Annotated in this window: 105 protein-coding genes and 3 tRNA genes (2 of these 108 only partly in view); 44 read left to right on the top strand and 64 right to left on the bottom strand. The window is 67.4% G+C overall.

Features of this window, described 5'->3' with window-relative positions; genetic code table 11:
* The 4 genes from BM349_RS17745 to BM349_RS17730 form a co-directional block, all read right to left on the bottom strand.
* A protein-coding gene (locus BM349_RS17745; RefSeq protein ID WP_091708919.1) for a DUF3223 domain-containing protein crosses the window boundary here: on the bottom strand, positions 1–359 show its 5' portion. The gene continues 325 nt to the left of window position 1, outside the view; 359 of the gene's 684 nt are visible here — the first part of the coding sequence; the start codon lies at positions 357–359; the stop codon falls past the left edge of the window.
* 7 nt (positions 360–366) lie between these two features.
* Complete coding sequence (locus tag BM349_RS17740) at positions 367–1,440, bottom strand: XRE family transcriptional regulator (protein ID WP_175525357.1); 1,074 nt, start codon at positions 1,438–1,440, stop codon at positions 367–369.
* Between the two features lie 4 nt (positions 1,441–1,444).
* A complete protein-coding gene (locus BM349_RS18830; RefSeq protein ID WP_175525356.1) occupies positions 1,445–2,035 on the bottom strand; it encodes a hypothetical protein in 591 nt (196 codons plus the stop codon).
* An 894-nt stretch (positions 2,036–2,929) separates the two neighbouring features.
* The gene (locus BM349_RS17730) at positions 2,930–3,883 is read right to left on the bottom strand and encodes a hypothetical protein (protein ID WP_091708914.1); all 954 of its coding nucleotides are present in this window, start codon (positions 3,881–3,883) and stop codon (positions 2,930–2,932) included.
* Positions 3,884–3,948: 65 nt separating this feature from the next.
* Here BM349_RS17730 and BM349_RS18645 point away from each other — a divergent pair, with 65 nt between their 5' ends.
* The gene (locus tag BM349_RS18645; RefSeq protein WP_139230979.1) at positions 3,949–4,344 is read left to right on the top strand and encodes a UbiA prenyltransferase family protein; all 396 of its coding nucleotides are present in this window, start codon (positions 3,949–3,951) and stop codon (positions 4,342–4,344) included.
* Between the two features lie 601 nt (positions 4,345–4,945).
* Here BM349_RS18645 and BM349_RS17720 read toward each other — a convergent pair.
* Positions 4,946–5,800: a hypothetical protein gene (locus BM349_RS17720; RefSeq protein ID WP_139230978.1), complete on the bottom strand. Its 855-nt coding sequence runs from the start codon at positions 5,798–5,800 to the stop codon at positions 4,946–4,948.
* A 178-nt stretch (positions 5,801–5,978) separates the two neighbouring features.
* Here BM349_RS17720 and BM349_RS17715 point away from each other — a divergent pair, with 178 nt between their 5' ends.
* Complete coding sequence (locus BM349_RS17715) at positions 5,979–8,432, top strand: hypothetical protein (RefSeq protein ID WP_217645695.1); 2,454 nt, start codon at positions 5,979–5,981, stop codon at positions 8,430–8,432.
* A gap of 43 nt (positions 8,433–8,475) precedes the next feature.
* Here the strand turns inward: BM349_RS17715 and BM349_RS17710 are convergent, their stop codons facing one another.
* The 5 genes from BM349_RS17710 to BM349_RS17690 all read right to left on the bottom strand — a co-directional run bounded on the left by BM349_RS17710 (position 8,476) and on the right by BM349_RS17690 (position 21,094).
* A complete protein-coding gene (locus BM349_RS17710) occupies positions 8,476–11,319 on the bottom strand; it encodes an AAA family ATPase (protein ID WP_254773984.1) in 2,844 nt (947 codons plus the stop codon).
* 270 nt (positions 11,320–11,589) lie between these two features.
* Complete coding sequence (locus tag BM349_RS17705) at positions 11,590–13,044, bottom strand: ApeA N-terminal domain 1-containing protein (RefSeq protein WP_091708908.1); 1,455 nt, start codon at positions 13,042–13,044, stop codon at positions 11,590–11,592.
* 142 nt (positions 13,045–13,186) lie between these two features.
* Entirely contained in the window at positions 13,187–16,159 is a 2,973-nt protein-coding gene (locus BM349_RS17700; RefSeq protein ID WP_091708905.1) for a restriction endonuclease, read from the bottom strand.
* Positions 16,159–18,141 carry a site-specific DNA-methyltransferase gene (locus BM349_RS17695; RefSeq protein ID WP_091708902.1) on the bottom strand — a complete coding sequence of 661 codons (1,983 nt, stop codon included), beginning with the start codon at positions 18,139–18,141 and terminating at the stop codon, positions 16,159–16,161. Before BM349_RS17695 ends, BM349_RS17700 begins: the two co-directional genes overlap by 1 nt.
* 49 nt (positions 18,142–18,190) lie before the next feature.
* The gene (locus BM349_RS17690; protein ID WP_217645694.1) at positions 18,191–21,094 is read right to left on the bottom strand and encodes an SNF2-related protein; all 2,904 of its coding nucleotides are present in this window, start codon (positions 21,092–21,094) and stop codon (positions 18,191–18,193) included.
* 374 nt (positions 21,095–21,468) lie between these two features.
* On the opposite strand from BM349_RS17690, the gene BM349_RS17685 reads away from it, so the two are divergent.
* Positions 21,469–22,827: an MGMT family protein gene (locus BM349_RS17685; protein ID WP_091708896.1), complete on the top strand. Its 1,359-nt coding sequence runs from the start codon at positions 21,469–21,471 to the stop codon at positions 22,825–22,827.
* Between the two features lie 544 nt (positions 22,828–23,371).
* Positions 23,372–24,511: a site-specific integrase gene (locus BM349_RS17680; RefSeq protein ID WP_091708894.1), complete on the top strand. Its 1,140-nt coding sequence runs from the start codon at positions 23,372–23,374 to the stop codon at positions 24,509–24,511.
* 208 nt (positions 24,512–24,719) lie between these two features.
* On the opposite strand, the gene BM349_RS17675 is transcribed toward BM349_RS17680, so the two are convergent.
* The 7 genes from BM349_RS17675 to BM349_RS17645 form a co-directional block, all read right to left on the bottom strand.
* Positions 24,720–24,791, bottom strand: a tRNA-Arg gene (locus BM349_RS17675).
* 35 nt (positions 24,792–24,826) lie between these two features.
* Entirely contained in the window at positions 24,827–25,150 is a 324-nt protein-coding gene (locus BM349_RS17670; RefSeq protein ID WP_091709493.1) for a cupin domain-containing protein, read from the bottom strand.
* 54 nt (positions 25,151–25,204) lie between these two features.
* Positions 25,205–25,567, bottom strand: coding sequence for a nuclear transport factor 2 family protein (locus BM349_RS17665; protein ID WP_091708892.1), 363 nt, complete (start codon positions 25,565–25,567; stop codon positions 25,205–25,207).
* Between the two features lie 45 nt (positions 25,568–25,612).
* A complete protein-coding gene (locus tag BM349_RS17660; RefSeq protein WP_091708890.1) occupies positions 25,613–26,584 on the bottom strand; it encodes an NAD(P)-dependent alcohol dehydrogenase in 972 nt (323 codons plus the stop codon).
* Between the two features lie 47 nt (positions 26,585–26,631).
* Positions 26,632–30,033 (bottom strand): error-prone DNA polymerase, encoded by a 3,402-nt coding sequence (locus tag BM349_RS17655; protein WP_091708888.1) that lies wholly within the window; start codon positions 30,031–30,033, stop codon positions 26,632–26,634.
* A gap of 110 nt (positions 30,034–30,143) precedes the next feature.
* On the bottom strand, positions 30,144–31,718 hold the full coding sequence (locus BM349_RS17650; RefSeq protein WP_091708886.1) for a DNA polymerase Y family protein: 1,575 nt from the start codon (positions 31,716–31,718) through the stop codon (positions 30,144–30,146).
* 1 nt (position 31,719) lies between these two features.
* Entirely contained in the window at positions 31,720–32,346 is a 627-nt protein-coding gene (locus BM349_RS17645; protein ID WP_091709491.1) for a hypothetical protein, read from the bottom strand.
* A 255-nt stretch (positions 32,347–32,601) separates the two neighbouring features.
* Between BM349_RS17645 and BM349_RS17640 the strand changes: the two genes are divergently transcribed.
* Positions 32,602–34,131 carry an FAD-dependent monooxygenase gene (locus BM349_RS17640; RefSeq protein ID WP_091708881.1) on the top strand — a complete coding sequence of 510 codons (1,530 nt, stop codon included), beginning with the start codon at positions 32,602–32,604 and terminating at the stop codon, positions 34,129–34,131.
* 4 nt (positions 34,132–34,135) lie between these two features.
* Here BM349_RS17640 and BM349_RS17635 read toward each other — a convergent pair whose 3' ends face one another.
* The gene (locus tag BM349_RS17635; RefSeq protein ID WP_091709489.1) at positions 34,136–34,699 is read right to left on the bottom strand and encodes a cysteine hydrolase family protein; all 564 of its coding nucleotides are present in this window, start codon (positions 34,697–34,699) and stop codon (positions 34,136–34,138) included.
* A 21-nt stretch (positions 34,700–34,720) separates the two neighbouring features.
* Positions 34,721–35,662 (bottom strand): DMT family transporter, encoded by a 942-nt coding sequence (locus BM349_RS17630; RefSeq protein ID WP_368086687.1) that lies wholly within the window; start codon positions 35,660–35,662, stop codon positions 34,721–34,723.
* 40 nt (positions 35,663–35,702) lie between these two features.
* Here BM349_RS17630 and BM349_RS17625 point away from each other — a divergent pair, with 40 nt between their 5' ends.
* Complete coding sequence (locus BM349_RS17625) at positions 35,703–36,203, top strand: MarR family winged helix-turn-helix transcriptional regulator (protein ID WP_091708875.1); 501 nt, start codon at positions 35,703–35,705, stop codon at positions 36,201–36,203.
* A gap of 8 nt (positions 36,204–36,211) precedes the next feature.
* On the opposite strand, the gene BM349_RS17620 is transcribed toward BM349_RS17625, so the two are convergent.
* The 4 genes from BM349_RS17620 to BM349_RS18825 form a co-directional block, all read right to left on the bottom strand.
* Entirely contained in the window at positions 36,212–36,709 is a 498-nt protein-coding gene (locus BM349_RS17620) for an HNH endonuclease (protein WP_091708873.1), read from the bottom strand.
* A gap of 339 nt (positions 36,710–37,048) precedes the next feature.
* Positions 37,049–37,954, bottom strand: a complete 906-nt coding sequence (locus BM349_RS17615) for a M23 family metallopeptidase (RefSeq protein WP_091708870.1) — start codon at positions 37,952–37,954, stop codon at positions 37,049–37,051.
* 273 nt (positions 37,955–38,227) lie between these two features.
* Positions 38,228–38,929, bottom strand: a complete 702-nt coding sequence (locus BM349_RS17610; RefSeq protein WP_091709487.1) for an iron-dependent transcriptional repressor DtxR — start codon at positions 38,927–38,929, stop codon at positions 38,228–38,230.
* Between the two features lie 162 nt (positions 38,930–39,091).
* Positions 39,092–39,229 carry a hypothetical protein gene (locus BM349_RS18825; protein WP_175525355.1) on the bottom strand — a complete coding sequence of 46 codons (138 nt, stop codon included), beginning with the start codon at positions 39,227–39,229 and terminating at the stop codon, positions 39,092–39,094.
* A gap of 127 nt (positions 39,230–39,356) precedes the next feature.
* On the opposite strand from BM349_RS18825, the gene serC reads away from it, so the two are divergent.
* Positions 39,357–40,469 carry a phosphoserine transaminase gene (serC, locus tag BM349_RS17605; protein WP_091708867.1) on the top strand — a complete coding sequence of 371 codons (1,113 nt, stop codon included), beginning with the start codon at positions 39,357–39,359 and terminating at the stop codon, positions 40,467–40,469.
* A gap of 12 nt (positions 40,470–40,481) precedes the next feature.
* On the opposite strand, the gene BM349_RS17600 is transcribed toward serC, so the two are convergent.
* From BM349_RS17600 to BM349_RS17575, 6 genes are all read right to left on the bottom strand, one after another.
* On the bottom strand, positions 40,482–41,573 hold the full coding sequence (locus BM349_RS17600; protein WP_091708866.1) for an ABC transporter ATP-binding protein: 1,092 nt from the start codon (positions 41,571–41,573) through the stop codon (positions 40,482–40,484).
* Positions 41,570–42,571, bottom strand: a complete 1,002-nt coding sequence (locus BM349_RS17595; RefSeq protein ID WP_091708863.1) for an ABC transporter permease — start codon at positions 42,569–42,571, stop codon at positions 41,570–41,572. The genes BM349_RS17600 and BM349_RS17595 overlap by 4 nt, the downstream gene beginning before the upstream one ends.
* 1 nt (position 42,572) lies before the next feature.
* The gene (locus tag BM349_RS17590) at positions 42,573–43,550 is read right to left on the bottom strand and encodes an ABC transporter permease (RefSeq protein WP_091708861.1); all 978 of its coding nucleotides are present in this window, start codon (positions 43,548–43,550) and stop codon (positions 42,573–42,575) included.
* Complete coding sequence (locus BM349_RS17585; protein WP_091708858.1) at positions 43,547–44,668, bottom strand: ABC transporter ATP-binding protein; 1,122 nt, start codon at positions 44,666–44,668, stop codon at positions 43,547–43,549. Before BM349_RS17585 ends, BM349_RS17590 begins: the two co-directional genes overlap by 4 nt.
* Positions 44,669–44,756: 88 nt before the next feature.
* Entirely contained in the window at positions 44,757–46,412 is a 1,656-nt protein-coding gene (locus BM349_RS17580; RefSeq protein WP_091708856.1) for an ABC transporter substrate-binding protein, read from the bottom strand.
* 48 nt (positions 46,413–46,460) lie between these two features.
* Complete coding sequence (locus BM349_RS17575) at positions 46,461–49,010, bottom strand: beta-glucosidase family protein (RefSeq protein WP_091708853.1); 2,550 nt, start codon at positions 49,008–49,010, stop codon at positions 46,461–46,463.
* Between the two features lie 72 nt (positions 49,011–49,082).
* Between BM349_RS17575 and BM349_RS17570 the strand changes: the two genes are divergently transcribed.
* Positions 49,083–49,757, top strand: a complete 675-nt coding sequence (locus BM349_RS17570; protein WP_091708851.1) for a TetR/AcrR family transcriptional regulator — start codon at positions 49,083–49,085, stop codon at positions 49,755–49,757.
* A gap of 27 nt (positions 49,758–49,784) precedes the next feature.
* Here BM349_RS17570 and BM349_RS17565 read toward each other — a convergent pair whose 3' ends face one another.
* Both BM349_RS17565 and BM349_RS17560 read right to left on the bottom strand, forming a co-directional pair.
* On the bottom strand, positions 49,785–50,672 hold the full coding sequence (locus tag BM349_RS17565; RefSeq protein ID WP_091708848.1) for a DUF3027 domain-containing protein: 888 nt from the start codon (positions 50,670–50,672) through the stop codon (positions 49,785–49,787).
* Positions 50,656–51,039 (bottom strand): cold-shock protein, encoded by a 384-nt coding sequence (locus tag BM349_RS17560; RefSeq protein WP_091708846.1) that lies wholly within the window; start codon positions 51,037–51,039, stop codon positions 50,656–50,658. Before BM349_RS17560 ends, BM349_RS17565 begins: the two co-directional genes overlap by 17 nt.
* Before the next feature lie 109 nt (positions 51,040–51,148).
* Between BM349_RS17560 and BM349_RS17555 the strand changes: the two genes are divergently transcribed.
* The 3 genes from BM349_RS17555 to BM349_RS17545 all read left to right on the top strand — a co-directional run bounded on the left by BM349_RS17555 (position 51,149) and on the right by BM349_RS17545 (position 54,930).
* A complete protein-coding gene (locus BM349_RS17555; protein ID WP_091708844.1) occupies positions 51,149–51,415 on the top strand; it encodes a multidrug ABC transporter ATPase in 267 nt (88 codons plus the stop codon).
* Positions 51,416–53,158, top strand: coding sequence for a helicase-associated domain-containing protein (locus BM349_RS17550; RefSeq protein WP_091708842.1), 1,743 nt, complete (start codon positions 51,416–51,418; stop codon positions 53,156–53,158).
* A gap of 131 nt (positions 53,159–53,289) precedes the next feature.
* The gene (locus BM349_RS17545) at positions 53,290–54,930 is read left to right on the top strand and encodes a DNA repair helicase XPB (RefSeq protein ID WP_091708840.1); all 1,641 of its coding nucleotides are present in this window, start codon (positions 53,290–53,292) and stop codon (positions 54,928–54,930) included.
* A 189-nt stretch (positions 54,931–55,119) separates the two neighbouring features.
* Here the strand turns inward: BM349_RS17545 and BM349_RS17540 are convergent, their stop codons facing one another.
* A complete protein-coding gene (locus BM349_RS17540; RefSeq protein WP_368086686.1) occupies positions 55,120–56,340 on the bottom strand; it encodes an NAD(P)/FAD-dependent oxidoreductase in 1,221 nt (406 codons plus the stop codon).
* 115 nt (positions 56,341–56,455) lie between these two features.
* On the opposite strand from BM349_RS17540, the gene BM349_RS17535 reads away from it, so the two are divergent.
* Positions 56,456–57,118: a helix-turn-helix transcriptional regulator gene (locus BM349_RS17535; protein ID WP_091708837.1), complete on the top strand. Its 663-nt coding sequence runs from the start codon at positions 56,456–56,458 to the stop codon at positions 57,116–57,118.
* 16 nt (positions 57,119–57,134) lie between these two features.
* Here BM349_RS17535 and BM349_RS17530 read toward each other — a convergent pair whose 3' ends face one another.
* Positions 57,135–58,010, bottom strand: a complete 876-nt coding sequence (locus tag BM349_RS17530; protein ID WP_091708835.1) for an alpha/beta fold hydrolase — start codon at positions 58,008–58,010, stop codon at positions 57,135–57,137.
* 74 nt (positions 58,011–58,084) lie between these two features.
* On the opposite strand from BM349_RS17530, the gene BM349_RS17525 reads away from it, so the two are divergent.
* The 4 genes from BM349_RS17525 (at position 58,085) to BM349_RS17510 (ending at position 61,632) form a co-directional block, all read left to right on the top strand.
* Complete coding sequence (locus BM349_RS17525) at positions 58,085–58,636, top strand: TetR/AcrR family transcriptional regulator (RefSeq protein ID WP_091708833.1); 552 nt, start codon at positions 58,085–58,087, stop codon at positions 58,634–58,636.
* Positions 58,637–58,729: 93 nt separating this feature from the next.
* On the top strand, positions 58,730–59,422 hold the full coding sequence (locus tag BM349_RS17520) for a response regulator transcription factor (RefSeq protein WP_091708831.1): 693 nt from the start codon (positions 58,730–58,732) through the stop codon (positions 59,420–59,422).
* A 111-nt stretch (positions 59,423–59,533) separates the two neighbouring features.
* Positions 59,534–61,222 (top strand): sensor histidine kinase, encoded by a 1,689-nt coding sequence (locus tag BM349_RS17515; protein WP_091708829.1) that lies wholly within the window; start codon positions 59,534–59,536, stop codon positions 61,220–61,222.
* A 122-nt stretch (positions 61,223–61,344) separates the two neighbouring features.
* Entirely contained in the window at positions 61,345–61,632 is a 288-nt protein-coding gene (locus BM349_RS17510) for a WXG100 family type VII secretion target (protein ID WP_091708826.1), read from the top strand.
* 151 nt (positions 61,633–61,783) lie between these two features.
* Here the strand turns inward: BM349_RS17510 and groL are convergent, their stop codons facing one another.
* The 5 genes from groL to BM349_RS17485 form a co-directional block, all read right to left on the bottom strand.
* On the bottom strand, positions 61,784–63,403 hold the full coding sequence (groL, locus tag BM349_RS17505) for a chaperonin GroEL (protein ID WP_091708824.1): 1,620 nt from the start codon (positions 63,401–63,403) through the stop codon (positions 61,784–61,786).
* Between the two features lie 190 nt (positions 63,404–63,593).
* A complete protein-coding gene (locus tag BM349_RS17500) occupies positions 63,594–63,794 on the bottom strand; it encodes a cold-shock protein (RefSeq protein WP_091708821.1) in 201 nt (66 codons plus the stop codon).
* Between the two features lie 129 nt (positions 63,795–63,923).
* On the bottom strand, positions 63,924–64,499 hold the full coding sequence (locus tag BM349_RS17495; protein ID WP_091708819.1) for a LytR C-terminal domain-containing protein: 576 nt from the start codon (positions 64,497–64,499) through the stop codon (positions 63,924–63,926).
* A 72-nt stretch (positions 64,500–64,571) separates the two neighbouring features.
* On the bottom strand, positions 64,572–64,823 hold the full coding sequence (locus BM349_RS17490; RefSeq protein WP_091708816.1) for a DUF3263 domain-containing protein: 252 nt from the start codon (positions 64,821–64,823) through the stop codon (positions 64,572–64,574).
* A 9-nt stretch (positions 64,824–64,832) separates the two neighbouring features.
* Complete coding sequence (locus BM349_RS17485) at positions 64,833–65,819, bottom strand: DUF2332 domain-containing protein (protein WP_091708814.1); 987 nt, start codon at positions 65,817–65,819, stop codon at positions 64,833–64,835.
* Positions 65,820–65,903: 84 nt separating this feature from the next.
* Between BM349_RS17485 and msrB the strand changes: the two genes are divergently transcribed.
* Together msrB and BM349_RS17475 are read left to right on the top strand one after the other, a co-directional pair.
* The gene (gene msrB, locus BM349_RS17480; protein WP_091708812.1) at positions 65,904–66,311 is read left to right on the top strand and encodes a peptide-methionine (R)-S-oxide reductase MsrB; all 408 of its coding nucleotides are present in this window, start codon (positions 65,904–65,906) and stop codon (positions 66,309–66,311) included.
* On the top strand, positions 66,308–66,862 hold the full coding sequence (locus BM349_RS17475) for a nitroreductase family protein (protein ID WP_091708810.1): 555 nt from the start codon (positions 66,308–66,310) through the stop codon (positions 66,860–66,862). Before msrB ends, BM349_RS17475 begins: the two co-directional genes overlap by 4 nt.
* Here BM349_RS17475 and BM349_RS17470 read toward each other — a convergent pair.
* Positions 66,859–67,788 (bottom strand): DMT family transporter, encoded by a 930-nt coding sequence (locus tag BM349_RS17470; protein WP_091709482.1) that lies wholly within the window; start codon positions 67,786–67,788, stop codon positions 66,859–66,861. The genes BM349_RS17475 and BM349_RS17470 overlap by 4 nt on opposite strands.
* 61 nt (positions 67,789–67,849) lie before the next feature.
* On the opposite strand from BM349_RS17470, the gene BM349_RS17465 reads away from it, so the two are divergent.
* Positions 67,850–68,509, top strand: a complete 660-nt coding sequence (locus BM349_RS17465; RefSeq protein ID WP_091708808.1) for a hypothetical protein — start codon at positions 67,850–67,852, stop codon at positions 68,507–68,509.
* Between the two features lie 6 nt (positions 68,510–68,515).
* On the opposite strand, the gene BM349_RS17460 is transcribed toward BM349_RS17465, so the two are convergent.
* The 3 genes from BM349_RS17460 to BM349_RS17450 form a co-directional block, all read right to left on the bottom strand.
* On the bottom strand, positions 68,516–69,790 hold the full coding sequence (locus BM349_RS17460) for a serine hydrolase domain-containing protein (RefSeq protein WP_091708805.1): 1,275 nt from the start codon (positions 69,788–69,790) through the stop codon (positions 68,516–68,518).
* 135 nt (positions 69,791–69,925) lie between these two features.
* Positions 69,926–70,001, bottom strand: a tRNA-Thr gene (locus BM349_RS17455).
* Between the two features lie 39 nt (positions 70,002–70,040).
* Entirely contained in the window at positions 70,041–71,024 is a 984-nt protein-coding gene (locus BM349_RS17450) for a DsbA family protein (protein WP_091708802.1), read from the bottom strand.
* 221 nt (positions 71,025–71,245) lie between these two features.
* Here BM349_RS17450 and BM349_RS17445 point away from each other — a divergent pair, with 221 nt between their 5' ends.
* A complete protein-coding gene (locus BM349_RS17445) occupies positions 71,246–72,352 on the top strand; it encodes an ABC transporter ATP-binding protein (protein WP_091708800.1) in 1,107 nt (368 codons plus the stop codon).
* 76 nt (positions 72,353–72,428) lie between these two features.
* Positions 72,429–73,736, top strand: coding sequence for a DUF4032 domain-containing protein (locus BM349_RS17440; protein WP_091708798.1), 1,308 nt, complete (start codon positions 72,429–72,431; stop codon positions 73,734–73,736).
* Here BM349_RS17440 and BM349_RS17435 read toward each other — a convergent pair.
* The 3 genes from BM349_RS17435 to cysS form a co-directional block, all read right to left on the bottom strand.
* Positions 73,733–74,374: an NAD(P)-dependent oxidoreductase gene (locus tag BM349_RS17435; protein ID WP_091708796.1), complete on the bottom strand. Its 642-nt coding sequence runs from the start codon at positions 74,372–74,374 to the stop codon at positions 73,733–73,735. The two genes, BM349_RS17440 and BM349_RS17435, sit on opposite strands and share 4 nt — an antisense overlap.
* An 89-nt stretch (positions 74,375–74,463) precedes the next feature.
* The gene (gene rlmB / locus BM349_RS17430) at positions 74,464–75,459 is read right to left on the bottom strand and encodes a 23S rRNA (guanosine(2251)-2'-O)-methyltransferase RlmB (protein WP_091708793.1); all 996 of its coding nucleotides are present in this window, start codon (positions 75,457–75,459) and stop codon (positions 74,464–74,466) included.
* Positions 75,449–76,873, bottom strand: coding sequence for a cysteine--tRNA ligase (gene cysS, locus BM349_RS17425; RefSeq protein ID WP_254773983.1), 1,425 nt, complete (start codon positions 76,871–76,873; stop codon positions 75,449–75,451). Before cysS ends, rlmB begins: the two co-directional genes overlap by 11 nt.
* A 195-nt stretch (positions 76,874–77,068) precedes the next feature.
* Here cysS and BM349_RS17420 point away from each other — a divergent pair, with 195 nt between their 5' ends.
* The gene (locus BM349_RS17420) at positions 77,069–78,031 is read left to right on the top strand and encodes a DMT family transporter (protein ID WP_091708789.1); all 963 of its coding nucleotides are present in this window, start codon (positions 77,069–77,071) and stop codon (positions 78,029–78,031) included.
* Between the two features lie 2 nt (positions 78,032–78,033).
* Positions 78,034–78,498 (top strand): GNAT family N-acetyltransferase, encoded by a 465-nt coding sequence (locus BM349_RS17415; RefSeq protein ID WP_175525354.1) that lies wholly within the window; start codon positions 78,034–78,036, stop codon positions 78,496–78,498.
* 29 nt (positions 78,499–78,527) lie between these two features.
* Here the strand turns inward: BM349_RS17415 and ispD are convergent, their stop codons facing one another.
* Both ispD and BM349_RS17405 read right to left on the bottom strand, forming a co-directional pair.
* Positions 78,528–79,733: a 2-C-methyl-D-erythritol 4-phosphate cytidylyltransferase gene (gene ispD, locus BM349_RS17410; protein ID WP_091708783.1), complete on the bottom strand. Its 1,206-nt coding sequence runs from the start codon at positions 79,731–79,733 to the stop codon at positions 78,528–78,530.
* Positions 79,734–79,759: 26 nt separating this feature from the next.
* Positions 79,760–80,242, bottom strand: a complete 483-nt coding sequence (locus BM349_RS17405; RefSeq protein ID WP_091708781.1) for a CarD family transcriptional regulator — start codon at positions 80,240–80,242, stop codon at positions 79,760–79,762.
* 141 nt (positions 80,243–80,383) lie between these two features.
* On the opposite strand from BM349_RS17405, the gene BM349_RS17400 reads away from it, so the two are divergent.
* Positions 80,384–80,884 (top strand): DNA modification methylase, encoded by a 501-nt coding sequence (locus tag BM349_RS17400; protein ID WP_254773981.1) that lies wholly within the window; start codon positions 80,384–80,386, stop codon positions 80,882–80,884.
* Between the two features lie 25 nt (positions 80,885–80,909).
* On the opposite strand, the gene BM349_RS17395 is transcribed toward BM349_RS17400, so the two are convergent.
* Both BM349_RS17395 and BM349_RS17390 read right to left on the bottom strand, forming a co-directional pair.
* A complete protein-coding gene (locus tag BM349_RS17395) occupies positions 80,910–81,593 on the bottom strand; it encodes a response regulator transcription factor (RefSeq protein ID WP_091708777.1) in 684 nt (227 codons plus the stop codon).
* Positions 81,590–82,804 (bottom strand): sensor histidine kinase, encoded by a 1,215-nt coding sequence (locus tag BM349_RS17390; RefSeq protein ID WP_091708774.1) that lies wholly within the window; start codon positions 82,802–82,804, stop codon positions 81,590–81,592. The genes BM349_RS17395 and BM349_RS17390 overlap by 4 nt, the downstream gene beginning before the upstream one ends.
* Positions 82,805–82,969: 165 nt before the next feature.
* On the opposite strand from BM349_RS17390, the gene phoU reads away from it, so the two are divergent.
* Positions 82,970–83,644: a phosphate signaling complex protein PhoU gene (gene phoU, locus BM349_RS17385; RefSeq protein WP_091708771.1), complete on the top strand. Its 675-nt coding sequence runs from the start codon at positions 82,970–82,972 to the stop codon at positions 83,642–83,644.
* 52 nt (positions 83,645–83,696) lie between these two features.
* Here phoU and BM349_RS17380 read toward each other — a convergent pair whose 3' ends face one another.
* Complete coding sequence (locus BM349_RS17380) at positions 83,697–84,446, bottom strand: phosphoglyceromutase (protein ID WP_091708769.1); 750 nt, start codon at positions 84,444–84,446, stop codon at positions 83,697–83,699.
* A gap of 75 nt (positions 84,447–84,521) precedes the next feature.
* Here BM349_RS17380 and BM349_RS17375 point away from each other — a divergent pair, with 75 nt between their 5' ends.
* Entirely contained in the window at positions 84,522–85,340 is an 819-nt protein-coding gene (locus BM349_RS17375; protein WP_091708767.1) for a class I SAM-dependent methyltransferase, read from the top strand.
* Between the two features lie 17 nt (positions 85,341–85,357).
* Here BM349_RS17375 and BM349_RS17370 read toward each other — a convergent pair whose 3' ends face one another.
* The 4 genes from BM349_RS17370 to BM349_RS17355 form a co-directional block, all read right to left on the bottom strand.
* A complete protein-coding gene (locus tag BM349_RS17370; RefSeq protein WP_091708765.1) occupies positions 85,358–86,464 on the bottom strand; it encodes an FUSC family protein in 1,107 nt (368 codons plus the stop codon).
* A gap of 9 nt (positions 86,465–86,473) precedes the next feature.
* Positions 86,474–87,574, bottom strand: a complete 1,101-nt coding sequence (locus BM349_RS17365; RefSeq protein ID WP_091708763.1) for a CAF17-like 4Fe-4S cluster assembly/insertion protein YgfZ — start codon at positions 87,572–87,574, stop codon at positions 86,474–86,476.
* Positions 87,574–88,197: a nitrobindin family protein gene (locus BM349_RS17360; protein WP_091708761.1), complete on the bottom strand. Its 624-nt coding sequence runs from the start codon at positions 88,195–88,197 to the stop codon at positions 87,574–87,576. Before BM349_RS17360 ends, BM349_RS17365 begins: the two co-directional genes overlap by 1 nt.
* Before the next feature lie 136 nt (positions 88,198–88,333).
* Positions 88,334–88,624, bottom strand: coding sequence for a hypothetical protein (locus BM349_RS17355; protein WP_091708759.1), 291 nt, complete (start codon positions 88,622–88,624; stop codon positions 88,334–88,336).
* A 138-nt stretch (positions 88,625–88,762) separates the two neighbouring features.
* Between BM349_RS17355 and BM349_RS17350 the strand changes: the two genes are divergently transcribed.
* The 7 genes from BM349_RS17350 to pstB all read left to right on the top strand — a co-directional run bounded on the left by BM349_RS17350 (position 88,763) and on the right by pstB (position 96,826).
* On the top strand, positions 88,763–89,461 hold the full coding sequence (locus tag BM349_RS17350; RefSeq protein WP_091708757.1) for a response regulator transcription factor: 699 nt from the start codon (positions 88,763–88,765) through the stop codon (positions 89,459–89,461).
* A 77-nt stretch (positions 89,462–89,538) separates the two neighbouring features.
* Positions 89,539–91,704 (top strand): RNA degradosome polyphosphate kinase, encoded by a 2,166-nt coding sequence (locus BM349_RS17345; protein WP_091708755.1) that lies wholly within the window; start codon positions 89,539–89,541, stop codon positions 91,702–91,704.
* Entirely contained in the window at positions 91,701–92,639 is a 939-nt protein-coding gene (locus BM349_RS17340) for an NUDIX hydrolase (protein ID WP_091708753.1), read from the top strand. Before BM349_RS17345 ends, BM349_RS17340 begins: the two co-directional genes overlap by 4 nt.
* A 131-nt stretch (positions 92,640–92,770) precedes the next feature.
* A complete protein-coding gene (pstS, locus tag BM349_RS17335; RefSeq protein WP_091708751.1) occupies positions 92,771–93,871 on the top strand; it encodes a phosphate ABC transporter substrate-binding protein PstS in 1,101 nt (366 codons plus the stop codon).
* 76 nt (positions 93,872–93,947) lie between these two features.
* Positions 93,948–94,928, top strand: a complete 981-nt coding sequence (pstC, locus tag BM349_RS17330) for a phosphate ABC transporter permease subunit PstC (protein WP_091708749.1) — start codon at positions 93,948–93,950, stop codon at positions 94,926–94,928.
* A 1-nt stretch (position 94,929) separates the two neighbouring features.
* The gene (gene pstA, locus BM349_RS17325; protein WP_091708747.1) at positions 94,930–96,024 is read left to right on the top strand and encodes a phosphate ABC transporter permease PstA; all 1,095 of its coding nucleotides are present in this window, start codon (positions 94,930–94,932) and stop codon (positions 96,022–96,024) included.
* A 22-nt stretch (positions 96,025–96,046) separates the two neighbouring features.
* Positions 96,047–96,826, top strand: coding sequence for a phosphate ABC transporter ATP-binding protein PstB (gene pstB / locus BM349_RS17320; RefSeq protein WP_091708744.1), 780 nt, complete (start codon positions 96,047–96,049; stop codon positions 96,824–96,826).
* Positions 96,827–96,842: 16 nt separating this feature from the next.
* Here the strand turns inward: pstB and BM349_RS17315 are convergent, their stop codons facing one another.
* Positions 96,843–97,400, bottom strand: a complete 558-nt coding sequence (locus BM349_RS17315; RefSeq protein WP_175525353.1) for a TetR/AcrR family transcriptional regulator — start codon at positions 97,398–97,400, stop codon at positions 96,843–96,845.
* Positions 97,401–97,480: 80 nt separating this feature from the next.
* Between BM349_RS17315 and BM349_RS17310 the strand changes: the two genes are divergently transcribed.
* Positions 97,481–97,945 carry a DUF2867 domain-containing protein gene (locus BM349_RS17310; RefSeq protein WP_091708739.1) on the top strand — a complete coding sequence of 155 codons (465 nt, stop codon included), beginning with the start codon at positions 97,481–97,483 and terminating at the stop codon, positions 97,943–97,945.
* 5 nt (positions 97,946–97,950) lie between these two features.
* On the opposite strand, the gene BM349_RS17305 is transcribed toward BM349_RS17310, so the two are convergent.
* The 4 genes from BM349_RS17305 to sigK all read right to left on the bottom strand — a co-directional run bounded on the left by BM349_RS17305 (position 97,951) and on the right by sigK (position 101,132).
* Entirely contained in the window at positions 97,951–98,835 is an 885-nt protein-coding gene (locus BM349_RS17305) for an aminodeoxychorismate lyase (RefSeq protein WP_091708738.1), read from the bottom strand.
* A gap of 249 nt (positions 98,836–99,084) precedes the next feature.
* Complete coding sequence (locus tag BM349_RS17300) at positions 99,085–99,723, bottom strand: DNA-directed RNA polymerase subunit beta (protein WP_091709480.1); 639 nt, start codon at positions 99,721–99,723, stop codon at positions 99,085–99,087.
* A gap of 30 nt (positions 99,724–99,753) precedes the next feature.
* Positions 99,754–100,533, bottom strand: coding sequence for an anti-sigma factor (locus BM349_RS17295; protein ID WP_091708736.1), 780 nt, complete (start codon positions 100,531–100,533; stop codon positions 99,754–99,756).
* Positions 100,530–101,132, bottom strand: a complete 603-nt coding sequence (gene sigK / locus BM349_RS17290) for an ECF RNA polymerase sigma factor SigK (RefSeq protein ID WP_091708733.1) — start codon at positions 101,130–101,132, stop codon at positions 100,530–100,532. The genes BM349_RS17295 and sigK overlap by 4 nt, the downstream gene beginning before the upstream one ends.
* A 268-nt stretch (positions 101,133–101,400) precedes the next feature.
* On the opposite strand from sigK, the gene BM349_RS17285 reads away from it, so the two are divergent.
* Together BM349_RS17285 and BM349_RS17280 are read left to right on the top strand one after the other, a co-directional pair.
* A complete protein-coding gene (locus tag BM349_RS17285) occupies positions 101,401–102,060 on the top strand; it encodes a fasciclin domain-containing protein (RefSeq protein WP_091708731.1) in 660 nt (219 codons plus the stop codon).
* 217 nt (positions 102,061–102,277) lie between these two features.
* Positions 102,278–102,350: transfer RNA gene (locus BM349_RS17280), tRNA-Lys, on the top strand.
* A gap of 48 nt (positions 102,351–102,398) precedes the next feature.
* On the opposite strand, the gene BM349_RS17275 is transcribed toward BM349_RS17280, so the two are convergent.
* Genes BM349_RS17275 through BM349_RS17260 form a run of 4 tightly spaced genes read right to left on the bottom strand, consistent with a single transcriptional unit; the run spans position 102,399 to position 106,495 of the window.
* Positions 102,399–103,049, bottom strand: a complete 651-nt coding sequence (locus BM349_RS17275; protein ID WP_175525352.1) for a DNA alkylation repair protein — start codon at positions 103,047–103,049, stop codon at positions 102,399–102,401.
* Positions 103,046–103,579 carry a GNAT family N-acetyltransferase gene (locus BM349_RS17270; protein ID WP_091708727.1) on the bottom strand — a complete coding sequence of 178 codons (534 nt, stop codon included), beginning with the start codon at positions 103,577–103,579 and terminating at the stop codon, positions 103,046–103,048. The genes BM349_RS17275 and BM349_RS17270 overlap by 4 nt, the downstream gene beginning before the upstream one ends.
* On the bottom strand, positions 103,572–104,150 hold the full coding sequence (locus BM349_RS17265; protein WP_091708725.1) for an isochorismatase family protein: 579 nt from the start codon (positions 104,148–104,150) through the stop codon (positions 103,572–103,574). The genes BM349_RS17270 and BM349_RS17265 overlap by 8 nt, the downstream gene beginning before the upstream one ends.
* On the bottom strand, positions 104,147–106,495 hold the full coding sequence (locus tag BM349_RS17260; protein ID WP_091708723.1) for an MMPL family transporter: 2,349 nt from the start codon (positions 106,493–106,495) through the stop codon (positions 104,147–104,149). Before BM349_RS17260 ends, BM349_RS17265 begins: the two co-directional genes overlap by 4 nt.
* Positions 106,496–106,553: 58 nt before the next feature.
* Here BM349_RS17260 and BM349_RS17255 point away from each other — a divergent pair, with 58 nt between their 5' ends.
* Positions 106,554–107,537 carry an EamA family transporter gene (locus tag BM349_RS17255; RefSeq protein WP_091709477.1) on the top strand — a complete coding sequence of 328 codons (984 nt, stop codon included), beginning with the start codon at positions 106,554–106,556 and terminating at the stop codon, positions 107,535–107,537.
* Between the two features lie 15 nt (positions 107,538–107,552).
* On the opposite strand, the gene BM349_RS17250 is transcribed toward BM349_RS17255, so the two are convergent.
* Positions 107,553–107,948, bottom strand: a complete 396-nt coding sequence (locus BM349_RS17250; protein ID WP_091708721.1) for a hypothetical protein — start codon at positions 107,946–107,948, stop codon at positions 107,553–107,555.
* 919 nt (positions 107,949–108,867) lie between these two features.
* Between BM349_RS17250 and BM349_RS17240 the strand changes: the two genes are divergently transcribed.
* From BM349_RS17240 to BM349_RS17210, 7 genes are all read left to right on the top strand, one after another.
* The gene (locus tag BM349_RS17240; RefSeq protein WP_175525351.1) at positions 108,868–109,380 is read left to right on the top strand and encodes a Panacea domain-containing protein; all 513 of its coding nucleotides are present in this window, start codon (positions 108,868–108,870) and stop codon (positions 109,378–109,380) included.
* 46 nt (positions 109,381–109,426) lie between these two features.
* Positions 109,427–109,987 carry a hypothetical protein gene (locus BM349_RS17235; RefSeq protein WP_091708717.1) on the top strand — a complete coding sequence of 187 codons (561 nt, stop codon included), beginning with the start codon at positions 109,427–109,429 and terminating at the stop codon, positions 109,985–109,987.
* A 279-nt stretch (positions 109,988–110,266) separates the two neighbouring features.
* Positions 110,267–110,521 (top strand): DUF3892 domain-containing protein, encoded by a 255-nt coding sequence (locus BM349_RS17230; RefSeq protein WP_175525350.1) that lies wholly within the window; start codon positions 110,267–110,269, stop codon positions 110,519–110,521.
* A 29-nt stretch (positions 110,522–110,550) separates the two neighbouring features.
* Positions 110,551–111,789, top strand: coding sequence for a hypothetical protein (locus tag BM349_RS17225; protein WP_139230976.1), 1,239 nt, complete (start codon positions 110,551–110,553; stop codon positions 111,787–111,789).
* Between the two features lie 99 nt (positions 111,790–111,888).
* A complete protein-coding gene (locus BM349_RS17220) occupies positions 111,889–113,079 on the top strand; it encodes an IS30 family transposase (protein ID WP_091708710.1) in 1,191 nt (396 codons plus the stop codon).
* A 536-nt stretch (positions 113,080–113,615) separates the two neighbouring features.
* Entirely contained in the window at positions 113,616–114,047 is a 432-nt protein-coding gene (locus BM349_RS17215) for a hypothetical protein (RefSeq protein ID WP_091708708.1), read from the top strand.
* 11 nt (positions 114,048–114,058) lie between these two features.
* On the top strand, positions 114,059–114,414 hold the 5' portion of the coding sequence (locus tag BM349_RS17210; RefSeq protein WP_091708705.1) for a hypothetical protein. It continues 97 nt past the right edge of the window; 356 of the gene's 453 nt are visible here — the first part of the coding sequence; the start codon lies at positions 114,059–114,061; its stop codon lies off the right edge, out of view.

Raw genomic sequence — 114,414 nt, 5'->3', positions numbered from 1 at the left:
AATGCCAGGGCGCTCTTGACGTTTGCAGCCTCGCTCGGCTGATCGATTACGTGCCAGTAGCTCCAGTCGCGATCGCTTCCGTCGATACGAGTTGCGATAATCGCGCGCTGATCCCGCCCTACCGCCTCCTTGCCCGGAAGCCTCCACGTCTCCTCGATGTAGAAGTAGTCAACTCCGGGCCCGATCTTCTCTTCAGCATCCGAGTGCAGGCTCAACACCTCACGGAGAAGCTGATCGTGCGGTCCGGCTGGAATCCGCGTTCGCAGCTCGTAGGCGCGCAGGATGTTGTCGCGGATGTAGTCCTTTGCTGCCGTACGGCTGCGGAACCTCATGGACGGAGTTACGAATGGGTACGCCATCGGTGTCTCACTTCACTGCTCGGAGGTGGGAGCCTTTGAGCCCGGCCCCTCGTGGTGGTTCTACTTCGAAACGCAGCGCGAACTCTGCCTCGTTCAGAGCCACGACCTGAGCAAGCTCGTCGAATGAGTAACCGTGGTCCATGAGGTGAACTTGGATCAACGACGAGATGACAGTCGGGTGGTCGTGCGGAACTTCCACCGGCTCGGACTTCCGCCAGCCCTTCTGTGACATTGACACCATCAGACTCCTGTAGCGCGTGTCGTCAATCATCGAAAGATCTCGAGCGCGGCGAACGAGGGCGCTCATTGCAACACGCCAGACCACTTTGAGTTGCGCCGCGCGAGCGAGCGTCATGCCCCTGAGGTCGGCTCGGATCTCTGCCGCGGGCATCAGGAACTCCGCGGCGAACTCGTCGGCCTCGCGTTCCGCCTCATCGGTCGTGACAAGGACGGAGTGCATGACGAGGTGCCCGAGCTCGTGGGCGAGGGTGAACCGTTCGCGATCCGCGGGAAGCGCGCCATTCATGATGATGAGAGCGGGATATGTGCCGACGTTGTCAAGACTGATAGCTGCGATCCGTGGCGACTCCAGGTTGCTTCGCACCACGATGATCCCGGCGAGTTCCAGCGCGGCAGCCATGTCCCGAACTGGTCCCATCGGCACGCGCCACAGCGCACGCACTGCGCGCGCAACCTCAGCCGGCGTGCCGTACTCCTCGACATCAAGGGAAGGCACAACGTATTGCGTATCTATCTCGATCGAGCTCAGAAGTCTGTTCAAACGCATTCGCGTCAGATTCACCTGAGCTTGAATCTTCCGAAGAGTCGTCTGCGGAAGCGCCTGTTGCTTTCGGTGATAGAAGGCGGCACTCCCAAAGCCGTATATCGGATCGGTCCAGCTGAACGCATCAGTGGGGTATTCGAGCGCATCCGCCAGCTTCTGAAGCCTGCCCTCATCAATCATGGCCAATCCGTTCTCCATCTTGGAGAGGGTCGGCTGAGGGATGCCGGACAGCTTTGCAAGCTGCGCGCCGCTGAGCCCACGTGATTCGCGCAGAAGAGTCAACATCTGCGGATTCATCTTCCTATCCTTCGACTTCCTCGAGCGCTGCAGGGCGCGTGCTGCGAACCGAGGGCCCCTGAGGCGAATCGACGCGAACACGAACAACGGATGTCGTGCTGTCGTCGCTGAGATCGATCCGCCAGATGACTCGGCCGTTGTACGTGCACGCGATCGCGAGCACGTCCAGCCCGATCCCAAGCTCGTCAGGAAGGTATCCGGCGACGACATATGTGGCGGCGGTCCCATCCAGAACGACCTGCTGAAGTTCGAACTCCAACCGCTGCTCAGTCGGGATACCCGAAGTACCGAGCTTGCGACTACGGAACTTCTTGAAGCGGAGGATCAAGCGACCGTCATCGAACGAAACGACCAACATTTGACCCTTGCGCACGCACGGAATACCTACTGCCTCGAAGTACGCCTCGGCGTGCAGCGTGATCCGGTCGTACACGACGTTCGCTCGCGAAGTAGCGCGTGTGGTCGCTAGCTTGGGCGCCGCGAGGACTGACTCATGCCAGTCGGACCAGCCCTGCTCCAGAAACCGACGAAGTGCGCTCATGTGCGGAGCAAGAATGGCCTCGGCGTCCTGCTGAGAAAGGAGTTCATCGATCACAAGGTTCAGTCTGAGGTATAAATTACAAGCTGTCAACTATTCGAGAATTATTCTGTCTGACCGACGAGATCGGCATATCTTTTCGCTCATTGAGCAGGTCAACCCAGGGGTCAGTACATGGGATTCGCCTCGCACTCGCGCTGGCCAGGGCGCGGGGCCTTTCAAGTTGTCTCTGGCCGCGTCGCCTGCGGACATCTGGCCGAAGAATCCGAGAAGCTAGGCGTGTGTCGACAATGAAGCATCCCCCGCTGCCCGAGAGCGTAGTGACCGCGATTGCAGACGCTCTGGGAGATACCAGCCAAGGACTGTCCGGCTCGGAAATCGGAAGACTGCTGGCGCAACTTGGGTTTCAGGATCCGGGCAACGACATGACGAAGCGCCACCGCTTCGGAGTGGCGTTGATCAATCAGCAGGGTAGGGACGACGCTAGTAACTGCGTCATTCGCTTCGTCTCCGAAGCGATGGCGATCGGCCGCCATCAAGGACACCGAGAACGGTTCGAGGAGTATTTGCCGGAGTTTGGGTTATGTCGTGGATACTTCAGGGCATGGCTCAGAGCTAGATCCGATCCACCGCCGACGCCCACACCCACGCTTCACGCCGCTCACCGTCTGCCGTCTCCCACTGAAGCTTCACTGCACGGGTCGTCCATGCAACTGCGCGGCCTTCTAAGCGGGCGACTGGCTCTGGGTAACGCACCCACGCTCGCACGCGAACGGGCCTGTCAGCTCTAGTAACAGGATCGTTCTCAATGTCTAGCTCGGCGTCAGTGAGAGTGACGGGTTTCGGCCTCAGCAGCATCTCGGTGATGCGACGCTTCATCTGCGCATCGATCTTGTCCGCGTACCTACGGTTCGTACCCATGGCCGGATGGTACTCGAAGATAGGTTCGAACTACTCTAGCTGTTCTCTCATGTAGTCGCGCTCCGTCTTCAACACGGGCGCGCTAGTCGGTGCGAGGTTCTCCATCCGTAAGCGATTCGCGCGCTTAGGTCGTCGGGAGGGAGCAGCGCCGTACCCGAAGAAGAACAACATCAGGGCGAACCACCCCATAACCAGGAGGACGATCCAGCCGAACTCAAGGAAGAAGGAGTCAGGAATGACGAGGGGATCGGTAATCTCCGACGTGGGTCGCGGCTTCGGACCCTCAATGATCCCGCGCACCATCGACACGATGATCACCACCAAGAACCCAACGGCCGACAGTCCCGCCATGATACGTGCCGCCCACTTTGCCACCAGTCGATCCGGTGTCGGCTTCCCCCACTGCTCGTCGAACTCGTAGACCTTGAGATCCGCGACCATGTTGGTCCACTTGAGGTCCGGTTTCCCATCCGTCAGGAATCGATACCGCTTTGCTATGCGACTGCGAACCAAGCTCGGCGCTAGCGTCACAACGCCGTCAGGGCTCCACGAGAAGCGGGCGGACTCGATGTTGCCCTCAGTGCTTCCGTCTAACTCTGCAACGATCGGCACATTGAGCTTGAACTCCAACGGCTTACCGTCGAACGACTCAGGTCGGATGTCCTTCTTCCCCACCCCCCAGACGTAGAAGTCGACAACATACGGGTTCGCAACCTCTCGGTCGCCGGCATGGATTGAGAGGCCTGTCTTTAGTCGGCCTATGCCCTCGGCCTTTTGGCTCGCACTGTGAATGTCAGTCCAAAGCTCATACTCGCCAACGTCGTCCCTGCGGAAGTAGTCAACGACTAGCTGGCCGCCTACGCCGAGCGCTGCACCAATCACCAGGATCATCAGCTGCTCACCGATGCGAGAGCCGAACCAGTAAGTCTCAAGCTGGGGATCGGCAACGTGCAATATCAGCTCGATCACGGATTCCAGCGGCATGACGTGAACACTAGCGGTGAGTGTGGCTCCCATCATCGCGCCGTACCCAAAGCTAGGGTGATCCCGTGTCCGAGCGCCCGCCGTCTGAACCCGAGCCGACAACCTCTGAAGGTCGCTGGTATAGATGGCCAGCTAACTGGGGGCGTAGTGAACACTTCTGGCGGGACGTCTCATCTCAGTTTGTCGCTGGCATCCTTATCGTTTTCGTTACGTGGCTAGCAGCGGTCGCGCTTGGGTACCTCCAGCAACCAGAGTTCGTTCATGGACTCGGCAACGTGGCGCTAGTAATCGCGCTTATCGGGATCATCGTCTCGCTGCCGCTTCAGATTCCCCTACTGATTCGCTATCGGAAAGCGAAGGATGAGCGGTGGAAGATCTGGGCGTATGCGTGTGTGTTCGACGTGATCGCCATCGCCGTTCTGGTTGGGAACATCATCCTGACGTGGGAGTATCGGCCGTAAAGATCTCACGCTAAGTAGTCCCTCCATTTGAACGTACCGCTCAGGAGGACTTTGACATGAGCAGGGCGTTCAACGAATTGATAAGGGTTGCTGTTGTGTATTCCCGGTCATGTTCACTTGAGCACGTACTGCGCATTCAGTGAGCATGTCGGGCGTTGACGACACTCAAGAGGCCGCACGTCAGCCACCACCGCCGTGGATGCGTTACGTACACCCTCGCGAAGGCTCTCGACATGTTGGCCGCTGCTGGCCTCAACAATGAGGAGCGGCTTCGGAAGCGCGCTGAGCGCCTCGCCAAGTCCGCTGAGCCCAGCGCGATTGAGCAAGCTCAGGCGGCAGACGCAATATTCGTGGTCGTGAACGGCAGATGAGCTCCGTTCGGCAACTGTCCGAGGATGATAAGCGGGTGCTTGAGAAGTTGAGCAGGCATGTCGACGACCCGACTGGAAAGGCCACTGCCCGGAGTCTCGCGAGACTCGCCAAGTGGAACATCAAGCTCCGTCGCGACCGCGGGTAGTCCGCTCCGCGTGCTTCGAGCCGCAAGAAGCCTACGGAGCCGTATGCCGGTTCACCGCGCCGGATGCCGCCGCCAAGCGGATCGCTAGGACGTGGCCGGCTTGTCGCTAAGTGACGACACGTCGAATCGCTCCCGCTCGTGCATCTGGATTGCGCAGAATCGCCCGCTGCTCACGAGGCCGATCAGGCAGGGTGCATCGGCAGACACCTCCTCGTCCTGCAGGGGTATCAGGAGAGCAACGTCGCCATCGACTTGCTCCAAAGAAAGGACGATTCGACCGAGATACTCGTCCGACTTCATTTCATGTCTACGCAACGCAGCGTCAGAGTTCCGGCAGAGAACCGCAGCCGTCGTCGGATTAAGCGCGATCGCATATTCGACAGGTTGGTGCGAGCGAGCTGACGCCTCGACCATTTCGTCGATTAGCCGGCACACGGGCGGGTTAGCGAGATCTTCCGGCATGAGATGGCGCAGAGACTCAGCGCGGTTGAATTTGCTGAGCCCGAGCCGGGGGAACAACCACTCATAAATCTCATCCGTCGCGCCGTGGTGCCACGAGTCATCAACGAGTCCGACGTACACAGGAGAGCCCATGAAATCGGGGAAGTATTCGTCTGCCGGAGAGGCTCCCCACCCGATGAACGGCTCGCGCGCGAGGTCAGTGAACTGGTGAAGTGTCGCGTCGATAGCGGCCTCCTGGCCCTCTCCGGCGTCGCGAACAAGCCATGTGTGGGTGCTGGTCCCGTAGCCGGACCGCGACACCAGCAACCACTGCTCGCCATATCGCTCAAGGAGTAGCCTGCCGACGGCGTACGAAGTGACAGAGCAACTCCCGTGGGGGAAGTTCCGCAACCAGTCATTGTCCGACCGACCCGGGTACTGCCGAAGCTGCGCCGTCACTTCGGTGACTGCTTCACGCCACCGTTCCAGTTCGCTCATCGTGGCCACCTTAGAACCGAACCACCGGTCGAACGTCGACGGCGGGCGTCAGAGTGAGCTGAATCTCCTCTACCGGCAGCGACGGGGGGAGGCCCGCAGATAAGAGACTGCGCGACGACGGTAGTGCGACGGAGCGAAGTGTCGAGCTCGCGGTAGTGCGCTTAGTTGAGAATGAACCATGGCATCCAAGTCCAAGCGACACAAACTGCGGAACACGCGACGCCGGCGCGCCACCGGCGGCCGACCTGTGCAAGTGAGTTCAGACCCATATGCGCGACTGGTCGTCGATTCGATGGCCGGGATGTCGGGCCTGCTTGACGATCTGAATCCTGGGGAAGTTGGCTTCGATGCCCGAGTCGATGCAGTGTTTGCGGAGCGCGTCCGCGCTCTCGCCGAGTTGGTCCAGGAGTTCGATCCGTCCCGACTCACCGAGGTTGGTCGACTCGCATATCTGCCGATCGGACCAGCGGGCGAAACTCCCATACGACCAGAAGGCGGGCTGGCTCAACTGGAGTTGCTGATCCTTGCGGCCGTGGCGGGCCAGGGCAATCACAGCAGCACGCTGGCGCGTGACGCGGAGCCCGAGCCGCAAGCGATGAGCGAGGCTGTCAGCAAAGCCTGGCCGCTGATCGACGCGATCATCCACCTCGGACAGCTGCGAACGCTCGTTTCGTTGGATCCCGACGATCCACTCGCGCTGATCTCGTTTAGCGTTCAGGGGTCCGAGATGACCATGCGGAACTCCTCATATCCGGACGTCGCTCAGACGACGGTCGGCAGTCTGCTCGACGGCTCTCCGGCGGTACATGCAGAACTGGAAGCGCAGCTCGGGTTTGACGCGAGCGACGCTCTAAAGGTGCTAACCGCATGTCACGAGATCCAGATGGAAAAGATGAACAAGCGCGGCGAGAAGCTCGCTGCGTCGTCGTCGGCGTTTGTCGCGGGCGAGGGGCTCGACTTATCGAATGGGTCAACACGGGACGCAATGGCTGCCTTCTTCGCACTCTTCGAGCCTCCGTCCGGTGACGTCACCGTCACTGTCGATGAGCTGGCTGACAAGACGGAAATCGCCGGCGATCGCGTCGCGAGAATTATCCAGCGCTTCAGATTAGATATGTCCGGAGCGACCGCTCTCGAGGCGATCGACCGCTTCGTCCGCGGCGACAATCCATGGCGGCTGACACCACTGCTCGGAACCCCTGACGGTCGCTTCATGCAGCTGCACGACGCCCACGTCGCAACCGCCGTAAAGGAATCCCTCGAAGACCACCTCAAGTCGACCCCAGTGTGGAACGCATACTCGAAGCACCGAGGCGACCTACTCGAGAACCGTGTACGCGAAGCGATTGAACGCGCTTTTCCTGGAGGAGTGCTTCGCAACGGCTTCGAGTTCTTCGTACCCGCCAACGAAGCCGAGGCACTGAAGGCAGACCCCAACGCATACACAAAACGAGTGGAGTGTGACCACCTACTGCTCGTCGACGATGTCGCCGTGGTCATCGAAGACAAGGCGATTGCGTTCAGTCAGCTGTCGAAGGCAGGAAAGCTCGCCCGTCAACGGACCGACCTGACCGGCATCATTCGAAAGGCCGCAGACCAGGCCGGCCGCGTTCGGGACGCAATCGATCGCGACGGGGGACTCCGCATCGAAGGCGAAGGCTGGCTGGATCTGCGCCGTATTCGCGAGACGCACACGATCGCCGTGAGCCTGGACGACATCTCCACCGTTCTAACAGCGACAGCCGACCTCGTCGAGGCCGGGCTTATCGGCACGGACAACATCCCCTGGACGGTATCTCTGCACGACCTCGAACTCATCGTCGACCTGGTCGACCGACCCGCTGAGCTACTTCTCTATCTGCGCCGGCGACGAGACCCCGCGACAACAGTGATGTACAGCGCGCCTGATGAACTCGATCTCTTCCTCTACTTCTTCGAGTCGGGCCTTTGGGTCGAGCCCGACCCAGAGCTGGTCCGAAAGGCCTTCCCATTCATGCCCCCACCAAGCCCCGGAGAACTCCGCCGCTTCAGGGAGCAAGAGGGAGGATTCATCACCAGCCGAACAGATCGACTTGATCGCTGGCACTACACCCGACACTCGGACGACCCGTCCCCGAAACCCTCCATGCCCTCCTCATCGGCGGGCGCCCTTGCCGATGAACTCCAGCGGCGCGGCGTCTTCGCGTGGCTGAGCATCGGCGCCACCCTCATTTCCGGCAGTACAGCCGCCCAAGAGCAGTTCGCCCGGAACGGTGCCGACCTTCTCAACCAGCCTGACCCGCTAGGTCGTGGGCGCAGTATGACAGTGCCAATCACAGCTTCTGTCGATCCGCGAGACGGATGGCTATTGGTCTGGGCGACCAAACCGCGCTCTCAACCACGCGACGAATGGATCGCTAGCCTCCGGCGGTATTTGCAAGCAAAGAAGCACCAGCTCAACATTCCTCGAGCTGCCGCGTTCCTCTACGACGAAAGCACCCGAAACCTTCTCGACGTCGTCTACGAGGGCTACCTCGAGACCCTAGCCTCAGACCTGGCCGCCTCGCTGGCGCGCCTACGTCCCGCATCCGATTTGCAGAGCCGCCTGCCTCCAGCCGCGAAGACCAAGCGGAACCGGCGACACCACCCATAGCCGACTGGCTTGCGAACCGCCCGCAAGCCGGTCGTTCATCAGATCACGCAAGGACGTCGCGAGGGAGCCTGAGGTAGTCTCCCGCTACGTCCGAATAGCCCGGCCGAGTACCTGCCCGCTGAGGCATCGCCAATCGTACGCCGCTAGATCCCGATCCCGCGGCCCGCATTCGGCGCCACAACAACCGGCCCGGTCGCCATCGCCGCCAAGTCCGGGCCCGTTCCGCGCGCTGCAACTCGGCGTGAGCCGCACGCACGGCATCCTGCATCGTCAGCTCCGGCGTGCCGCGCTGCATCGACTCGGCGAGACACTCGCGGGCGACGGCATCCGTCCGCGCAACCACGATCGCGACATTGTGCACCCGCCCGCGTGTGAGGCCGACGTACAGGCCCGCCGCGTTCACATCTGGCCCGACTACGGAGGCATCAACGGTGTCGCCTTGCACGCCATGTACCGTCGACGCGTAGGCGAGCTGCAGGTGCTCCCGCGCATACTCGGCAGACACTCGCCGCAACTCGCCGCTGTCGCCAACCGACACAAGATCGATGAACTCCTCGCGGATGCCGCGCACGATCCATCGCGCGCGATTCTCGACGCCTGTGAGCCGGTCGTTGCGGCGGGTTTGGACGGTGTCACCGACGAGGATGCGTTGCTCCCCCATTCCCCACGCGAGCGCGCCTGGATCTAGCTCGCCGCGATCGACTCGCCGCTGCTGAATCGCGTCGTTGATGGCATCGGCTTCAGCGTTGGTACCGGAGACCAGCGTCACCCGCTTGCCCCGCACGTGCCACTCGAAGTACGCGTCGATCATCCGCTCACGGCCTGCATCGTGATGATCGACCCGCTCGACGTGACCGCGTTCCGCAAGCTCGCCTGCAACCTCCAGCGCATGCTCGCGATCACTCGCGTTGCGGAGCCGCAGCCTCAGCGCCGCGTACTCGGGATCACGGAACCGATGCACCGTGTCGAGCTCAACTGCTGCATTCGCGTGTCGGACCGCTGAACCCATCGCACCGGAATGTCCGACCGGCAGCGCCTGGTGCGGGTCACCGACGAACGCGAGCCCAACGCCCTGTTCGATCGCAAGGTCGGCGAGGACGTTCGCAGTCTGCAGATCGACCATGCCCGCTTCATCGACCACGATCCGATCGCGAGAACGCAACACGTACTGCGCCGGCCCGCCATATGCGACACCCGTGTCGGGATCGACCTGCCCCACCCGCAGTCGTGTCCACACCTTCACACCGGCATGATCGGCAACCCACCGGTAGCCGTGGTCTGCGAGCAGTGCATGAATACTGGATGCGGCAGCTCCGACCTCGCGAGACGCCACCGTCGCCGCTTTCCGAGTCGGCGCGATGACGAGCATCCGCCGCCGTTGCGCCCGGAGCGCTGCGAGAGCAACACGCAGCATCGTCGTCTTGCCTGTGCCAGCGGGGCCGGTGACCGTCACGAGCCCATCAGTCCCGGCGATAGCGCACGCCGCAACGCCCTGCGAAGTATCCAGCATCGAGATGTCTTCGTTGGGAGCGAACCGATGCAACTCGTTCGGCAGGAGTGAGCGCCCTGGTCGGGCGAGCGCATCAAGGCGTCCGGCGAGGCGCACCTTCGCGCGCACTGTCTCGGTCGCCATGAGGGCCTTCACGTGCGCGGGCGGAATCTCCGCAACGAGCCGATAGACGGCCTTCGCGGCGCGCGTCATGATCTCGACGATCACGTCGTCGAGCTGGTTGCGCTCCGCAACGATGCCCGTCCGCGAGAGTGCACGTATTGCGCCGGCGCGCATGTCGAAGGTGCTGAACCGCCCGCCACATGACGTGGACCGTTCGTCCGCATCGGCGATCGCCCTAGCAGCGAGCAGATCCAGATCGAGGGCGTGCAGGTCTGATGAAGCGACTGCAATCGATGCACGCGCGGTGATCAGGCTTGGATCAATCGCCGCGATCTCATCGCGGACGCGCGACTCCCAGGATACTTCGTCGAGGTGGGCCGGCTTGTTCGGTCGCGCTATCGCCCAAGCACGCCGGTCGATCTGATGCAGCACCTGCGCGCTCGGCGCCGAGCCCCCGTGCGCCGCCGACCACTCCGCAATCAGGCGCGCGCGGTTCGCCTCGATCTGACCCGACCGGCGCGAGAGCGGGCGGACGGCACCGGCGAGTTCGGCGATCTCGCCCGAGTCGTCGAGTCTGTAACCGTGGCGCGCAAGAGCGGTGATCCAGGCGCGGTCTGTGCGGGCGGCGAGCTCCCCCTCGGCATTGACGACGGTGTGCAGCTTCATCACGACACGCGAGTCGAGGTTCGACCACTTGCCGTCCGCGCCGAGCACCTTGATGTTCAGCCAGAGGTGGCGGTGAATGTGCGGGTCGAGCGCCCGGGATCGGCGGTGCTGCAGCTCGACAACCTCGACGCGCGTGATCTCCTCGCGCACGAGCCCACCATGCCCGCGCCGCGCGTTGAGCTCGGTCTGCCAGGTGAGCAGGATGCGCTCACGCAGCCGGTCTTGCAGCGCTTCGAACTCCGCAGCGAGTTCCGGATGGAGCAGCGCGGCGATGCTGTACGACTTCGGGTGGTTGAGCGTCCCGTCGAGCACTAGGTCCGCGTCAGGGCTCAGCCGCTGGTGGCCCCGTTCCTCCCCCGTGACCGGGTCATGCCCGGTGAGCCAGACACGAAGTCCGCCAGCCGTGAGTTGGTCAGTCGTGATGACGCCGTTGTCGACGATGAACCGGGAGACGGTTGAATCGGATGTTGCGCCATACGCCTCGAGCGCTTCGGCGCCCGTCGGGTAGGGCACGTGAGCATCGCATATGCCCTCGAGAGCGTACGAGATCGCGTGCCGAACCCCGCGGGATTCGGCACCCCTTTTCCATCGCTCCAGACCTCCGCGCATGGCGCCAGAGTAGGCTAGTTTTTCCGGGTTATCCAGGGATTTTTCTGGGTTGCAGGTAACTGTAGCGAAGTGGTTTCAAAGGGCGTCGTTCACCGTGGGTGCCTGCGTGCATTGCACTTTGTCGGGCGTCAACTTGAGCTTGGTCTGCTGGCTGAGGCGACGGAGGAGGTGGCACGGCTAGATAATCGGGCGGTCATCTCTGCCATACGCTCCGTGGGCGCTGTGATTCGGAAGCGCATGGGAAGCAGTGGCCGATCCTCCGCTGGTCAATCACCGCGGCGGATTCTCGACTGCGCGCTTCTGCGCGTCGAGGGGAGCACCAAGCAATCGGATCGCCTCAGAACGCACCGCCCGTTCGAGGATGTCAGCCACGACCACAAGGTGCTGAGGTTCGAAAGATCCGGAGCCGTGCGACAAGGTGTTCCGTGCTCTCGTGAGCGCGGTGTGAAGCGGAAGCGTTCCCTTGCCGGTTTCTTCCTTCCGAACGGCCCTGATCAGTTCGCTTTGCGCGAGTTCTTCCGACACCTCGTGCGGCAGTCGCTTAAGTAGGTCAGCCAGCGCAGCGTCGAGGCCCTGCAGCGCCTCCCGACGGAGATTCTTGCTGATGAACGCGAAGTCCGCCTTGTCCAACACCTCCCGGGCTCGCGAGATCACGCCCTCCCGCTTTGTCCCGAACTGCTCTTTATCCGTCTCATGCTTGGCGCGGTTTTCAAAGCCGTGTGACCCCTCAAGCGCCTGCAGTAGAAGGAGGAACCTCGAGCGGGGGTGTTGGTCGGCCACGGTCGCCATCGCACCGTAGGTCTCAAAAAGGGGATGCCTGGCGGCGACCTGCCGCAGCCAGGCGTCCAGTAGGTCTAGCAGGCTCAGGTTGTCTCTTGCGAGACTGACGGACGAACGAATCTCCTCGACGGCGGCGCGTTGAATTGACAGGTAGGTGTGTAATGTCCCAGCCGAACACCTGATCACGGTGCGAACGGGGCGCACCTCCGCGACCACGGCGAGAAGGTACCGAACCTCACGTGGGGCACCTGTCAGAAGCGAGATGAGCTGGCGGGGAGGGCGAACCCGCTCAAGCCACCACGCAACAACCGTAAGCGGCTCTTCTGAGCTGAGACGCAGGACAGGACCGAATGCCATCCTGAACTCATACCCGTCAAGCGCGCGCACGGTGTAGTCGTAGCTGAATGTCATCGACTGCCCGTGGGCGCTCCAGGCGAACTTCCCGTCCTTCTCGACGGTGGCTTGCCAGACTGGCTCGTCACCCGCCTTCATCGGCATCTTGACGTGAGAAATCGGCGCGAACCCCACAACCGACTCCAGCCCCTCGATCTGAAGCTCGATGCAGGCGCATCTTCGGTGTTCCGAGGTGTCGAAGGCATCGAGCGAGAGGGCGGCGAAGGCTCCTACTGCTCGGCCGTTTCCGGGAAAGCTGTAGTTGAGCTCGCCATTCATTAGCGCCACGTGAGCACCGCTTGACAGTCGGCCCGTGAGGACGTCAAAGTCGTGGCGCTGCGGAAACGATGCGACGCCCGTCAAACCCTCGGACACCCACTCGATCGGCAGGTCGCCGTACAAAATGCCGGTTGGGTACTTGCCCTGCTCGACAGTGAGGAGCCCCGGGATTCCAGCATGGCTTCCGTTGCGATCGGGCACCTGCCATGTGATGAGATACTCGCCGGCCTCAAACGGAAGCTTGACTGCTGCTGCCTCTTTGGCAGGCTTCATTGCGCTGCTCCGTCATCCGGGTGAAAACGATGATCCGCTGAAGGGCGGTGAGAAGCATCTGCGGCGATCGCCGCTACTGCACCGAAGCCCAACAGATCGTGAGTTGCCGGCTCATCTGTTGACCAAACCTGGTGGGACGAGGTCATAGATTCCACTTCCCCGGCGCCGCACGCTCGTAGTCTTCGATGCCGATGGCCCTGAAGTGCTCCTTCGCCGACTTGATCTTGGCCAGTTCAGCCGGGCGCAGTTTCGAGTCGTCGAGTGTGCTCTTCGTCTCGCGGATCATGTAGATCCGGTCCTCGCCGTCCTCGTGTTTGATGATCGCCCAGTCTGGGTTGTACGGCCCGACGGGCGTGTCGATCTTGAATTTGGCGGGTAGTTTCATGAAGAGCTTGATGTCTTCGCGACCGTCGAGCAGTTCGGCGAATTGGCGCTCGACATCGGAGTCGTAGACGACGTAGTCGAAGTCGGACTTCTGAGTGTTCTTCACCTCGTACATTTGGTCGAGGAAGCGGTCCTTCTCCTCAAGCCCGTCCTTTTGAAGCTCTCGGAGCTCGTATACCGAGCCGGCGATCTTCTCATACTGCACACCGTCGACAACGAGCTTGGCGAGTTCTGTCTGGATAGCACGCTTGGCCATGGCGATGTAGTCATTCGGGTTGCCGATGAAGTCGTCCAGCCGGCCGCTTTCGATGAGGATGTCGACGATGGTCTTGCGCGTCAGCGAAGTGGCTTCCTGCAGTTCCGCAATGATGTCGGGAAGGTCGTAACTCCCCTTCAATTCAGCAGAACGACTGCCTAGTTCTTCACCCTTAGCACCGCCGCGAAGCACCTTGACTCCTGCACGCGTGACCTGGATGCGGAGCGGGTCAACCTTCGGGGCAGACCGGATCGCGTCGACTGCCTTCTCGACGATCTTGTCGCGGGAGACCGTCACCCTGTAGGTCGTGCGGCGACTGATCGCGTGCCAGAAGTCGTCGAACTCGAGAGTTTTGTAGATCTCTTTGTTGAGCTTGCGCGGGTGACGCTTGCTCGCTGGCCTCACGTAGGTACCGATGTGTGCTCGCGCAATCAACGCGGTGATCTCCGGTTCATAGTCGACGAAGATCACGGGCAGATTCAGGCTGAAGTCGATCGTGTTCGGCTGGAACTTGGCGGTCACCTTGCCGTCGACGATGAACTTCTCCCGCGTCAGGTGCTCGAAGACGGATGCAGAGCGCTCGAACCCGAAAAGCTCGTCTGTGAGCTGACCGCTTGGGTCTTGCAGCGGGATTTTGGAGAACTCGCTCCGTCGCACTTCGCCGATCTCGACGCCCGCGGACTTGTACTCATTCTGGAGGCTCTTGGCGAAGGCAGTGTAGGACTCGTTCGCTACCACGGTGAGTGTCGCGATTCCGCGATCGGGGACGCGCACATAGCCATCGTCAGACTTGGCAACTGGAAGACGAAGGCCACGCCCGAGGGTCTGGCGACGTTCGGTCTCGGCACCCATCTCGCGGAGGGTACAAATCTGGAAGACGTTCGGGTTGTCCCACCCTTCGCGAAGGGCAGAGTGGCTGAAGATGAAGCGCACATCCTCGGCTTCGTCGAGAAGCCGTTCCTTGTCCTGCATGATCAGTTCGTAGGCGTCATCGTCGGCCTTGGTGGTACCGGAGCTGTCCTGCATGACAGAGGTCTTGCCGCGCTTGATCTGCGAGAAGTAGGCCTTGCGGAGCGCGCTCGGCTCCTGCGGCAGTAGTTCCCGATAGCGAGGGAGCTTGCCACGTTCCTCTATGAAGACCTCGTCGAACCATCGTGCGAAATCACCGTTGGCATCGTCGTTGGTGGCACCGTCGCCCATGTAGCTGGCGACCTTGTCCACGAAGAACAGGCTCAGCACCTTGATGCGACGCGGACGCAACATGGACTCCTTGCGCAGGTGCTCACGAATGGTTTCACGGATCATCTCCTTGTAGATGGCCGCAGTGGAGCTACCGATACTCTCGCCCTGCTCGAGGAAGCCATGGAGAGTGAGGTCGACGTAGGCCGGCTCGATGCTCATCTCATTTATGCGCCAGCCCTCGTAGATTGGGTTGTTGGTGATGCGCGGATCAGACAATTCCTGGTGCTGGCGCACGCTTATGACACGGCGTTCGAGGCTCCCGCCGGCCTTTCGACACGACAATTCCAGCCGAGCAGTCCACGCTGGCTCCCGCCGAACTTCGATCAGTTTGATGTATGGAGCTGCATCAGCACCTTGTTGCCGCACGTCCGCGACCACGATCTGCTTGACGAGCCCCAAGTCGTGCGCGTCGACCGGGTCGAGCCGGTATGCGACGTTGCGCTGCTTCTTGTGCGTGGCGCTATATCGGAGCGTGAAGACAGGGTTGAGTTCGCCCACCGCTGACTGCGAGAGGAGCGACTCCATGTTCTGCGGCTCGTCCATGATCACGACAGGATGCGTCGCCTTGAGGTAGTCGAGCGGGCGCAGGCCGTTGAGCTTGTCTTTAGTCTGGTGGATGATGCGCGTGTTTGCGGTGCCACGAATCGCATCGATCGTCATCACGAGGATCTGGATGTTTGTCGCCGTCGCGAACGACTGCAGGTCCTCGGCGTTCTTTCCGCTATACACCGAGAAGTCGAAGGGCTGCCCCGGATAGAGACCGCTGAAATGATCGCGCATGAGACGGACGCTGGTCCCGACGCCTTCGCGGATGGCCACGCTCGGCACCAGAATGATGAACTTCGTGAAGTTGTAGTTCTTCGCGAGCTCGAAGATTGTGCGCAGGTAGACGTAGGTCTTTCCGGTTCCCGTCTCCATCTCGATGTCGAAGTCGAGAGCTGCGTCGTACAGCTTGCCCGCGACCTCCAGACCGTTCCGGTCCTGGACGCGCTGCAGGTTCGACAACACCGTGTCACGTTCGAGGACGAGGTTGTTCCCCAACGCCCCGATCTCCTGCGTCACGTCGAGGTCGAGCGTCGCCTGATCGGTATCGTCAAACGCTGCGTGACCGCGAAGCGTCAGCAGCAGCTTCTCGGCGTCCTTCGGCTGCCCGTCAAGGAGGTCCACAACGGCGCTAACCGCATCGAGCTGATAAGGCTGGCTTGGGTCGAACTGAAATCCTGAACCGCTCATTACGCCGTCCAGAGCTCCACGTTCTTCGACTTCGCCAGCTGGACGAGGTTCGTCTTCAGCTCATCGTCGCCGTGGAATGCGTCATCTAGGATCACTAGCTTCGTCGGCTGACGCTCCAGGACGGCGCGAAGCTGCTCGATTGAGGGCTTCACATGTTCGTTCAGATAAGCGAGCACGGCCGCATCACCGTCAGCGTCCAGCACGGCGCGGAGATGCAATCCATCGATTTCGATCGTCGCGATCCGTTCAGTCAGCGAGTAACCCTGCTTGAGCAGAATTTCGGTAAGTAGGTCATCAGCAGTTGCATCGTCAGCACTGCTACTGTCCCGAAGATCGAGGAGATGTTGCTCCAGGGCGTTCGCGTTCGTGTCGCTGGCGACGCGCCACTTGGAGAAGCTGGTGTCAGCTAGCTTGTAGGACCTAAACCCGGTGTCGAACGATGCTTGTCGACTTCCAAGCTGTTGGCGCATCTCTGCAACGGCCCGATCACCCGCAAGGTCGATCCGCTTCCTCGCTATTTTCGAAAGAGTGGCATAACCCGCTCGCCGCGCGTCGGAGTCTTCGGGTGTCGGCTCTGGTAGCTGTACCTGAATGTGGCGACGGTTGCCACCGTCCTCGGCGTTGAGATGCATAACGGCATGTGCCGTAGTGCCAGAACCCGCAAAGAAGTCGAGAACGATGTCCCCCGCGACGGGGGTGGTTCCGAGCGCAATGATCGTCTTTAGCAACTCCACGGGCTTGGTGTAGTCGAATGCCGCGAACTCGAAGAGGCTGCTGATGCCTTTCCTCGCGTTATCGTTTGAGTACTTGTTGTCGAGCAGATCCAGCGTGGTGAAGGCCTTCGTCCGATCTTGCAATACGACCTCGTACTCGCCTCCTATCTCTTTGATTGTCGCGTTCTGATATGTCTTGGTGTAAATGCGGGAGCCATTTCGGCCGTCCTTGATCACTACGAACCCATTCGCTAGACCAAACTCCACTAGTCGGCGCGACCACCTCCACCTGAACCCGTCCTTCGGGTTTCGCTCTACTCGTTCTTTGTGCTCGGACTCCGTCACCCCGCCGGGAAAGAAGATTCGGCCGTCCGCCTCAATTGGGAAGTCGAGTGAGCGCACGTAGCCCAACGTGTTGTAGTCCAGGGTTTGGTTCAGCTTGTACTTACCCCGCTCCTGCTCGAACTCGTCCGAGAATCGAAACCCATCATCAGTGTGCGAGAAGCGGTTGAGACGCACCCCCGCGCCACGCGCGAATGCAAGGACATAGTCGTGATTGAAGGCGATGAGGTCGCCACTCTTTCCTGCGCGCTTCGTTACACGCGGAAAGCACGCCAATAGATTGTCGCTGCCGAATACTTCCTTGCCGAGACGCGTCAAGTTCTCCACCTCATGATCATCGATCGACATGAAGATGACGCCATCGTCGCTCAGCAAGTTCCTCGCCAGCTTGAGCCGCGGATACATCATGTTGAGCCAGTTCGAGTGAAAACGGCCCTCTGTTTCGGCGTTCGTCGTGACCTTCTTGCCCTCCTCGTTGACCTGTCGAGTCCACTCGAGATACGTGTCGAGCCCCTCCTTGAAGTTGTCCGGGTAGATGAAGTCCTTTCCCGTGTTGTATGGGGGATCGATGTAGATCAGCTTGACCCTATTGTGATAGTGCTTCTGTAGGATCTTCAGCACTTCGAGGTTGTCCCCCTCGATGAACACGTTCTTGGTGGTGTCCCAATCCTTTGCATTCTCGAAGTCAGGGCGCAGCGTCGCCGTGGTTGGTTCCTGCGCGGCTCGTAGCGCTCGCTTCTTGCCCGGCCAGATCAAGCCGAAGCGTTCGGTCGGATCGGCGGCGTCCGTCGACAGCAACTCCTGGAGCTTCGCGACGTCGATCTTTCCGTCGGCGATAGCCTCCGGAATTAGATCAGCAAGCTGGGCTGCCAAGTCACTCTGGAAGTTCGGCGTGGTTGACGGTATCTCGCGGACGTCATCGGACATGTATTTGTCTCTCTGTCAACGTTTGGCTGGTTCTCTGTTGCGCGACTGCTCAGGCGGTGATCCGCCAGCGGATCGTGAATAGGTGCTCTGTACTCTGGACGCCCTTGAGGGACTGTTCGACGAGGTCCAGGTACTTGTCCGCTTCGTCGCGGAGCTTGCGCCGCAGGTCACGGAAGTCATCGTCGGCATCCTCGGCCTTCTGCTCCCAGCGCCGGGCTTCCTTCTTGAGCCGCAGTTGCTCGATTGGGTCATCGGCCCGGCCCGCTGTCCTCCGGGCTTCCTTCTCCTTCGCCCGATACTCGCGGATCTTGCCTTCGTGCTCTGCCTTTCGGTCTTGCTGGTTGCGGTAGATCAGCTCCTCCTGCTGGTCGTAGTAGCGGGAGTTGCGTCCCTGTACCTCCTTCTCAAGCTCCGTTTGCCGCGCTTCAAGGTAGGGCGTTAACTGGGACGTGCCGATAGCAACATCGCTGTGGCCGACGAGCACACATGCCAGATCGAGAATGTCGCTCGCATACTCATCATCGAGCCACTTACCGACATCGGTGATCGCGCCGGCCAGCAAGTAACTCTCCGAGACGTCCTCGTCTCGGGCCTTCATCGTGTAGGTCACGACGTTGACGGTCAGCACGCCGGAGGCTCCTTCGAGTGCCTTCACCGCGCTCGTCGCGCGCTCCGATGCGCCCAGCGAGAAAGTGAGCTCCCGTGGTGGGGTGTCCCGCGCCTTCGCCTCGCCCACGACGTGTTGCGCCAACGGACTGCCGTAACGGTACTGGTGGGCGTTCTCCAGCGGTTGGCTCTTGAAATAGTAGCGACCTGTCGGCGCATCCGCGACGGGCGTCGAGTGTAGTACGAAGGTGCGCCCATCCCCCTCAAACGTCGCGAGATCAATTAGTTCGTGGCGCGTGACCCCGAGCAGGAGGCGCTCGAACTTATTGAGCACCTCTCCCGACTGAGCGTCATACGCCTTCAGCCTGTCCTGGACGTGTGGGTCGAGGTTGTCGAATACTTTCGCCTTCGCGCTGGCCATCTCGGCTGAAATGACCTCTGCGTACTGTTCGTCGAGATCCTTGAATGCTCTGTCGATCTGCGCGTCTGTCCGGCTCGAGTTGAGGATGTCGCTGATGCGCTTCTCGAAGTCGAGTCCGTCCTCGATGGCCCCGAGCACCTCGTCTGACGCGCCAAAGACGCTGGAGAAGAGTTTGAACTTGTTGGTCAGGAGTTCGAGAATCCGCTGCTCAGCCAGGTTGCCCTTGTTAGAGAAATTGGCTACCACGACGTCGTACTTCTGGCCAAAGCGATGCACACGTCCGATGCGCTGCTCGACCCGTTGAGGGTTCCATGGCAAGTCGTAGTTGACGAGCATCGAGCAGAATTGCAGATTTATACCTTCGGCAGCTGCCTCGGTCGCGATCATGATCGTGCCGCGGTCGCGGAAGTAGTCGACCAACGCCTTTCGGCGATCCGCAGCCGGGATTCCCGTGATGAGGTCGCCATCCTTATTGGCATTGACCCACTCTCGATAGATGGTGGTCTGCTCAGGACTGTCATTGGCGCCGTTGAACAGAACGATGCCATCTCCTTTGCCCGCGTCCCGGAGTGCCTGCGCGATGTACTCCTGCGTCTTCGTTGAATCCGTGAAGATGATCGCCTTCTCTGGAGCTCCCAGCTCGCGTAGGCGCCCGAACCCACGTTCAATCGCGTCAGAGAGCATCCTCGCCTTCTCGTTGACCTTGATAGACCGGGCAAGAGCGGCGTACTCGCGAAGCTCGTCCACTTCATGGCGCATTGCCTCGGCAATTTCAGACCGCAGCGTGCCGACGCTCCGCGTACTCGGGCCAAAGGAACGCTCGGCGGCCTCGGTCTCTTCAACTTCCTCCTGCTCCTCATCGGTGAGGTCATCGCCTTCGAAATCGACCGTCCAGCGCCGGCCCGTGCCGTCGCGCACCACACCGTCACGAATCTCGCGCTCGAGACGGGCAGCGATCCGTTCCAGCGTGCTCGCCACGGCGTACGTTGATGAGCCCAGACGTTTGCGGATGATGAGCGCGGATAGGTGCCGCTGACTACCTGTAAACGCGAACAGCTCGTCGCGCTGGAGGTAGTCGTTGACGACATCGTAGAGACGGCGCTCGTCGATGCTCGGGGTGAACTCGACCGTCAACGGCATCCGCTTGGTGAAGTGAATGTACTTGTCAGCCTCGCGCCGAAGTGTGCGCTTGGCGATGTTGGCGACACGTTGCGCAAGGTCATCACCATTACCAAGGTCGAGGCCCCTGATGTAGCGCTCGCGGAACGCGTCGAGCGAATAGAAGAAGCCAGGATAGAAAACCGACACCAGACCGTACAGTTCCTCGAGCTTGTTCTGCAGCGGCGTCGCCGTGAGAAGCACGGTCTTGTGTGCACCGCTGACGATGTGGCTGACCGCCTCAGCCGTTTTCCCCTTACCCGTCCAATGATTGCGGAGTCGATGCGCCTCGTCGGCGACGATCAAGTCCCACGCGCGCAAAAGTGACTGCTCATGACGCTGCGCGAACTCATACGAGCAGATCAGCACTTCGACCTGGCGCCCCGCGCCACGCGCAAGGAGGGAGTCCTTCGACTTGGGATCTAGGATGCTGGCTGTGATGAGGAACTTCTCGTAGAGCTCCTGCTTCCACTGCTGCCGCAGACTCGATGGCGTGACGATGAGGATGTTCCGCTTGCGCTCCGCCCAGTACTGGGTGATCACGATACCGGCCTCGATTGTCTTTCCGAGACCAACCTCGTCAGCGAGGATCACCCCCGGCAGGAAGGGCGTCTGAAGCGCAAACAATGCAGCGTCGATCTGGTGTGGTTTCGGCTCGACCTGCGCGTCGAAGAGCAGGCCGGCGAGCTTGCCAACGTGGTCATTCGCATACGAACGCTGCAGTTCGTGCGCGTAGTACTTCGCCTGGTACGGCGTCAACTCACTCATGGGATCCGAGCGCATAAGGATGACAGCTGTCGAAGCGGCATCTGACAAGGAGGCGGAACCGACTGTCGGGGTCTGGACAGATCCTGGTCGATCGTGACTTTAATGCCGAGCGGGTCATCAGCGATCCTCCCTTCAGCAAACCTGATCCGCCTCCAAGGTCTCCTCGAAGAGCGCGGCTGACCACCGTTCCTCCTCACCACGCACCGGGTCGCCCCGACCCCAGGTTCCCCAGTGATCAGGCACCATCATCACGAACATAGCCGTTACCTGGCGGATGATGACGCCAGGCAACTTCAGAAGTCATCGTGTCGTAGTCAGTGAATAAGGTGAGACACGTACTGGCTGCGTTCCCTCTCCAAAAGGAGCTAAGAAGCATGGCGGACGAGCACGTCTATAGCGTGGCGGGTAGCAAGGCAACACCTGCCGAGCCGATCGACCTTGCTGCTGCGGGCCTTCGCGAACGAAGCGACCTCCAGGAGTGGGTGCTCGCGCAACCTGAGATCTTGGGCGACGGCGTCAAGATCGTGAGCTTCGAGTTCGATCGCTGGGAGACAAGCCGAGGGGATCGCCAGCTCAACCGACTTGACGTTCTCGGCCTCGACACCACGGGACGCCTCGTGCTCGCGGAACTCAAGCGGGATCGAGCTCCGGAATCGATTCAGCTTCAGGCAATCAACTACGCCGCTCTTGTCTCACGGTTCACCGAGAGCGATGTGGTGCGTTCCTACCTGCGCCATCGCCGTCGAAGCGAACCTGGGTTGACAGAGGAAGCAGCGCGGGAGGAGCTTACCGACCATGCTGGTGAGCTCGATCCTGAAGTCCTCCGTCAGCCAAAGATCGTGCTCGTCTCGGGATCGTTCGCTCCCGTGACAACAGCGACAGTCGTCTGGCTTGTCGACCAGGGATTGGACATCACTCTGCAGCGCGTTCAGGCGTACCGCATAGCGAGCGGTGAACTGATCGTGACGGTCTCGCAGCTCTTCCCCGTCCAGGACGTAGAGGAGTTCATGGTGTCGCCGATGAGGGCTGAGGCACGCGCAGTGAGGGAGCGTCAATCGGGCAGCCGCGAGAAGTCGACCGTCCTCCGGCTGGTGGACAGCCGCGCTCTTCCTGACGGCACTTCGTTGACGCTCGTACCGACCACCGAACTGACGGCGGAGCATAGAGCGCAGATTGTCGACTGGATTGCTGAGGATCCGAAGCGAGGTCAAGCGACGTGGATCAACGATCGTTCCAAGCCGCTGCAATGGGCAGCCGATGGTGGCAGGTATCGACCGACACCGATTATTCGCTCGGTCGTTCAGGAAGCAACTGGTATCGACCGCGGCTTTGCCGGGCCCAGGTGGTGGCAGACCGAGGACGGTCGAACGCTTCCGGATATCGCTGGAGCACCTTCGGGCAATTTCGACTGGTCGGCGCTCCACGATCTGCTCCCACTCATCCCCCGGGGCAAGTGGGTCACCTACGGCGACCTCGCCTTCACAATCGGCACCGCCGCTCAACCGTTGGGCGGACACGTCGCCACCTGCACGGTGTGCGCGAACGCTCATAGAATCCTCGGGAGCGACGGAAAGCCCAGCGCGCACTTCGCCTGGACCGATCCAGCACGCTTGGATTCACAGCAGGACGCGCTCGAGGCCGAGGGGATCACGTTCGTCGATGGACGAGCAAACCCCGAGCAGAGGCTAACCAGCGCGGAGCTCGAAAGTGAGTCCCAAGCGGCAAGGGCGTGAGCCGGTGCGGGCGGGACTCGGGGCTCGGCAGGTCGCCATTAGTTCATTCAGTCACGGATCCGACGGCATCGCGCGAGCTCACTGCCGACGACGGGCAGCCTGGTCATGTCGACGGTCAACGGCGGTCACCGATAGACCGTGCGCGCCTTGCCGGAGCTCGTGCATTATGTCATGACGCGCCGACTTCGGGCTCGGCCGACGTCGACGTCGGAATGTGTCCGCGTTCCGTGCGGAGCCGTCGGAGGCACTTGGTTTGCGCGGAAGGCCGAGTCACCCTGCACTTGACGGGCTCGTCGCTTGAATGAATGCAGCCGGGTGCGGCGTCGGCACTCGATTGCCACTCTTCGCCGACCTGACGTGCATCATCGATCGGAGCATGCTCGGCCTGATCTTCATCGCGCTTGTGGGGTGCCCTCTACCCTCACGCAGTTGACGACGTCTTCCGTCATCTATCCACATGTGTGATCGGCCGCGTTGACGGCACCCGACCAGTGTCCGAAACTGGGGCGAGGTACACCATCAGCCGGCATGAGCGGAGGTCGAGATGGGCTACATCACCCCGTACGAGACGGCGAAGGGCCGCCGCTACCGCGTGCGCTATCGCAAGCCGGATCGCAGCGAGGCGGAGAAGCGCGGCTTCACGACAATGCGCGAGGCGAAGCTGTACCTGTCTATGGTCACGGTGTCGAAGTCGAAGGGCGAGTACATCGACCCGTCGTCCTCCCGGGTTCCGGTCCGGATGTTCGCGGACAGCTGGTTGCGATCGAAGCAGCCTCCGATGTCGAAGCCCTCGTATTACATGACGCTCGAGCGGGCCTGGAACAACCACGTCGCGCCCGTCTGGGCCGACAGGGAGATCTCGTCGATCCGGCGTTCGGAAGTCCAGGATTGGGTGTCCGACCTCGCGACGCGGAAGTCGCGCACCGTCGTTCTCCGCGCGCTAGGGATTCTGGCCGGCATTCTCGACTTTGCGATCGATGATCGGCGCCTCGCAAGCAATCCGGCCCGCAACGTGCGCAATCTCCCTCGGCACGGGCCGGGCAAGCGCCGCATTTATCTTTCACATGACCAAGTGGCGACGCTGGCGGCGTGTTCGGCACATCCGACGCTCGTCCTCACACTCGCCTACTGCGGTCTGCGGTGGGGTGAGGCGACGGGGCTGCGGGTGCGCAGCGTGAACCGGCTGCGTCGGCGGTTCGTGATCGAGGAGAACGCGGTCATGATCGCCTACGAGATCCACGTCGGCACTCCCAAGACGCAGGAGCGGCGTTCGGTGCCCTACCCCGCGCGTCTCGCCCCGATGATCGAGCAAGCGTGTGCCGGCAAGGGTCCGGAGGGTCTGCTTTTCGGCGACGGAGTCAATCACATGCGCAACTCGGGCGACAAGGGATGGTTCGCGAATGCAGTCCGGCGCGGGCAGGAAATCGACCCATCGATTCCGCGGCTCACTCCGCACGACCTCCGCCACACCGCTGCGTCCCTCGCGATCAGTTCGGGAGCAAACGTGAAGGCCGTGCAGCGGATGCTCGGCCACGCGTCGGCCGCGATGACGCTCGACACCTACGCGGATCTCTTCGAGGACGATCTGGATGAAGTCGCAACGCGACTGAATGACCAGATGCCACTGGTGGCTTTGCCGTCGGGCCCGCAGACGCGGTACGCCCGACCACAACAATTGCAGTGACCGCGGAGAGCAGATTGCTCACTTTTTCGATGTGGCGCGACCCGCTCGAAATGCTCTATTTCAACGTTCTAGGACGCCGAACGAAGGGGATCGAAGTGGCTTGTCGGCGCGCCCAAATTTTGAGAAATGCGGGCAAAAAACGGGCAAAAACGCGATTCCTGTGGTCTGACCACGGAAGGAATTCCTGGTCAGAGGCAAAAAAGCACTGTGCCCCTGGAGGGACTCGAACCCCCAACCGTTTCCTTAGGACGGAACTGCTCTTCCATTGAGCTACAGAGGCTGGCGGCATCAGTCTAACGGCGCGACACGTCCGCCCTACTCGAGCCACTCGGTGACGAACCTGTCGTTGGCGTGGATGTGCGTCGCCTCATAGATGCCGCCGTCGAGCACCTCGAAGCGGTGCGCGACCAGCGCCGGCACGACGAGGATCTGCCCGCCGACGCCGACCAGCTGCTCGGCGCCCACCGTGAAGAGCGCCCGACCGGCATGGATGAGGAAGGTTTCGGTGTAGGGATGGCGATGCAGACGTGGTCCCGTGCCGGGCGTCGACGCGTACTCGCGGATGATGCTCACTTCCGAGCCGTGGAGGTAGCCCTCGAAGTTCTCGTCTCGGGCGATGTCGATGGCGGTGAGTGTCATGCCCTCAGTCTGAGCGATGCCGTCGACACCCGCCATGCGACCTCCGCGCCGACCTCAGCCCTCTCGCTGAACCCACCAGTCCTGAAACTCCGCAGCCCGGCCGTCCTCATCGAACCGCACCAGCCACACATTCTCGTATGTGCCCGACTTGGGACCCTCGGTGTACGTGGTGACGCCGCGGATGACCGCGGCCTTCTCGGTCTGCAGATCGACGCCACCCTCGTACGACCACGTGCCGGGCTCGTCGCGCTCCTCCTCCCACTGCGCGACGATCGCGTCGGCCCCCAGCGCCGGCTCGAGATCGCGCGCACCGCTGCGATACGTGGCATCGGGCGTGAACAGCCCACGGATGCTGTCGGGATCATTCGTGCGCCAGGCGTCGAGGTAACCCTTCAAAAAGCGCTCTGCGTTGCTCATGAGACGACCCTGACACGACGACCGGCATCCCTCTAGACCGAATCGTCACGCCGAATCGGCAGCCGGATCGACCAGCACCACGACCTTCCCGAGCGCGCGGCCCGTACCGACGTACGTCAGGGCGGCAGGCACCTCCGCCAGCGGAAACACCCGGTCGATGTGGATCTGCACCGAACCGTCGGCGCAGCACTCGGCGAGCTGCGAGAACTGCGCGGGTCCCTGCTTCACCGCCAGCACCGACAGATGACGGCCGGTGAGTGCCCCGATGAGCGCGCCGACGGTGACGACCCGCAGCAGCGCGCGCGTGGTTCCGCCGACGATCAGGTACGTGCCGCCGGGAGCGAGCGCGCGGCGGTACGAGAACACGGAGCGCCGGGCGACGAGGTCGATGATGAGGTCGTACGGTCCGGTGCGGGTGTAGTCCTCGGCCGCGTAGTCGATCACGTGCGACGCGCCGAGCGAGCGCATGAAATCGAGCTTGCCGGCGTTGTCGACGCCGGTGACGTGGATGCCGGCTGCCGCGGCGAGCTGCAGCGCGAACGCGCCGGTGCCTCCCCCGGCGCCGTTGATCAGCATCCGTCGACCGGGCTTGGCCCTTGCGACCGCCTGCACGGCGATCGCACCCGACTGCGGCAGGGTCGAGGCCTGGGCGAACGACAGCTTCGCGGGCTTGTGCGCGATCGCATGGGCGGGGGCGACGGCGTACTCGGCGAATCCGCCCGGCATCGACAGGATGTCGCCGTAGACCTCGTCGCCCGGCGTGAAGTCCGTCACATCGGCGCCGACGGAAACCACGACACCGGCGATGTCCGACCCGAGGATGGGGCGCGACGGGCGGAACAGCCCGCCGAACCGCGCGTACGCAGGAGATCCGTGCAGACCCTCCCAGTCGCTGAGGTTCACCGAGGTCGCGACGACCCGCACGAGCACTTGGCCGGCGCGCGGCGACGGCACGGCGACGTCTTCGAGGCGCATCACCTCGGGCGGCCCGTAACGGTCGCGGACGACGGCCTTCATGCGCGCACGGCGAGGAGTGTGCTCATGTCGTCAGTATGGCGCGCCGCTCACCGGAAGTCTCGCGATCGGTGATCGACGCTGACGCGCAGGTCTTCGAACCGATCCGCCAGAAGGTTGGTCACCCCCTCGACCGACCGCTCCAGCATCCCCCGAACGATCAGCGCGGGCGCGTCGCGCACGACCCGGCGGTATTTGTTCCACACCCCGACCGAGCAGATCACGTTGACCAGGCCGTGCTCGTCCTCCAGGTTGATGAACGTGATTCCGGATGCCGTCGCCGGCCGTTGCCGATGCGTCACCAGTCCGGCGACCTCGACGCGCCGTTCGGACTCGTGCGCGCGCAGCTCCCGCGAGGTGAGGACGCCACGGGCGTCCAGCCCCGATCGGTAGTGGGTCAGCGGGTGGTCGTCGGTGGAGATGCCGGTCGCCCACAGGTCGCTCGCGAGCCGCTCGTAGCTGGTCGGATCGGTGAACAGCGGCGGCTGCACGAACGCGAGCGAATCGGGCAGGAACTCGACGCGATCGAGCGCGGCCGAACCAGCGAGCCAGATCGCCTCGCGGCGGCTGAGGCCGAGACACTCGAACGCTCCGGCGGTCGCGAGCGATTCGAGCTGCGCCTGGGTGACCCCGGCCCGGCGCACCAGATCGCGGAGGTCACGGTACGCGCCCCCGCTCTCGCGCTCGGCGACGATGCGGTCGGCGACCGTCTCGCCGATGCCCTTGACCGCGGCAAGACCCAGCCGCACGGCGAAGTGGCCGTCGCGGCGGTGCGCGGCGGATTCATCGGGCGCCTTCTGGTCGAAGTCGCCGACCGGGGGCTGGGTGCGGTGGGCGCAGGAGTCCAGGCCGGTGGGCTCTGCGGGGACCCCGCTCCCCACCTCCTCGAGCAGGGCCTGGGATCCGGAGAGCAGCAGATCAGGGCGGCGCACCTCCACGCCGTGGCGGCGGGCGTCGCCGGTGAGGGTCGCGGGCGAGTAGAACCCCATCGGCTGCGCACGCAGCAGCCCGGCGAGGAAGGCCGCGGGGTAGTGCAGCTTGATCCACGAGCTCGCGTAGACGAGCAGTCCGAACGACAGCGAGTGCGACTCGGCGAAGCCGAAGTTCGCGAACGCCTGGATCCGCGCGTAGATGTCGTCGGCGGCCTCCCCGACCAGGCCGTTGCGCGCCATCCCCTCGTACAGCTTCTCCTTCAGCGACTCGATCCGCTCGACCCCGCGCTTCGAACCCATCGCGCGACGCAGCAGGTCGGCATCCTCCCCCGAGCACTCCCCCACGGCCATCGCCATCTGCATGAGCTGCTCCTGGAACACCGGGATGCCGAGCGTGCGCTCCAGCACCGCCTCGAGCTTCGGGTGCGGGTAGGTGACCGCCTCGTAGCCGAGCTTGCGCCGCACGAACGGGTGCACCGCTCCGCCCTGGATCGGCCCCGGACGGATGAGGGCGATCTCGATCACGAGGTCGTAGAACCGCCGGGGCTGCAGGCGCGGGAGGAGTCCCATCTGCGCGCGCGACTCGACCTGGAACACCCCGATCGAATCCGCCCGGCAGAGCATGTCGTAGACGGCCTGCTCCTCCTTCGGGATCGTCGAGAGCTCCCACCGCTCCCCCGTCGCGCCGGCGATCAGGTCGAAGCAGTACTGCAGGGCGGCCAGCATCCCGAGGCCGAGCAGGTCGAACTTGACCAAACCCATCCAGGCCGCGTCGTCCTTGTCCCACTGGATCACCGTGCGGTTCTCCATGCGCGCGTGCTCGATCGGCACGACCTCGCCGACGGGCCGGTCGGTGAGCACCATGCCGCCGGAGTGGATGCCGAGGTGCCGCGGCGCCTTCAGCAGCTCGGACGCGTACTCGATCACCTGATCGGGGATGTCGTGCTCCGGACCGGTCGACAGGGTCGCGCCCCACTGCTCGACCTGCTTCGACCAGGCATCCTGCTGACCCGGCGAATGCCCGAGCGCCTTGGCCATGTCGCGCACGGCGTTCTTCGGCCGGTACTGGATCACGTTCGCGACCTGCGCCGCCCGCTCGCGCCCGTACTGCCCGTAGACCCACTGGATGATCTCCTCGCGCCGGTCGGAGTCGAAGTCGACGTCGATGTCGGGCTCCTCGTCGCGCAGCGATGAGAGGAACCGCTCGAACGGCAGCTGGTAGGCGATCGAGTCGACCGCGGTGATGTCGAGCAGGTAGCAGACGGCGCTGTTGGCGGCCGAGCCGCGCCCCTGGCACAGGATGCCGCGCCGCCGCGCCTCCTGCACGATGCCGTACACGATCAGGAAGTACCCGGGGAAGTCCTTCAGCTCGATGACCCCGAGCTCCTTCTCGATCCTGACGCGGTCCTCCGGCGTCAGATCCGGATACTTGCGCGGCACCGCCTCCCACACCAGGTGCCGCAGCCACGACATCGGCGTGTGCCCCTCGGGCACCTTCTGCTTCGGCAGCGCGGGCTTGGCCCGCCGCAGCGGGAACGCCAGCTCGTCGGCGAGCGTCACGGTGCGCGCGACCGCGCCGGGGTAGCGGGCGAAGCGCTCCCGCATCTCGGCCCCCGAGCGCAGATGCGCACCGGCATGGGCGGGCAGCCACCCGTCGAGCTCGTCGAGCCCGCGATTGGCCCGCACGGCCGCGATCGCCGCGGCGAGCCGCTCGCGCTGCGGGACGGCGTAGTGCACGTTGTTGCTCGCGAGCACCGGCATCCCGCGCTCGGCGGCCAGGGCGGCGAGCAGGTCGTTCTCGCGCGTGTCGAGCGGGCTGCCCTGGTCGATCAGCTCGACGTGCACGGCATCCCTCCCGAACAGCGCCACGAGTCGATCGAGCTCGGATGCCGCGGCATCCGCCCCGCCATCGGCGAGCGCTCGGCGCACGGCGCCTTTGCGGCACCCGGTCAGGATCGCCCAGTGCTCCCCCGCCTGGTCGGCGAGCTCGTCGAGGTCGTAGGTGGGCCGGCCCTTCTCGGCGCCGCGCAGCTGTGCGTGTGTGATCGCGGCCGCGAGCCGGTGATAGCCCTCCTCACCGCGGGCGAGCACCAGCAGGTGCGCACCCTCGGGATCGGGTTCGCCCTTCTGCGGCTTGGAGAGCTCGAGTGAGAGCTCGGCGCCGAAGACGGTCTTGACCTGCAGCGTCTCGGCGGCCTCGGCGAAGCGCACGATGCCGTAGAAGCCGTCGTGGTCGGTGATCGCGAGCGCATGCAGCCCGAGGCGCTCGGCCTCCTCGGCGAGCTCTTCGGGCGAGGAGGCGCCGTCGAGGAAGGAGTACGTCGAGTGCGCGTGCAGCTCGGCATACGGAACCGCGTCGTCGGGGCGGACGATCGCCTGCGACACGTACGGGCCGCGCTTGCGCGACCAGGCCGGACTGTCGCCGCCGTCGGCGTTCGCGGGCACGTTCTCGGGTCGGCGCCTGTCGCTGAGCAGCCGCTCCATCTCCGACCACGGGACGGACGGGTTGTTGAAGCCCATCAGGTCACCGCCGCCTTCCCGGGCGTTTCGTCTCGCCTTCGGCTCGCTCAACGACCGGCTGATCTCCCGGTCGTTGAGCGAGCGAGCGCAGCAAGCGAGACGAAACGCGCTCAGTCATAGCGAGCCTCGGCCATCCAGCCGTCGTCCTCGCAGACCAGCAGCCATGCGATGTGGTCGGCGTCGACCACCTGGAACCGGTGCGCGCGGCGCGAGCGCGCGGCATCCCACCCCCGCTCGATCACCGGCCACGGACCCGCCCACGCCTCGATGCCACGCCTGCGGCCGCTCTCGGTGAGCACCGCAGGCGCCTCGGTCACCCGCCCGCGGCCGTCGATGCCGACGTGCGCTCCGCCGTCACCGGTCACCTCCACCGGCAGCGGCTCGGCGAAGACCGTGCCCGGCAGCGGGTCGGGCAGGCTGCCCGGCCACGGCCGCGCGCGCTCCTTCGCGAGCACCGCCCGGTCACCCCACGGCACGAGCACCTGCCGCTCCGCAAGCCAGCGACCGCCGCCGATCGCCGGCGTCAGCACTCCGCGATGACCGAGCATCGCCTGCACGCGCGAGAGTGCATGGTGTACCCGTTCGTCGGTGCCCGAGCCGAAGATCGCCTGAGCGTGATGGCGCGCCGCATCCACCGCCGCCGGCTCGATCCGCACCTTGGCGACGCCGCTGCGCCACATCGCCTCGTCGCCGGTCTTTCCGACCTCCTCGCCCAGCTGCCACCGCACCCGGTCGACGACGGCCGCCGCATCGAACGATCCCGGATGCAGCCACACCCGCTCGCTGCGCTCCCCGCGGTCTCCGGTCAGCTCGACCCTCAACTCGGTGCAGACCAGGTCGAGCGCGCCGAGACCGGCGATGAACGCGTCGGCGGCGATCCGCATGCCGAACGCGACCTGCTCGGCGATCTCGAGCGGCGGCTCGAAGACGACCTCGCGGTGCAGCTCCGGCGGCGGCACCCGCGGCTCGACGGCACGCGAGTCGCGGCCCGCCGAGAGCGCGTGCAGACGGATGCCGCGTTCCCCGAACCGCTCGCGGACGCGGTCCTCCTCCATCGCGGCGAACTCCCCCAGCGTCTGCACGCCGAGGCGGGCGAGGAGTCCGGCCAGCTCGGCGTCTTCGAGCGAGGCGATCGGAAGCGGCGCCAGGAAGCCCCCCGCCCCGCCCGAGGGGACCAGGAACACGGGTTCGTTCGTGGTCGCGCCGATGCGCGCCGCCTGCTCGGCCGTGAACGGTCCGTCGGCGATGCCGGCTCGCACCCCCTCGAGGCCGAGGTCGTGCAGCGCGCCGAGCAGCACGCGCGCCGCCTCCACCTCTCCCCCGTAGTACCGGGCGGGGCCGCGGGCGCGCAGCGCGCAGAGCCCGGGACGCACGATCTGCACCCCCGGCGCATACTCCTCGATGCCCGCGACGATCGGCGCGAACACCCGGTGATCCCGCACCGGGTCGGCCGCGATCACGGTCAGCCACGGGCAGCGCGCCTGGGCATCGCGCCGGCGCTGCCCGCGCCGCACGCCCTCCGCCCTGGCCGCCGCCGAGCACGCGACCACCGCGTTGCCGAACATCACGGCGATCGGCAGCGAGGCATCCAGCGGCTCGCTGCGCGATGCATCGCGGGTCAGCGCCGTGACCGGCCAGTCCGGAAACCACAGCACGAGGCTCCGTACCGGAGCATCGGCGCGCATGTCAGCCCACCGCCTCGAGCGGCACGTAGGCGGTCGCGGCCGGGGTTCGCATCGGCACGAGCGCGCCGTCGACGGCTGGGAGCAGCACGCGACCTCGACGCGGAACCGGCGTGCGCCTGCTCGTCACGGTCACCGTAAGTTCGCGACCGGCGAGGTAGCCGTGACCGTCGCCCAGGCCCGTCCAGTCCGGGTCGGCCACCCCGATGGATGCCTCGGCCTGCGCCCACGGCCCCTGCACGAGCAGCACCGAACCGCGATCGCGCAGTCGTGCGGCCAGGCGCGACACATCGCCGTCGGTGGCCCGCCCGCTCGGGCGCACAGCCACCACGGGGAGCACTTCGGCGATCGTCGCCGTCACGGCCAGCCACCTCGGACCGGGCTCGGGGATCAGCACGAGCCGCGAGAGATCGACACCCAGCCGCTCGGCAGCCTCGGCGCCGAATTGCGGGATGCCGACCACTCCGCACCACGACCCCGCCTGCGAGGCCGCGGCGAGCAGGGCGAACAGGAGCGATGCCGACGGAGCGATCGAGTACGCCGACCCCGTCCGCAGCCCGCCCCCGGGCAGCAGCGGCGCGAGAGCCGGAAGCACCGGCAGCACAGGGGCGTCGAGGCGCCGCCCCTGCATCCGGTCGACCTGAGCGCGCAGCCGGTGCACATCACCGGATGCCGTCGAAGCATCTGGATGCACCTCTGTCTGCACAGCCGCCCTCACTCCCACAGGCTAGAACAGATGTTCTAGTGCGTCAACGCCATGAGGAACGCTACCGTCGCCTTCCGACATTCTGGAGGGTGAATCCATGCATTATGTTCGATTGTGCAACACCACCCGCCACACTGCGCTCCTCTGCCTCACGCGCCACGCGAGTGATAGGAAGAACCCATGAGAACACGCGTGCTGATCGTGGGCGCCGGGCCGACAGGCCTGACACTGGCAGCGGAACTGCGGCGAAGGTCCGTCGAGTGCATCCTGATCGACGCGCTCGACAAGCCCCTGTCGTGGGATCGGGCCACGATCGTCCACCCGCGCACGATGGAGCTGCTCTCGACCATCGGCGTGAGCGACGAGCTCTTCGAGACCGGCGTGCACCAGCGATTCATCGACATCTTCTCCGACGGCGCGCACCTCGGGCGGATGGATCTCGCCGAGACCGACAGCCCGTTCGGCTTCAACGTCAACGTCTCGGAGGAAGTCACCGAGCGGGCGATGTCACGCCACCTCCACGCGAACAGCGGCACGGTGCAGTACGGTCATCGCCTCACCGGAATGGAACTGGCAGACGACCGTGTCCTCGCGCGCATCGCGCATGCCGGAGAGGAGTACGAGCTCGAGGTCGAATGGATCGTCGGGTGCGGCGGCCTGCACAGCCCGGTTCGCGAGTTCACCGGCATCCCGTTCGAGGGCCACAGCATCTCCCAGTCGTGGGCCGTCGTCGACACGACCATCGACGGCTGGCCCTGGGGGCACGACACGAACTTCGCCTTCCTCGATCACGATTCCGTGATCCTCACCCCGCTGCCCGACCTCCGATGGCGTGCCTACATCCGGCCGATCTCCGATACGTCGGATCTGATCGAGGACGCGAGCACGATCATCCGCAGGTATGCGCCGGGAGCGTCCCTGATCGACAATGCCAACCCGACCCGGTTCCACTGCCACACCAAAGTCGCTGCGGACTACCGGCAGGGTCGCGCACTTCTGGCGGGGGATGCCGCGCACGTCTGCTCGCCGTCGCAGGGCCATGGCATGAACAGCGGCATCCAGGACGCCTTCAACCTCGCCTGGAAGCTCGCACTGGTCTGTCACGGCGACGCCGATCCACGCCTTCTGGACTCGTACGAAGCCGAGAGACGTCCGGTGGCGCTCACGATCACCAGCTCGGGAGACGGCTTCGAGACGATGCAGACCCTCAAAGATGACCAGGAGCGAGCGGAGCGGGACGCTTCGCTTCGCGCCACCTTCTCCGATCCGCAGGCGCGGCACGGCGAGATCCTCGCCGAAGCCGAACTCAACATCTCGTACGAGGGTTCGCCGATCGTCGTCCCTTCGGGCAGTGCAGGGACGGGCGTGCAAGCCGGGCAGCGTCTTCCCGCCGCGATCGGTCTGTACCCCCTGATCGGTCAGATGCACACCGCGATCGTGATCGGGGAGCATTCGTCGCTCGTCGAGGAGGTCGCCTCGACCATCCGCGCAGCGTATGGGGGCGAGATCGGCACGGTCGTCTCGCTCGCCCTCGACGACCCTGCGACCGTCGACGCGGACGTCCGAGCCGCCGCCGGCGGCGTCCTCGGCGATGCATCGCTGACGATCCTCGTCGTCCGGCCCGATGCGCACATCGGGCTCCGGTCGGACGGAGCAGAGATCGACTCGATCCGCTCCTACCTCGACCTGATCCGCGCGGGAGGCCGCTGACGGATCATCCGCCGGTGAGTTCGGCGGTCGTGGCGATCTCCGCGAATCCGCCCGCCTGCAGGTCGAGGGCGGTCGTGGCCATCAGCTCGGACGCCGTGCGGGTCACGGTTCCCAGCCCCGCGACATCCGCCGTGAGGTCGAACGTGCGGGTCGCATCGAGGGCGACCGTCACGTCGTAGCCGAGATTGCCCGCCATGCGCGCCGTGGTCTCGACGCACATGTTGGTCTGGATGCCGCAGATCACGAGCTCTCGGATCCCCTCCGCCGTCAGCCACGCCTGCAGGTCGGGGTCGCCGTAGAACGCGGAGTTGACGTTCTTGGTCACGAACAGCGCCGGATCCGCCGCGGCGACGGCTTCCACCAGTTCGTTTCCCGCGTTGTCGGGATGCAGCGGCGAATGCGGCGACGTCGAGTCGTGCCGCACGACGACGATCGGATCGCCGGTCGCCGACCAGGAATCGATCAGCGCGGCGACGTTGCGCTCGCAGTCCGGGTTGGTCGTCGCGCCCCAGAAGTCCAGGTCGTCGAAGGCGCGCTGCATGTCGATCACGATGAGAGCTCGGGTCATGAGACCCATCCCATCACAGGGTCAGCGCCGCGCACCCGCCACAGCCAGCTGCGCGGTGATCGGCCGGGTGACCGTGGGCACCACCGGCTGCGCAGCCAGCCGCTTGCGGATCGGCGGCAGCGATCCCAGGGCGATGCCGCCGAGCACGAGCGCAAGGCCGATCCCCTGGACGAGTCCGAAGGCCTCGCCGGCCAGCGCGACGCCCAGCACGACCCCGGTCACCGGGTTGAGCAGGCCCACCACGCCGACCACGCCGGCAGGCAGGCGGCGCAGCCCTGTGAACCAGGCGACGTAGGCGAGCGCGGTCGCGATCAGTGTGAGGTATGCGAAGCCGAGCGCGGAGGAGGGCGTGAGCGCGGGCGGCGCGCCTTCGACCAGCAGTGCGACCGGAAGCAGGAGCAGCGAGCCGCCGACCAGCTGCCACGCCGACATCGTCACCGCGGGCACGTCTGAGCCCCACCGCGCGGTGAGGATGTAGCCGAAGGAAGAGGCGACCATCGCACCGAGGGATGCCGCGACGCCCCAGAGGTCGACCGGACCCCCGCCGAAGCCGAGCATGACCCCGACACCGACCAGGCCGACGAGCGCGCCGAGCACCGCGACCACGCGGGGCCGCTGCCGCAGCATCGCCCAGGCGAACAGCAGCATCACGAGCGCCGACGTCGACATGAGCGTCGCCGCGAGGCTCGAGGGCAAGCGCTGACCGGCGATGTAGATGAGGACGAAGAACCCGCCCACGTTGAGCGCTCCGAGCACGAGGGAGCGCCACCACCAGGATCCGGTCGGCAGGCGCCGCGCGATGAGGAGCAGGATGAGCCCGGCCGGCAGTGCGCGCAGCAGCCCACCCCACAGCGGCGAATCGGCCGGGAGGAGCTGGCGGGTCACGACGTAGCTGCTTCCCCAGGCGATCGGGGCGAGGGCGGTGACAAGCATCCATTTGATGCGGGATGATTTATCTTCCACGGAAGACAGTTTATCTTACCGGCAAGATAATATCGACTCCATGGAAGCCTCCCCCGACCGCGTGGCCCGGATCCAGGCCGAGTGGCGCCGCGAGCGGCCCGAGCTCGACACCTCGCCGCAGGGGGTCATCGGCCGCCTGCACCGGGTCGCCGCGCTGTTGACCGAGGAGCTCGTGGCGGTCTACGGCAAGTACGGCCTGAACGAGGGCGACTTCGACGTGCTCGCCACGCTGCGCCGTTCCGGGGCGCCGTACGCCCGTGCCGCCGGCGACCTGGCGAACCACACCATGATCACGACCGGAGGCCTGACCAAGCGCGTCGATCGGCTCGTCGCGAAGGGACTCGTCGAGCGGCGCGCGGGATCAGCGGATGCCCGCCAGCGCATCATCGCGCTGACCCCCGCCGGCCTCGAGGTGATCGATGCCGCCTTCGCGGCGCACATGGACAACGAGCACCGCCTCATCGCCGAGATCGGCCGCGCCGATGCCGCCCGCCTCGAACTGCTGCTCGAGCGCTGGCTGCGCGTGCTCGGCGACGAGTAGCCGGAGCGTCAGGCGGCCAGCGCCAGGTACGGCTCCCAGCACGGGTCGGTGCGGTCCGTGCCCCGCACGGTCCACTGCACGCCCCGTGGCGGCCGCGGGGTGATGCGCAGCTCCCACGACATCTCCTGCGGCGTGCGGTCGCCCTTCACGTTGTTGCAGCGCAGGCAGCACGCGACCAGGTTCTCCCACGAGTCCGCCCCGCCGCGCGAGCGCGGAAGGATGTGATCGATCGTGGATGCCGCCTTCCCGCAGTACCCGCACCGGTGCACGTCACGGCGCAGCACTCCGCGTCTGGTGACCGGGATGTGGCGGCCTCCTGGGACGCGCACGTAGCGCGTCAGCAGGATCACCGCGGGGCGTTCGTACGACCCCCGCGCGGCCCAGACGGGTTCGCCGTCGACATGCTCGACGACGACGGCCTTCTCGTTCATCACGAGCACGATGGCCCGCTTGAACGACACGACAGCGAGCGGCTCATAGCCCGCATTGAGCACCAGAGTGCGCATTCCTCATCCTCTCGAACGGCCGGGACGGCTTCCCGGTGATTCGACTACGACGATTCGAGGCGCGCAGGGGCACGAAAAAGGCGCTGTCTACAACAGACAGCGCCTTGGCGCCACGGCAATGCCGCGGCATCCACTCGCGTGATGCCGAAGGACGAGGCGTCCAAGCGCATCCATGGTTCGGATGCGTGGTGTGCAGCCCATCAGCTCCCCTCCGCTTCTCTCAGCGTCGGGTTTCAGGCTAACGCACGCGTCGCGGATCGGGGCCGCAGCGCCAGGTGAACGACACGGGGCGTGTCGAAGGACGGATGCCGAAGCATCCGCCCTTCGGAGGAATCAGGCTCAGCCCGCGTTGGCCTGCAGCCAGGCCCAGGGGTCCACGACCGTGCCGTTGATGTGGATCTCGAAGTGCACGTGGCACGCGGTGGAGCTGCCGGTGGAGCCGACGAGGCCGATAAGCTGGCCCGCCTGCACGGCCTGGCCGGCCTCGACCTGACGGCTGCCGTAGGTCATGTGGCCGTAGAGGCTGTTGACGGACTGGCCGCCGAGCACGTGGTCGATCGAGATCGCGACGCCGTATCCGCCATAGCTCTCCTGCGAGACGCTGACGATGCCGGCTGCGGTGGCGTAGATGGGCTCGCCGCACGAGGAGAGCAGGTCGACGCCCTGGTGGTAGCCGGAGTCCCACAGACCGCGTCCGAGGGTGAAGTTCAGGATCGGCCAGCGCACCTCGCCGGTGCCGGGCGAGACCAGCGCGATGTTGACGGGGAGCCCCGCGGAGACCGACGAGCTGAGGCGCGCGCGGGCGGCGGCGGCTTCCGCGGCGGCGGCTTCGGCCTTCTTCTGGTCGATCTCGGCCTGGGTGGTCGCGGAGTAGCTGTCGCGAGCGAGCTCGGTGTTCGCCGAGTCGGAGGCGACCACGAGCGACTGAGCGTCGTCGGCCGCAACCTGCTGGAGCGTGAGGGCATCCGCCGGGGCGCGCCAGGCGCCGTATGCGGGAAGCGCGACGGTGGCGACGAGCCCACCGACCATCGCGAGGATGACGAGACTGCGGACGGGGCGGGCCTTGCGACCTGAGGGACGGCGTGCCGGCGCGGTGCGCGGGGCCTTCTCCTTCTTGGGTCGCGTCGCCGCGGACTTGCCGAGCACGGATCGCGGCGCAGGAGCGGTTCGTCCGCGGGCACGGCGCGTGAGACTCGTCTCGTCGCTGTGGGGCTCGTTCGCGGACGAATTTATGTCTTCAGCCAATGGGGGTCCTCCGGCGCCTCTGCGCTGTGGGGCGCTGGCTCGTCGGCATTCGGTGTTCGGGGCACGATATGCGGGCTTGACCACGCGGACGACGAGCCGGTGAGGCAATCCGTGTGGAATCCGACGGCGGGCTTCTCGCCTGTGGACACTTTCACGCTACCCGAAGGTAACGAATATGTCACGTTGAGGGCCTGGCAAGTGCCTGGGCGTGTCGTGTGTGCGGCGTGTCGGGCGCCGCACACGCCCTGTGCGCCGTGTCGGCGGCCGGGTTCTTCAGCGCCGGTCGTCGACCAGGAAGATGTGCGAGGCGACTTCTACGGGCAGCTCGAGACCCTCGTCGTTGCCGTCCATCTGCACGAGCACGTAGCCCTCGCTGTAGCGGTAGTCGCCGGACGCTCCGGGCATCACGCCGGCGCCCTTGAGTTGCTGCAGCAGCTCGGGGTCGACCTGCACGGGTTCGGCCAGGCGCCGCACGGTGCCGGTGATCGGCCCGCCGTTCTCGTTCAGCCGGCGCACGAGCCCGATGACGCCCTGCTCGAACTCCTTGGCCGGCATGTCGCCCAGCTGGGCGAGCCCGGGGATCGGGTTGCCGTACGGCGACTCGGTGGGGTGGCCCAGCAGCTCGACGAGCCGAAGCTCGACCTGCTCGCTCATGACGTGCTCCCAGCGGCAGGCCTCTTCGTGCACGTACGCCCAGTCGAGGCCGATCACATCCGAGAGCAGCCGCTCCGCGAGCCGGTGCTTGCGCATGACGTCGACGGCCTTCTGACGGCCCGCATCCGTGAGCTCCAGCGTGCGGTCGTCGGAGACCACGACGAGGCCGTCGCGCTCCATCCGACCCACGGTCTGCGACACCGTCGGTCCGGAGTGGCCCAGTCGCTCCGAGATACGCGCACGAAGAGGAACGATCGCCTCTTCCTCGAGCTCGAGGATCGTGCGCAGATACATCTCTGTCGTGTCGATCAGGTCGGTCATCATGCCTCGCAGACGCGGAATCGGTGCAAGGCCAGCCTATCCAAATCCCACCCCTGCGAGGCCGGGCTGCAGGGCCGCGCGGCCGCGCGCCGGCGGCCCGCGGGCGCGACGAACGCCACCCCTTCGCAGCGATCACGAGAGGATGAGACCGAGCAGGTGAGGCTACTTGCGGTGCGTGGCTTCGCTGACGTCGTTGCCGGCGCGGTGTTCGACCTTCGCCTTCTTGGCGGCACGCTTCTCCTTGAGCGTGCTCGACGCGGCGGTCTTGCTCGATGACTTCTTCGGGGACTTGTCTGACACGGTGACGCCCTCTGTTCGGGAGCCCGACCGGGCCCCGTGCCGCAACCCTAACCCGCGCCGTGCACGCGTGCTTCACGCGGTGTCACACGGACAGGGGCGCCGATCGACCCGACCGTAGAATCGAGGGATGCCGCACCTCGTGATTCCGAGTGACCTCCTGCCCGCCGACGGACGCTTCGGCTGCGGACCGTCGAAGGTGCGTGACGCGCAGCTGGAGGCGCTGACGGCTCGCGGAGCGGCGCTGCTGGGCACCTCGCACCGCCAGGCGCCGGTCAAGAACCTGGTCGGCGACGTGCGCTCCCACCTCGCGGACCTGTTCCGCATCCCCGAGGGCTACGAGGTGATCGTCGGCAACGGCGGATCGACCGCGTTCTGGGATGCCGCCGCCTTCGGCCTGATCGAGCTGCGCAGCCAGAACCTCGTGTTCGGCGAGTTCGGGGGCAAGTTCGCCGCCGCCGCGAAGGCGCCGTGGCTCGAGGCACCCGACGTCCGCGAGGTGCGAGCAGGCACCCGCACTTCGGCTGAGCCCGTCGAGGGCGTCGACGTGTACGCCTGGCCCCACAACGAGACCTCCACCGGCGTCTCGGCGCCGATCGCCCGCGTGCACGGCGACGACGGCGCGCTGACCGTGATCGACGCGACCAGTGCCGCCGGCGGCATCGAGCTGGACATCGCGCAGACCGACGTCTACTACTTCGCTCCGCAGAAGAACCTGGGCTCCGACGGCGGCCTGTGGTTCGCCGTGGTCTCGCCCGCCGCCATCGAGCGGATCGAGCGGGTGGCGGCATCCGGCCGGTACATCCCCGAGTTCCTGAGCCTGAAGAACGCGCTCGACAACTCGCGCCTGAACCAGACCCTCAACACCCCCGCGCTGTCGACCCTGTTCCTGCTGGACGAGCAGCTGCAGTGGATCCTCGGCAACGGCGGCCTCGCGTGGGCCGATGCCCGCACGCGCGAATCCTCCGGCGTACTGTACGACTGGGCCGAGGCCTCCGATGTCGCGACGCCGTTCGTCGCCGACCCCGCAGACCGCTCCCCCGTGGTCGTGACGATCGACTTCGACGACACCGTGGATGCGGCATCCATCGCCGCCACGCTGCGCGCGAACGGCGTGGTCGACACCGAGCCGTACCGCAAGCTCGGCCGCAACCAGCTGCGGGTCGCGACCTTCGTCTCGATCGAGCCCGACGACGTGCGTCAGCTCATCCGCAGCATCGACTTCATCCTCGCGAACCGCTGACCCGCCGCGGACTCAGCGGGCGAGCTCCTCGGGCACGGGCCTGGGCTCGAAGCCGGCCGCGATGACCCGAGCCCGGTCGTGTCGCAGGCACGCGACGGAGCGCGCGGGGTCATCCCCCTCGACGCGCGTCGAGGTCAGTTGCGGTTCGACCGAGTGGCACGGCTCCCATGCGAACGGGCAGCGCGCCGCGTAGGGGCACCCAGGGGGCAGATTGGACAGATCCGGCGGCGAGCCGGGGATGCCCGTCAGCTCTCGCCGCGCGCCGCGCAGCGGCGGGAAGGAGTGCAGCAGCGCGTCCGAGTAGGGATGCCGGGGCCGGCGGTAGAGGTCCTGCGCGGTCGCGTCCTCCACGATCTCGCCGGCGTACATGATCGCAATCCGGTCGGCGATCTCGATGAGCAGCGACACGTCGTGCGTGATGAAGATGACCGAGAAGCCGAGCCGGTCGCGCAGCTCGGCGATCTGCTCCACGATCTGCCGCTGCATGACGACATCCAGGGCGGTGGTGGGCTCGTCCATGATGAGCACCTGCGGCTCGAGGGCGAGCGCCATCGCGATCATGACCCGCTGGCGCATGCCTCCCGAGAGCTGGTGCGGATACGACCGCAGCCGGTCCGGCGCGATGCCGACCATCTCGAACAGCTCGGCCGCGCGCTCCTCTGCACGCTTCGGCGACCATTCCGGGCGGTGGGCGATGATGCCGTCGACGATCTGCCTGGCGACGCGGTAGACCGGGTTCAGCGAGTTCATCGCGCCCTGGAACACGATCGCCATGTCCTGCCATCGGGAGGCGCGCAACTCGGCATCGTCCAGGGACAGGATGTCGGTGCGCACCCCGTCCCGGCCGGTGAACCACACCTGGCCGCCGGTGATCAGTCCCGGCGGAGGCAGCAGACGCGTGGCCGCATACGCGAGCGTCGACTTGCCGCATCCCGATTCCCCTGCGAGCCCCAGCACCTCGCCTCGCCCGAGCGTAAGCGACACCTGTCGCAGGACGTGCGTGGGATCGTCGTCGAAGCCGTAGTCGACGGAGAGGTTGCTGATCTCGAGCACCGGATCGGGAACGGTCGCCCGTTCGAATCGTGCTGGCGCGGTCAGGCTCATGCGCGGTCCTCCCGAGCCTCGCGGACGACCGGGGTGAACCCGATGCGAGGCTGGATGCCGCGCTTGCGCAGCGAGCGGGCGTTGAGCCCGGTGGAGCGCAGGCGCGGGTTGACGAACTCATCGATGCCGAAGTTGATCATCGTGAGCGACATGCCCAGCAGCGCGATGCACAGGCCGGCGGGCACGAACCACCACCACGCGCCGCGCTGGAGCGCGAGCTGCTGCTGCGCCCAGTAGAGCACGACGCCCCAGTTCCATTCGCTGCCGGTGCTGATGCCGATGAACGACAGCGTGATCAGCGAGAGGACGGCGAACGCGACGGTCCCGATGAACCCGGACGCGATGATCGCGGTCAGGTTCGGCAGGATCTCGGCGGTGATGATGCGCCACGTGCTCTCGCCGTTCGCGCGCGCCGCCTCGACGAAGTCGCGCCGTCGGAGCGAGAGGGTCTGAGCGCGCAGCACGCGAGCGCCCCACGCCCACCCGGTGATCGCGATCACGAGGGCCACGGTGATGCCGCCGGCGCTCGGCAGCTGGCCCGCGATGATGATGATGAGCGGAAGCTGCGGGATCACGAGGAACACGTTCGCGAGCACCGAGAGGCCCTCGTCGCCGAACCCGCCGATGTAGCCGGCGGTGACCCCGACGATCACGCCGATCCCGGTCGCGACGATGCCTGCCACGAACCCGACGACCATCACCGGCCGCGTGCCGACGAGCAGCTGCGAGAACACGTCCTGCCCGAGGTGCGTCGTGCCGAACCAGTGCTCCCACGACGGCGGCTGCAGGATGGCGTCGCTGCGCGCGCTCGGGTCGTACGGGGCGATCCATGGTCCGATGACCGCGATCAGCAGGAAGAACGCGAGGATCAGCATCCCCGCGATCGCCTTGCGATTGCGCAGGAACAGGAACCGGCGCTTGGTCGACGTGGATGACGGCGCCGTGGCGTCGAGGCTCACCTCCGCCGACTCTTCGACGATCGAGGTGTCGATGGTCATCTCAGCCCTCCTGACGGGTGCGCGGATCGAGGAAGCCGTAGGCGACGTCCGCGGCGATGTTGGCCAGCAGCACCGCGATCGTGATGATGAGGAAGATGCCCTGCATCAGCGGGTAGTCCTTCGCGGCGACGGCGGTGAACAGGTAGTAGCCGATGCCCTGGTAGGAGAAGACGATCTCCATGATGAGCGTTCCGCCCACGATGAAGCCGAGCGAGAGCGCGAAGCTCGACAGCTGCGGCAGGATCGCGTTGCGGGCGGCGTAGCCCAACCGCACGCGACGCTCGGACAGGCCCTTGGCCTGCGCGACCGTGACGTAGTCCTCGGACGAGACCGTGACCATCATGTTGCGCATGCCGAGGATCCAGCCCGAGATCGAGGCGACCACGATCGTCAGGGCGGGCAGCGTGCCGTAGTAGATCACCGACCCGATGAACTCCCACGACAGCTCGGGCACCATCGAGCGGTTGTAGCTGCCGGATGCGGGGAACCAGCCCAGGGTGACCGAGAAGATCGAGATCGCTATCAGCGCGAGCCAGAAGTACGGCACCGACGAGAAGAACGTCGAGATCGGCAGGAGCGAGTCCGCCCACGTGCCGCGGCGCCAGCCGATGCCGGTGCCGATGAGCGTGCCGACGGTGAAGCTGATCACGGTGGCGATGCCGACGAGTCCGATCGTCCAAGGCAGCGCGGTCTGGATCACATCGATGACCGGCGCCGAATACGTGAACGAGCGGCCCAGCTCGCCGTGCAGCAGCAGGTTCCAGTAGTTGAGGTACTGCTGCCAGAGCGACACGTCCTGATCGAGTCCGAACAGCACCCGCAGCGACTCGGCGGCCTCCGGCGAGATCCGGCCCTGGTTCTTCGCGATGAGGGCGCTCACCGGGTCGCCGGGCATGATCCGCGGGATGAAGAAGTTGATCGTCACCGCCGCCCAGAAGGTGATGACGTAGAAGATGAAGCGCCGGACGAAGTACCTCACGGGCGGGCCCCCTCTGTGGCGGCATCCCCGTCGAGGATCGCGCTGACATCGATCGCGGGTCGCTCGCCGTACGTGTCGAGCACCGAGCCGAGCACCGGCCGGTCGTCCCGGTCGGAGTACCCCCAGCACGCGGCTTCGCGGCCCTCGCCGACCGGCATGAGCGGCGGCGTCTCGGTGCGGCACACCTCGGTGGCGAACGGGCAGCGCGGATTGAAGCGGCATCCGCTTGGCGGGTCGACGAGACTCGGCGCCTCGCCGCGCGCCCCGCGCGCCCGGGCCTCGAGGTCGTCCGGGTCGGGCGCCGAGCGGATCAGCAGCTGGGTGTACGGGTGCTTCGGATCCTGCGTGACCGACTCCGAGTCCCCGGTTTCGACCACACGACCCGCGTACATCACCATGGTGCGGTCGGCGAAGTACCGGGCCGAGGCGATGTCGTGCGTGATGTACAGGATCGCGATGCCGAGGCGGTCGCGCAGGTCGCGAAGCAGGTTCAGGATGCCGAGCCTGATCGACACGTCGAGCATCGAGATCGGCTCATCGGCCAGGAGCACCTCGGGGTTCGCCGCGAGCGCGCGTGCGATCGCGACCCGCTGGCGCTGACCGCCCGACAGTTCGTGCGGGAACTTGTCGATGTAGCGCTCGGCGGGGGTGAGCTGCACCCGGCCCAGCAGCTCCGCGAGCGCCGCCTCGAGCTCATCGCCGCGGAGCCGGCCGCGATGGATGCGCAGGCTGCGGGTGAGCACGTAGCGCACGGTGTGCACCGGGTTCAGCGACCCGAACGGGTCCTGGAAGATCATCTGCACGCGGCCGACGTAGCGCCGGAACGCCCGCTGCCCACGTACGCGCGCGTCTTCGCCGTGCAGCAGGATCGTGCCCGAGGTCGCCGGCATGAGCTGGGCGAGCAGCCGGGCGATCGTGGACTTGCCCGAGCCGGACTCGCCGACGAGCGCGACGACGCGGCCCTTCTGCAGCTCGAGGTCCACGTCGTCCACCGCGTGCACCACGCGCCGCCCGCGATGGCGGAAGTGCTTGCTGAGCTGCACGGCCTGGAGGACCGTGGCGGCGTCGCCGGGGAGGATGCGGCCGTAGCCGACGCGATCCGGGGGGAGGGAGGTCATGGCATCACAGTCGTGGGAGTCGGAGGGATCGGTACGGCGGGCGCGATCTCGCACCCGCCGTACCGATTCTGGTCGTCGGCCGCGCCGGTTACTCCGTCGGCACGAGCTTGGACAGGATCAGCGCCGCCTGCGGCCCCGTCGGCTGCGGGTTCGCGTACGGGTCATCCGCGGTCGGGAACCCGGTGTAGTTCGCCGTCGAGTACTGCGCGACGGCGGGACGCGACCAGATGATCAGACCCGGCACGTCCTCGACGAAGCGCTGCTGCACCACATCGAGAGCGGCCTGGACGTCACCCGTTCCGGTCTTGAACTCGCCGAGCGCCTTCGTGACCTCGTCGTTCTGGTACCGGCCGAAGTTCCACGTCGCCGTCTCACCGAGCGGCACGTACGAGGCGCCGTCCATGATGTTCGAGTACATGTTCCACGGCGTGGTGCCGCCGTCGGTCCAGTGCAGCGACGCCTGGAAGTTGCCGAACGGGATCGTGTCGTTGAACCACGTGTCCGCGACGATGGGCTCGACGGTGGCCTCGGCCCCGAGGGACTTCGCTCCCTCGGAGATGATGCCGAGCGCGTCGAGGTAATCGGTCCAGCCCGACGGGTTGGTCAGCACGAACGAGACCTTCTCGCCGTCGGGGTCGACGAGCGCCTCGCCGTCCCACGTGTAACCGGCATCCTCGAGGATCGCCTTCGCGCCGTCGACGTCGACCGACAGGTTCTGGCCGGCGTACGCCTCCGAGATGTACGCGTCGCCCGAGGGCTGCGGCAGACCGGTGACGCTCGTGATCTCGGGCCACACGCCGTAACCGGCGGTCTTGGAGATGTCGGAGCGGTCCACGACCATGTTCAGCGCCTGGCGGAACGCCGGGTTGTTGAACGGCTTGGTCTCGTTGTTGAGGTAGAGCACGTCCACGCCGAAGCCGCCGCCGGCGACCTGGTGGTTGTTCTCCGGGTCCTTCGCGATGTAGGTGTTCTCGTAGTCGGGGATGAACACCCAGCCCCACTGCGCCTCACCCGTGGTCAGTGCGGTGGTCAGTCCGGTGTTGTCGTTGAACGCGTCGTAGCGCAGCTCGGCCACCTGCGGCTTCGTGCCCCAGTAGTCCGCGTTCGGCTCGAGCGTCACCGACTGGGGGGTGAACGTCTTGAGCTTGTACGGGCCGGTGCCGATCATCTCGTCGTCTGTCCAGGTCACCGCATCCTGATCGGCCCAGAGGTGCTCGGGCACGATGAGGAGCTTGTAGAGCTTCGCCTGGTTGACGAACTGACCCGACGTGAACCCGACGGTGACCTGGTTGCCGTCGACCGAGATGTCGCCGTACTGATCGGGGAAGTCCGCGTTCAGCTCGGGGTTGTCCTTGCGGAGCTGGATCGAGAACGCGATGTCGTCGGCCGTGAAGTCCTCGCCGTCCGACCACTTGACCCCCTCGCGTGCGGTGATGACCGCCTGCGTGGAGTCTTCGTTCCATTCGACCGATTCGGCGAGCCAGGGAGTGGGGGGATCCGTCGGCGTGACGTCGTTGACCTGCATGAGCGACTCGTACACCGCGAACGCGTAGCCGAGCGAGAGGGATGCCGAGCCGGTGGCGAGCGGGTTCTGGTTGGGCTGCTGAGGCCCGTTGGGCATGCCGACGGTGAGCACCGCGTCGGACGTTCCGCCGTTCGAGCCGCCTCCGGCGGCGCATCCGGTGGCGATGAGGGCCAATGCGGCCGCACCGGCGAGGAGTGTTGCGATCCTGCGCGTTTTCATGAAATGCCTCCTTGCATCTGGGGTGATTCCGGGGTTGTGGGATGGAGTTCAGCCGTCGACCGTATGCACGGCTTCGAGGCGGAGATCTCGGCTGGATCGACCGACCGAGACGCGGTATGCGCCGGGCGGGGTGATCCAGTCCGAGGCATCCGTCGACCAGCTCTGCAGTGAGCGCCGTTCGATGAGGATGTCGATCGTGGCCGTCTCGCCCGCCGCCACATCGGCGACGGCGAAGCCGGCGAGCCACCGCACGGGACGGTCGGGGTCGGACCCGTCCGCAGACAGGTACACCTGCACGACCTCGCGGCCGTCCCGTGCGGAGCGATTGGTGATGTCCACTCGGGCGAGCAGACCACCGCGATCCGCTGCCGCTACAGCGAATCGGTCGTACGACCACCGGGCGTACCCGAGTCCGTATCCGAACTCGCGCGCCGGCGTGAGCCCGCGGCGGTCCCAGGCACGGTGGCCCACGTCGAGGCCTTCCGTGTACCGGATCGAACCGTCGACGGGCGTCCCGTGCGGCACCGGCACGTCGGCCATGTCGGCGGGCAGCGTCCACGGCAGCCGGCCGGACGGCTCGATCTCTCCGGTGAGGACGGCAGCGAGTGACGCGCCCGCCTCCTGGCCGGGCAGCCACCACCACAGCACCGCCGCGACCTCGTCCAGCCATGGCAGCAGCACGGGCGCGCCCGCGTTGACCACGACGATCGTGTTCGGGTTCGCCGCAGCAACCCTGCGGACGAGTTCGTTCTGCCGCCCCGGCAGCTCGAGATCGGGCCGGTCCCAGCCCTCCGACTCCGTCTCGGGGTTGGTGCCGACCACCACGACGGCGACATCGGCCGCGGTGGCGGCGACGACGGCGTCGGCGATCTCCTCGTCGAGGCTCCGACCCGGCGCACGGTGGCGCAGGTGAGCGCGGACGAAGCGACCGTACGCCTCGGCATCCACGATCTGCGCGTCGATCTCGACGCTCACGGTCAGCGCCTCCTCGACGTCGAGGTCGACCAGATGGGCGGGCGGGTTGTGATAGCTGGAGTCGAGCACGACCTCGGAGCCGACCACACGCGTGGACTCGCCGATCTGCACGCCGTCCACCCGCACACGGTGCGCCCCGACCGGGGCGATCTCGATCGTGTGGCGTCCTGGAGCGTCGAGCGCGATGTGCGTGCTGGCCCGCACCGCGGTCGCACGATCGTGGATCGGGAGCCACAGGGCCGCGGCATCCGGCACGATCGTCGACGCAATGCACGCACCGCCATCGTCGAACTGCTCGACGAGGATCCCGGGGTCGCCGTCGGGGGTGCGCACCTCGGATGCGGCGAGGGCCGGCGCACCGACGGTCGTCGAGCCGCCGCGGTGCAGCGTGACCGCGGCGTCGGGGAACGCGGCGCGCAGAGCGTCGAGGGGCTGCGAGACATGCGGAGGCGTGACGAAAGCGCTGCCGCCGCCCTGGACGAACGGCTCGACGGCGTTGTGCCCGATGAGGGCGATGCGGCGGGCCTCGGCGGGGTCGAGGGGCAGGATGCCGCGCGCCCGCGGAGCTGCCGTGTCGCGGACGCTGTTGCGCAGCACGACCGTCGCCCGCGCCGCGGCTTCGCGCAGGAACGCGACGACCTCGGGCGAATCGGGGTCGGGCCCGGCGTCTCGGGGCTCGGCGCCGGCGAGCGCGCCGACGCGGCCGGCGAGCCGCAGGATGCGGGCGACCTTGTCGTCGATGACCGACTCGGGCACGCGGCCCTCACGCACGGCGGCGACGAGCTTCTCGCCCCACGGTCCGCCCGGACCGGGCATAACGAGATCCAAGCCCGCCGATGCCGCAGCATCCGTGTCACGGGTCGCGAGCCAGTCGCTCACCACGACGCCGTCGAAGCCCCACTCGTCCTTCAGGATGCCGCGCAGCAGGCGTTCGTTCGCGGTGGCGGTCGCCTCGACCCCGTCGATCGCGATCCCGTTGTAGGCGGCCATGACCGTCCATGCGCCGGCGGCGACGAGGGCTTCGAACGGAGCAAGGTAGACCTCGCGCAGGGTGCGCTCGTCGATCCGGGCGATGTAGCTCGTGCGCTCGGTCTCGGTCTCGTTGCCCGCGAAGTGCTTCACGGATGCCGCCACCCCCGCCTCCTGGAGGCCGGTGACGTACGCGGTGGCGAGCCGGGCGGTCAGAAGCGGGTCTTCGGCGAGGCACTCGAAGTGGCGTCCGCCGACCGGGCTCCGCTGCAGGTTCACGACGGGAGCGAGCACGACATCGACGCCCTTGCGACCCGCCTCGCCCGCGATGAGCCGTGCGATCCCTCGCTGCAGTTCCTCGTCCCAAGTTGCCGCGGTCGCCGACGGAGCGGGCAGCTGCGCCGAGGCGAGTCCGTCCTCGCCGGTGCCGCGGACGCCGATCGGTCCATCCGAGAGCACGACCGGGCGCAGACCCAGCTCGGGCATGGCGGCGAGCGCCCAGGTGGTCGCGCCGGTCAGCAGCTCGACCTTGCGCTCGAGCGGAATCTGCTCGGCGGCCGCGATGACCTCGCTGGTGTCGAGGTCACGGGTGGTTGCCGTCGGGGTCACGCCTATACTCCATTCACACACCTCGCCCTCGAGGTGCGTGGCCATCGTTGCACACTTACTTACATGTCAGTAAGTTAAGCTCAGTAACGGTTGAGTAACGGAGCGATAGGAGCACGCATGGCGACGGACACTCGCACGTCCGCCCCCTCGGAGGCCGGTCCCCCGCGCGTTCCCAAGCCCCAGGCACGCACGCTGGAGCGACGGGAATCGGTGCTGCGCGCAGCGATGTCGGTGTTCGGTCAGCGCGGCTACAACAAGGGCGCGCTGGTCGAAGTGGCCGAACAGGCGGGCATGACCCACGCGGGCGTGCTGCATCACTTCGGCAGCAAAGAGGCCCTCCTCGTCGCGATGCTGCAGTATCGCGATGGCGAAGAGGCCGCCGGCGTCCCGGGCCGCGCGCAGACCGAGGGGCCTGCCTTCCTCGGGCACATGCTCGACACCGTGACGGAGAACATCTCGCGCCCGGGCGTCGTGCAGACCTACACGGTGCTGTCGGCCGAATCGGTCACCGAGGGGCATCCTGCGCAGAGCTACTTCCGCAACCGCCTCACCGGACTGCGCGACAAGATCGCAGGGGTGCTCGCGGAGGTCACCGGTCGTGATCCCGACGACATCGAGGTCCGCGACGACGCGTCCGCGCTGATCGCGCTCATGGACGGGCTCCAGGTGCAGTGGCTGCTTGACCCCGACGCGGTGGACATGCCGCGCATCGTCGAGAAGGTCATGGACGAGCTCGTCGACCGGCTGACCACGCGCGAGGAGGCGCCGCCGTTCCCGCGGCCGCGGGATTGAGCCTCAGGGGTCGCTGAGCGCGCTCCGTCAGGACTCTGGAGCGTGGGCCTCGTCGGGATCTTCGTCCTCGGACTCTTCGTCCTCGGACTCTTCGTCGTCGTCGGATGCTTCGTCGTCGGACTCTTCGTCGTCCTCAGACCCTTCGTCCGCGTCCTCGTCGGGATCTTCGTCCTCGGACTCTTCGTCCTCGGACTCTTCGTCGTCGTCGGATGCTTCGTCGTCGGACTCTTCGTCGTCCTCAGACCCTTCGTCCGCGTCCTCGTCGGACTCTTCGTCCTCGTCGAGGTCGTCCGAATCCTCGTCATCGGAGTCGTCCACGTCGTCGGACAGCTCGTCGATGTCGACGCCGTCCACGTCGCCCGAGTGCAGGATCGGAGACCCGTCGTCGTCGAAGTCCGACGCGTCGAGGTCGTCCACGTCGTCGAGATCGTCGTCCTCATCGTCGTCGCCGAGCCCGAGGTCGTCGGTGGCCAGACCCTCCGCGGCGAGCGCCGCCTGAGCCGCCTGGTACTCGGCGAGTCGCTCGGCCCACGGCAGCCAGTCCGGTGCGGTCAGCGACCCCTCGCCCGGGGTCAGTTCGACCTCGAGCACCGTGGGAGCGGCATCCGGAACCTGAGCCAGGCTCACGGTCCAGAACCAGCCCGGGTATCCCGGCATCCGGTTCGCGAATCGCAGCGTCAGCACTCCGTCGGCATCGACCGCCGAATCGGTGGGGTCGCCGATCGTCGACGCGGGCGTGATCTCACGCAGCGCTGCGAGCGCGAGCTCGCGGGCGACCGACGGATCGATCGGCTCGGATGCCGCAGCGGCAGTCTCGGCCGTCTCAGTCTCGACGCCCTCGGCGTCGGCTGTGGGCTCCGTCTCGAGCGGCGACTCGGTCTCTGCGGTCGGATCGATCTCAGGCGTCGAAGTCATCGGCGACCTTGCGGAGCACGGCGGCGACCTTCTTGCCGTGCGAGCCGCTCGGGTAGCGACCGCGGCGGAGGTCTCCGCCGATCCCGTCGAGCAGCTTCACGAGATCCTCAACGATGATGGCCATGTCATCGGCCGGCTTACGCTGCGCCTTGGACAGGCTCGGAGGCGCCTCCAGGACGCGCACGGACAGCGCCTGCAGACCCTTCTTGCCGTCCGCCACACCGAACTCGAGGCGAGCTCCGGCCTTCAGCGTCGTGGTTCCCGCAGGCAGGGCGGTGGCGTGCAGGAAGACGTCCTGGCCGTCATCGGAGGCGATGAAGCCGAACCCCTTCTCCTCGTCGTAGAACCTGACCTTGCCGGTGGGCATGGGAACCTCGCTGGGTTGTGCGCCTCGCGTCGCGGGCACGGTGGAACGGGGATCGATCGATCCCACACCCAGCCTACGGCACCTCCGGACACCCGATAGGCTGAGCCCAATGAGCACGCGCACCCCCGGCGAGGACGTCCCGATCCGCCGCCTCGATCGCATCCTGGCATTCATGTCGCTGGGTCTTCTGCTCCTGTCGATCGTGTGCTTCTTCGCGATCATGATCGGGTCGTCCGCAGGCGCGGACTTCAGCTCAGGAATCTGGCCGGTGATCGGATTGGTCGTCTACGTCGCACCGATCCTCGCCTTCGCCCTGCTGCTGACGGTGCTCATCATGACTTTCGTGCGGAGGGCGCGAGCCAACCGAGGGGGCTGAATGGTCTCCGACGAGCGGGCCCTCGCCATCCGGCTGGCGACGATCGACGACGACGCCCTGGCCCGCACGTTCGCCCAGCGTGGCGTGATCCCCTCCGCGAACTGGCACGACTTCTTCGACGCCGCCGCCGGGCTGCTCGATCCGGCATCCGTCGAGCGCGCCGTCGCGCGCCTGCCCCGGAGCGCACTCGTCTCGCTCGCGGCCGCGGTCGACGGCGCGCCGCTCGCCGCCGCCGACCTGGAGGTGCTCCAGCCCCTCGCCCTCGCGAACGACGACGCGGCACCGTACGGCGCGGTGTCCGCACGCGTGCGGGCCGTGGCGACGACCCGGCCCGACGCTTTCGAGGCGGAGACGACGAGCCCGCCGGTCGTTCCCGCCACGGACACCGACGCGGCCGCGGCCGCGGAGCGCGCGTTCACCACGGTGGGCGCCCTCGCGGATGTGCTGCTGGCCGGCCTGCACACCCCGCTCTCGCGGACCGGAACCGGAGCGGTCAGCGCGGTGGACAGGCGTCGCCTGACGGATGCCGGTGCCCTCGGATCCGCGGAGGACATCGACGACCTCGTCGCGGCGGCCGAGGCGGCGGACCTGGTGACCCCGCTCGGTCGCGAGTGGGTCGTGACCGACGCCGGGATGCAGTGGCTCGAAGCGACCACGACCCACCGATGGGCGATCGTCGCCGAGGGCCTGCGCGGCGCGCTGCCGCCGGGCCTGCGCACCGAGGACGGCGGGTTCCGCCCGCTGGCGAGCTGGCCGGACGCCTACCCGCTGCACACCGAATGGACCGACCGCGCGGCACGGCTGCAGCGCATCGCCGAGGCGTGGGGCCTGCTGACCCACGCGGGCACCGAGCCGGAGTGGACCGCATCGCTGCGGGCCGGAGGCGCCCCCGACACCGAGAAGCTCGCCGTCCACCTTCCGGCCGAGATCGACCGGGTCTACCTGCAGGCCGACCTCACAGCGATCGCGCCGGGGCCGCTGGCTCCGGCGCTCGATCTGCGCCTGCGCACGATCGCGACCCGCGAGTCCCGCGCGCAGGCATCCACGTACCGGTTCAGCACTGATTCGCTCGGCGGCGGCATGACCGAGGGCGAGACCGCGGATTCGATCCGCGAGTTCCTCCGCGGGATCTCGCTGACCGGCATCCCGCAGCCGCTGGACTACCTCGTCGAGAGCACGGCGGCGCGCCACGGTCTGATCCGGGTGCGCACGGATGACGGAACCGGCCGGACCCGGCTGGAGGCGACCGATCTTGCCCTGCGCGAGACCATCCTGGTCGATCAGGCGCTGCGCCCACTCGGATTCGTGCGGGACGGGCACGAGCTCACCTCCCGGGTCACGCGAGACGCGGTGTACTGGTCGCTCGCGGATGCGCGCTACCCCGTGGTCGCACTGGATGAGAGCGGCGCACCGGAGTCGCTGCATCGCCGCGCGAAGGCTGCGGATTCGACCGCGCACATCGAGCCCCGCGACACGTACGCCCGCCTGATCGCGGCGCTGCGCGCCGGGCACGAGACGGATGCCGATGCCGCCTGGCTCGGCCGCGAGCTCGAGCAGGCGGTGCGAAACAAGTCGGTGATCGTCGTCGTGGTGAAGATGCCCGACGGGTCGGAGCGGTCGCTCACCCTCGAGGCGTCAGGGCTCGGCGGCGGACGGCTGCGCGGGCGCGACAAGGCCGCCGACGTCGAGCGGACCCTCCCGGTCTCGAGCATCGTCGCCGTGTCTTGGGTCAATGCCCCGTAGGGGCGTCGAGGCGAGACGAGGCGAGGTCGAGCAGCCGCCGCAGGCGGCGCACCGAGACCTGCGCTGCCGATCCACGTGGTCCGCAGGCGACCAGAGCCGCGCACGACGCCCGGCCAGTAGGATTGACCCTTATGGCTGACGGTCCTCTCATCGTGCAGAGCGACCGGACTGTGCTGCTGGAAGTGGCGCACCCGGACGCGGAATCCGCGCGCCACGAACTCGCGATCTTCGCCGAGCTCGAGCGCGCGCCCGAGCACATCCACACGTATCGGATCACGCGCCTCGGACTGTGGAACGCGCGCGCCGCGGGCCATGACGCCGAAGACATGCTCGCGACGCTCGAGCGCTGGTCGCGGTTCCCGGTGCCGCCGTCGGTCTCGATCGACATCCGCGAGACGGTGGGCCGGTACGGACGGCTGACGATCGAGCGGAACGCAGAGGGCGAGCTGCTGCTGACCGCGACCGACGGCGCCGTGCTGACCGAGGTGTCGCGCAACAAGCGCATCCAGCCGCTGCTGATCGGGCATCCGTCGCCGGAGTCGTTCGTGATCGACGCGTGGGCGCGCGGTCACATCAAGCAGGAGCTGCTCAAGATCGGCTGGCCCGCGGAGGACCTCGCCGGCTACACGCCGGGGACGCCGCATCCGATCGAACTGGATGAGTCGGGATGGACGCTGCGCCCGTACCAGCGGCAGGCCGTGGACATCTTCACCGAGGGCGGGTCGGGAGTCGTGGTGCTCCCCTGCGGCGCCGGCAAGACGCTCGTCGGAGCCGCCGCCATGGCCGACACCAAGACGACGACCCTGATCCTGGTCACCAACACCGTCAGCGCCCGGCAGTGGCGTGACGAGCTGCTCAAGCGCACGTCGCTGACCGCCGAGGAGATCGGCGAGTACTCAGGGCAGATGAAGGAGATCAAGCCGGTCACGATCGCGACCTACCAGATCCTCACGGCCAAGCGCAGCGGTCAGTATGCGCACCTCGCGCTGCTCGACGCGCTCGACTGGGGCCTCATCGTCTACGACGAGGTGCACCTGCTGCCCGCGCCGGTCTTCAAGCTCACCGCGGACCTGCAGGCCCGCCGCCGGCTCGGACTGACCGCCACCCTCGTGCGGGAGGACGGCCGCGAGGGCGACGTGTTCAGCCTGATCGGGCCCAAGCGCTTCGACGCTCCGTGGAAGGAGATCGAGGCTCAGGGCTTCATCTCCCCCGCTGCCTGCTACGAAGTGCGGGTCGACCTCCCGGCCGGCGACCGCCTCGAATACGCCGCTGCCGCCGACGACGAGCGCTACCGCCTCGCCGCCACCGCGCACGCGAAGATCGGCGTCGTCCGCCAGCTCGTCGAGCGCCACGAGGGCGAGCGCATCCTGGTGATCGGGCAGTACCTCGACCAGATCGACATCCTCGCCGAGGCGCTGAACGCGCCCCAGATCACAGGCGCCACGCCGGTCGACGAGCGGGAGAAGCTGTATCAGGCCTTCCGCGTGGGCGAGATCTCGCTGCTCGTGGTCTCGAAGGTCGCGAACTTCTCCATCGATCTGCCCGAGGCATCCGTCGCGATCCAGGTGTCCGGATCGTTCGGCTCACGCCAGGAGGAGGCGCAGCGCCTCGGTCGCCTGCTGCGCCCGAAGGAGTCCGGTCACACCGCGAGCTTCTACACGCTCATCGCCCGCGACACCGTCGACCAGGACTTCGCACAGAACCGCCAGCGGTTCCTCGCCGAGCAGGGCTACAGCTACACGATCCTGGACGCCCACGCGATCGCAGCCTGAGCCTGGGCAGCGTGCTCCTTCAGCCCGCGAGGTCTCAGCCTGAGCGCCCGCCCCGAGCACAACTGCGGGGAGCGTCGGCGACACGCGGCTGATCACCACCGGGGCGCGGCGTGTCGGACACGATCCCCGCAGCTGTGCACGCCGTCGCTCAATCTCAGATCTCCACCCGGTCGATGCGCGGATCGGTCATCATGCGCCGAGCAGGCCCGCGAGCGGGATGGACGGATCGCGCAGGTCATCGACGTCGACGAGGCTTCCCGACCGGATCAGCGCCTGAACGGTCTTGTTCACGTCCCAGACGTTCACGTTCATGCCGCCGACGATGCGGCCGCCATCGACCCAGAACGCGACGAACTCGCGTGCGTCGCGATCACCGCGCACGATCAGGTCGGCGTCCGCCATGAGCGGCGCGTATCCGGACAGCTCCATCCCCAGGTCGAACTGATCGGTGTAGAAGTACGGGATGTCGGTGAACGAGACCCGCTGACCGAGCATTGCACGCGCCGCCACCCGCCCGGCATGCAGGGCGTTCGCCCAGTGCTCGCTGCGCAGGTGCCGCTGGATCACCGGGTGATAGGCGTTCGCGACGTCACCCGCCGCGTACACATCGGGAGCGCTGGTGCGCAGCGCGGAGTCGGTGAGGATGCCGTTGTCGATGCGCAGGCCCGCCCGCTCGGCGAGCGCCGTGTTCGGCGCCGCGCCGACCCCCATCAGCACGATGTCGGCAGGTACGGTCTCGCCGTCGACGACGACGCCGTCGGCGCTTGCCTTGCCGGTGATCCGCTCGACGCTCACCGAGGTGCGCAGATCGACTCCCTTCTCCACGTGCAGGGCCCGGAAGACCTCGCCCATCTCCGCGCCCACCGCGGCCGCGAGGGGGACGGGATCCCGTTCCAGCACGGTCACGTCATTGCCCAGCTCGCGAGCAGTCGCCCCCACCTCCATGCCGATCCAGCCCGAGCCGATGATGACCAGCCGCTTCCCGCCCTCCCGCAACTGGGCCGCGAGCTCGTCGGAGTCGTCGAGCCGGCGCAGCGTGCGGACCCCCGGCAGCTCGGCGCCCGCGATCGGCAGTGATCGGGGCGAGGAGCCGGTCGCCAGCAGAACCGAGTCGTACCGCAGGAGCCCGCCGTCGGCGAGGGTCACTGCGTGGTCGGCGGGGTCGAGCCCGACAGCCTCTGTCGACGTGCGGAGGTCGATGCCGTGATCGACGTACCATTCGCGGGGACGCAGGATGACCTTGTCCGAGCCTTCTTTCCCCGCGAGATAGCCCTTCGAGAGAGGTGGGCGCTGATACGGCGGATGCACCTCGTCGGCGATGATCGTGACGTCGCCGTCGTAGCCCTCGTCCCGCAGGGTCTTCGCGGCCGTTCCGGCGGCGAGCCCTCCGCCGATGATCACGATGTGCACGATTCGCTCCCTCGTCGCCCGATCCCGCGATTTCGCCTTTCGCCGGCTTCTGGCCCGACCATAGGTCCGTGCACATTCTTTTGTCAAGATTCGTGTTTTTAGATATGCTCACCACATGACCTCGCTCGCGCCCAACAGTCTGGACGCGCTGGCCGTGCTCGCAGAACCGTTGCGCCGCAGGCTCTACCGCGCCGTCGTCGAGGCCGGTGCGCCGCTCAGCAGAGATGACGCCGCCGCGGCGCTCGGCATCCCGCGCAGCACCGCGGCGATCCACCTCGATCGCCTCGCCGCGGCCGGCCTGCTCACCACCGAGAGCCGTCGCCGGTCCGGCCGGACGGGACCGGGCGCCGGGAGACCGACGAAGCTCTACAGCCCGGCATCCGGCGATCTGCTTGCCAGCTCGCCGGAGCGCCACTACGAACTGGCGGGCGAGCTCCTCGCCACGGCAGCCGAGCGCGCCGATCGTGAAGGAGTGCCGGTGCGTTCCGCCCTCGTAGCCGAGGCGCACCGGGCGGGCACGGCGATCGGCGCCGCGCATGCGCCCCTGGAGAGTGCGCTCGTCGCCTGCGGGTACGGTCCGCGCGATGACGGCACCGGCGGCATCATTCTCGACAACTGCCCTTTCCACGCGCTTGCCGAGCGGCACACGCAGCTCATCTGCTCCGCCAACGTCGAACTCGTCCGCGGCATGGCCGCAGCTTCGGGCGATGATCGCGAGGTCGCCCTCGAACCGCGGGCCGGTCATTGCTGCGTCGCCGTCCATCGGCGCGGCGATTGACGCCGCAGAGAGAGGATCAGGCAGGCTCCAGGAAGTCGGCGATGCGCCGCGCGACCTCTGCAGGATTGTCGTCCACGAGGAAGTGGGCGCCGTCGGGAACGAATTCGATGGTCGTGTGCGGCGCGTCCTCCGCGCGGATCGATATCGCATCCTGGTCCAGCAGCGCATCGTCCGCGCCGAACAGCACCAGCGTCGAGGTGTGCAGCACCCGGCCGCGATAGGTGCCTCTCATGATGTTCACGAAGCCCGGCAGAATGAGGCCCCGATAGAGCTTGGAGCCTGCCCGCGCCCGGGCGGGCTCACGCAGCGCGTCGACGTAGGCGGCGACATCCGTCCCGTTCATCGGCCGGCGCTCGAAGCCGCGGAGCAGCCAGCGCGCGAGGCGCTGCCTGCCTCTCGACAGCAGCGCCGGTCCGAGCCCAGGGGTCGCGATCGCCCACTGGAACCACAGGTGCGGCATCGCCTTCATCATCCCTGCCATGAGCGCGGGAGTCATGCGCAGGTATGGCGGAGGGACGGCGACCGCGACATACCTGCGGATGCGGTCGGGATGGTCCAGACACAGATCGAAGCCGACGAGGGCGCTCCAGTCGTGGGCGACGAGGTCGACGCGCTCGAGGCCCAGCGCATCCAGGAGCGCGATCACGTCGAGTGCGACCGTCTTGGCGTCGTATCCGGTGGACGGGGCATCGGTCTGCCCCGCGCCCCGAAGGTCCGGCGCGATCGCGTGCGAGCGGTCGGCGAGCGCCGCCATCACCGGCGCCCATTCCCGCGAACTCTGCGGAAACCCGTGGAGCAGCAGCAGCGGCGACCCGACGCCGGCCTCGGTCACGTGCATGCGCAGTCCGTTCGCGGTGACCGTGCGGGAACGGATGCCGGTGATCTCGGTCATGCTCGACAATCTACTACGTTTATAGTGCTGTGTCACTACATCTGCAGTACTCGAACGAGAATAGGGTCGGACCAATGAGAACCACACGCGAACGGGCCCTCGACGCCGCCGTAGACCTCGTCGGCAGTCAGGGCATCCGCGCGCTCACCCACACGCGTGTCGACGCGCGAGCGGGGCTCCCCCGCGGATCGACGTCGAATCACTTCCGCACCCGCGCCGCCCTGCTCGCCGGAGTCTCCACATGGATCGCCGAGCAGGAGATCCGCGATATCGGGGCAGCGGTCGCGCAGCCATTCGACGACCTCGAAGGCTTCATCGACATGTTCAGCGAGATGGTCGAGCTGCTGACCGGCCCGTACGCGGTCCGCACCCGCGCGCGCTACGCGCTGTTCCTCGAGGCGGCATCCGACCCCGATCTGTTCGCTCCGCTGCGCGCTCAGCGCGAGGGCATGTTCGCATGGTCGCGGAGTCTTCTCACCGCACTCGGTGCGCAGCATCCCGATACCGCGGCGCACGCGTTCATGGCGTTCGGCGACGGTATCGTCCTGCACCGCCTGAGCGTCGACCCGGACGCCCCCGTGCGGGCCAGTGTCGCCGTCGCGGTGCGGGGCTGCCTGCTGGCGTGACCGGTGCGCGAGGAGCACCCGACGAGACCTTGATCGGGGGCCGCTCCGGACGATATCCAGACAGCGCATGGGTTCGGTGGCCATACTGGACCCATGACCGCACCTCGCATCCTCGTCGTGGACGACGAGCCGAACATCCGCGACCTGCTCATCACGAGTCTCCGATTCGCCGGATTCCAGGTCCGAGCAGTCTCCAACGGGGCCCAGACGATCTCGGCCGTGCTCGAAGAGGAACCGGACCTGATCATCCTCGACGTCATGCTTCCGGACATGAACGGCTTCAGCGTGACGAAACGGCTCCGCGGCGCCGGCTACACCGCCCCGATCCTCTTCCTCACCGCGAAGGACGAGACCGAGGACAAGATCGCCGGCCTCAACGCCGGCGGCGACGACTACGTCACCAAGCCGTTCAGCCTCGACGAGATCGTCGCCCGCATCCAGGCGATCCTGCGGCGCACCATGCAGGCCGATGAGGAGTCGGTGATCCGTGCGGGCGAGCTCACGATGGATCAGGACACGCACGACGTCCTGGTCGGCGACGCGTCGATCGATCTCAGCCCCACCGAGTTCAAGCTCCTGCGCTACCTCATGCTCAACCCGAACCGGGTGCTGTCGAAGGCGCAGATCCTGGACCACGTCTGGGAGTACGACTTCAACGGCGACGCGGGCATCGTGGAGAGCTACATCTCGTACCTCCGCCGCAAGATCGATCCGCACTCCACCGAACCCCTCATCCAGACCAAGCGCGGCTTCGGCTACATGCTCAAAGCCGGCAAGACCGCCTGACGCGGTCCCTGACCCGAGGGGGCCGCCCTTCTGCACGAGAAGCGCCTGAAGAAGACGGACGCGGTCACCCGATGGTGGCGTGGCATCAGCCTGCGCGCGAAGGTCACCGGTGTGACGGTCGCCGTGCTCGCGATCGGACTGCTGGCCACGGGAGCCGGCGCCACCGTGTTCTTCCGCAACGCCCTGCTCGCCAATCTCGACAGCACGGTCGAGCAGGCGGTCACGACGGAGATCGCGACCGGGCTGTTCGACATCGAGATCTCGGGCGGCGTCCCGGCGGTCACCGAGAAGGCCGAGCCGTCCCGGACCGACTACCACGTCGCCCTGTACGGAGCCGAGACCCCCGGACTGCTGCTCATCAGCGGCGGCGGCGATGAGCCCGAACCGGACTTCCCCACCGAGTTCGCGCTGGAGAAGACCTACGTCGTCGGCACCGACCCGTTCACGATCGAGGATGCCGAGACCGGCGCGCAGTTCCGCGCGAGCGTCGCGCCGCTCGAGGTCAGCGGCACGCTGTTCACCCAGCTCGTCGCGCTGCCGACCGCGCCGGTGAATCGCGCGATCGGCACGTTCCTCGGCATCTACACGATCCTCTCCGTCATCGCCATCATCAGCGGGGCGCTGGTCACACGGTGGCTCGTGACCCTCACGTTCCGCAGCCTCGGCCAGGTGGAATCCACCGCGATGGAGATCGCGACCGGCGACTTCAGTCAGCGCATGACCGACATCGAACCGACCACCACTGAGGTGGGGCGGCTCAAGACCGCGATCAACGCGATGCTCGGCCGGGTGGACTTCGCGATCTCGCAGCGCGACGCATCCGTGCGGCAGATGCGCCGCTTCATCGGCGATGCGAGCCACGAGCTGCGGACCCCGCTGGTGACGGTCCGCGGATATGCCGAGCTGTACCGGATGGGCGCGATCTCCGGCGATGACGATGTCGCCCAGGCGATGGATCGCATCGAGAAGGAGGCGATGCGCATGGGCGTGCTCGTCGAGGACCTCCTCGCCCTCGCGCGCCTGGACGAGCGGCGCGACGTGATCGTGGTGCCCGTCGACCTCCGCCCGATCGCACGGGATGCCGCGCTCGATGTCCGCGCGACCTCGCCCCTGCGACCGGTCACGGTGTTCGACACCACGATCGAGGCCGTTCCGCTCTCGGAGCCCGCCGCCGAGCCGCAGCCCGAACCCGCCGCCAACCCACGACGCCGCGGATCGCCCCCGACGTCGGCGATCGCGCGTGCCGGCGGTGGCGCGCTCTCGCTCCTGCGTCGCAGGCCCCGTCCCGTGCCGGCGACCGAGGCGACCGGAAATGGAGAGCTGCCGCCGGTCGCGCCCGTCGCCCCGGCCGCGGTGGGCGGTTCGATTCCCCCGATCGTCCTGGGCGATGAGAACCGCATCCGGCAGGTCGTCGCGAACCTCCTCGGAAACGCGCGTCGCTTCACCTCGGAGGACTCGCCCATCGACCTGCGGATCGGTGTGGACGCGGCTGCGGGAATGGGCTGGATCGAGGTCGCCGACCATGGTGACGGAATCCCCGAGCAGATCCGCGACAAGATCTTCCAGCGGTTCTGGCGTGCCGACACCTCGCGAGCGCGTGAGACGGGCGGCACCGGGCTCGGACTGTCGATCGTCGCCTCGATCGTCGAGGCCCTGCACGGCTCCGTGTCGGTCGATGAGACGCCCGGCGGCGGTGCCACCTTCCGCGTCGCCATCCCGCTCGCCCATGAGCGCGAGGCATCGGAGCACCTCATGATCGAGACGCAGCCACTCGAGCGCCTGCAGCTGCCGCAGGACTGACCGTCCGCTCCTCCCCAGTGCGGCGTGCGGACGTCAGCGCCCACAGCACGGTTCGGCGGCGATGGACGCCTGCCCGCGCACTCCTAGCGTGGGTCTCCCACCCCATCGATCAAGGAGCTCCCATGGCCGTCTTCTCCGTCGACAGCGACGCCGTCCTGACCACCACGGCCGCCGTGCGCGGCACGATCGATCGCCTTCAGGGCGAGACGCAGGCGATGCTGACCCAGCTCACCCAGCTGCAGGCCAGCTGGACGGGCAGCGCCGCCGTCGCGTTCCAGACCGTCGTCGATCAGTGGCGCGCCACGCAGCGGCAGGTCGAGGACTCGCTCGCCGGCATCAACACCGCGCTCGCGGCGGCCGGCCGGCAGTACGCCGACGCCGAGCAGGCGACGGTGAGCCTGTTCCGCTGAGGCGACGCGTCCGGTCCCGAGACGCAGAAGAGCCCCTCCCGGAGGAGGGGCTCTTCTGTGTGAAGGACGGGGTCTAGATGCGGCGCTGGCGCCTACTCGACCTTGACCCGCCCCGCGTCAACGCTGCTTCGCAGCCTTGATCCGGGTCGCGTCAGAAGTCCATGCCACCGGTCGGGTCGCCGGCCGGAGCGGCTGCACGCTCGGGCTTGTCGGCCACGACGGCCTCGGTCGTCAGGAACAGCGCGGCGATCGACGCGGCGTTCTGCAGAGCCGAGCGGGTGACCTTCGCGGGGTCGATGATGCCCTGTGCGAAGAGGTCGCCGTACTCGCCGGTCGCGGCGTTGAGGCCGTGACCTGCGGGCAGCTCCGCGACCTTGTTCGCGACGACACCGGGCTCGAGACCGGCGTTCAGCGCGATCTGCTTGAGCGGAGCCTCGATCGCGACACGCACGATGTTCGCACCGGTCGCCTCGTCGCCCTTGAGGTCGAGGGCCGCGAACGCGACCTTGCCGGCCTGGATGAGCGCGACGCCACCACCGGGGACGATGCCCTCCTCGACGGCTGCCTTCGCGTTGCGGACGGCGTCCTCGATGCGGTGCTTGCGCTCCTTGAGCTCGACCTCGGTCGCCGCACCCGCCTTGATGACGGCGACGCCGCCGGCGAGCTTGGCAAGACGCTCCTGGAGCTTCTCGCGGTCGTAGTCGCTGTCGGTGTTGTCGATCTCGCGGCGGATCTGGGTCACGCGACCCTCGATCTGCGCGGGGTCGCCGGCGCCCTCGATGATCGTGGTCTCATCCTTGGTGATGATGACCTTGCGGGCACGACCGAGGAGGTCGAGCGTCGCGTTCTCGAGCTTGAGGCCGACCTCTTCGGTGACGACCTGGCCACCCGTGAGGATCGCGATGTCCTGCAGCTGCGCCTTGCGACGGTCGCCGAAGCCGGGAGCCTTGACGGCAGCCGACTTGAAGATGCCGCGGATCTTGTTGAGCACGAGAGTCGCAAGTGCCTCGCCCTCGACGTCCTCGGCGATGATGACGAGCTCCTTGCCGTCCTGGATCACCTTGTCGACGATCGGCAGAAGGTCCTTAATGTTCGAAATCTTCTGGTTCGCGATCAGGATGTACGCGTCCTCGAACACGGCCTCCTGGCGCTCCGGGTCGGTGACGAAGTAAGGGTTGATGAAGCCCTTGTCGAAGCGCATGCCCTCCGTGAGCTCGAGCTCCGTGCCGAAGGTCTGCGACTCCTCGACGGTGACGACACCCTCCTTGCCGACCTTGTCGATCGCCTCGGCGATCAGGTCGCCGATGGTGGTGTCGGCGGCGGAGATGGACGCCGTCGCGGCGATCTGCTCCTTCGACTCGACGGGCTTCGCGGAAGCGAGCAGCTCGTCGGAGATGGCCTGGACGGCCTTCTCGATGCCGCGCTTGAGCGAGATGGGGTCAGCGCCGGCCGCGACGTTGCGCAGGCCTTCGCGGACGAGTGCCTGGGCCAGCACGGTTGCGGTGGTGGTTCCGTCACCCGCGACGTCGTCGGTCTTCTTGGCGACCTCCTTGACGAGCTCCGCGCCGATCTTCTCGAAGGGGTCCTCGAGCTCGATCTCCTTGGCGATCGACACACCATCGTTCGTGATGGTGGGGGCGCCCCACTTCTTCTCAAGAACGACGTTGCGACCGCGGGGGCCCAGTGTCACCTTGACGGCGTCGGCCAGGATGTTGAGGCCGCGCTCGAGACCACGACGGGCCTCCTCGTCGAAAGCGATGATCTTAGCCATGTGTTTTTCGTCCCTCCCGGACGTCTGCGATGTCTTAGCACTCAGATGAGTCGAGTGCTAATCCATTCTGGCACTCGACCCCATCGAGTGCAAGCCGTGGAGGGATGCCGCGACGCGCTGCGTCATGCAACACCGAAACCCCGCCTCGCGAAGAGACGGGGTCGGAACGGAACGTGGCTGCGGCTGCGGGTCAGACCACGCGGACGGACTCGGCCTGCGGGCCCTTCTGTCCGGTGCCGACGGTGAACTCGACCGTCTGCCCCTCCTCGAGCACGCGGAATCCGCTCATGTCGATGTTCGAGTAGTGGACGAAGACGTCCTGCCCGTCTGCGACGGTGATGAAACCGAAGCCCTTCTCGGCGTTGAACCACTTCACGGTGCCCTGGGTCATTTGAATCTCCTGTAGTGCGGGGAACAGGGCCATCGTAAGCACGCGCGGCGCGCCGGATTCGTCCAGGAGCCAACTGTTGACACGCGTGCATCGAAGTGTTTACCGGGCGGAAACACGCGCGGCCGCGGATCAGGGCGCGGGGGTCTCGGTCGGCGGGTTGGCGGTGCGGTCCAGGCCGATCACGATCGTCAGCTGCTTCGCCTCGGGATTGTCGACCGGCTGGTACACATCGCTCTGCTCGAGCTTGGCGCCTCCGATGACCTGGGCAAGGCCGGCAGCTGCCGCTTCATCCGCCGGCAGGTAGTAGTAGATCGTCGTCTCGGGGAAGTCCGTCGAGCCGGCCTCGCTGGCCAGGACGGTGTCCTCGGCCCAGCCGGCGGCGACCACGACGTCCTTCATCTGCGTCGCGAGCCCCTGCTCCGGCGTGGCGTTGAGCACCAGCACCTCGTATGTCGGGTCGACGACCGGTGTCACGATCGGCAGCGGAGTCGCCGTGGGCGTCGGCGTCGGGAAGAGCACGACGCGCCCTGTGACCAGCAGCGTGCCGAAGATGCCCAGTGCGACCAGGACGATGGTCGCAAGGACCGCCCACAGCAGCACCACCCATCCGCGCATTCGGGGGTTCTCGGCACGGTGGGCGCCGACCCGGCCCGCATCCGCGGGAAGGTCGTCGAAGCGATCCCGCGGGAAGGTCGTTCTCGGCACTCCACGATGGTACCCGTATGCGGCAGTGCCCCTGTCAGCACGGCGCGCGGCTGTGGGGTGAGCCCGGGGGTCCTAGCGCGGCGCGCCGGATGCGCGCGCGAGACGCGCCTGCTGGCGCGCGTCACGGATACGGCGCAGACGCTTGACGAGCATCGGATCGTGGGCCTGGGCGTCGGTCGTGTCGATCAGGCGACCGAGCAGCTGGTAGTACCGCGCCGGCGACATGCCGAGATCTGCGCGGATCGCCTGTTCCTTCGCACCCGCGTGACGACGCCATTCCGCCTCGAATCCGAGGATGGCGCGGTCGCGGTCACTGAGGGGCACGGATTCACGTTAACGCCGCTCGCGCGCACCCCCGGCGCGCCACTCCACGAATGCGCCGAGTGGGTCGACCGCGGCCAGCGGAACCCGGTCGCGCCCGAGCACGAACCCGCCCCACGAGGCACTGTCGACGGGCGGGTCCCACTCGTCGTGCAGGCCCGGCGGATCGATCGAGACCCACACGGCATCCATTCCGGCGAGGATCCGGAACAGCCTCTCTCGGCCTGCGCGCGCAATGTGCGGCAGCACACCCGGAGTCGTGATGACGAGGGTCGCGTCCGCCGGTGCGCGCGCGGCGAGCCGTTCGAGCACCCCCTCCTCGGTCGCATCCCCGCGGACGAGGAGCGGCGGGTCGGCGGCGGCGATGTCGAGCGCGGCATCGATCCGCGCCGCCCGCCCACGCTCCCCCGGCCATACGAGACTCAGGAGGACGCGCCGATCGTCGAGGTCTGCGACCTCGAGCGGATGCAGATCGATGCCGGCGCGCCAGACGATCTCCGGCATCCGCAGCGGCGGGTCGCCGCTGACGTCCGCATGGAGCACGACGGCCGAAACGCCGTCGACGGGGTCGAGGTCGGGGCCGCCGCCGTAGCGATACGAGTACCGGTCCGGATAGAGGCAGAGCCCGGCGCTCGCGCCGATCTCGAGGAGTGCGAGGGGGCCGGCGATGTCGCTGAGGGCGGGGAGCAGGGCGGCGCACCGCAGCGGCTCGTTGGTCTGCAGGCTTCGTCGCGAGCACTCGTCGACGACGCGATCCGCGTGCGCGAGCACCCAGGCGGCCCACTCGGAATACGAACGCTCCGGCGCTCCGAGCATGCGTGTCACCGCGAAGACGAGCGGCGGCTGACGGTGCGTCGCCGGGATGCGGCCCAGCAGTGCCGAGATCTCCGCATCCGACTCGACGCCCGCCGCCCACTGCGCGTACAGGGCGGACCGCCCGGGGGCCTCTTCGCGGGCGAACCGGCCGTATCGCTCCGAGACGTCGGCGGCGGCATCCATCGCTCCATTCTCGCGGTCGATGCCCAGACCCGGACGACCGGCGCACGCGCGGGTGGGGTTGAATGGACTGTTGAGGAGGACGACATGACCTACAGCGTGGACAAGACCGACGAGCAGTGGCGTGCGGAACTCGGACCCGAGCAGTACCAGGTGCTTCGCGAGGCGGCCACCGAGCGTCCGTGGACCGGCGAGCTGCTCGATGAGAGCCGGGCCGGACTGTACACATGCGCGGCGTGCGGATCCGAGCTGTTCAAGAGCGGCACCAAGTTCGACTCGCACTGCGGCTGGCCGAGCTTCTATGAGTCGGTGCGCCCCGAGGCCGTCGAGTTGATCGAGGATCGCACGCTCGGGATGCTGCGAACCGAGGTCCGCTGCGCCACGTGCGGCTCGCACCTCGGCCACGTGTTCCCGGACGGCGTGGGCACCCCCACCGGCGACCGGTACTGCATGAACTCGATCGCCCTCGAGTTCCACCCCGAAGACGGCGCGTGACCAGCGCACTCGAGGCCGTCCGCGTTCGGCGCTCGTGGTCGAAGGTGACGGATGCCGCCCCTTCGCGCGCCGAGATCCTGCACCTCGTCTCTGCAGCGGGCCGCGTCGCCGACCACTCCTCGCTTCGGCCGTGGCGGCTCATCGAGCTGCGCGGGAAGGACCGCGAGCGCCTCGGGCGCGCGATCAACAAGGCCAACGGCGACGACGGCATCTCGTCCAAGCCGATGCGCGCGCCCCTGCTGATCGCGGTGGTGGTCAGCTACCGCAAGAGCAAGGTGCCCGCGTGGGAGCAGGAGGCGGTCGCGTCCGGTGTGGCGCACATGCTCAGCCTGCTGTTGGATGAGGCGGGCTGGGGCGTGTTCTGGCGCACCGGCGACTACACGCGCAGCAAGGTCGTCGCCAAGGCGCACGGGCTCGGCAAGGACGAGAAGCTGCTCGGCTGGCTCTACGTCGGCGGCAAGCCGCCGCGGGCGCGCCAGGGCCGACGCAAGGCGGTCGATGCACGCCGCCACGTCTCGCGGATGCCGGCCAAGAAGCTGAAGGACCTCTAGCGCCGGAGCCGCCGCCACGGCACGGTTGCGACGACGACCGACAGCAGGGCGACGAGGACCATCGCGAGCTCCTGGGCGATCCCCGGGCTCGCCGGTGCCGGCCACAGCGCGTCCAGCGCGAACGACATGCCGAGCTGGCCCACCACGGCGCCGAGGCCCAGCAGCAGCACGCCTGTGTGCGCCACGAGCGCGGCCGACATGAAGATGTACACCACCCCGATCGCGCCGCCGGTGTACAGCCAGGGGTCCGGCGGGAACGCCGCGGGCGATCCGACGAACGCCACGTGCACGACCGCGGCGACCGCCAGGATGATCGTGCCTCCCACGAAGTTGACCAGCGTGGCGGTCAGGGGCGTGCCGACGCGCTGGCGCAGCCGGCCGTTCGTCGCCTGCTGCCACGCGATGCCGATTCCGGTCAGCAGCGGGAGGGCGAGCATCCACAGCGGAATGCCGGTCAAGCCGTCGCCGGTCAGCGCGATGCCGACCGCCACGAGGGCGAGCACGCCGCCGAGCAGCCGCGGGAGGGTGACGGCGACGACACCCGCGGGTCCGTAGCCGAGTCGATCGAGCACGAGACCGCACAGCGCCTGACCCGCGACCACGCCGACGGTGAAGAGCGAGACGCCGATGATCGCCACCGCGATGCCCTGCGTCGCGACCGTGAGCGCGCCGGCTGCGCCGCCGGCCAGCATCCACCACGGGATGCCGCGCGAGCGCACGCCGGCGACGAGCGCAGCGTATCCGCGCCGGCCGGCCGGGACGGCTGCCGACAGCACGATCAGGATCACCAGGCCCGAGCCGAACGACACGACGGCCGCAACCAGCCCGTCGTCCAGCCGCGCGCCCAGCTGACCGTTGATTCGCGCCTGCAGAGCGGTGAACACGCCGACCAGCACCGCGCCGCCGAGGGCGATCCAGGCGGGCATGCGGGCGCGGGTCACTCCCCCATCATGCCGGGAGCGTCCCCACCCGCGGTTACCCTGAAGTGTGGCCGTTTCCGCGCGCACGCGCACTCTCCTGACCTGGCTGCCGGCGACGGTGCTGGTGGTCGCGATCGGGCTCGTCGTGCTCGCCACGTTCGCGGTGCAGGGCTCGTGGTGGGCTGAGGAGAACCCGGCCGCATCCACGGACCAGAAGGCGACCGACGGGTCGAGCATGCTCACCGATGCCGGCTTCGACTACGTCAACGTCGAGGGCATCCTGCGCGTGCGGATCGGCGAGGGCGCGCTTCCCGCCGAGAAGCTCGGGATGGCGGCGGATGCCGAGAAGTCCGCGGAGTTCCGCAGACCCGTCCGCGCAGTCGTCGCCGGCCAGGACGACGTGTACGTCGTCGATGACGTCGCCGCGCTCACGGCCGTGACGCAGGACGGCGAACTCGCTTCGGTGACCGTCGCACTCGACGGCACGGGAACGTGGGCGGATGCCGTCAAGCGGGTGACCGCGCTCGCGCCGACGTACGGCTGGGATCAGGCTCAGATCGACGCCCTCGACGAGGAGCTCGCGGACTTCAACCGGGACGGCACCGGAGACGGCTTCACGGCGACGGTCGGCCCGTCTGAGGGCGGTGCGACGGTCACCGCGACCCTGTACTTCGACCGGGGCAGCGGCTCGACGCCCGTCTCGCTCACGTTCGAGCCGGGCAACTGACGACAGTCAGCATTCGGGTTCCCTCGGCGGCGCCGTCGGAGGAGCGTGCTCGGGGACGACGTGAGCGGCGATCAGCCGGAAGAGGGCGTCGGCGGTGTTGTCGTAGATGCCGTTGCAGTCGAACGCCTCGGGTTCGAACGTGTTCGCGACCGCGATCGAGATCTCCTGCGCTGGCAGGTATGCCTCGGCGGCGCTGTACCCGCTCAACAGCGGGTTCTGCAGTATCCACTCCCCTGACCGGACTACGCCCAAGCCGTAGTTGTAGGCGTCCACCTGCGTGAAGCACGACGGCTCGCAGGCGGGGAGCTTCTCGCCGAAGCCGATGAGCTTCGAGTCGGTCATCGCGTGGAAGCTCTCGTCGCTCAGCAGCTCGCCGGTGCCGATCGCGACCGCGGTCGACGCCATGTCTGAGATCGTCGTGGTCTGCGCGAGCCCGATCGGGGTACCCCACGCGGGGTTCCAGAAGCTCGACTCTTCGGTGAACGCAGCGCCGGCAGGCACGCCCAGCGCCTGCCGGCGCTCGGAGCTGAACGCGTGCAGCACGGGTTCGGGGATGAACGACGTGGTGTACGCCGCGGTCTCGGTGAGCCCCATCGGCGTGAGCACCTTGTCCTGGATCTGCTCGTCGAGCGGGCGGCCGGCCACCTTCTCGAGGATGTGGCCGAGGATCATGAAATTGGTGTGCGCGTAGCTCCAGTTCGTGCCCGGCTCGAACTGCAACGGCGTCGAGAACGCGTAGTCGATGCGCTCCTCGTAAGTGAACAGGTGGAACGGGTCGGCGTTGTATGCCGCCAACCAGTCGGCGTTCTGCTCGAAATCGGGGTAGCCGGTGGTCTGGTTGGTGAGCATGAGCAGAGTCACCTTGTCGGACTCGGGCAGTTCCGGCACCCACTCGTCGATCGTGTCGTCGAGCGAGAGCGTGCCGTCGTCGACGTACTGCAGCAGCAGATTGCTGATGTACGAGAAAGCGACCGCACCGTTGCGGAAGTGCATATCGGCGGTGGCCGGAACCTCCGTCATCGATTCGCCGAACGCCTCACTGATGACCGTCTCATCGCCGATCCGCACCTCGACCAGCACCGCCTTCAGATGCATGTCCTCCATCGCCGACTCGACCACCGATGCGATCCCGGCGGCCATCTCCGTACGGGGCGCGTCGTTGTCGGCGGAGTTCGCAGTCGCGGTGGTGGCGGGCGTCGGCTCCCCCGTCGGCGCCGTGCACCCCACCAGGGCGGCGACCAGCAGCAGCGGCAGCATTGCCGCACGAATAGAGCGAGGCATCGCGATCTCCCAGATCGGCGGGTGACTGAAAGCTACAACCTCGACGGCCGGATGTCACTGGGCATGCCGGGGGCATGGTCGGCTGCGTGCATCTTGGTCCAGTTAGGACGAGGAATACCGGTCAGCCGAGCTTCGTGGAGCCGACTACGGGACTTGAACCCGTAACCCCCTAATTACAAGTTAGGTGCGCTACCAATTGCGCCAAGTCGGCAGGGCTCCGAGTCTACCGAAGCCGTGCGCGCAGCATCCGCTACGGGGTGGGGGTCGCGCTCGGCGACGGGGTCGCCGTCGGCGTCGGGGTGCTGTAGTACGCGTCGCTCGCACTGGTCAGCACGAACTGCGCGAACTCCTTGGGGTCATCGAGCGCGCCGACATACGGGATGCCGTTCACGAGCACCATCGGCGTGCCGGTGAGGGCCACGTCTTCGGTGTCGGGGAGACCCTGCAGCGCACGTTCGGTCGCCGACTTCGCCCACGAGGCGAACGCCTGCTTCTCGATGCACGAGCGCACGACCTTAGGTGAATCGGCTCCCGACGCGACGGCCATGTCGGCCAGCTCCACGTCGGTGTAGCCGTCCGAGTCGACGGTCGGCTGCTGGGCCAGCAGCGCGTTGTTGTAGGCGAAGAAGGTCTCGGGCGAGTGCGTCGCCACGCAGGCCGCGGCGCTCGCGGCGCGCAGCGAGTACTTCGTTCCGTTGGACTTCGCGGTCAGCATCGCAACCGGGTAGTACGTGAGGGTCGCGGCGTCCTCGCTGACCCACTTGGAGAGCTGCTGCACGTTCGCGAGCTGGAAGTCGTGGGAGCCGGTCGAGAGGTAGTCGACGTAGACGCGGATGTCGACCACGGGCTGCTCGGTCGCACCCGGTGTCGGCGTCGCCGTGGGCGTAGGCGTAGGCGTCGCGGTCTCAGTCGGGACCGCGTCCAGCGACTGCACTGCTTCGTCATCGACCGTGCCCGACTCGTCGGGCGAGCCGACGCCGGTGACCGTGGTCACGACGAAGCCGTCGTCGGTGACGTTCGACGGGTTCAGCAGCGGCTGGGAGGCGACGGACGTGACCGTCCACGTGACAACGAGAGCGGCGATCGCGACGATGGCGACGACACCCGCGGCGATCGAGGCCGTCCGGATGCGGCGCGCTCGCGACTGCTGCGCCTGAACCTGCTGCGCCTTCTCGCGGACCGCATGACGGCGGTCCCGCTCAGCGGGCACATTAGGGGACTCGTCGCTCGACATGGGACCTCTCGGGGCGGATTGCGGGCCGGTGGCCCTGCACGGCCGCACGGGAGGCGACCGAGGACGATGCTAGCCAGGCAGGCTGGGAAATACCCAGACGGCGCCTGCGCGCGGCCCGTGTCATACTTGGGGAGCGCCCGACGAAGGGCGTGCGGTTCGCCCCGCAAATTCCATCACTACGGATCGTCCGGCACGTACCTGCCGGTGAAGGAGAAGAATCAATGGCGTCAGTCACGTTCGACAACGCAACGCGCTTGTACCCCGGGGGCACTCGTGCCGCGGTCGACAAGCTCAACCTCGAGGTCGGAGACGGGGAATTCCTCGTTCTCGTCGGACCCTCCGGCTGTGGCAAGTCCACGTCCCTGCGAATGCTGGCCGGCCTCGAAGAGGTCAACTCCGGCCGCATCCTCATCGGCGACCGCGACGTCACCGACGTCCCGCCGAAGGACCGCGACATCGCGATGGTGTTCCAGAACTACGCGCTGTACCCGCACATGACCGTCGCCGAGAACATGGGCTTCGCTCTGAAGATCGCCGGTGTCGGCAAGGACGAGCGCGCGGCGCGCGTGCTCGAGGCCGCGAAGCTCCTCGACCTCGAGGACTACCTCACCCGCAAGCCCAAGGCACTCTCGGGTGGCCAGCGTCAGCGCGTCGCGATGGGTCGCGCCATCGTCCGCCAGCCCCAGGTGTTCCTCATGGACGAGCCGCTGTCGAACCTCGACGCGAAGCTGCGCGTGCAGACGCGTACGCAGATCGCATCGCTGCAGCGCCGACTCGGCGTCACGACCGTCTACGTCACGCACGACCAGACCGAGGCGCTCACCATGGGCGACCGGATCGCCGTGCTGAAGGACGGTCTCCTGCAGCAGGTCGGCACCCCGCGCGACCTCTACGAGCGCCCGAACAACGTGTTCGTCGCCGGCTTCATCGGCTCGCCGGCCATGAACCTGTTCCCGGCGGACCTCGCCGAGGGCGGCGTGCAGTTCGGCTCCGAGGTCGTCGCGCTCGACCGCGACACGGTCGGCCGCGCGCACGGCAGCCAGGTCACTGTCGGCGTCCGTCCCGAGGACATCGTCGTCGGCCCGGCCGATGGCAAGGGCCTCTCGGTCGTCGTGGACCTCGTCGAGGAGCTCGGCGCTGACGGCTACCTGTACGGCCACACCGACATCGCCGGCAAGCGCACCGACATCGTCGCGCGCGTCGACGGTCGCCGTCACCCGAACGCGGGTGACACGGTCACGCTCGCCGCGACGGCCGGTCACGTCCACGCGTTCGACGTCGAGTCCGGCGAGCGCCTCAACGACGCTCCGGTGATCTCGGGCAGCTAATATCGCGACCGCGGCGCGGAGGGTCATCGACCCCCGCGCCGCGGTTTCTCTTTTCCGCGCCGCACCGGGGAGCCAGATGCCAGACGCGCTCAGCATCACCGCGAGTTCGGTGGATCCCGGCCTGCTGTCGCTGCCGTGGTCGACGCCGCTGGGCGAGTGGCCCAGCAGCACGATCGTGTTCCTGCCGAAGGGGCTTTCCCGCCACCTGGTGCGGTTCGCGAATCTCTCCGGCCGGGTCGTCGCCATCAAGGAGACGACCGAGGAGATGGCCCGCCGCGAGTACGACATGCTCGGCAACCTGGACCGCCTCGATGCGCCGTGCGTGGATCGTGTCGCCGTGATCGCGGGACGGACGGATGCCGACGGCAGGCCGCTGCCGGCCGCGCTGGTGACCGCCCACCTGAAGTTCTCCCTGCCCTACCGGGCCCTGTTCACGCAGGTGCTCCGGCCCGACACCGCCAATCGCCTCGTCGACGCGCTCGCGGTGCTGCTCGTGCGCCTGCACAACGTGGGGTTCTTCTGGGGCGACGTGTCGCTGTCGAACACGCTGTTCCGCCGCGATGCCGGCGCCTTCGCGGCGTACCTCGTGGACGCCGAGACCGGCGAGCTGCATGAGAGCGGCCTGACCGCCGGTCAGCGGGCTCACGACCTGGACGTCGCGCGCACGAACATCGCGGGCGAGATCATGGACCTCGAGGCCGGCGGCCGCCTGGAAGGCGGGGTCGATGCGATCGCGATCGCGGACGGCATCATGTCGTCGTACCGGTCGCTGTGGACCGCGCTGACCGACCAGGAGACGTTCGCCGCCAACGAGTCCTGGCGTATCACCGAGCGGGTGCAGAGACTGAACGACCTCGGGTTCGACATCGGTGAGATGTCGATCCAGGCGACGATCGACGGCACGAAGGTCTCGATCGAGCCGAAGGTGGTGGATGCCGGGCATCATACGCGGCGGCTGCTGCGACTGACCGGACTCGATGTCGAGGAGAACCAGGCGCGGCGCCTGCTCAACGACCTCGACGAGTTCCGGGCGCGCATCTCACGCCTCGGCGACGACGAGGACATGGTCGCTCACGAGTGGCTCACCCGCGTGTTCGAACCGGTGATCAAGTCGATCCCGTTCGACCTGCGTGCCAAGCTCGAGCCCGCCGAGGTGTTCCACCAGGTGCTCGAGCACCGCTGGTACATGTCGCAGGCCCGCGGCCGGTCCGTGCCGCTCGCCGAGGCGATCTCCAGCTACATCGACGACGTGCTGCGGCACCGCCGCGATGAGGCGACGCTGATGGGGCCGGTCACCGAGACGATGGCGCTCCCGGTGATCACGGCCGACATCCCGGTGCAGGACGACGACGCGGACAGCGTCGACTGGCGGGATCTGGTCTAGTACCCGACGGTGAAGCGCTCGCGCGAGTGCTTCGGCTCTTCGATCTCGTCGACCACCGCGACCGCGAGGTCCGGGCCCGAGATGTACGACTCACCGTCGGCATCCGTCACGATGACGTCGCCGCCGTCGCGGTAGGTGCCGGTGCGCTCCCCCGGGTTCCAGACGCCGAAGCCGCCGGCCGGGTGGATGTAGAACCAGTCGCGCGCGGCATCCGTCGCCCGCAGGTCATCCAGGATGCCGATCGCCTCGAGCGCCTCGGGCTTGTACTCGTCGGTGAACGTGTCGAGGTCGACCACGCGCGGGCCGCCCTCAGCGGCGAGGCTTCCGCCCGCGCCGCCGATCACGCCGATGCGGACGCTCGTCGGCAGGTCTGCGACGAGCTCAGCCACGCCCGGACGCACGTTTCCGACCATGTCGCCCCGTGCGGGAACGGTGGAGACGACGACGTCGACGCCTTCGAGCTCGGTCGCGAGGCTGGGGGAATCCAGCAGTGTCCCCTCGATGTAGGTGGCGCCTTCGACACGCTCCGCGGGCACGGATCTGGCCACCGACACGACCGTGTGACCGCGACTCACCGCCTCGGCGACGATGTTGCGGCCGGCGTAGCCGGTTCCTCCGATGACGGCGATGCGTGCCATGTTGTTTCCTTTCGACGGGGTCGTCGGTTGCAAGGGCGAGACGCGGTGTTTCATTCCCGAGAATGAAACACCGCGTCTCAGTGGTCGGGTCAGGCGCCCTTCTGGGCGCGCAGCGTCGACACCTGGTACAGGGCGACGGATGCCGCGATCCCCGCGTTCAGCGACTCGGTGGCGGCATCGATCGGGATGGAGACGATCTGGTCGCACGTCTCGCTCACGAGACGCGACAGGCCCTTGCCCTCGGATCCGACGACGATCACGACCGGTCGGTCGGCGAGCTCCAGCGCGGGCAGCGAGACGTCTCCGCCGCCGTCGAGGCCCAGGACGAAGACGCCCTGCTTCTTGAACTCCTTGAGCGTCGCGGTGAGGTTCGGCGCGATCGCGACCGGGATGCGTGCCGCGGCGCCGGCGCTCGTCTTCCAGGCTGCGCTGTTGACGCTCGCAGAACGACGCTGCGGGAGGATCACGCCGTGACCGCCGAAGGCGCCGGTCGAGCGGATGATCGCACCGAGGTTGCGCGGATCGGTCACGCCGTCGAGCGCGACGAACAGCGGGGTGCGGCCCTTCTCGATGACGTTCTCGAGCAGGTCCTGCGGGTGCGCGTATTCGTACGGCGGGACCTTGAGCGCGACGCCCTGGTGCACGCCGTCGAAGCCGGCCATCCGGTCGAGCTCGGGCCGGGTCACCTCCATCACGGGGATCTCGCGATGCGTGGCGATCGAGAGCATCTCCTTGACGCGGTCGTCCATCTCGACACGCTGCGCGATGTAGAACGCGGTCGCCGGGATCTTGGCGCGCAGCGCCTCGAGCACCGAGTTGCGCCCGGTCACCACTTCGGTGTCGTCGTCCTTCTTCGCGGCGCGGGGGCGCGACTGCGACTGCCCCGCAGGCCTGCCCTTGCCGCCGGCGGCCGCGTAGCGCTCCTGCGCCGCCTTCCGCTTGCCGGCCGGGTGCCACGCGCGATCCTCGGCCTTCGGGGTCGGTCCGCGGCCCTCGAGCGAGCGCTTGTTCTTGCCGCCCGTGCCCTTGGTGGGGCCCTTCTTGCCCTTGCTGGCGCCAGGGCGCCCCGGCTTGCTACCGGCCATGAATACTCCAATGTGTTGCGTCGTTCGTGTCTTCGAGCGTGATGCCCGCGGCGGCGACCGCGTCGCGGATGCGATCGGCTGCTGCCCAGTCTTTGGCGGCGCGCGCGTCGGCGCGCTGAGCGATGAGGCTGCGGACGAGAGCGCCGAGGGCGGTTGCCTCAGCCCCCGGCGAGTCCGTGTGCCAGGCGGGGTCGAGCGGGTCGATGCCCAGCACGCCGGTCATGATCGCCACATCGGCGAACGCGGCCAGCGTCGCCGCGCGGTCGCCCTCGTCCAGTGCCGTGTTGCCGGCTCGAACGGTCTCGTGGAGCACCGCGAGCGCCTGAGGCACGCCGAGGTCGTCGTCCATCGCGGCTGCGAAGCGCTCCGGCACGACGGCGTCGATGCGCACATCGTCGGAGTCATCCTGCAGGGTGCGCAGCGCGCGCTCGAGGAAGACGCGGATGCGGTCCAGCGCGGTCTCCGCCTCGTCGAAGGAGGATGCCGTGATGTCCAGACTCGACCGGTAGTGCGCGGCGGCGAGCGCGTAGCGGACCACGAGCGGGTCGCGCTCGCGCAGCACGTCTTCGGCGAGCAGGAAGTTGCCGAGGGACTTCGACATCTTCTGGTCGCCGACGGTCACGAGCCCGTTGTGCACCCAGTAGCGCGCGAACGGGTCGCCCGCGGCGGTCGACTGGGCGAGCTCGTTCTCGTGATGCGGGAAGCGCAGATCCAGCCCGCCGCCGTGGATGTCGAACTCGGGTCCGAGGTACCGGCGAGACATCGCCGAGCATTCGATGTGCCAGCCGGGGCGACCGGAGCCCCATGGCGATGCCCAGGTGGCGCTCTCCGGCTCATCGGGCTTGGCGCCCTTCCACAGGGCGAAGTCACGCGGATCGTGCTTGCCGCGAGGATCGGCATCCAGCGCCGGCTCCATGGCATCGAGCGACTGACGGGTGAGCGAGCCGTATTCGGCCCAGGAGCGCACGTCGAAGTACACGTCGCCGTTCGCCGCGTAGGCATGCCCCGCCTCGATCAGGCGGGCGATCAGTTCCTGCATCTGCGGGATCGACGCGGTGGCCCGCGGCTCGTAGGTGGGCGGGGCGATGCCGATCGCGGCATACGCCTGCGAGAACTCCAGCTCCATCCGGTACGCCAGCGCCCACCACGGCTCGGACGCGGTCGCGTTGGCCAGCACCTTGTCGTCGATGTCGGTGACGTTGCGCACGAACGTCACCCGGCCGAAGCGATGGGCGAGCCAGCGCCGCAGGATGTCGAAGCTCAGCGCGCCGCGCAGGTGCCCGATGTGCGGACCGGACTGCACCGTCGGGCCGCAGACGTACACCGTCACGTTCGAGGGGTCCAGCGGCACGAAGTCGCGCAGGGACTGCGCTTTGGTGTCGTAGAGCCTCACGGGCGATGTACCGGGTGTCACCGCACCAGCCTACCGGCGGCCCCGCGGCCGAACCTGGGCGTGACAAGGCGGTGAGCATGGCGGCGGAGCTCGTGGCCGACACGCCCATTGGGGATGCCGCACCACGGCGCGTCGGAACTGATGTCCGCGGTTGTGCACGCGGATCCACCGCCACGCGAATCGGCGACCGGATGCCGGTGCCTGTAGAACTGGAGGGTGCTCCACGTCTTCGCCGTCCTCGCCGCCGCGCTGCTGTTCGGCACGACCGGCACTGCGATGGCCCTCGGGCCGGAGGGCACCACTCCCCTGTCGGTCGGCGCGGTCCGACTCGTGATCGGCGGCACGGGCCTCGCGATCATCGCGTTCCTCCTGACACGACGGCATGCGCTGCGCAGCAGGGCGACCGGCGAGCCTCGGCCGCTGAGCCTCGCCACGGGCGGCATCCGCCCGATCGCCCTGATGGTGCTCACCGGGTTCTGCCTCGCCCTGTACCAGCCGCTGTTCTTCCTCGGTACGGAGCGCAACGGCGTCGCGGTCGGCACGGTCGTCGCCCTCGGATCGGCTCCGATCCTCGCCGGCCTGCTCGAGTGGGGACTCACGCGTCGGATGCCCAGCGGCACCTGGATGACCGCCACCGCGCTCGCGACGGTCGGCGTCGTCCTGCTCGGCTTCGGCGGCGAGGCCGCCGCCGCCGGTGGGGCCGGTGGTGGAGGGACCGATCCGATCGGACTGCTCGGCAGCGTCGGTGCCGGCGCGACGTTCGCAGTCATCGCCAATGTGCAGCGGAGGCTGCTCGACGAAGGCTGGGATCCGTTCACGGTGGTCGGGTCGATGGGTGCGAGCTCTGCCGTGATCTCCGCGCTCGTGCTGCCTTTCGTCGACCTCGCGTGGCTTGCCACCCCGACAGGTCTCGTCATGGCGCTCTGGCTCGGTCTGGCCACGATCTCGATCGCCTACGTCATGTTCACCTGGGGTCTGGGCGGGCTCACCGCCGCCACCGCCGCGACGCTCACCCTCGGCGAACCGCTCACCGCCAGCATCCTCGGCATCGTCGTGCTCGGCGAACGCCTCTCCGCACTCGCGATCATCGGGCTCGCCATCCTCGCCCTCGGTCTCGCGCTGCTCGCGTGGGGCTCCCGCGCCCCTCGCGACCCTGTGCCCTTCGCGGTGGAGGGGTGACGATGCCCGACATCGAGATCCGCACCGACGACCTGAGCGGCGACGCGATCCGCGCGCTGATCGCGTTCCATCTGGACGGCATGCACGACACCTCGCCCGCGGAGAGCGTGCACGCCCTCGATGTGGACGGGCTTCGGCATCCGTCGATCACCTTCTGGTCGGCATGGATCGACGGCGAGCTGGCCGGAATCGGCGCACTCAAGACGATCGACGCCGAGCGAGGCGAGCTCAAGTCGATGCGCGTGGACGATCGCTTCCGCGGCAGCGGCGTCGGCCGCGCGATCCTGCGGCACATCGTGGCCGAAGCGCGTGCGCGGGGAATGACCAGCCTCTGGCTCGAAACCGGCAGCCCCGAGGAATTCGTTCCGGCCCAGCGGCTCTACGAGAGCGAGGGCTTCACGCTGTGCGGCCCGTTCGAGGGTTACACCGACGATCCGTACTCGGTCTTCATGACACGCACGCTCTGAGCCGAGCTGGCGCGGCGACCCTCGTTCGCTCAGGCGGAGACGACCAGTGCGAAGGCGAACGCCGCGACGCCTTCGCCGCGACCGGTGAAGCCGAGGCCATCGGTCGTCGTTGCGGACACCGAGACCGGCGCTCCGCCGAGAGCTGACGACAACGCGTGCTCCGCTTCCACGCGCCTCGCGGCGAATCGAGGGCGGTTCGCCTGGACCTGCACCGCGACGTTGCCGATGCGCCAGCCCGCCTCACCGAGCAGCGCGAGCGTCCGCGAGAGGAACGCATCCGCGTGCGCGCCCGCGTACTCGGGATGGTCGGTGCCGAAGTGCGTTCCGATGTCGCCGAGCCCCGCCGCCGACAGCAGGGCGTCGACGATCGCATGGGCCACGGCGTCGCCGTCGGAGTGGCCGGAGAGCGCGGGCTCGGCCGGCCACTCCAGTCCCGCGAGCCAGAGCGGTCCGTCGCCGCCGAACGCGTGCACGTCGGTTCCGACGCCGACCCGAGGGATCGGCATCGCATTGCCCAGATGCGCGGTCGACTGCGTCAGCGGATGCCGCGCCACGAGCGACCGCGCCCGGTCGAGGTCCGCGGGCGTGGTGATCTTGAAGGCCAGTGGGTCGCCGTCGACGACCGCGACCGTGTGCCCTGCTGCGGCGACCAGCGCGGCGTCATCGGTGTACTCGCGGTCTGCGATCTCGTATGCGGCATCCAGAATGCTCCGGCGGAAGCCCTGGGGCGTCTGGGCGGCCGACAGCTCGGCGCGGTCGACGGCGGCCACGATCGAGGCGTCCTCGACCCGTTTGATCGTGTCGATCACCGGCAACACCGGTATGGCCCCCGGGCGTCCGGCGTCGACGGCCGCGATCACGCGCTCGAACACGGCCGGCGGTGTCAGAGCCCGCGCGGCGTCGTGCACCAGCACCACGTCGACGTCCCCCCAGAGCGCACCGAGCCCGGCCGCGACGGAGGACTGCCGCGTCGGGCCGCCGGCGACGATCGTCACGAGGTCGCGCCGATCACCGGCGGCGGCGAGCGCGTCGGTCAGTGCATCGCCCTCGCGCCCTTCCGGCGCGACGATCACGACCTGCGCCTGCGGCCCGTCGAAGACCCGGGTGAGGGCGTGACGGAGCATGCTGTGCTCGTCGATGCCGACGAACGCCTTCGGCACGCCTGCGGCGAGCCGTGTTCCGGACCCGGCCGCGACGACGATGACCGCGATGCGCGGCACAGGCGTGATGCTCACGCCCTCACGCTACCGGTGCGGCCGACTCAGGAAGCCAGGACCTCGTCGAGGATCGCGCCGGCCTGCTCTTCGTCGGTCTTCTCGGCGAGCGCGAGCTCGGAGATGAGGATCTGCTTCGCCTTCGCGAGCATGCGCTTCTCACCGGCGGACAGTCCGCGGTCCTGGTCACGTCGCCACAGGTCGCGCACGACCTCGCTCACCTTGATGACATCGCCGGAGGCGAGCTTCTCGAGGTTGGCCTTGTACCGACGGGACCAGTTCGTGGGCTCCTCGGTGAAGGGTGCCCGAAGGACCTCGAAGACCCGGTCGAGCCCCTCTTTGCCGATGACGTCGCGAACGCCGACGAGGTCGACATTCTCCGCGGGGACCTCGATGATCAGATCCCCCTGTGTGACGTTGAGCTTCAGGTATCTCTTGGTCTCGCCCTTGATGACCCGGTCCTTGACTTCGATGATCGTCGCGGCCCCGTGATGGGGGTAGACGACCGTTTCGCCAACCTCAAAAAGCATGGAGTTATGTCCTTTCGGCAACCTCCAGGATACCACAGGCGAAGATGCGGTAAGGTTCGCCACCCACCCCTCACGTCCGCCTGCGCGAGCCCCTCGCGCGCGCCTCCACGCGGCTCACGGCGAACCCCTAGAATGCTAGAGATGCCCTCAGCCGTCCCAGGAGGATCCGTGAAATCGCGCCTCATCGCGTCGCTCGCCCTAGGCGCCCTCGTGGTCCTCGGTACGACCGGCTGCGCCATGCTCTCCACTCAGGCGACGACGATCCCGTACTCGCCGTCCGACGGCGTGAACATCCCGGATTCGGGCCCCCTGCAGGTGCGCAACGTCCTCATCGTCACCGACGAGGAAGGCGTCGACGGCAACCTCGTCGCCGCGATCGTCAACCAGACGAGCGAGTCCGAGACGCTGACCATCCAGTGGGGTGAAGGCTCATCGAAGTCGACCGAGAAGATCCGGGTGCCCGCGAACAGCACCGTGAGCCTCGGCACCGAGGAGAACGAGCCGCTCCTGCTCGAAGGCATCGACACGAAGCCGGGCGCGAACCTGCCCATGTTCTTCCAGTCCGGCGACAGCGACGGCATCCTGTTCGACGTGCCCGTGCTCGACGGCTCGCTCGACTACTACGGCGACCTGCTGCCCTGAGCCGCCGGTCTCAGTCCGAGCGGCGTCAGCCCTCGAACCGGTAGCCGAGCCCCCGCACCGTCATGAGCATCGACGGATCGCTCGGGTGCTTCTCGATCCGCGAGCGGATGCGCTTGATGTGCACATCGAGCGTCTTCGTGTCGCCGAAGTAGTCGGTGCCCCACACCCGGTCGATGAGCTGGCCGCGCGTGAGGACCCGCCCGGCGTTGCGCATGAGCACCTCGAGCAGCTCGAATTCCTTGAGCGGCATGTTGATCTCGCGACCCTCCACCGACACCGTGTGGCGGTCGATGTCCAGCACCACCCGCCCGCCGTCGAGCACATGGTCCTCGAGATCGGCTTCATTCTGGGAGAGCCGCCGCAGGACGGCACGCATGCGCGCCAGCAGCTCGCGGGACGAATAGGGCTTCGTGACGTAGTCATCGGCGCCGAGCTCGAGCCCGACGACGATGTCCACCTCGGAGTCCTTCGCCGTCAGCATGATGATCGGCACCCGCGAGGTCGCGCGGATCTGACGGCACACCTCTGTTCCCGACATTCCGGGCAGCATGAGGTCCAGCAGCACGATGTCCGCTCCGCGGTCGCGGTAGGCCGCGAGCGCTGCGGGCCCGTCCTCGGCGATCTCGACGTCGTACCCCTCTCGGCGCAGGAGGTAGGCGAGCGGGTCGGCGAGATCCGGCTCGTCCTCGACGATCAGGACGCGAGTCATGCGGGTGCTCCATTCGTGGGGTGGGATGCTGCGGCGGGAGTGGCCCGCTTCTTCTTGCGGCGCTTCTTGGGCTGCACCTGGTCTACCGGCGGATCGATCAGGGGAAGCCGGATCGTGAAGGTCGAGCCGCGCCCGGGGCGGGACCAGAGCCGCACCTCACCGCCGTGACGCTGCACGGCGTGCTTGACGATGGCGAGCCCGAGTCCGGTGCCGCCGGTGCGCCGGGAACGCGCCTGGTCGGCCCGGTAGAAGCGCTCGAAGACGCGCTCCTGGTCGCCCTCGGCGATTCCGATCCCGCGGTCGGTGACGGCGATCTCCACGACGTTCTCGACCGACTTCACGCCGACCCCGACGCTGGAGCCTCGCGGCGAGTAGGCGATCGCGTTCGCGATCAGGTTGGCGATCGCCTCGCTGAGCACCTGCGCATCTCCGCGCACGTAGAGGCCGCGCTCGCCGCCGCGCACGATCTCGACACCGGTCGAGCCGGCCTGGATCGCGTGGGCCTCGACGGCCGAGGCCACGATCTCGTCGACGGCGACCTCGCGCTCGTCGGTGAACTCGTCGGTGGCCTGCAGGCGGGAGAGGTTCATGATGCGGGAGGTGAGCTGCGCGAGCCTGGCCGCCTCGGCGGTGAGGCGCCCCGCGAAGTCTCGCACCTGGTCGGGATCGTCGGCGGCCGACTCGATCGCCTCGGCGAGGAGGCTCACCGCGCCGACCGGCGTCTTCAGCTCGTGGCTCGTGTTCGCCACGAAATCGCGGCGCATCTGCTCGACGCGCTCCCGCTCGGTGATGTCGCGCAGGACGAGCAGGGTGAGTCGGGCCGAGATGCGCGTCGCGCGGACCACGACCAGGCGGGGCTCGGCCGGAGGAGCACCCCGCCGCAGCCTCAGGGTCGCGGTGACCGCGGATTCGGAGCTGCGCACGCGCCGGGCGATGCCCCGCAGCTCGTCCGAGGAGAGGACGCTGCCCTCGTCGAGGTGGAACGGCACCGCCGCGGCCGACGCCGCCAGCACCGTCGATGAGGCGTCGATCACGATCGCCGCGTCGTCCATGCCGTGCAGAACCTCGCGCACACCGGCGGGGATCTCCGACGACGTCTCGATCCGCGCCCGATCCCTTGCTCTGATCGCGAGCATGATCACCAACGCAGCCGAGCCCCCGATGACCGCTCCGAGAAGCAGAGCGAGCAGCGCGAGCTGCGACGTGTCCATGGCTCAAGCGTAGAGGCGCCCAGGATGCCGACCAGGACGTCCCGCGCGCCTACGGGGAGCGGGCCGGTTAGTATTCACTCTCGCGGCACCGTTCGTTAACCTTCGATGGCGACAATCGCCAGGTCGCGAGGCATGTGCCTGCTGCGGAACACGAAAGGTGCTGCAATGCGCGAAGTCTTCCATCAGTCCCTCGAGGACGTCCAGGGACGTCTCGTCGAGATCGCCGAACTCGTCACCGTCGCCATCGACAAGGCGACGCGGGCGTTCAGCTCGAGTGACGTCGCGCTCGCGGAGGAAGTGATCGAGGCCGACGTCGTCATCGATGAGAAGGCCGTCGCACTCGACGAGCTCGCGATCGAGATCCTCGCGCGCCAGCAGCCGGTCGCGCGTGATCTGCGCATCGTCGTGAGCGCCCTGCGGATCAGCGCATCGCTCGAGCGGATGGGCGACATCGCCGAGCACATCGCGCAGCTCACGCGCATGCGGTTCCCCGAGCGCGCCATCCCGAAGGGGCTGAAGTCGACCTTCACCAAGATGGGCGAGCTCGACGTCAACGTCGCGCGGAAGCTCACCGAGCTGCTGCGCACCGAAGACCAGGCTCTCGCCGAGGAGATCCGCAACGACGACGACCAGCTCGACGACCTGCACATCAGCGTCTTCGAGAAGGTGCTCAGCGACAGCTGGAAGGGCGAGGCGTCGGCCACCGTCGATGCAACGCTCGCCAGCCGCTACCACGAGCGCTTCGCCGATCACGCGGTCTCCGTCGCGAAGAAGGTCGTCTACCTCTCCACCGGAGATTGGACCGTCGAGACCGACACGATCGACGTCGTCACGCCGTAGCCGGAGTCGAACGAGGGCGGATGCTGCTTCGGCAGCATCCGCCCTCGTTTCGTTACTTCTTCCCCTGGCTGGCGACCGCGGCGGCGCCCGCGGCGGCGGCCTCCGGGTCGAGGTACTCGCCCGGGCCGATCGGCTGGAGGTTCTCGTCGAGCCGGTAGACCAGCGGGATGCCGGTCGGGATGTTCAGTTCGGCGATGTCGGCATCGCTGATGCCGTCGAGGTGCTTGACGAGTCCGCGCAGCGAGTTGCCGTGGGCGGTGACCAGCACGGTCTTGCCGGCGCGGAGGTCGGGGACGATGTCGCTCTCCCAGTACGGCAGGAACCGGTCGATCACGAGCGCGAGGGACTCGGTGCGCGGCACCTCGCCGTCGATGCCGACATAGCGCGGGTCGCCGACCTGGCTGAACTCGGAGTCGTCGGCGAGCGGCGGGGGCGGCACGTCGAACGAGCGGCGCCACAGCATGAACTGCTCCGGGCCGAACTCCTCGAGCGTCTGCGCCTTGTCCTTGCCCTGCAGCGCGCCGTAGTGCCGCTCGTTGAGGCGCCACGTGCGCTTGACGGGGATCCACAGGCGGTCGGCGGCATCCAGGGCGAGATTCGCGGTCTGGATCGCGCGACTGAGCACCGAGGTGTGCAGCACGTCGGGGAGCAGGCCCGACTCGGCGAGCAGCTCGCCGCCGCGGATGGCTTCGGCCTCACCCTTGTCGGAGAGCCGCACATCGACCCATCCGGTGAAGAGGTTGAGCTCGTTCCAGACGCTCTGGCCGTGGCGGAGGAGGATCAGCGTATAGGGCGCGGTCATTGCCCCATGATAGCCACGCGCCCGCACGCCATCCGGCGTCGCCGTCCTCCGCGAGCGGGCTGGCATCATGAGCGTATGGCCAGCGGTCGCTCCCCCATCGGACAGGTCACGCGCGGGACGACCGGCACCAACCGGCTCCGCCGCGTGGACCGGTGGATCGCTCGGCACCCGTCGCTGCGGCGAGCGCCCGAGCCGCTCGTGGTCGACCTCGGATTCGGGGCGAGCGCGGTCACCGCGCTGGAGCTGTGGGCCCGCCTGGCCCGCACGCGGCCGGACATCGACGTCCTCGGGCTCGAGATCGACCCGACGCGCGTCGCGCGCGCGGAGTCCCAGCTCGCGGATGTGCGGGCCGGACGCACCCCGTTCGCGGCGGCGCCACGTGTCTCGTTCGCGCTCGGCGGGTTCGAGGTGCCCGCTCCACGCCGGCCCGCCGTCATCCGCGCGATGAACGTCCTGCGGCAGTACGACGAGTCCGAGGTGGCGGCCGCCTGGAGCCGCATGGCGGCTCGGCTGGCGCCGGACGGGCTGCTGGTGGAGGGCACCTGCGATGAGCTCGGACGGATCTGCACCTGGGTCGCGATCGGACCGGATGCCGTCCCCCGGACCCTCACGATCTCGCTGCGGCTCACCGGGCTCGAACGCCCCTCGATCGCAGCCGAGCGGCTGCCGAAGGCGCTGATCCATCACAACGTCCCGGGCGAGCGGGTGCACGCGCTGCTGGGCGCGCTCGACGGCGAATGGGATCGCGCGGCCGGGATGTCGCCCTTCGGACCCGTGCAGCGCTGGGAGGCGGCGCTGACGGCGCTCAGGGACTCCGGGCATTCCGTCGCAGAGCGCTCGCGCTGGCGTCTCGGTGAACTCACCGTGCCGTGGAGCGAAGTCGCGCCCGGCTGATCGCAGGTCGGTACGGGTCAGATCCGCGGCACGCAGGCGCGGGCCTCGGCGCTGGGCATGCCCGTGGCCGTCAGCAGGTCGACAGCGAGCGGTCGCAGCGCGGCGATCAGGTTCTGCTCGCCGAGCGACGAGTCGGGGAGCATCGCGACCGGGTCCAGGCGCGCCGCGACCGCTTTGACCGCCTCGCGTGCGACGGGTTCGATCGAGATGTCGGTGAGCGACTGGGCGACCAGCTGCGCGGCACGAGCCAGCTCGCCGACCGTGTCGGCCGCGACGGGCCGGGCTGCTCCGTCGTCGCACAGGTAGACCACGCGGCGGGCGATGACCCGCAGATTGCGCGTGGCCAGATCGGTCGACTGGCGCATGCGCTCGTGCCGCTGGAGCTCCGAGCGATGCCGGCGCACGAACGGAGAGATCCGGGCGATCGCGATGCCCGATTCCAGCGACGTCGACCAGGCGTCCACCAGCGGCTGCAGGGCCCGCGCCTTCTCGAGTCCGCGTTCGGCACGCAGACGGTCTCCGCGACGAAGGGCCTGGGCGAGCGTGCCCATCGCCGAATCCAGTGCGCGATACACAGCCGTGCCGCTGCGCACCTCGTCGCGCTGAAGGGTCCGAGGGATGAGCGCGGTGACGAGGAGTGCCGCGATGCCTCCGATGAGCCCGTCGACCAGCCGGGTGAACGGAGCGTTGGCCGGGATCACCATCACGATCAGCGCCTGGATCGCAGCGGCGATCGCGAAGCTCGCCTGCGCCGAGAGGAATCGGGCCACGACGAGCGTGAGACCGAGCGCCAGCGCGATCTGCCACCATCCCGGCCCGGCGGCGAGCAGCAGCAGCTCGGCCACCAGGATTCCGACCAGCATCCCGAGCACCGTCTCGAGCACGCGCCGCGGACGGGCATCGCGCACCAGGCCCAAGCTCGAGACGCAGACCGTCGCGGCGAGCAGGGGTGCGGGGTGCCCGAGGACGTAGTGGGCGAATGCGAATGCGCCGGTCGTGGCGACCACGATCTGCAGGATCGCGATCGAGGACTGCTGCACGCGCCGGAGTCCGCGGCGCGGATCGACCCGCCTGCGCCATCCGGTGGCGACGGCCGTCGTGGTCGGCTCGGGGGTCTCGCCCACGGCGTCGCCTCAGCCGGCTCGGCGACCGAGCCGGGGCAGCCGGGGAATGTCGGCAGTCGCTCCCGCCTCGGGCGGGACGATGACCTCCTGCGCAGCGGTGATGTCTCCATCGGAGGTGCGCACGACGAACTGGGCGTCCGTCGGGGTGCTGCGACGCACGACCGCGAGGGCGATCGGGCCGTCCTCGAAATGCAGCGCGGCGGAGGTGACGATGCCGACGACGTTCTCGCCGACGACCACCTCGTCGCCGGGTGCGGGGAGCACGGAGTCGCTCCCGTCGAGCTGCAGGGCGACGATGCGGCGGGGCGGATGCCCCAGATTGTGCACCTTGGCGACCGTCTCCTGCCCGCGGTAGCAGCCCTTCTCGAGGTGCACGGCCGTGCGGAGCCAGTCCAGCTCGTGGGGAAGCGCGCGGTCGTCGACCTCGCTCGACCGGCGGGGGCGCCATGCGGCGATGCGCAGGGCATCGGCGGCGGCGAGTCCGGCGAGGGCGAGCTCGCCCGTGGCGGCGGCATCCGCGATTCGCTCCTCCTCGGCGCGCGTCACGACGGCCTCCGCCCAGTCGCGCTCTGCGCCCGGATGCGACGAGGCGACCGCGTACGCGTATCCGCCGGCCGCGACGTTCGGCCACGGGTCGGTCCACACCAGCAGCACGCCGGTCGGCTCCGCCGGCCGCACCGCACTCAGGCCGGCGCGCGTGCCGCCGATGACCCCGTACTCCTCGCTCGCATCGCGAGGGTCGACGCGCAGGCGGAACCTCATCTTGCGCAACCAGGACAGCAAGGGCTCGGCATCCTCACGATCGGTGATGAGCCAGGTCGTCTCGCCGTCGTCCAGGACGGATGCGGCGTGCTCGATGTGCCCGTGCGGATCGAGCACGAGAAGCTCGGTGCTCTCGCCAGGGGCGAGCCGGGTGAGGGCCTGCGAGGTCAGCGAGTCGAGCCACGAGAGCCGGTCCTCACCGGGAACGGCAAGCACGGCGCGGTCTCCGAGCGGTGCCACCGCGGCGCCTGATGCCAGCGCGCGCTGCTCGCCCAGCGGGTTGCCGAGGTGGCGCAGACCCGACTCGTCGGTGACCGCCCCGGGGACGCGTGCGAACGGCGAGGTCATCAGTCCGCCTTCGCCAGACGCGCGGATGCGTGGGAGGCGAGCTCGCGGCCGAGGGCTGCGATGTCCCACGCCCACAGCAGGTGGCCGTCGACCAGGCCGTACATGCGGGTGGCTGCGGCGTACACCTTCGCGCCGGCGGTGCGCACGACCGCGTCCGTGGCGAGGTCGATGCGGGGTCCGCGGATCTGCCCCAGGTACAGCTCGCTCACGCCGTCCGAATGGACGATCGAGGCCTCGATGTCGAATCCGCCCTTGTCGTTGCGCAGTTGCTCGACGTCGTCGGCCGTGCGCGCGATCGGCACGCCGAGCGGGGGAAGCAGCCCAGGGCCGGCTTCGGCATCCGTCGCCGTACGGGAGAGCCGCCAGTAGCCCATCTCGGAGACGAGCGGCGTCCGTGCGCGCTCGCCTTCGTCCGATGCCGGGGAGTCATCCAGCAGCCACGCGCTCGCCGCGTAGTTCAGGTACGTGCCGCCGTCGTGACTGAAGCTCACCCGGTGGACGAACTCGCCGGCGAAGCGATGGTCGTCGACCTCGTAGTCGATGACGCCGGTGCCCTCCCACACGCCGATGAGCCACGACAGCGGCGCCAGGTCGGCAGGCAGGTCCGTAGGAAGGTCGAACACGACGCGCCCGCCGTCAGCGCTGGCCGCGATAGAGGTTCTTGATCACGACGCCGGACACGAAGAAGATCGCGAGCGACGCGAGTGCGAGAAGCCCCACGAAGAAGAGTTCGAGAGCGACGAGGTCCATGGATGAAGTCTAGCCGGGAACGATCGAGGACAGACCGAACCCGAGGCTGATGACGCCCATCACGAGCAGCGCACCGAGCACGCTTGCGGCGACCCGCTCGGTGAAGCCCTGCGACCGGCCGAACCAGAGCTGGATGGCGAACGCGAGAACGAGGCAGCCGCCGAGCCCGACGGTGAGCCACGCCGCGCGCCAGGCCTCGGGCACGAAGAGTCCGATCGAGACGCCCACGAGGGCCGCGACGACCCACACCGCGATGACGCCGCCGAAGGTGCGACGGGGGGCGAGTTCCGGGACGGTCACGGGTCCATCATCCCGCAAGTCGGGGCCGCGCGCACCGCATCTTGAGCCACCCCTGAGGACATCGAATCGAATCGATGGCTCCTCAAGCCCTAAACTGGATCGAACGGCGCTACCCCCTGCGCCGGGAGGACGGCGTTTTTGGCACAGCTTCTCGTTCTGAGCTCCGCCCACGGTGGCGGCCCGGTCCTGCCCTCGCTGGAGCTGCTGAGCCACCGAGTCCGGCAGATTCCCGCCGAGCCTGCGCAGCTGGTGAACGCCCCCAGCGCCGACATCATCTTCGTCGACGCGCGCATCGACCTGGTCGGTGCGAAGTCGCTGTGCAAGATCCTCAACACCACCGGGCTCGACGCTCCGCTGCTGCTCGTGGTGACCGAAGGCGGCCTGACCGCAGTGTCCACTGACTGGGGCGTCGACGACGTCATCCTGGTCACCGCGGGTCCCGCCGAGGTCGACGCGCGCGTCCGGCTGGCGATCGGGCGGATGACCAAGGACCAGGTGTCGACCCGCATCCAGACCTCCGGCATCACGATCGATGAATCGTCCTACTCCGCGAAGGTGCACGGCAAGCCCCTCGATCTGACCTACAAGGAGTTCCAGCTCCTGCACTTCTTCGCCACGCACCCCTCGCGCGTCTTCACCCGCGAGCAGCTGCTGAGCGAAGTCTGGGGGTACGACTACTTCGGCGGCACCCGCACCGTCGACGTGCACGTGCGACGTCTGCGGGCCAAGCTCGGCGATCTCGAGCAGCTCATCGGCACGGTCCGCAACGTCGGCTACCGCTTCAACGTGTACGAAGACGATCAGGTCCCGGCTCCGCGGGAGCGCACCGGCGCGTAGCAATCGGTCCCCGCTGAGCGAGCGGAGCGAGTCGAAGCGTTCACACACACGTCACCTCACCCTGCAATGATGAGGGGATGATCGAACACGACGTGCTCGACGCAGGTCTCGGAGACGCGGATGACGACGACTTCGACCTGTCCGAGGTCTTCGACTCGCAGCTGCCCGACAACCGCTACCTCGACCGCGAACTGAGTTGGCTCGCGTTCAATCAGCGCGTGCTCGAGCTGGCTGAGGATCCGGCCTTGCCCGTCCTCGAGCGGGCGAACTTCCTCGCGATCTTCGCGAGCAACCTCGACGAGTTCTTCATGGTCCGAGTGGCCGGCCTGAAGCGCCGCATCATCACTGGTCTGGCGATTCCGACGAACGTGGGACGCTCGCCGCAGGAGGTCCTCGCGGACATCTCGGCTGATGCGCACGCGCTCCAGCTGCGTCACGCCGACGCCTGGACCTCGCAGGTGCGGCCGTCGCTGGCGGATGCCGGCATCGAGGTCATCTCGTGGGATCAGCTCGAGGATGACGAGCGCACGCGCGTCTCCGACTACTTCCAGGGTCAGGTCTTCCCGGTGCTGATGCCGCTGGCGGTCGACCCGGCTCACCCGTTCCCCTACATCTCGGGGCTCTCCCTCAACCTCGCGATCCGCATCCGCAACGCGAAGACCGGTCGCCAGGAGTTCGCGCGACTCAAGGTTCCGCCGATGCTCCCGCGCTTCGTGGACGTCTCCCGGCACGGCGACACGGTTCGCTACCTGCCGCTCGAGGAGCTCATCGCGAACCACCTCGAAGACCTGTTCCCCGGCATGGAGATCCTCGACCACCACGCCTTCCGGCTCACCCGCAACGAAGACGTCGTGATCGAGGAGGACGAGACCGAGAACCTCATCCAGGCGCTCGAAGCCGAGCTCCTGCGCCGGAGGTTCGGTCCGCCGATCCGCCTCGAGGTCGGCGACGACATGGATGACGTCACGCTCGATCTGCTGATCAGCGAGCTCGACATCACCGAGCAGGAGGTCTACCGCCTCCCCGGGTCGCTCGACCTGCGCGGTCTGTTCGATCTCGCCAAGATCGACCGGCCCGAACTGCACTACCCCGCGCATGTCCCCACGACCGCACTCGCCTTCCAGCCACGCGAGCAGAACGGCCGCGCCGACATCTTCGCCGCGATCCGCCGGGCGGACGTGCTCGTGCACCACCCCTACGAGTCGTTCGCGACGAGCGTGCAGGCGTTCCTGGAGCAGGCGGCGAAGGACCCGCACGTGCTCGCCATCAAGCAGACCCTGTATCGCACCTCCGGCGACAGCCCGATCGTCCAGTCGCTCATCGACGCCGCCGAGTCCGGCAAGCAGGTGCTGGCCCTCGTCGAGGTGAAGGCCCGATTCGACGAGGCCGCGAACATCGTCTGGGCACGCAAGCTCGAGAAAGCCGGCGTGCACGTCGTGTACGGCCTGGTCGGGCTCAAGACCCACTGCAAGCTCGCCCTCGTGATCCGCGAGGAGGACGGCCGGCTCCGCCACTACAGCCACGTCGGCACGGGCAACTACAACCCCAAGACGAGCCGCATCTACGAGGACTTCGGCCTGTTCACCGTCGACGACCAGGTCGGGCGCGACCTCACGCGCCTGTTCAACGAACTGTCCGGCTACGCGATCGAGAAGAAGTTCAAGCGGCTCCTGGTGGCGCCGCTGCACCTGCGGAAGGGCCTCCTGCGACTCATCGAGCGGGAGCGCCGCAACGCCCTCGCGGGCAAGCCCGCCAGCATCCGCATCAAGGTCAACTCGATGGTCGACGAGCAGATCATCGACGCGCTCTACCGGGCGAGCCAGGCGGGTGTGCCGGTCGAGGTGTGGGTGCGCGGAATCTGCTCGCTCAAGCCCGGAGTCGCGGGCGTCAGTGAGAACATCCGGGTGCGCAGCATCCTGGGTCGGTACCTCGAGCACTCCCGCATCTTCATGTTCCACAACGACGGCGACCCGCAGGTGTACATCGGCAGCGCCGACATGATGCACCGCAACCTCGACCGCCGCGTCGAAGCGCTCGTGCGGGTGGTCGCGCCGGCGCACCTCAAGGAGCTCACCGATCTGTTCGAACTCGCGATGAGTGATACGACCAGCTCATGGTGGCTCGACTCCGAAGGCCACTGGACGCGCCACAGCCTGGATGCCGACGGCAAGCCGCTCGTCGACATCCAGGATCAGACGATGACCGACGTGCAGCGGCGCCGTCGGTCGCGGACGGCACGATGACCGAGACCGCCGTCTACGCGGCGGGTGGCGTGCTCTGGCGCATCGTCGAGGACAAGCTCCTCGTGCTGCTCATCCACCGCACGCAGTACAAGGACGTCACCCTGCCCAAGGGCAAGGTCGACCCGGGCGAGATGCTCGCCGAGACCGCCACGCGCGAGATCTACGAAGAGACCGGCATCCGGGTGAGCCTCGGCGTGCCGGTCGGCGTCTCGCGCTACCGCATGCCGAACAAGCGGCAGAAGATCGTCCACTACTGGGCGGCCGAGGCGACGGACGCGGCCATCCGGTCCTCGGCGTTCGTGCCGAACAAGGAGATCGCGGCACTGGAGTGGGTCCCGCTGAAGAAGGCGGCGGGCCGGCTCAGCTATCCGGTCGACGTCGAGATCCTGGAGCACTTCGAGAAGCTCGTCGACGACGGCGTGCTGCGCACGTTCCCGATCATCGCACTCCGCCACGCGAAGGCCCTCCCGCGCGAGGAGTGGGACGGCAAGGACACCGCTCGTCCGCTCGCGCCGCGCGGCAAGAAGCAGGCCAACTCGATCGTGGGTCCGCTGTTGGCGTTCGGAGCGCGCAAGATCGTCTCGAGCCCCGCGGCCCGATGCGTCAAGACCGTGGCCCCGCTGTCGGCCGCGCTCGGCCGCAAGATCGACAAGACGGCACTGATCAGCCAGGACGCCTGGGAGGACGGCAAGTCGGACGCCCGCACGATCGTCGGCGAGCGCGTCCGCACGCGCAAGCCCGCGGTGCTGTGCAGCCACGGACCGGTGCTGCCCGAGATCCTCACCGAGATCGCGCTCGCCACAGGCACGCTGCGAGGGTCATACCTCGGCAGCGCATCGGCGCTGGAAGCCGGTGCCTTCTCGGTGGTGCACCTCTCGATCGACAATCCGGGATCGGGAATCGTCGCGATCGAGACCCACGCTCCGAAGGTTTGACCGGCGTTCGGTGCCCTCGCCCCGTTCACCTCCCGTTCACCATTCGAGCCCACTCGCTTAAGAGTCGCTGTCTACGTTTCAGAGCGAGTCCTGCACCGGACTCATACCCTGACCCGTGAAGGATTCACACAGTGAAGATCTCCCGCATCGCCCAGCTGGGCGCTGTCGCCGCAATCGCGGCCCTTACGCTCTCCGCCTGCGCCTCGAACGAGGCCGGCGGCACCACGTCGCCGTCAGCAAGCGACGCCCCCGTCCTCGCCGGCACGCTCAACGGCTCCGGCGCCACGTCCCAGCAGGTCGCAGTCCAGGCGTGGACCGCCGAATTCCAGGGTGCCAACCCGGATGTGACCGTCAACTACGACCCGCAGGGCTCGGGCACCGGGCGCGAGTCGTTCCAGTCGGGAGCGGTGCAGTTCGCCGGCTCCGACCGCGCCTTCAAGGCCGAGGAGATCGAGGCCGGTCCGTTCGACGCATGCGTCGAGGGCTCCGACCTCGTCGAGATCCCCGCCTACGTCTCGCCGATCGCGATCGCGTTCAACCTCGAGGGCGTCGATTCGCTCGACCTCGACCCCGCGACGATCGCCGGCATCTTCGCCGGAACGATCACCAACTGGAACGACCCGGCCATCGCCGCGACGAACGACGGCGTCACGCTGCCCGACCTCGCGATCACGCCGGTTCACCGCTCCGACAAGTCGGGCACGACCGCCAACTTCACCGACTACCTGGCGCAGACGGCCGAGTCCGTCTGGACCTACGGTTCGGTCGAGGAATGGCCGATCCAGGCTGGCGAAGCAGCACAGGGCACCTCGGGCGTCGTCAACGCGATCAAGGGCGGCAACGGCACGATCGGCTACGCCGACCACTCGCAGACCGCGGACCTTTCGAGCGTCAACGTCCAGGTGGGCGAAGAGTGGGTCGAGCCGTCGGCTGACGGTGCGGCGATCGCTCTGGACGCATCCCCGCTGGCCGAGGGCCGCGCATCGACCGACCTCGCGTTCGAGATCGACCGCACCACGACCGAGGCCGGCGCATACCCGGTCATGCTCGTGAGCTACCTCATCGGCTGCGTCGAGTACGCGGACCCCGCGGCCGCCGCACTGGTCAAGGGATTCTTCACCACCGCGATCAGCGAGGCCGGCCAGCAGGCCGCGGCCGAAGCCGCCGGCAGCGCGCCGATCTCCGCCACCCTGGCTGAGCAGTCCCAGGCCGCGGTCGACGCGATCAAGTAGTCTCCCTGCGGCCCCGGGTCGACGGTAACGTCGGCCCGGGGCCTCACCCCGCACTCCCCCGATCCAGGAAGCAGACATGACCACGACTTCCGCGCCACCCGAGCCGCAGGCTCCCGACCCGCTGGCACCGGATCCGCGCGGGAAGGCCAAGCAGCGCCCCGGCGACCTGTGGTTCTCCGGCTCGGCGCTCTTCGCCGGCTCGATGATCCTCGCCACGCTTGCGGCTGTCGCGTTCTTCCTCATCATCCAGTCGATCCCGGCCCTGGGGGCCGGCAGCAGCGAAGCGTCGCTGATCACCACGAACTTCTGGGACTACGTCTGGCCGCTGCTGTTCGGCACGATCTGGGCGGCGCTCCTCGCGCTCCTGATGGCCGTGCCGCTTTCACTCGGCGTGGCGCTGTTCATCACGCACTACGCACCGCGCCGAATCGCGCAGACACTCGGCTACATCGTCGACCTGCTGGCGGCGGTCCCGTCGGTCGTGTTCGGCCTTTGGGGCATCCTCGTGCTCGCGCCGGCCGTGCAGCCCGTGTACGCCTGGCTCAACGCGAACATGGGCTGGTTCCCCCTCTTCGCCGGTGAGGTGTCCGCGACCGGACGCACGATCTTCACCGCCGCGATCGTGCTGGCCGTCATGGTCGTGCCGATCATCACCGCGATCTGCCGCGAGATCTTCCTGCAGACGCCGGTCCTCCACGAGGAGGCCGCGCTGGCCCTCGGAGCAACACGGTGGGAGATGATCCGCATCGCCGTTCTGCCGTTCGGCCGCTCCGGGATCGTCTCGGCATCCATGCTCGGCCTCGGCCGCGCGCTCGGCGAGACCATGGCGGTCGCCATGGTGCTCTCCGCGACGGGGACCATCACATTGCAGCTGTTCACCTCGACCAACCCATCGACGATCGCCGCGAACATCGCGCTCACGTTCCCCGAGGCCTTCGGCACGAACATCAACGTGCTGATCGCGACCGGCCTCATCCTGTTCGTGGTCACCTTCCTGGTCAACGCGGTCGCGCGGTGGATCGTGAACCGCCGTAAAGAATTCTCGGGAGCGAACTGATATGACCATCACTGCTCCCTCCCCCGCGCCTCTGACGGGCACGCCCGACACGCTGCGAAGCGGTCGCCTGGCGGCATGGGTTCCGTGGGCCCTGCTCGGCGCCTCGCTCATCGCGATGCTCGCCGTGTTCCTGGTCATGGCCGGCGCCGCCGGCGGCGACCTGAACTACGGCGGCTGGCTCGTCTCGGCGGCGCTGGTCTACCTGATCGTGATCTACGTGACCTCAGCGATCGTCGAAGGCGCCCGCAAGGCCGTCGACCGGCTCGTCACCGGGGTCGTCAGCTCCGCGTTCCTGATCGCCATGGTCCCACTCGTCTCGGTGGCGTGGACGGTGCTGGTCAACGGCATCGCCCGGATGGACATCCTGTTCTTCTCCTCGTCGATGCGCAACGTCGTCGGCGAGGGCGGTGGGGCCTTGCACGCGATCGTCGGCACGATCCTGATCACCGCCGCGGCAGCGGTGATCTCGATCCCGATCGGACTGATGACGTCCGTCTACCTCGTCGAATACGGTGAGGGCAAGCGACTCGCGCGTGGCATCACGTTCCTCGTGGACGTCATGACCGGCATCCCGTCGATCGTGGCCGGCCTGTTCGCCTATGCGCTCTTCGCGCTCTTCTTCGGTCCGGGCATCCGGATGGGCTTCATGGGTTCCGTGGCGCTGTCGGTGCTGATGATCCCGGTCGTCGTGCGCTCGAGCGAGGAGATGCTCCGCCTCGTGCCCAACGAGCTGCGTGAGGCGTCGTACGCACTGGGCGTTCCCAAGTGGCTGACGGTAGTCAAGGTCGTCATGCCGACCGCGATCGCGGGCATCACGACAGGCATCATGTTGTCGATCTCCCGCGTGATCGGCGAGACCGCGCCGCTGCTGATCACGGCGGGCTTCACCGACTCGATGAACTACGACCTCTTCAGCGGCCGGATGCAGACCCTTCCGGTCTTCACCTACACGCAGTACGCGAACCAGGGCATCCCCCCTGAGGCGTACCTCGACCGCGCCTGGGCGGCGGCACTGACCCTCATCCTCATCGTGATGGTCCTCAACCTCGCGGCCCGCCTCGTCGCCAAGATCTTCTCCCCCAAGACCGGTCGCTGAGCGACCTAAGGAATCGAACACCATGTCCAAGAGCATCGAAGTCAACGACCTCAACGTCTACTACGGCGACTTCATGGCCGTCGAGGGTGTCTCCCTCTCCATCGAGCCGCGCAGCGTCACCGCGTTCATCGGACCTTCCGGCTGCGGCAAGTCCACGTTCCTGCGCACCCTCAACCGCATGCACGAGGTCATCCCGAACGCGCGCGTCGAGGGCGAGGTCCTCCTGGACGGCGACGACCTCTACGGTCCGGGTGTGGACCCGGTCGCGGTGCGCCGCCAGGTCGGCATGGTCTTCCAGCGCCCCAACCCCTTCCCCACGATGTCGATCAAGGAGAACGTGCTGGCGGGCGTGAAGCTCAACAACCGGCGCATCTCGAAGTCGGATGCCGATGCCCTCGTCGAGCAGTCGCTCACGGGCGCGAACCTCTGGAACGAGGTCAAGGACCGCCTCGACAAGCCCGGCTCGGGCCTGTCCGGCGGACAGCAGCAGCGCCTGTGCATCGCGCGCGCGATCGCGGTGTCGCCGCAGGTGCTGCTGATGGACGAGCCCTGCTCGGCCCTGGACCCGATCTCGACCTATGCGATCGAAGAGCTGATCGGCGAGCTGAAGAACGAGTACACGATCGTGATCGTGACGCACAACATGCAGCAGGCCTCGCGCGTCTCCGATCGCACCGCGTTCTTCAACATCGCCGGCACCGGCAAGCCCGGCAAGCTCATCGAGTACGACGACACCCGCTCGATCTTCACCACCCCGAGCGTGCAGGCGACCGAGGACTACGTCTCGGGTCGCTTCGGGTAGACCGTCGCGCAGCGGGTCAGATCGCGCTCGGCGTCACGATCGCGAAGAGCGTCTCGATGAGCGCGCGCGGCTCGGCGTCCTCGCCCGGCTCCCAGCCGCCGGCCACCAGCTGCTGGTAGCCCACCACGGCGGCCACGACGATCACCGCGCGGCGACGTGCGTCCGCCGGCTTGAGGCCGACGCCCTCGAGCAGGTGCGCGGTGTATGAAACGCGGCGCTCCGACGCCCGCGAGACCACGTCCGTGATGTTCAGGGCGGATGCCTCGGCGAACAGCGTCCGTTCCCCGCTGCGCTCCGTGGTGCGATGGGCGATCACCTCGAGCAGCTTCGCCAGTCGTTCGGACGGGTCCTCGACCTGCTCGACGAGCTCGATCAGACGCTCGGTCTCGAGGTCCTCCCACCGTGCCAGCACGGCGTCCACGAGCGCGCCCCGATCGGCGAAGTGCCAGTAGAACGAGCCCTTCGTCGCGCCCAGATCGCGAGCGACCGCCTCCACGCTGACGGCACTGATGCCGCCGTCGCGGAAGCGCGAGTACGCTGCGTCGATCCAGTCGTCGCGCGTGAGCCTTGCCATGAACATACTCTACCGTATAGTCTCTGAACCACGACCGTACGGTGGCGTATGCTACGCCTGGCGGTCATGGAGGATTCGACATGAGACAGCCTGTCTTCTGGTCTCTCGCGCTGGCCGAGATCACCGATCCCGACTACACGCACGTCGCAGTCGATGTGCTGCCCGCGCATGCCACCGCCGACCCGGCCGCGTGGGCGCGCAACCTGTTCTCGCCGCGCTCGCTCCCCCGCCCGGTGTCGTGGTTGCTGTGGGCGCGGCGGATGCTGGATGCCAGACTCGGGCGGCCGCAGTGGTGCGACGCGTTCCAGGTCGGTCAGGTCTCGGGAGACGAGGCGCTCGTGGCGATGGACGCACGTCTGCTCGACCTGCGCGTGGGCGTGGGGGTGGACGAGGATGCCGCGCTGGTCCGGGTGGTGACCGCCGTGCGCTTCAAGGGAGCCCACGTCCAGCGGTGGTCGTGGCCGGTGCGCGCGATGCTGCCGTTCGTGGTGCGCGGCATGATCGGCCGCTCCCGCCGGTCCCTGTCCGGCGTGACGCGCACCTGACGCGGTCAGTCCCGCGGACTCAGCAGGTACGCGTTGAGGCGGCCGGTGAACTCCGAGTCGACTGGCAGCGGGGTGCCGTCGATCTCGGAGATCGGTGCGGCCAGGCGCACGGAGGATACGAGCCACGCAGCATCCGCTCGAGACAGCTCGGGCGTGTGGACGTCGCGGTACTCGGTGTGCAGACCTTGCTCCTCGAGCCACGCGAAGGCGCTCAGCTGGGTGGTTCCCTGCAGGATGCCGCCCGTCGGGGCGGGCGTGACGAACGAGTCGCCGAAGCGGAGGATGATCGAGGCGGTCGGCGCCTCGAGCACGACGCCGTCCGACGACACGAAGATCGCGTCGTCCGCCCCGCGTCTCTTCGCCTCGCGGATCGCTGCCATGTTGACCGCGTACGACAGCGTCTTCGCGCCGAGGAGGAGCCAGGGTGCGCGCGCGGGCACGTCGCTGGCGTAGCCGCGGTCGAGGGTCACGACCCTGACGCCGGCAGCGCGAGGCTTCGAGAAGTCGGCCGCGGGCGCGGCGGTGACCCAGGCGGTGGGCGCGGGACCGTGCTCGACGCCCCGGCTAAGGATCAGCTTGATGACGCTCTCCCCCGGTCCGCAGTGCTCGGCGGCCAGCGCAACCGCCTGGCGCCACTGCTCCACCTGCGGGACGGGGAGGTCGCAGATCTCGGCCGAGTGGACCAGTCGGTCCAGGTGCGCCTGGACCTCCTGCGCGTGGCCGTCGATGACGCCGACCGACTCGAAGATGCCGTCGCCGCGCTGGGTGCTGAGCTCGCCGACGCTCAGCGCGGGCGCAGTCGGGTCGACGGTCGAGAACGTCGACGCATAGTCGGTGCGGGGGTCGTCGGATGCCGCAGGGTCGATCATCAGGGCGAAGCGCCAGGCCATCCCACGAGCCTACCGATCGGGGTGGAGGGGAATGCCCGCGCGGGGCCCTCGGTTACACTGGAACAGCCGGGCCGCAGTAACCCCGGGCTCCATCTTCTGCCGCTGCGAGCGGCTCCGCGCCGAGAGGCGTTCTGCGGCCCGGCACCATCGACGCCGCGCGGATCGATGCCCAGGATCGATCGCATTCGGTTCAGGTCAGGCCGGCGCGGATCGCCGCATCGAGACCTTCACGTCGGCGCGTCTGCGACTTCAGGACAGCGACTCGCGCCTCCAGAGCGCGGCACATGCCGTCAGGTCGGTCGCGTAGTCAGCCAGACGCAGCGCACGGGTGGTGAGGGCGGAAGCCCGCTCCGGCTCGGTCGCCTCGTAGTCGTCGGCGAGGTGGCTCGCACCCGACGCCTGCACACGGCTGAACGCAGCGGCCCGATCGAGCGCGACCGCGAAGTCTCCCTGGAACAGTCCCCGCAGGATCGTGTCGACCAGATCGACGAGCTCGTCGGGGCCGGCCGGGGTCGGCGCCCCTGCGACGACCGGATCGACCGAGGCGATCTCGAGCCGCCCGCGCTCGTACAGCAGCGCTGCCGTCTGAGGATCGTCGTGGATCATCAGCTGGATCAGGTAGAGGCGCCAGAGCGCGCCGGGCAGCGAGCGGGAGGGCGAGCGCGACCAGAGCTCGGCGATGTCGTCGATGCCGTGCTCGGACGTGAACGCCACGAGCCGCTCGACGATCTCTCCGTCTGGGTCGGTCCGTGCACGCGCCAGCAGCGCCTGCGCGGTGGAGTGCGCGACCCGCGAGACCTCCGCGGGATCCTCGGCTGCGAACCTGCGGTCGAAGAGCTCGGCCGGCCGTCGCACTGGTTTGTGGAACTCCCTCGATTCGTCGCTCACCATTCCAGGCTACCCGGCGAGGGAGATCGATCAGGCTGTCGCGATCGCCACGATCGGATCGGATGTCGGCTGACCCGTGGGCGAACCGCCCGCCTGTTCGACCGTGACGGCGATCACGTCGCCCGCTTCCATCGCGCCGTCCAGCAGGGCCGTGGCGGCGCCGTCGTCGGCTGTGAAGGTGCCTGCGGAGATCGCGGCCCCGTCGCGCACGAACCACAGCTCATAGCTCTGGTCATCGGCGATCGTGGGCAGACCGTCCGAGACGAGCACGGCCTTGCCGACCGACTCCGACCAGTGCGCGGTCACTTCGCCCCCGTCATCGAGGGTCACGGTCTGGGACTGTGCGTCCGGCGCCGATTCGATCTGATCGAGGGCGACGACGGATGCCGGAGTGTTGAGCTGCTCGCTCACGAACACGGCTCCCCAGCCGACGCCGACCAGGATTGCGATGGATGCGGCCAGGGCGAACCAGGCACGCGCACCCCAGCGGCGTGGCGTCGCCGGCTCGGCCGCCGGCGCGGTGCGGCGGTCGGCGCGAAGCGCTGGAGCGGCGGCCGCGTCATCGGCGGAGCCGGCTGCAGCGGAGGGCCCCTCCGCGATCTGTGCCAGCAGGGCCGCACGCAGGGCAGGTGGCGGCGCGACGTCGGAGACGCTGTCGGCGAGCATGGCGGCTGTATCGGCATCCGCTGTCACGTGATGCTCCCATTCCGGATGCTGTCGACGCGCGGTCTCGAAAGCTCTCGTGTCATCGGGCGACAGCGCATTCAAGGCATGGCCGGCCGCCAATTCGGCGAACTCCTGCTCGTTCACGATGTCACCCCCATTTCCACCCGAAGGCGGGACAAGCCGTCCCGCATCCTCGTCTTGACCGTTCCCAGCGGCGCTCCCACGAGTGCCGCGATCTCGCTCTGACTGTAACCCCCGAAATACGCGAGGGTGATGGCCTCTCGCTGCGGATCGGGGAGGGTCGCGAGCGCCTCTGAGACGCGCTGACCTTCGATCCGGAGTTCCACTTCTTCGGCGACGCCGTCGTGTGCCACGTCGATGTCTCGGAAGCCCGCCCGCACGTCACGATCGGTACTCGCCTGTGCGGACCGCACGCGGTCCACCGCCCGGCGATGTGCGATTGTGAGTACCCACGATCTCCCCTGACCCTTGTTCGGAGCAAAGCGCGACGCGGATTGCCAGATCTCGAGGAACACCTCCTGGAGGACTTCCTCGCTCTGCGAGCGGTCGACCAGGACGCGCAGGATCAGACCGAAGGCCCGCGGCGAGAGCATGTCGTACAGCTGCGCGAACGCGGTCTGATCGCCCCCGGCGACCCGAAGCAGCAGTTCGCCGGCGTGGTCGACGGGGTTCGCGCCCTCTTCGGGCACGTCCACGCCATCGATCACCACGTCAACCAGCATGCCCTAGTACCTTCCGCGCGAGCGCACGCGACGCGAGGGTTGACAGTCGCATCGTGATACAGCATCGCTCCGCCGACCGCGCGGGTGTGCCTCTTGTGCGACGCGGGCCCCGTTCCGGATTGTCCGGAGGGCGTTTCCGATCGGATGCGGGAAATCTCCCATCCGATCCGACGAGGGCGCCGAAGACACCGTGTAGGCCGCTTCGAGTGGCCACAGCACCACTGGACCTGCAACGCCACATCGGCGTCGCAAAACCTAGGAGGACAAGATGTCCCGCAAGAAGCTGTATCTGCTCGGACCCCTGGCCGTCGCCGCCGCAATCGTTCTCAGCGCGTGTTCGTCGCCTGCGTCGAGTGGCACCACGGAAGAGACTTCCGCCCCGCCCGCCGCCGAGGAGACGATGGCGCCCGAGGCCGAGATGGACCCGGCGGCCAACCTCGTCGGCTCCGGCTGCGCGGCATACGCCGAGGCCGTCCCCGACGGTGCCGGCTCGGTCGCCGGCATGGCGCAGGACCCGGTGGCAACCGCCGCATCCAACAACCCGATCCTGACCACGCTCACGGCAGCGGTCTCGGGCGGACTGAACCCGGACGTCGACCTCGTCGACACCCTCAACGGTGACGAGTTCACCGTCTTCGCTCCGGTCGACGACGCATTCGCGAAGATCGACGCCGGCACGATCGAGGTTCTCAAGACCGACAGCGCGCTGCTGACGTCGATCCTGACGTACCACGTGGTGCCCGGCCAGATCCTGCCCGACGACATCGACGGCACGCACACCACGGTGAACGGCGCCGACCTCGAGGTCACCGGCAGCGGCGACGACATCATGGTCAACGGCCAGGCCGCAGTCATCTGCGGTGGCGTCCAGACCGCCAACGCGACCGTGTACCTCATCGACACGGTGCTGATGCCGCCGGCTCAGTAATCAAGACTCCCGGCTTCGGCCGGGTGTCCCCGGGGGGCGTGCGCAAGCACGCCGGGGACTTGGTGGCGTGCGTCAGCACGCCGGGGGTCTGGGGCGACAGCCCCAGTGGGGGCGGTGCGACCGCCGACGCCTGCGAGGTGGCGTCGGCGGTCGTTCTGTTCCCTGCGGGTGTGCGTGCTCCTGGCGACCCGCCGGGCCGAAGTAGGCTGGATGCCGAGGGCCTCTAGCTCAGTCGGTAGAGCATCGGACTTTTAATCCGCGGGTCGTGGGTTCGAGCCCCACGGGGCCCACGAGCACGAAGGGACGTCGCGTCAGCGGCGTCCCTTCTGCTTTCTTGATCACAAGGCTGTGCGTGCCGTGCGCCGCGCCTGCGCCGACAGGTCGTCCCCGCGCCGCTCGAGGAACTCCTCGAGCCGGGCGCGATCGATCCGCCCGATCTCGCGCAGGGCGACACCGACGTTCGTCTGCACGAGGTGCTCAGAATCGGCCGCCAGGATCTCGCAGAGGGCGAGGGGATCGTCCAGGTCGCCGGCACGGATGATCCAGAACGCCGCCGTGATCGCGGTGCGACGATGCCAGCGGTTCTCGGATCGCGCGAGCTCGAAGAGGACGTCGCGCGGCTTGTCCAGCAGGTACCAGCCGATCACGCGCGGCGCCGATCGATCGATGTAGTCCCACGTATCGATGCGATCGAGTCGCCGCATCCACAGCTCGTAGAGCGCCGCGCGGTCGGCGTTGCGCGCGCGGGCCCTGAAGTCGAGGATGCTGACCGCGACCATCCGCTCCTCGTAGCCGTCCGAGTCGAGGAGCCGATCGACCTCGGTCAGTGGCATCGCGGTGTTCGCCTTGGCGATCTCGAACACCGCGCCCATGCGCACGCCGATCACGACGGTGACCTCATCGGTCATCCGCTTCTGGATCTTCGCGCGCTCGTCGACGGATGCCGCGGCCTCGAGCGCCGCCCGCACATCGGCTGCTGTCCCCGTCACAGCGCGCGCACCATTTCGAGCTCGACGCCGTTCGGGCCGTCGGAGGTGCGGCCCGTGGCGACGAATCCGAGCCGCGTGTAGGCGCGCTGCGCGCGCGCGTTCGCCTCATGGACGTCGAGGGCGAGCTCGGTCTTCCCGCCGCTGCGCGCCCAGTCACCGGCGGCATCCATCAGCGCGTCGAGTAAGCCTCGGGCCCGTTGGGACGGACGGACGTACACCGAGACCACGAGGGCGCGGTGCGCGAGGATCGCACGCCCGAAGTAGTCCACGCCGCCGGGGTCCGGAGCGAGCACGGTCACGGTGCCGACCCAATCCCGACCGAGCTCGGCGACGAACTGGGCCGCCGTCTCGCTGATGGCGACCCCTGCAGTGCGCTCATCCCAGAAGGCGCCCGGCCGACGCTCCGCGTCCTCGCGACTCTCGAGGAATGCGATGTCGGCCGCCGGGTCGTGCAGCGCCTCGAGGCGGATGCTGCGGACCCGTGCGGATTCGCCGAGGCGAACCCGACGCACGACAGCGGGCTCAGACACCGGACTCGATCAGCTCCGCGCCGGCGTGGGCGATCTCGGCGAGCGCCTTCGCGCTGGATTCCGGATGAACGCCTTCGACCAGATCTGTGAAGACCCGCACGTGGCGGCCGTGCTCGATCGCGTCCAGCGCCGAGGCGCGCACGCAGTAGTCGGTGGCGAGGCCGACGACGTCGATCTCGATGATGCCGTACGACTCGAGCAGCTCTTCTGCTGTGGTGCCGTCGTCGGCGATGCCTTCGAACAGCGAGTACGCCGGTCGTCCCTGGCCCTTCTTGAGGTGGTGCGTCACGTACGACGTGTCGAAGACCTCCTCGTACTCCGCGCCGTAGGTGTGCTCCACGCAGTGCGGCGGCCAGGTGTCGATGAAGTCCGGTTCGGCGGAGAAATGCCCGCCGTTGTCGTTGTCGGCGTCGTGCCAGTCCCGCGAGGCGACGATGATCTCGTAGTCGCCGGCGTGGCCCTCCAGGAAGCTGTTGATCCGCAGCGCGACCGCGTCGCCGCCCGCCACGGCGAGCGCGCCCTCCTCGGTGAAGTCGTTCTGCACGTCGACGATGAACAGCGCCCGGGTCATGAATCGAGCGTACGACGGTACTCGGCACGCGTGAGCGGATGCTCGGGCTCCGGTGAAGACGCCGCCTCGACCGGCTCGGCGATGGCGGGCTCAGCGACCGCGGGCTCAGCGACCGCCGGCCCGCCCACCGCCGGCTCGTGGACTGAGGGGGCGCCGACCTCGACACCGGCTCGCCACAGCTTCGAGGGCCACCAGATGGCCCGGCCGATGTCGTAGGTCACGGCGGGGACGAGCAGCGACCGGACGATGAACGTGTCCAGCAGCACCCCGAACGCGACGATGAACGCGATCTGCGCGAGGAACAGGATCGGGATCACACCGAGCGCGGCGAAGGTCGCCGCGAGCACGAGCCCCGCCGACGTGATGACTCCACCCGTCGCCACGAGTCCGCGCAGGATGCCGTGGCGCGTGCCGTGCACGAGCGACTCCTCCCGCACCCGGGACATCAGGAAGATGTTGTAGTCGACTCCCAGGGCAACCAGGAAGACGAATCCGTACAGCGGCACCGCCGGGTCGGCCCCGGGGAAGCCGAGCACGTGGTCGAACACGAGCGCGCTCACGCCCAGCGCCGCGGCGAACGACAGGATGACACTCAGGATCAGCAGGACCGGCGCGAGGACCGCCCGCAGCAGCAGCATGAGGATCAGCAGGATCACCAGCAGCACCACCGGGATGATGGTCGACCGGTCGCGGATGGACGTGTCGTTCGAGTCGATGTCGGTCGCGGTCACGCCGCCGACGAGTGCGACCCCCGTGCCGAGCGCGTCGTCGAGACTCGTGCGCAGCTCGCGCACCGTGTCCTCGGCCGAGACCGAGTCAGCGGCATCCGTCAGCGTTCCGATCAGGAGCACATCGCCGTCCGACACGGTCGGCGCCGGCGCGGTCGCCCCAGGGGGTCCGGCGGCGGTGTACACGGCTTCGCCGCCCTCCACAGCCACGGCGGCCTGTCCCGTCGGCGAATCCTCGGATGCCGCCGCGACGGACTCGATGCCGTCGCTGTCGCTCATGACCTCGACCGTCTCCACGATGTCCGCTTCGGGGACGATCACGTACACCGGGCTGCCCGATCCCGCCGGGAAGTGCTCGGCCAGAACGACCTGCCCGTCCCTCGCCTCGGACTGGCCCAGCACGAGGTCACTGGAGGGCACGCCGTCGGCCTTCAGCTGGAGCAGTCCTGCCGCGGCGACAAGCAGCACGATCGTGCTGACGACCCAGACGGGTCGCGCATGCCGGGCGACGAATCGTGCCTGGCGCGGCCAGAAGCCCTTGACCGGGGCGGTCAGATCGTCGGGGATCGCCACCATGCCGTGCTTGGGGATGAACGGCCAGAACGCCGCCTTGCCGAACAGCGCGAGCAGCGCCGGGAGGAAGGTGAGGGCGGACAGCACCGAGAACGCGATGCCGATCGACGCGATGGGTCCGAGCGCGCGGTTGGTCGCGAGATCGGACAGCAGCAGACACAGCAGACCCGCGATCACGGTGCCGCCCGACGCGATGATCGGCTCGAACGCGCCGCGCCACGCCCGTGTCGTGGCCTCCCATCGCCGCGCTCCGGTGCCGATCGCCTCACGGAAACGGGCGACGTACAGGAGGGCGTAGTCGGTGGCCGCGCCGATCACCAGGATGAACAGGATGCCCTGCACCTGACCGTTGAGTACCACGATCTGGGCGTACGCCAGCCACCAAACCGTCAGCAGTGCCACGCACAGCGCGAACACCGACGTGAGCAGCACGAGGATCGGCAGCAGCGGTGATCGGTAGACGATCACCAGGATGATGAACACCGCGATCAGCGCCACGAGCAGGAGCAGTCCGTCGATGCCGAGGAACCCCTTGACGAGGTCGGCGGTGAAGCCGGCCGGACCCGTCACCCAGCCCTGCAGCGTGCTGGGCAGCTGCTCCGCGACCATCGCGCGGATCTCCTCGACGACCACGCGCACCTCGCCCGATGAGTCGATCGGGACGAAGATCTGCACCGCTTCGCCGTCTTCGGACGGGATCGGCGGCGAGACCCCATCGAGCACTCCGTCGATGGCCGCGATGTCGTCGCTGAGGGTCTGCAGATCGGCGAGCTCCCCCTCGGTGAGGGTCGTCTCTCCGGCGATGACGACGACCGCCGGGATCGTGTCGTCGCCGAGGAAGTCCGGGAGGCGCTCGCTCACCTGCGTCGCGTCGGCGCTCTCCGGCAGGAACGAGGACTGGTTGTTCGTCGCGACCTCGTCGACCTTCCCGAAGTACGGACCCCCGATCGATCCTCCGATCAGCCAGATCAGCACGAGGAGAACGGGGATGCCGACCCTCAGCCACCTGGTCGGCTGACGCTGATCGGATCGCGTGAGGTTCATATCGCTAGCTTATCTAGCGAAATGGAGTGTCGCGCAACCTCCCTAGGCTGGGGTGATCATGCTCTCCGCCGTCCTCGCCTTCGTCGGCGCCATCGTCTACGGCGCCGCCGACTTCCTCGGGGGCCTGGCAGCCAAGCGCCTGCGCTCGATCGTGGTCACGGCCGCAGCTGCGGCATCCGGACTCGTCTTCCTCGCGCTCCTGCTGCCTTTCATCGGCGGAACCTGGACGCTGGAGGACGTGGCGTGGGGCGCGCTGGCCGGGGTCTTCGGGGTGATCGCGGTCGCGCTGCTGTACGCGTGCCTCGCGATCGGACCGATGAGCATCCTGTCGCCGCTGACGGCGGTGGTCTCGGCGATCGCCCCGATGCTGTGGGGTCTCCTCGTCAACGGCGAGACGCTCTCCCCGATCGGCTACGCCGGCCTCGGCGTCGCGCTCGTGGCCGTCGTGCTGGTCGGCTTCATCCCCGGTGAGCGGGTGGTCCGCCCGAGCGTGCGAGGCCTCCTGATGGCCGTCGGCGCGGGCGTGTCGATCGGGGCGTTCCTCATCGTCATCGATCAGACCAGCCCGGAGAGCGGACTCGTGCCGCTGGTGATGACCCGTGTGACGAACCTGGTGATCACCTTCGTCATCATCGGCGCGCTGATCATCGGCGCTCTCCGCAAGGGCCGCAGTGCAGGCTCGGTGCTCGACGTGGCCGGCGTGGCGGTCGGCGCCACTCCATCGGGTCACGCCGACCTCGAGCACGCCGGTGTCGCTCCGGCGCCCGTCGGCGTGGCTCCGGCACCCGTCGGCGTGGTCACGTCGCGAACGCGCGCGTGGTGGTTCGCGATCAGCTGCGGAGCGGTGGATGCCGCGGCGAACGCGGTCATGCTGCTCGCGCTGCGCATGGGCGACCTGTCGATCGTGTCGGCGCTGACCGCACTGTACCCCGCGGGGACGATCCTGCTCGCGGCGATCGTGCTCCGCGAGCGCGTCGCCGTGGTCCAGTGGGTGGGGCTGGCGCTGGCGCTGACCGCCGGAGGAATGCTCGCCCTCGCGTGAGGCCGCCGCGACGGGTCAGCCGCGCGTGAAGAGCAGCAGCAGCGAGATGACGAGGGCGACGACGCCGAGGGCGATGAGTCCGGCCGACAGCAGCGCGATCGAGCGTACGAGCGGCGAGTGCCGCGTCAGCCGCATGCGATTGCGCCATCCGCGCCGCGTGTAGAGGTCGTACATGCCGGCTTCGCCGACCACGCGCAGCTGCTCGTGGCTCAGTGCCGCCTCGTTCACTCCGCCGTCCTCGTCGAACCAGCGCACGACCTTGCCATGGTCGGTCGTCTCAACGACCGCGCGTGCCGGAACCCACGTCCCGTCGAGGAGGTACGCGACCAGCGCCACACCGGCCAGCAGCGCGCCGGCACCGAACCCGACCCAGGTGAAGATCTCGATCACGGCGTCGAACGCTGCGTTCATGTCGCTGATCCACCTCTGTCTGCGTTCCAGCTTCTCGCTGATCTAGATCAGGGCCACCGGCCTGTACAGGTCAGGGGCCGCCGAAGCGACCCCTGACCGACTCTGAGCCACCTGAGAGAATCGAACTCTCGACCTTCTCATTACGAGCAGGTTCTTCAGCCAAGTCTGGTGAAGCGGCCACATCGAGACCTTCGTCTCGATTCACCTCGTCTCATCTGGGGTTTGCCGATTCCTGATGAACTTGATGTGCTGACGATCTTATCGGACACTTCGAGCCAGCTTGCCCTGGATCGGTTCACATGTGTCCAACAAGTGTCCGACGTGCGAGTCGCTTGTTTATGTAACGGTAAGCGCCCGCTCATCGAGCAGTTCATCGCGCCGGGCTTCCGGGCATCTCATTCGAAGCCGGGCCCTTCCCGCACCGTCCGTTCATCGGACCAACCGGATGTGTCGGACACCCACCCTCAAGCGGGCATCGCGCGATGCAGGAACCTGGCGTGCGTTTGTCGGCGCTCGATTGATGATTCGCGCGGGCTATCGTTCGGCCCTCTGGCCAGACAACTGCGGGACGGCCTGCGACTCTTCGCGTGGGCTCGACTTCGTATGCCGGGACATGCGGGACGCTCGACGGTCGGGCTCCGAACGGGATGGTGAGCAGCTGCTGCCCGATCACTGCGTTGTGTCCGCCACCCGTGGGCCAGAGCGACGGAGTGACGAGGGACGTCCATCCGCGAGGTTCTTCGAAGGGAATATCCATCGTCCACCCGGGTTTACCCTGTATGTTCTGTGTTGACCGGGATACTGGAGCCTGGTTGTGACGCAGGTACTTGAGGGGCCACCAATGACTGCGACGTCTGCTGCGGCAATCGCTGCGAAGGTTCTTCAGCGCGCCCACGCCTCTGGCGTACCCGTATCAAACATGAAGCTGCAGAAGCTCGTCACGCTCGTGCAGAGCTTGTCCGTGTACGCCACAGGCAACGAGGCTTTCCGTGAGGACGTTCAAGCTTGGAAGAACGGCCCCGCGATCAAACCGCTGTACGGGTCGTACAAGCGCTTCGGGAGCGACTCCATCAGCGAGGTGGTTCCCTCACGTCACTCGCAAGATCCGGTACCGCCGGCCATCGAGCAGATGATCGACGAGGTGTGGAATGTGGCGGGTGAGCTGAGCGCCTCTCAGCTTTGGACGCTCAGCCATGCCAACGGGCCTTGGGAAGAGTATTACTCCCGAAATGAACGTGACACGGTCATACCGAACGATCGACTCGGACAGGCCTGGGTTGATTACTTATCGTGCGCAATGTCGATGAACGACGCTCCACCAAAGCGCGAGCCACAAGTTGTTGGCCGCGGCCAATTGGGCTACGAGTCCGAAGATCTTCACGCCTACGCGCGCGCGACTTTTACGCCATCTCGCATGCGGCGGAGTGCCTAACCCCCAGCCCCCGCTATCTGAGGGGCGAGTACTCATCGTCCTCGACGTGAATATCTACCTGGACATCGCACGCGAGCTGGGAGAGCCGTTTACGTGGGAGAAGTTCGAGGCCACACTAGCCGCAGACCCTGGCGACAGTTTGCTCGCTATCGCTGCCCTACGTAGCGGTGTCATGCCCGATGGATGTTCCGTCGAGGTGTGGACGAGCGACCATATTGACTATCTCGTCGCCCTAAAGGCATCTCAGCCCACGAGGGCTCAGGATGAACGAAATCGCGGGCTCGGATGGTCGAGCGAGAACGCGCAGGCCCTCGTCGACGAATTGGTCGGAGATCTGATCTTTTGCACGAACGGAGGGTCAATCGGCGATGTCCCCATTTCCTACGGAACACCTCCACTCGATCATGAAGACGGTTGCGTCTACGCGACCGTGCGAGATGGTGGGCACGAGGCGGTCTACTACGACCGCTATTGCCTGACACGTGACGGGCACTTCTTGCGGGCCAATCTTCCGGGCCTTATCGACGTGTTGCACCCACGGGACTGGGTTCTCAGGCATCGTGCCCTCGCGCGGGCGACGGCATTCAAGAGGATGCTCGGACACTGAATCGCGGGTCCAGGGGCACCCCACCCGCGCATGCCCGCTCCTTGATCAGCCCCGTATGTCGGCTCCGCTGGTGTCATCGTGATCACGCATGTCCTCCCTGATCCGCATGCCGCCGCGCCAGCGGACCGGGTGAAGGGAGGAGGAGCAGACTGCGAGCCCGAGTGCCATCGGTTTGCGTGCAACGGTCAGCGACTCCACCGCGTGGCTGCGATGTCGGAGGCGCCTGCCACTCTGGACCCGAGTTCGCAGCGAGCGAAGACGGAACGAGCGGAGAACGTCGTGGCAGATGCCGAGATCAAGAATGTCCGGAAAGACCGGAACGGCGACATTACCCAAGTCGGAGTATGGGGCCAGTGGGATTGGACCGTTGCACAGGTCGTCGCCTCGATCGAGTCGCACACCAACACGTTCTACGTCAACTGCCCGCAGCGCGCCGACGTCTACGTCGCCCAGACTTCCACCGGACGAAAGTTCCTCAAGACGACGGCGGACACCACGACGAAGAACAACCTGGACAACCTGCCGCCCCTGTAACGGAGAGCTCAGAAGTTGATCCAGTGTCCGTGACGCTCGCGGCAAAGACATCGAGGCCCACGGTGTACCTAGACCAGTGGGTCTGGATTCGTCTCGCACTGGCGGAAGCGGGTCGTCCCCGCGCTCCGGCAGACACCGTTGCGCTAGATGCGATACGGACGGCGAGCACCGCCGGCGTCACGTTTCCGCTGTCGGCGACGCATTACGAAGAGACGCTGCGGATCACGGACCCAACCCAGCGCCGTGATCTGGCGGCGGTAATGGCCACGGTCAGCGAGATGCGCACGTTGCGTTGCCAGACGGACCTCGTTCGTCAGCAGTTCCTATCGGCGCTTCACGAAACGGTTGGGCGACCGACGTTTCGCCCACCAGCCGTCGAGCCGCTGGGCGTCGGGTTCAACTGGGCGTTTCGAGGCGTGCACGCGTTTCTTCGTGTCATCGACTCCGATGGCCGCGTCGTCCCGTCTATTGACCCGATCTGGCTGCGACAGATCAATCAGCACGCGGAGGCTGCAATGCTGGCGGGTCCCGCCGACGAAGACCTGGCGATCCTGGCGGGGGACGGCTACAAACACCCGCGCGCCCACGAAACAGATGCGGGGAATCGGCTGGCTTGGGAGCAGCTGCTCGAAGCGCGGCTAGCTGAGGATCAGCGACCCGCGCCGTCTGAGCTGCGGGTTTGGCTGCTCGCTCGCGAACTGAGCCACGAGTATCTCGACTTGCTCAACTCGCTGTTCGTTGAGTACCGACTCTCGTTCTCAGCGATCAGCCCGACTGCCGACGGCGTGAAGTCGCGCGAGCGGGCCGTAGCCTTCGTGGAGCGTGTTCCAACCCTGAGGATCTCGGCAGAAATGAAGCTCGAGATCTATCGAAACTCCAGCCGTCGCTGGAACTGGAACATGCTCCGCGATGTAGACGCGCTTAGTACCGCGATCCCATATTGCGACGTCGTTGTGGCGGACAAGGACGCCGTCGACCTCGTGCGGAGAACGAAAGCTCCCCAACGCCACGGGACCGCAGTCATCAGCCGTCTGGACGAGTTGACGGACCTGCTTCCAGACCTGGTCGCGAGGGCGTCGCCGAACGACGAGGACGCTAATGGATGGGGCCAGCTAGCGCCAGGAAAGGGCTATAGCCTGGCGCCGCCAACGAATCTCACTCTCCAAGACGTCAAAGCGGGCTGTGTCGTGCGGATGCTGGACGCGGACGGTACACCGACGAGTTCGCGCGACGTCAGGTGTCGGCGACGGTTGAAAACGAGGCCATAGCGACGGGGTGGTTTCCAGTGACGGTCGCAACGAGGATCATCCGAAAGGGGTTCTCGCATGTCATCTCGTCGTGTTCCAAAAGGTCCGGGTCGTCGCCCGATGACGGACAAGCGCCGGCAGCTTCTCGAGCTGCTCGCGCAGGGTTGGTCGGTGCGCAGCGCGTGCACGAAGCTGGGGATCTCGCGGTCGTCGGGGAATCGCTGGAAGAACGGTTGGCTCGTGCGGCAGAAGGATGGCACGGTCAAGTTCGTGCCACCGCTCGAGCCGCTCGCCGCCCGCACGATCTCGTCACGATTCCTCTCCGAGGCTGAGCGCATCCAGATCGCCGATCTAGCGAGTCGAGGCCTCGGCCCGACCGCCATCGGCCTCGCGTTGGGACGCGCACCTTCGACGATCAGCCGGGAGCTGCGACGGAACCTGCACTCCTCCGGCCAGTACCGCCCGTTTCACGCGCACTCCGCCGCGGCGACGCGTCGGCGGCGCACCCGACCGCTCAAGCTGTCCACAGATGTTGCGCTGCGCGCCTTCGTGTTCGCGCGTTTGCAGGAGCGGTGGAGCCCGCAGCAGATCGCTCGTTCACTCAAGCTCGCGCACCCGGCGGAACCCCGCGCGCGCGTGGCGACGGAGACGATCTATCAGGCGATCTACCGACCAGACTCGGGCATCATCCGGAAACCCGCGCCGTCACCGCTGCGCACTGGGCGCGACCATCGACGCGGTCAGAGCCGGCAGGTTCGCACCCGACGACGGTTCGCTCAGCCGATGCTTTCTGTTCACGACCGCGGCTTCGAACCGACCGACAGGTCGATCGCAGGTCACTGGGAAGGGGACCTCATCGTCGGCCCGCGCAGCCGCTCCGCGATAGGCACGCTCGTCGAACGGCAGACCCGGTTCGTGCGGCTCCTGCACCTCCCCGCACACAACTCAACCGAGCTTCTGCATGCGCTCGTCAGAACTCTCAACGAGCTACCGCCACCGTTGCGGCGAACGGTGACGTGGGACCAGGGCACGGAGATGGCCCGACACCTCGAGATCACCCAGGCGACCGGCACACGGATCTACTTCTGCGACTCCGCCAGTCCCTGGCAACGAGGATCGAACGAGAACACCAACGGGCTTCTCCGCCAGTACTTCCCGAAGTCCACAGACCTCTCCATTCACACCGCCCGAGACCTCAGACGCGTCGAGAACGAGCTTAACCGCCGACCCCGCATCACCCTCGGTGACCGAGCGCCAGCCGACCTCTTCGCGGCACTGCTAGCCTCCGAGAATCCGCCCTCGTTGCGATGACTGCTGGAATACAAGACGTCGCAATGGCCTACTTTTCGAGCGTCGTCGACAGTCAGGTGAATCCCCAGCCAACCGGTGAGCGAGCGACCGTCTCGAAGGCGTGCCTCGATCGCCTGTAGCCAATGAGATGCACAAACGCCGAACGCAGACATGGTCTGAGACGTCGTCTGCGTTGGTCGAAGCGTCGAGCTGTCGCCAGGTGGTCCGATCGCCCGGGTGATTGCCGACGACAGCAATCTCACGCGGCGCGACGCCATCACCAGACTCCGAGGAACACCCACCGAAGGACGGCTGCTGCGGGGACGAGGGATACGGCGATGCCCACCACTGGCGGGGCGACGCGCCACCAACCCCTCGTCGTCAGGATGACCGTGAGTCCCCACGCTGTGAGGAACACCAAGACGTCGAACAACCAGGAACACGGGTCTGCTGCTCACAGTACGAGATCGGCGACGCTCGGCATGCTCCGACGACCAATCTTCACAAGCCGAAGACAGTCGCGGGCGATGTCGGCCCGCCCGGCTAGAGTCCGCAGCATGATGAACCCAAACGATCTGCGGCAACAGCTCAGACTCCGCACCCTCGAAGAGCACGACGACGCCCATATGGCGCTCGGAGCGTTCGGGAGCGTAAGCGCCACTATCGGCGACGAAGACATCGAAGCCCACGCATCCTGGTATGACGACACGATGTCCGGCGGCGGGAAGGCGAGCGGCCTCCACATCCGAGTAGTCGTGGCCGGCGGGGTCATCACGCTCGACCACGAATTCTCAATGGATGCCTATCCCGACGCGAAGTTCATCCCGTGGTCGCGTATCCGCTCCCTGAGCGTTATCGCGGAGCCAGGGCGGCAGACGGTCGTGGCCAACGCCTGGATCGAGACGGAGGCTGGCATTGTCGAGTTCGCCGGTGCGTTCCGGGACGAGTTCCCCAAAGTCGTCCGAGCCATCCGTCAACACCTGGTCTGACCACTGACGATATGAGCTTCCACCTCGAGTACCTCACCGACCACCATCACCGCACGGGCGGCTACGACACCGCCGATCACGCGGCCCAGGCCCTGCGCCGCCTCGTGATCACCGGGACTGACGAGTTCCACGGCGCCGTCGTCATGCGGGGCGGCGCGATCCAGCACGGTTCAGGAGAGCTCGTCACTGTCATCACCGAGGAAGGCGACGAGCTCGACGTCTCCGATCTCGTCGAGCCCGTCTGGTGGCGCGAGATCGCAACGGCGACCGCAGAGCGTCTCGAAGACCACCCCGATCGAACACTCGACGGCGACGAGGTGGCAGCCATCGCCCGCGCGGGCGGCGTCACGACCTCGAGTCAGTGGGA

The organism is Microbacterium sp. cf046 (genome assembly GCF_900114345.1).
Taxonomy (GTDB): Bacteria; Actinomycetota; Actinomycetes; order Actinomycetales; family Microbacteriaceae; genus Microbacterium.
The sequence above is the reverse complement of the archived record's forward strand: the minus strand, read 5'-3'. Positions and strand labels throughout refer to the sequence as shown.

Bases quoted from the DNA above. Each gene is read 5' to 3' on its own strand.
- BM349_RS17740 (WP_175525357.1), bottom strand. From the start codon at position 1,440: ATGAATCCGCAGATGTTGACTCTTCTGCGCGAATCACGTGGGCTCAGC.
- BM349_RS17730 (WP_091708914.1), bottom strand. From the start codon at position 3,883: ATGCCGCTGGAATCCGTGATCGAGCTGATATTGCACGTTGCCGATCCC.
- BM349_RS17720 (WP_139230978.1), bottom strand. From the start codon at position 5,800: ATGAGCGAACTGGAACGGTGGCGTGAAGCAGTCACCGAAGTGACGGCG.
- BM349_RS17715 (WP_217645695.1), top strand. From the start codon at position 5,979: ATGGCATCCAAGTCCAAGCGACACAAACTGCGGAACACGCGACGCCGG.
- BM349_RS17710 (WP_254773984.1), bottom strand. From the start codon at position 11,319: ATGCGCGGAGGTCTGGAGCGATGGAAAAGGGGTGCCGAATCCCGCGGG.
- BM349_RS17705 (WP_091708908.1), bottom strand. From the start codon at position 13,044: ATGAAGCCTGCCAAAGAGGCAGCAGCAGTCAAGCTTCCGTTTGAGGCC.
- BM349_RS17700 (WP_091708905.1), bottom strand. From the start codon at position 16,159: ATGAGCGGTTCAGGATTTCAGTTCGACCCAAGCCAGCCTTATCAGCTC.
- BM349_RS17695 (WP_091708902.1), bottom strand. From the start codon at position 18,141: ATGTCCGATGACGTCCGCGAGATACCGTCAACCACGCCGAACTTCCAG.
- BM349_RS17690 (WP_217645694.1), bottom strand. From the start codon at position 21,094: ATGAGTGAGTTGACGCCGTACCAGGCGAAGTACTACGCGCACGAACTG.
- BM349_RS17685 (WP_091708896.1), top strand. From the start codon at position 21,469: ATGGCGGACGAGCACGTCTATAGCGTGGCGGGTAGCAAGGCAACACCT.
- BM349_RS17680 (WP_091708894.1), top strand. From the start codon at position 23,372: ATGGGCTACATCACCCCGTACGAGACGGCGAAGGGCCGCCGCTACCGC.
- BM349_RS17670 (WP_091709493.1), bottom strand. From the start codon at position 25,150: ATGACACTCACCGCCATCGACATCGCCCGAGACGAGAACTTCGAGGGC.
- BM349_RS17665 (WP_091708892.1), bottom strand. From the start codon at position 25,567: ATGAGCAACGCAGAGCGCTTTTTGAAGGGTTACCTCGACGCCTGGCGC.
- BM349_RS17660 (WP_091708890.1), bottom strand. From the start codon at position 26,584: ATGAAGGCCGTCGTCCGCGACCGTTACGGGCCGCCCGAGGTGATGCGC.
- BM349_RS17655 (WP_091708888.1), bottom strand. From the start codon at position 30,033: ATGGGCTTCAACAACCCGTCCGTCCCGTGGTCGGAGATGGAGCGGCTG.
- BM349_RS17650 (WP_091708886.1), bottom strand. From the start codon at position 31,718: ATGCGCGCCGATGCTCCGGTACGGAGCCTCGTGCTGTGGTTTCCGGAC.
- BM349_RS17645 (WP_091709491.1), bottom strand. From the start codon at position 32,346: ATGCAGGGGCGGCGCCTCGACGCCCCTGTGCTGCCGGTGCTTCCGGCT.
- BM349_RS17640 (WP_091708881.1), top strand. From the start codon at position 32,602: ATGAGAACACGCGTGCTGATCGTGGGCGCCGGGCCGACAGGCCTGACA.
- BM349_RS17635 (WP_091709489.1), bottom strand. From the start codon at position 34,699: ATGACCCGAGCTCTCATCGTGATCGACATGCAGCGCGCCTTCGACGAC.
- BM349_RS17625 (WP_091708875.1), top strand. From the start codon at position 35,703: ATGGAAGCCTCCCCCGACCGCGTGGCCCGGATCCAGGCCGAGTGGCGC.
- BM349_RS17620 (WP_091708873.1), bottom strand. From the start codon at position 36,709: ATGCGCACTCTGGTGCTCAATGCGGGCTATGAGCCGCTCGCTGTCGTG.
- BM349_RS17610 (WP_091709487.1), bottom strand. From the start codon at position 38,929: ATGACCGACCTGATCGACACGACAGAGATGTATCTGCGCACGATCCTC.
- serC (WP_091708867.1), top strand. From the start codon at position 39,357: ATGCCGCACCTCGTGATTCCGAGTGACCTCCTGCCCGCCGACGGACGC.
- BM349_RS17600 (WP_091708866.1), bottom strand. From the start codon at position 41,573: ATGAGCCTGACCGCGCCAGCACGATTCGAACGGGCGACCGTTCCCGAT.
- BM349_RS17595 (WP_091708863.1), bottom strand. From the start codon at position 42,571: ATGACCATCGACACCTCGATCGTCGAAGAGTCGGCGGAGGTGAGCCTC.
- BM349_RS17585 (WP_091708858.1), bottom strand. From the start codon at position 44,668: ATGACCTCCCTCCCCCCGGATCGCGTCGGCTACGGCCGCATCCTCCCC.
- BM349_RS17580 (WP_091708856.1), bottom strand. From the start codon at position 46,412: ATGAAAACGCGCAGGATCGCAACACTCCTCGCCGGTGCGGCCGCATTG.
- BM349_RS17575 (WP_091708853.1), bottom strand. From the start codon at position 49,010: ATGGCCACGCACCTCGAGGGCGAGGTGTGTGAATGGAGTATAGGCGTG.
- BM349_RS17570 (WP_091708851.1), top strand. From the start codon at position 49,083: ATGGCGACGGACACTCGCACGTCCGCCCCCTCGGAGGCCGGTCCCCCG.
- BM349_RS17565 (WP_091708848.1), bottom strand. From the start codon at position 50,672: ATGACTTCGACGCCTGAGATCGATCCGACCGCAGAGACCGAGTCGCCG.
- BM349_RS17560 (WP_091708846.1), bottom strand. From the start codon at position 51,039: ATGCCCACCGGCAAGGTCAGGTTCTACGACGAGGAGAAGGGGTTCGGC.
- BM349_RS17555 (WP_091708844.1), top strand. From the start codon at position 51,149: ATGAGCACGCGCACCCCCGGCGAGGACGTCCCGATCCGCCGCCTCGAT.
- BM349_RS17550 (WP_091708842.1), top strand. From the start codon at position 51,416: ATGGTCTCCGACGAGCGGGCCCTCGCCATCCGGCTGGCGACGATCGAC.
- BM349_RS17545 (WP_091708840.1), top strand. From the start codon at position 53,290: ATGGCTGACGGTCCTCTCATCGTGCAGAGCGACCGGACTGTGCTGCTG.
- BM349_RS17535 (WP_091708837.1), top strand. From the start codon at position 56,456: ATGACCTCGCTCGCGCCCAACAGTCTGGACGCGCTGGCCGTGCTCGCA.
- BM349_RS17530 (WP_091708835.1), bottom strand. From the start codon at position 58,010: ATGACCGAGATCACCGGCATCCGTTCCCGCACGGTCACCGCGAACGGA.
- BM349_RS17525 (WP_091708833.1), top strand. From the start codon at position 58,085: ATGAGAACCACACGCGAACGGGCCCTCGACGCCGCCGTAGACCTCGTC.
- BM349_RS17520 (WP_091708831.1), top strand. From the start codon at position 58,730: ATGACCGCACCTCGCATCCTCGTCGTGGACGACGAGCCGAACATCCGC.
- BM349_RS17510 (WP_091708826.1), top strand. From the start codon at position 61,345: ATGGCCGTCTTCTCCGTCGACAGCGACGCCGTCCTGACCACCACGGCC.
- groL (WP_091708824.1), bottom strand. From the start codon at position 63,403: ATGGCTAAGATCATCGCTTTCGACGAGGAGGCCCGTCGTGGTCTCGAG.
- BM349_RS17500 (WP_091708821.1), bottom strand. From the start codon at position 63,794: ATGACCCAGGGCACCGTGAAGTGGTTCAACGCCGAGAAGGGCTTCGGT.
- BM349_RS17485 (WP_091708814.1), bottom strand. From the start codon at position 65,819: ATGGATGCCGCCGCCGACGTCTCGGAGCGATACGGCCGGTTCGCCCGC.
- msrB (WP_091708812.1), top strand. From the start codon at position 65,904: ATGACCTACAGCGTGGACAAGACCGACGAGCAGTGGCGTGCGGAACTC.
- BM349_RS17470 (WP_091709482.1), bottom strand. From the start codon at position 67,788: ATGCCCGCCTGGATCGCCCTCGGCGGCGCGGTGCTGGTCGGCGTGTTC.
- BM349_RS17460 (WP_091708805.1), bottom strand. From the start codon at position 69,790: ATGCCTCGCTCTATTCGTGCGGCAATGCTGCCGCTGCTGCTGGTCGCC.
- BM349_RS17450 (WP_091708802.1), bottom strand. From the start codon at position 71,024: ATGTCGAGCGACGAGTCCCCTAATGTGCCCGCTGAGCGGGACCGCCGT.
- BM349_RS17445 (WP_091708800.1), top strand. From the start codon at position 71,246: ATGGCGTCAGTCACGTTCGACAACGCAACGCGCTTGTACCCCGGGGGC.
- BM349_RS17440 (WP_091708798.1), top strand. From the start codon at position 72,429: ATGCCAGACGCGCTCAGCATCACCGCGAGTTCGGTGGATCCCGGCCTG.
- BM349_RS17435 (WP_091708796.1), bottom strand. From the start codon at position 74,374: ATGGCACGCATCGCCGTCATCGGAGGAACCGGCTACGCCGGCCGCAAC.
- rlmB (WP_091708793.1), bottom strand. From the start codon at position 75,459: ATGGCCGGTAGCAAGCCGGGGCGCCCTGGCGCCAGCAAGGGCAAGAAG.
- BM349_RS17415 (WP_175525354.1), top strand. From the start codon at position 78,034: ATGCCCGACATCGAGATCCGCACCGACGACCTGAGCGGCGACGCGATC.
- BM349_RS17405 (WP_091708781.1), bottom strand. From the start codon at position 80,242: ATGCTTTTTGAGGTTGGCGAAACGGTCGTCTACCCCCATCACGGGGCC.
- BM349_RS17400 (WP_254773981.1), top strand. From the start codon at position 80,384: ATGCCCTCAGCCGTCCCAGGAGGATCCGTGAAATCGCGCCTCATCGCG.
- BM349_RS17395 (WP_091708777.1), bottom strand. From the start codon at position 81,593: ATGACTCGCGTCCTGATCGTCGAGGACGAGCCGGATCTCGCCGACCCG.
- BM349_RS17390 (WP_091708774.1), bottom strand. From the start codon at position 82,804: ATGGACACGTCGCAGCTCGCGCTGCTCGCTCTGCTTCTCGGAGCGGTC.
- phoU (WP_091708771.1), top strand. From the start codon at position 82,970: ATGCGCGAAGTCTTCCATCAGTCCCTCGAGGACGTCCAGGGACGTCTC.
- BM349_RS17380 (WP_091708769.1), bottom strand. From the start codon at position 84,446: ATGACCGCGCCCTATACGCTGATCCTCCTCCGCCACGGCCAGAGCGTC.
- BM349_RS17375 (WP_091708767.1), top strand. From the start codon at position 84,522: ATGGCCAGCGGTCGCTCCCCCATCGGACAGGTCACGCGCGGGACGACC.
- BM349_RS17365 (WP_091708763.1), bottom strand. From the start codon at position 87,574: ATGACCTCGCCGTTCGCACGCGTCCCCGGGGCGGTCACCGACGAGTCG.
- BM349_RS17345 (WP_091708755.1), top strand. From the start codon at position 89,539: ATGATCGAACACGACGTGCTCGACGCAGGTCTCGGAGACGCGGATGAC.
- BM349_RS17340 (WP_091708753.1), top strand. From the start codon at position 91,701: ATGACCGAGACCGCCGTCTACGCGGCGGGTGGCGTGCTCTGGCGCATC.
- pstC (WP_091708749.1), top strand. From the start codon at position 93,948: ATGACCACGACTTCCGCGCCACCCGAGCCGCAGGCTCCCGACCCGCTG.
- pstA (WP_091708747.1), top strand. From the start codon at position 94,930: ATGACCATCACTGCTCCCTCCCCCGCGCCTCTGACGGGCACGCCCGAC.
- pstB (WP_091708744.1), top strand. From the start codon at position 96,047: ATGTCCAAGAGCATCGAAGTCAACGACCTCAACGTCTACTACGGCGAC.
- BM349_RS17315 (WP_175525353.1), bottom strand. From the start codon at position 97,400: ATGGCAAGGCTCACGCGCGACGACTGGATCGACGCAGCGTACTCGCGC.
- BM349_RS17310 (WP_091708739.1), top strand. From the start codon at position 97,481: ATGAGACAGCCTGTCTTCTGGTCTCTCGCGCTGGCCGAGATCACCGAT.
- BM349_RS17305 (WP_091708738.1), bottom strand. From the start codon at position 98,835: ATGGCCTGGCGCTTCGCCCTGATGATCGACCCTGCGGCATCCGACGAC.
- sigK (WP_091708733.1), bottom strand. From the start codon at position 101,132: ATGCTGGTTGACGTGGTGATCGATGGCGTGGACGTGCCCGAAGAGGGC.
- BM349_RS17285 (WP_091708731.1), top strand. From the start codon at position 101,401: ATGTCCCGCAAGAAGCTGTATCTGCTCGGACCCCTGGCCGTCGCCGCC.
- BM349_RS17265 (WP_091708725.1), bottom strand. From the start codon at position 104,150: ATGACCCGGGCGCTGTTCATCGTCGACGTGCAGAACGACTTCACCGAG.
- BM349_RS17260 (WP_091708723.1), bottom strand. From the start codon at position 106,495: ATGAACCTCACGCGATCCGATCAGCGTCAGCCGACCAGGTGGCTGAGG.
- BM349_RS17255 (WP_091709477.1), top strand. From the start codon at position 106,554: ATGCTCTCCGCCGTCCTCGCCTTCGTCGGCGCCATCGTCTACGGCGCC.
- BM349_RS17250 (WP_091708721.1), bottom strand. From the start codon at position 107,948: ATGAACGCAGCGTTCGACGCCGTGATCGAGATCTTCACCTGGGTCGGG.
- BM349_RS17240 (WP_175525351.1), top strand. From the start codon at position 108,868: ATGAAGCTGCAGAAGCTCGTCACGCTCGTGCAGAGCTTGTCCGTGTAC.
- BM349_RS17220 (WP_091708710.1), top strand. From the start codon at position 111,889: ATGACGGACAAGCGCCGGCAGCTTCTCGAGCTGCTCGCGCAGGGTTGG.
- BM349_RS17215 (WP_091708708.1), top strand. From the start codon at position 113,616: ATGATGAACCCAAACGATCTGCGGCAACAGCTCAGACTCCGCACCCTC.